Raw genomic sequence first — 115,343 nt, 5'->3', positions numbered from 1 at the left:
CGGAATTTTTTCGGCAGTTTTTTTTGTTTATTTCCTCAAGACTTCTTTTGATGGAATGATTGTTGCTAAACTTTGGCCCAACAGTTTCCTGCGACACGCTTCAACTTCTTGAAAAGTGAAGCGACCTCCGTAGGCTAAAAATTCATAGAGCACACCAAATTCTTTGAGGAAAAGATCTTGAGAAACAAAACCATTTTTCAAATAGAAATTTTTTCGCTTGATACGCTGTTGTTGGTTTTTGGCAGAACTATCCAACGCCTCAATCGTCAAGCCAATTTTTTTACCGCTGTAGACCGTTGGTAACTCCTGTAAAACTTTACTACCATAACGTTGGCCCTGCTGGTTTGGGTCAATGGCAAAATAAAAGATAAAGACTTTGTCCTCTAAAACAACCGAATATAAAAAGCCGAGCCAACTATCTTTCTGCCAGACACTTAGTAATTCAACAGCCGGATTTTTTAGTTTTCTTTGTAAAAACCAAAAAGGCATCCGTTCAAGTCGGGGAAAGGCAGCTTGATAGAGCTGTTTTATCTTGGCTAGAGCAGCAGCTTGTTGTTTTGGCTGTACAATTTTTTCAAAGGTGAGCATAGCGCCTCCATAACAAGAATAGTGAATTAAGAATTTTTCAACTTATTAAAACTAAAATGCAAGCAAGATTTTCAACTTGCTAAAAAAAATACAATCATAATTTGCAATCTTACTGATAAGCTGCGGGCAGCTTGAATAAATCTTGTGCCTCCAGCTGATAACCAATTTGCAATAACAAATCCTCCTGTCCTTTCGAAGCCATAAATTGCACTCCTAAAGGCAAGCCGTCTTTGGTCACATGCGTTGGCAAACTGATGGCCGGTTGACCGGTCAAATTAGCTAGCTGTGTAAAGGGTGATAGCGTTAGACTTGGTTCAAACATCTGATAAATTAATTCCCCCTGTTGCCCGACAGACAGGTCTTCAATAACACTTAATTGCTGGCGAATCGAATCGCTTTGCAACTCTTGATCAATTCTCGGCGCTGGAAAAGCGGTGGTAGGTGTTAATAGTAAATCATAATCAGAAAATAATTTTTCCATCGCTTCAGCAGCACTATCCCAAAGTTGCAGGGCCTGAATGTATTTTTCAACCGGAACATTGGTTCCATATTGATACAAGCCCCAAGTAATTAATTCCATATCATTTTGAGTTAGAGCTTTTCCTAATTGCTTGCTGATGCCGCTAAACATGGCGGCTGTTTCGGCACCATTCATCAAATAATAACTTTCCATCAATGCAACGCCATCGACTGGATAAGCGATTTCTGTCACGCTGTGGCCTTGTTGTTGCAATTCAGCCGCCATTTTTTTAGTGGCGGTAATCGCTTCATCAGAAACCGGTGTGCCCACAGGGGAATCCGTTAGAAAAGCAATTTTAAAAGAGCGGTCTAATCTAGTATCTTGCCATTCATCTTTTGGCGGATGATAGGGTGCGGCTTTGGGATTGCCTCGTAATTGTAAAAATAAATGTTCGGTATCCCGCATTGAAACGGTCAAAGCAAAATCAATAGAGGCCCCTTGCCAGCCACGATATTGTCCAGGTCCGGTGGGCATAGCGCCACGGGTTGGTTTTAAGCCAATTAATCCGCTGAAGGAAGCGGGGATTCGAATCGAACCGCCGCCGTCGCTGGCACCAGCAATCGGAAAAATGCCGCTGGCAACCGCCGCTGCTGCGCCGCCGCTAGAACCGCCGGGGGAATGCTCCAAATTCCACGGATTGCGGGTGACGCCGTATAATTCAGGGTCGGTGATGTTTTTGAAACCGAATTCCGGGGAATTACTTTGTCCGGCGGGTACCAAACCGCTGTCGATTATTTTTTGGGTGAAGTTAGATGTTTTTTGGGCGAGATTATTTTTAAAAAGTTGGGAAGCTAGCGTTGCCGGCCAGCCTTTTTTTTCTTGCCCTAGTATTTTTAAAGGAATCGGCAGTCCGTAAAATGTTTGTGTCTCATTATAATTTCCTTGGGCGAAATCTTTTTTCGCTTGAGCCAAATCCCAAGAAATTAAAGCGTTTAGCTGGGGATTTAAGGTTTGGATTTTTTTGTCTACCTGCTGATAAAATTCCGCTGGCGCCACCGCTCCTGTTTTAAATTGATTGACCCAATATAAACCATCTTTCATCAGAAAACCTCCATTTAGTAAAGTAATGATTCAAATTAATTATACACGATGGCGCTCAAAAAAATGGCTGCTTTGTTCTTGTTAAAAATTTTTATTGACCTTGCCGCAGCGTCAACCCTTAAACTGGGCTTAAGGAGGCGAGAAAATGGAAAATATCGCAATTCGTTTTGTAAATTCAACGGCTTTTTATCAACAGGCACTGAGAGGACAGGCGACAGAAGATGATTTTCGCTATCAGCTAATGGCGCCACTGGCAAAAATGTGGCAATATTTAAATGCCCCTTTGAAACCAAAAAGTCCCGGTGGTTATGATGTAGTGATGGCTTCGGAAATGATGGGTATTTGGACACCCCGCAAGAGCAGCCAGTTAATTGCTGGAAAACTAGAAAAATTAGTGTCAACGAATATTTTTACAGAGGCTCCAGCTGTTTTGAGACAGGGAATTACTGCTTTTGCTGAAATCGGTTATCAAATACCTGTGTTTGAATTTGTGGTGACAATTTTATTAGGAGATTCAGAAAATTCGATTTTGATGGCTAGTGAAGGATACAGCGGCTTTGGCGGCATTCCCGGTTTTATTTTTTTGCTGGTGGTCCCAAATCAGTTTAATCAAAGCCGTTTGAAATCGGCTTTAGCCCATGAATTTAACCACAATGTTCGGTTTACCTATGCTCCGTTTAATCATGGGGATGTCAGCGTTGAAGAATACTTGGTGATTGAAGGATTAGCTGAGGTTTTTGCTGAAAAATTATACGGAATTGATCAGCGGGGGCCTTGGGTACAGGATTTTTCAAAAAAAGAATTAGCCGATTCAATTGAAGTTATGAAGGCTGGCCGTCAAGCTCGAGGATTTGAACAGGTGGCAGCTTATATGTATGGCGATGTTGTCGCTAAAGAACAGGGCTACGCACCAGTAGGACTTGCGCGAAATGCTGGTTACACCGTCGGTTATCATCTAGTAAAAAAATATTTAAAAAATACAGGGGCTTCGATTGAAGAAGCGACCTTAACACCCTCAGCCGAAATTATTAAAGAATCAAAAATTTTCGACTAAAAAATTTTTCAAAAAAAAAATCAGAGAAAATGTATAGCTCGCTTTACAAAAAATGTAAAGTGAGCTATACTTTATTTGTAAAGCGAACTATACATGAATGGAGGAACTCCAATGGAAAATAAAATTCATGAGTTGCGCAAACAAAAGAAAGTCACCCAAAGTGAGTTGGCGGAGGCGGTGGATGTCACTCGCCAGACGATTATCTCATTAGAAAATGGCCGCTACAATGCCTCTTTGATTTTGGCCCACAAAATTGCTCAGTTTTTTGATTTAACGATTGAAGAGGTATTTGAATTTAATTTGGAGGAGGAGAACATCAGATGAAACTTAAAATGTTCAACATGAAAAATGTCCACACGGATCAAGATTATATCGAACATTTACAAGTTAAAAGTTCACTGGCGGCTTGTTTTATCGTCTTAGGAGGGATTTTAGGAGCGACCTATAGCTTTGCCACTCGTCAGGGATTGGTGCATTTATCAGATTATTTTCAGGGCTTTTACGCAGGAGCTTCCGGTAGTTTGATTGTGTTGGGTCTTGTGCTACCTCTGCGAAATCGACGCTTGATGAAGCAACCTGAGGTCATAAAAAAAATGCGAATCCGGGATTCTGATGAAAGAAATCAGGAATTATCCGCCAAAGCGTTAAGAATTGCTTGTATTTTTCAGCTAGCAATGGCCTATCTGATGATTCTCGTTGGGCCGTTTTTCAATGAGCTATTGGTGGGCATTGGAACTTTGCTAATTTTTATATTTATTTTCGCTTATTTAGGCACTTATGTTATTCTTAAAAAATGGTACTAGAAAATTTCCATAAAACAATAAAAAAATAAGGAGTAAACAAATGTTAGAAGTGAAAAACTTAACCAAAACATTCGGGAACTACACAGCGGTTGATAATTTGTCATTTGACATCCCTGACGGCAAAATTTTAGGCTTAATCGGTCAAAATGGTGCTGGTAAGACGACAACTTTTCGATTAATCCTCGATTTTTTAACTGCTGATTCTGGAGAAGTTCTTTGGGATGGTAAAGAAATCAGCAGCAAAGAGTACAATATTATCGGCTATCTGCCTGAGGAAAGGGGCCTGTACCCGAAAGTTACCATTCAAGATCAGCTGGTCTATTTTGCAGAATTGCGGGGCAAAACTAAAAAAGAAATTTTGCCCAAGATTGATGAATGGATGGAAAAATTTCAGGTGAAGGGCAAGAAGACGGATAAAGTTAAAACTTTATCTAAGGGGAATCAGCAAAAGGTTCAGTTGATTGCAACTTTGATTCACGAACCCAAATTAGTTATTTTGGATGAACCCTTCAGTGGGCTTGACCCGGTCAACGCCGAATTGCTGAAAGACGGCATTATTGAATTGAAGAGTAAAGGCTCAGCCGTTATTTTCTCCAGTCATAATATGGACAACGTTGAAAAAATTTGTGATTCCTTAATTATGCTTCGCAATGGCGAAACAGTTTTAGATGGCAAAGTGCATGAAATTCGTGAATCCTTTGGCCGTACTAAGCTTTTCTTGGAATCGGCTTTAAGTAAAGCCGATGTTGAAGGCTTTGCCGGTGTTAAGGAAGTCATTGAAAGTTCAGACGGCAGCTTAAACATTACCCTAAGTGATGCTCAAGCCGGCGAAGAAATTTTTATGCGGGCAACTCAGGGGGGCTATATTCCGATGTTCAATCAACAACCGCCGACCCTTGAAGAAATTTTTAAATTAAAGGCAGGTGACAATAATGCGTAAATTTTGGATTATTGCGTTAGATATCTATAAGAAAAACGTCAAATCTGGGGCGTTTGTCGTGATGATTTTGTTCCCGTTTATTATTATGGGGATTGCTTATATTGCTGGAAGTTTCGCCGGTGGCATTGGCGAAACCAGTAATTTTGGCGTGGTGGCAAGCGACAGCAGCCTGACACAAGGTTTCGAGGCGCTAAACAATGAGGATTATGATTTTAAAGAGATTGACTCAGAAGCTAATGCGCAAAAAGAATTGGCGGATGAAAAGATTGACGGGTATCTGTTGTTAAGTCTCGATGGCAATACTATTCAAGCGACCTTGTACAGTGATACCACTCTCGGCACGACTGCTGAAATGGTGATTCAGCAATACTTGACTTCACTTCAGTCAACATTACGAGCGACTGGACTTGGATTAACTACAACAGATGTTGCCAGCTTAAATGAAGCGGTGAATATTACCTCTGAAAGAGTCAGCTTTGATGATGATGGGCAGATGATTGTTGATGAAAATAATACTTTTATCCAATCGATGATTAGTTTTGCTTCAACAATTTTACTAATGGTCTTTATCATGACCTATGCTCAAATTGTTGCCCAAGAGATTGCCTCAGAAAAAGGCACTCGGATTATGGAAGTTATTCTTTCCAGTACGACGGCGAAAAGTCATTTTTACGGTAAAATTGTCGGCGTGCTATTAGTTGCCTTAACGCAGATGGTCGTTTATGCGCTTGTCTTTGGTATCGGCTTCCAGTATTTCAAAAATCTTGAGATTGTCCAGCAGGTGCTGGACGGAATTTCAGTCGAACAAATTTTTGGACCATTTTTAATCTTCACAATTATTTATATTTTCCTAGGAATTCTGATTTACTCCGTGCTTTCCGCTCTGTGCGGCTCACTGGTTAGTAAATCCGAAGACACCGCCAAGGCAATTATGCCAGTAACTTATCTGTCTTTAGGCGGTTATATTTTGGGGATTGCCATGGGGATGTCAGATCCGAATAATATTGTCATCCGTGTTACTTCCTATATTCCGTTTCTGTCTTCTTATATCATGCCTGTCCGCTTGGCTAGTAATGTGGCTACCAATACAGAAGCCATGATTTCAGTGGCGATTTTAGCTGTGACAACTGTGGCATTGATGCTCTTGTCAGCTAATTTATACAAATCAAATGTCTTAGTTTATAACGAAGGCGGCTTATTAGCAGCCTTGAAACAATCATTTTCAATTTTGCGAAACGAACGCCGCAAAGTTAAAAGCTAAAAATTTTAATTCCTGATAGGTCACTGACTTATCAGGATTTTTTATTTGAAGGTCAATTAGTTGACGAAAGCTTCATCTAATTGGACAATAAAAGGAATGCTGCAAAAGACAGAATTAGGAGGAAAGAAAATGGATTATCAAACATTGAACAATGGTTTAGAGATTCCGCAAATTGGTTTGGGTGTGTGGCGGGCCCCCAATGACGATGCCGCCAAAGCAGTTGAATGGGCATTGAAGGCTGGCTATCGCTTGATTGACACGGCTGCTGCTTATAAAAACGAAGATGGTGTCGGTCAAGGCATCCGCAATTCTGGGGTTCCCCGTGAAGAAATTTTCGTGACGACAAAATTATGGAATAGCGACCAAGGCTATGAATCTACCCATCAAGCCTTTAACGACAGCCTAGAAAAATTAGGTCTTGATTATGTTGATCTGTATTTGATTCATTGGCCAGTAGCTGGGAAATACAAAGATTCTTGGCGGGCGATGGAAGAAATTTATGCTAGCGGCAAGGCTAAAGCGATTGGTGTTTCCAATTTCCATCAGCATCATCTTGAGGATCTTTTAGCTGATGCAAAGGTTAAACCAGTCTTAGACCAAATTGAAATTCATCCAACCTTGACACAAGAGCCTTTGAGAAATTATTTGAAATCTATTGATGTTGCAGTTGAAGCTTGGTCACCATTAGGTCAAGGAACCATTTTGAATAATCCTGTTTTGGTGGAAATCGGCAAGGCCCATCAAAAGACAGCGGCCCAAGTTATTATCCGCTGGCATTTGCAAAATAAAATCATTGTGATTCCTAAATCTGTTCATGAACAACGAATTCAAGAAAATTTTGACGTTTTTGATTTTGAATTATCCGCTGAAGAAATAAAAAAAATCAACGGTCTGAATATTAACGAGCGTTTAGGTGCTGATCCCGATAATTTTAATTTTTAAAAATTAAAAAAATACTGTTAAAGAAGCGTCCTGCATTATACAGCGGGCAAGCTCCTTTGACAGTATTTTTTAGTTGTAACAAACTAGTTGAATAGTTTGATTTTCAAAAATTTAAACAAGTTATATCTTGCTAAAACAAAATTGATTACATCGGTTTCAGATTTTGCGAAATCCGTTCCAGCATCCAGGCCAAACGTTTCTGGCGTCCTGCATCTGTTTTCGCATCTAAATAGGCGCGGGTGTAGGTCTTTTGTACAGAAGGCGACATCTTAAGAAAATTGTCGTAGGCCTGTGGATTTTCCTTCAATAATTGAGCAGTTTGGGTAATATCCGTTTCCGTGATGGCTGGCTTGGTAGGTTGCTCCCATTGGCCATTGGCTTTGGCTTCTGCGATTTTATCGCGACCGGCTTTAGTCATCAGCCCTCTATTTTCCAAACTAGCAACTAATTTTTTATTCTTTTCCGACCATTTGCTGTTTTTGCGGCGTTGGGCGAAATACTTTCGATATTGCTGTTCGTCAATTTTTTTCATCTGCCCATCAATCCAACCAAAACATAAAGCTTCTTCCAACGCTTCTGCCGCCTTTAAGGTTTCCAGCGGGGCTGCTTTAGAAAAAAGCAGCCAAACTCCGACTTCACTGTGCTGATTTTCCTGTAACCAGCGGCGAAACTCCTCACGAGTTTCAAAAAGTAATTCATTTTCCATCGGCCTACTCCTCAGCTTTTCTTTTAGTATAGCATAGGAGGAGCTGGCAATTTAAAGCTGATTGACAAAATAGTTAAACAAGCCTTGCTCTTTGGCATCTACGTAATGGTTTAATTCTGGGTGCCATTGGACACCTAGAATTTTGTGCTCTGGTTGAGTGCTTTCAAGAGCCTCAACAATCCCATCATTTGCCCAAGCCGTAGCTTTTAATTGAGGAGCAATTTCTTTAATGCCTTGGTGGTGATAGGAATTAACTAGATGGCTATCTCCAATTAAATTATTCACTAAGCTGTCTGGCGCAGTTTTGACTTCGTGGGTGGCAAACCACGGGGCAGTAGGAGCTTGTTCGTGTTTGAGGGCTGGCTTCTCATAAAAAGATAAGTCCTGATACAAGGTGCCGCCGAGGGCTACATTCACTAGTTGAACTCCACGGCACACCGCAAAAATTGGTTTGCGCTGAGCAACAGCCTCTTTAACTAGCGCAATTTCAAAATGATCTCTTGCCGGATTAATTTCTCCTAATTTTTCGCTGGGTTCTTCTCCAAATAGCTGAGGCATAATATCTTGACCGCCTGCTAAAAGTAGTTTATCAATTTGTTTAATGTAACTTTGGGCTAGTGTTGGTTCCCCGATTGGCAAAACTAGTGGCAGGCCACCAGCTATCTGGACAGCGTCTACGAAGCCTTGGGGTGTATAAGTAACTTGATTGCCGTTAAATGTTTGGCTAGCATGAACCAGCTGATTGCCGGCAATGCCGATAATTGGTAATGACATAAAAATTGCTCCTTCATTTTTTTGGTAATCATAGCATTTTTTGCCAAAAACCAACATTATTCCGCTTCACAGAAGTCTTTGGCTCAACGGCTTTTAAAAAAAATTAGAAAACTTTGTCTTTTTAAATAACTTTTGGTATACTGTTTAGAGTTAAATAAATAATGGTTGGGCGCAAGCTTCAAGGATCGGATTCTTCAAGGGGTGAGAAGAATAAGTGAGAAAAAGCGCACCTGTGAACTAACAATTATCGCGTGAAACTTTCTTACAGTTGCAAGGAAGTTTCACGCTTTTTTTAGTTTTACAAAAGCCATGTTTGAAGGGAGTGAAGAACTTGTTAGAAGCGCTAAATGAAATTAAAGCCGCTGAGGAACAGCTGGCGATAAAAAAACAAGCAATGTTGGACAACATTCAAAAATATGCCACCGAGCGCAATCAGGAACTCCAAAAACTGCAAACAGAAAATCATCAGCTGTTAACCAAGCTGATGGCAGAAAGAGAAGCCGCTGAAGCAGAGCAATTAGCAGCGGAAAAAGAACTGTTATTAATTGAAGCAAAAAAAGTCAGTGATGACTTACAAGAACAATATCAAAAACACGATCAAGCTGCTATTCAAACGATTATCGAGAGGGTGAAGCAAAACTATGGCAGTGACTAGAATGAGTAAATTAACCGCCATTTGTGATCAACGCCATCAAGAAAGCCTCCTGCAAACCATCCAAGGGCTGCAGCGGATTGAAATGCGGGATTTAAAACAAGAAAATACCAGCAATCAATGGGTCAAAGAATATTTTGCCGAAGAAGCGGCGTTGATGGAAACCACCCAAGAGGCCGAATTATTGGATCTGCAAAAAGATATTCAACAAGCTGTCCAATTTATTCGTCATTATGGTGCAAAAAGTAAAAATTTTAGTTTAAAACGCAGCTTCCTTTCTTTGCAGGAATTAGAAGCTGGCATTGACGAAGAAAAGTTACGCAAACAATTACCAGAAATTTTAGCTTTAGAAAAACAGTGGCAAAAATTAACGGCGGAAAAAGATAATCTCAACGAAGCTGAAACATGGCTAAGTCATTGGCAATATTTAGATATTAATCCCAATGCACCTTTGCCAGCTTATACTGAGCTAAATTTAGTTGGGCTGCCAGCCTCTGGGTACACAGCCTTTAAAGAAAATATTGCTGAAGAAGCCAATTTCTACTTTGAAGAAATTTATGTCGATGACCGTGAAGTAAATTTAGTGCTGGTTTTTCCTAAACAAGCGCAAGCAACAGCAACAACTCTGCTTGAGACAAGTGGCGGCAGCAAAATTGAGTATGCCTATCAGCGAGAACCAAAAGCTGAATTGGCAGAGATAAAAAAAATGTTAACCACAAATCAAAAGGCTATGGAGGAGCTGACCCGTCAAGTAGGGCAGCTGATTAAAATTATTCCTGAGCTGCAATGGGCTGAAGAAGTTTTTCTAGCCCGCCAACAACGGGAATTTGTTAAAAATCAACTGATCCATAGTCGTTATCTCGTTGTGATTCAAGGCTGGATTAGTAGTAAGGATCAAGGGGTGCTTGCTGAGGAAATTACTCAACAACTAGGTGCCGATGAAGTTTATCTCGATTTTGAAACGCCGTCGGAGGCTGAAATTGCTGAAGAGGTCCCAATTGCCCTGGAGAATCATCCAATTGTCGCACCTTTTGAACTGTTAACTGAAATGTACAGTTTACCAAAATACAATGAAATTGATCCAACCCCGTGGCTGATGCCCTTCTATTTTGTCTTTTTCGGCATGATGGTGGCAGACGCTGGCTATGGATTATTAATGTTACTTGCGACAACCTTTGCTTTGAAAAAAATGGTGTTGCCGACAGGGATGGCAAGGTTTGCCAAATTTTTCCAGATTTTGTCCTTGCCGACGATGGCTTGGGGCTTAATTTACGGGTCCTTTTTCGGTCTGACGCTACCTTATACGCCAATCCTTTCGACAGAAAATGATGTCGTTCAAATTATGATTTTATCAGTTGTCTTTGGTTTTATCCAAATCTTAGTCGGGCTTTTTATTGCCGCCAAAGAACATATCCGGCAAAAAGATTATCTATCAGCCATCAGTGACGGCTTTGCCTGGCAAGGGATTTTAATAGGGATTGTGATTGCAGTGGCCGGCAATGTTTTATTAAATAGTGCGGCCTTGACGTATCTTGGGGCAGCCATTGCGATTATCTCGGTTTTGGGAATTTTATTTATTCCGGTTCTCCAGTCGACTTCCAAGCTAAAAGGTTTTGCTAAAGGAGCTTATTCTCTTTATGGCATCACCGGTTATATTGGTGATCTAGTGAGTTACACGCGCTTGATGGCATTAGGTATTTCCGGCGGCAGTATCGCAGCGGCTTTCAATTTGATTGTCAGCTATCTGCCAACAGGTGCCCGCTTTACAGCAGGGATTGTTTTAATCATCATCCTGCAGGGATTGAATATTTTTCTTTCTTTACTGAGTGCTTTTGTTCATGGCGCCAGATTGCAGTACGTAGAGTTTTTTGGGAAATTTTATAGCGGCGGTGGGAGAGGCTTTAGTCCCTTCAAAACTGCTGAAAAATATTTGAATATCAAACGAAAAGAGGATTAAGAATTATGGTAGATTTATTGATTAACGACGGCGGGATTTTGTTCGCCATTTTAGGGATGGCAACAGCGACAATTTTTTCAGGTGTTGGTTCAGCTAAAGGTGTCGGCATTGCCGGGGAAGCGGCAGCGGCCTTAACCACAAGCCAGCCGGAAAAATTCGGTCGGGCCTTGATTTTGGAACTTTTACCAGGGACACAAGGGTTATACGGTTTCGTAATTGCCTTTTTCATCTATTTAAATGCTAGTGGCGGCGATGTGAGCTTCATCCAAGGAATGAGCTTGTTTGGCGCTTCATTACCGATTGCCTTTACCGGATTATTTTCAGCCATCGCCCAAGGGAAAGTGGCAGCAGCCGGCATCCAAATTTTGGCGAAAAAACCAGAGCATGCGACTAAAGGGATTGTCTATGCCGTAATGGTGGAAACTTACGCAATTTTAGGCTTCGTTATTTCATTCCTATTAATTAATATTGCCTAGTGGGGTGAACAGCAGATGAATGCAATTGAAAAAATTATTGAAGAGATGAATCAGCAGGCAGCTGCTGAAAATAGCGCTTATGAAACAGCGGAAAAAGCAAAAATAGATCAACAGCATGCAACGGAATTAGCTCAGTTGCAAGAGGACTTCGAGAAACAAAAAACACGGCAGTTGGCGGCGATTGACAGTAAATATCGCCAGTTAAAAAATCGCCAGCAGGTTACGATTCGCCAACAAAGCCTTCAGGAAAAACAGGAATTTTTATCTTCTTTGTTTACCCGCTCGGCTCAAAAAATGGCGGAATGGTCACCAGATGAAGCACATAGCTTTGCGGCAAAAGCCTTAAAACAATTGCCGCTAAAAAATACCGCAATCTTTATGGCAGGGGAATTGAGTCCCTATTATTCAGCAGATTGGTTGGAGCAAATCAATCAAACACTGCCTTATCAGCTAACGATGGCGCCAGAAAAGCTTGCTAAAAAAGCTGGCTTTATTGTAGACGACCAAGGGGTTCAGTATAATTTTATTTTTGAAAACTTAATTAAAGATTTGCAAAGCGAGGTTTCCTTTGAAATTGCCCAGCAGCTTTTTAATTAATCAGCAAGATTGCCTGCAAAGGAGGGATTTTCGTGAACAGCTATCATGAGCTGAATCCTCTGATTCGAACAAAGGAATTGGAGCTGTTAACCCAAGCAGATTTTGATAATCTGCTAAATGCGCCAGACTTGCAGCGCATGGGACAGATTTTACACAACACCCATTACAGTGAATTAGTCTACCAAGGCTTTGAACATAAAATTGATCAAGGCTTGGCCAAAGACCAAGCAGCGCTGTTTGATTGGCTGGTGGAAGTAGCTCCAGAAAAAGAAGTTGTCTGGATTTATACCATGCGGTTTACTTTCCATAACTTAAAAGTCTTGACTAAAGCGCAGGTCACTAATAAAAATTTAGACCATTTATTTGTGCCGGATGGCTTTTATTCTTTAGAAAAGTTGAAAGCTGCTATTCAAAGTGGTGAATCGGACGTTTTACCGCCGGCTGTCATGGACAGTATTCGGGAAGTCCGTCAGTATTTTGAAGAAGCAACGATTTTGCAAGGAATCGATGTCATCTATGATCGAGAATTTTTAAGACAGCAGCGAATTCTAGGGGATCAATTAGGCTACCCTGATTTACTAGAAGAAATTATTGCTTTTATAGATTTAACCAATTTAATTACTTTGGGCAGAGGTCTGCGTCAAGGACGAACAGTCGCTTTTATGACCACGGTGCTTTCTAGCTCCGGTAGTATTGAGAAGACTGATTTGTTGCAGTATGTCGAAGGTTCTCTGACGGAATTTATTGCTTTTCTCAAGGAAACTGAATATGGTGAAGTGATTGCACCAGCTATCACCGACAATGAAATTAATTTTGTCGAACTGGAAAAAATTAAAGATAATTATTTATCAGATAAATATCTAAAGGCCCAAGCCCAAGCCTTTGGACCACTACCGCTACTAGCATTTCTCAATGCTAAAGAAGTCGAGCGGAAAAATTTGCAGCTGATTGTAACCGGCAAACGCAATGGTATTGCCAAGGAAGTAATTAGAGAAAGGATGCGGGCAACCTATGACTAGTAAAATTGGCGTCGTTGGCGACAAAGGGTCCGTGCTTCCCTTTAAAATTTTTGGCTTTGACGTGCGGTACGGAACGGACGAAAAGGTGACCCGCAAAGCGATTGAGGAGATGGCGCAAGCAGATTATGCAGTAATCTATGTGACGGAAGCTTGTGCTGCTTTAGTTCCTGAGACGATTAGTCGCTATGAGACGGTGATGACACCGGCGATTGTTTTAATTCCCAATCATGAAGGAACACTGGGCATCAGCCAGGATAAAATTGCTAAAAATGTAGAAAAAGCCGTGGGCCAAAATATTTTGTAGGCAGCAGTTTAACAGACGGAGGGAAATAATTTGCAAGAAGGAAAAGTTATCAAAGTCTCCGGACCGCTAGTGATGGCGAACAATATGGCGAGTGCCAGTATTCAAGACATCTGTTATGTGGGCGATTTAGGAGTTATCGGAGAAATCATTGAGATGCGGGGAGACGTAGCTTCCATTCAGGTCTACGAGGAAACTGCCGGCATCGGCCCTGGCGAACCAGTCAGAACAACTGGTGAAGCTCTCTCAGTTGAACTGGCGCCAGGTATTATGTCACAAATGTTCGACGGGATTCAACGGCCGTTGGACACTTTTTTAAAGATTACAGAGAGTAATTTTTTGAGCCGCGGAGTGCAGCTACCGGCTTTAAATCATGAAAAAAAATGGCTCTTTGAACCAGCTAAAGCAGTTGGCGATAGTGTTAGTGCTGGCGATATCGTCGGCACTGTGCAAGAAACTAATGTAATTAACCATAAAATCATGGTGCCAAATGGTATTCAAGGCACCATCACAGAAATTTCAGCTGGTGAGTTTACGATTGATGAAGTCATTTATAAAATTGCCACTGAAAATGAAGAAAAAGCCTTGACCATGTTGCAAAAATGGCCGGTGCGTCGGGGTCGTCCAATCAAAGAAAAATTAAATCCTGTGGCACCGATGATTACTGGTCAGCGGGTTATTGATACCTTTTTCCCGGTCACCAAAGGAGGAGCGGCCGCTGTTCCCGGGCCATTTGGAGCGGGTAAAACAGTCGTGCAGCACCAAATTGCTAAATGGGCTGACGTTGATTTAGTTGTTTACGTGGGTTGCGGCGAGCGGGGCAACGAGATGACCGATGTATTGAATGAATTTCCGGAATTAATCGATCCAAATACCGGTGAATCATTGATGGAGCGGACGGTTTTAATTGCCAATACCTCTAATATGCCCGTTGCAGCTCGGGAAGCCTCGATTTATACCGGAATTACGATTGCGGAATATTTCCGTGACATGGGTTATAACGTGGCAATCATGGCAGATTCAACTTCTCGCTGGGCAGAAGCACTGCGGGAGATGAGTGGCCGTTTAGAAGAAATGCCGGGGGATGAAGGTTATCCTGCTTATTTAGGTAGCCGTTTGGCGGAATATTATGAGCGTTCAGGGCGAGTGATTGCATTAGGCGAAGATAATCGTGAGGGTAGTATCACTGCCATCAGTGCAGTTTCACCATCTGGTGGTGATATTTCTGAACCGGTAACGCAGAACACTTTACGAGTAGTGAAGGTTTTCTGGGGACTGGATTCACAATTAGCCCAACAGCGTCACTTCCCATCGATTAATTGGTTGTCCAGTTATTCCTTATACAGCGCAGAAGTCGGCCAATATCTAGACCAGCAGTTAAATGGCGATTGGTCTGGCATGGTCAAAGAAGGCATGCGAATTTTGCAGGAGGAGTCACAATTAAATGAAATCGTCCGTTTAGTCGGTATCGATTCCCTTTCTGACCGTGACCGCCTGACTTTGCAAGTTGCGAAATCCTTGCGGGAGGATTACCTTCAGCAAAATGCCTTTGATGATGTCGATACTTATACTTCTCGGGAAAAGCAATACAAAATGTTGGATAATATTTTAACCTTTGGCCATGAAGGTCAGCGGGCTTTAAGCTTAGGTTCCTATCTTTCAGAAATTATTGATGGAACGGTTATGCTGCGGGACCGGATTGCCCGCAGTAAATATTTACCAGAAGACCAGCTTGCTAAACTGGATGAGATTCATCAAGAAATCAAATCAGAAATCCAAGAAATTATCGCACAAGGAGGCATGACGAATGATTAAAGAATATAAAACAATCGGTGAAGTCGTCGGCCCTTTGATGGCAGTCGATAAGGTTCAAGGAGTAAAATACGAAGAGCTGATTGAAGTGCGCATGCAAAACGGTGAAATTCGCCGCGGGCAAGTGCTGGAAATTCACGAGGACAAGGCGTTAGTTCAAATTTTTGAGGGAACCAGCGGCATTAATCTCCGGGATTCATCTGTACGCTTTTTAGGCCATCCATTAGAATTGGGTGTATCAGAAGATATGGTGGGCCGGGTCTTTGACGGTCTTGGCCGGCCTAAAGATCAAGGTCCGGAAATTTTACCGGAAAAGAAAATGGATATTAACGGAGAGGTTATCAACCCCGTTGCCCGAGATTATCCGGATGAATTTATCCAAACGGGAATTTCAGCGATTGACCATTTAAACACCCTGGTCAGAGGACAAAAGCTGCCGGTCTTTTCAGGTTCAGGTCTACCCCATAAAGAATTGGCGGCGCAAATTGCTCGTCAAGCTAGCGTTTTAAATTCGGATGAAGATTTTGCGGTGGTTTTTGCCGCAATCGGAATCACCTTTGAAGAAGCCGAATATTTTATGGAGGACTTCCGTAAAACCGGCGCTATCGATCGCTCGGTAATGTTTATGAACCTAGCCAATGATCCAGCGATTGAGCGGATTGCCACGCCACGGATGGCTTTGACGGCGGCTGAATATTTGGCCTACGAAAAAGGGATGCACGTCTTGGTCATTATGACGGACATGACCAACTATTGTGAAGCGCTGCGGGAAATTTCTGCGGCTCGTCGGGAGGTTCCGGGACGACGGGGCTACCCTGGTTATCTCTACACAAACTTGGCCACCTTGTATGAACGGGCGGGGCGGATTCGCGGCTTAAAGGGTTCAGTGACGCAAATTCCGATTCTCAGTATGCCAGAGGATGATAAGACTCACCCGATTCCCGATTTAACCGGCTATATTACCGAAGGACAAATTATTTTGTCCCGTGATTTAGATAAACGAGGCATTCAGCCACCGATTGATGTATTGTCTTCTTTATCCCGTTTAAAAGATAAAGGAACGGGTCCCGGCAAAACCCGTGAGGACCATGCAGCTTCTATGAACCAGTTATTTGCAGCTTACGCTCAAGGTAAACAGGCGAAAGAATTGGCTGTTGTATTAGGGGAAGCCGCTTTATCAGATGTCGATAAAATTTATGCGAAGTTTGCGGACCGTTTTGAAAATGAGTATGTCAACCAAGGCTTCCATACAAATCGTTCCATTGAAGAAACCTTAGATTTAGGTTGGGAATTATTAGCGATGCTGCCGAGAACAGAACTAAAACGGATTAAAGACGATATGCTGGATAAATATTTACCGAAAAAGTAAGCTAATTTTTCGCTGCTCAGCTTTTTGATAGTACAAATAAAAAGAAGTTCGGTAAATTTTTATAGAAATCAGTGATAAATACAATTTTGTTTTCCTGATTTTTATTAAACAGAGGATTTCTTGTCTGCGAAACTATCAATCAACCTGACAGACTTTAAAATGTTTATTACTTTACTAGAGGAAGAAGTGATAAAATGGCCCGATTAAATGTGAACCCGACGCGGATGGAATTGACCCGCTTGAAAAAGCAAATGACAACCGCTACTAGAGGGCATAAACTTTTAAAAGACAAGCAAGACGAGCTGATGCGCCAGTTTATCTTGCTAGTGCGCAAAAATAATCAGCTGCGGAAAATTGTTGAAGAAAAGATGCAGACTGCCATGGCGGATTTTGTTTTGGCAGATGCGACAATCAACGAGGCGTTTATTGAAGAACTCTTTATTCTTCCAGCTGAAGATGTGCAGCTAGATGTTATGGAAAAAAATATTATGAGTGTCAAGGTGCCGCAGATGGCTTTTGAGTATGACGAGCGCCTTGGGGTAGCTCCCTTGGAATACGGCTATTTAAATTCAAATGCTGAGTTGGATTCGGCGATTGACCGCTTTGCAGACTTTTTACCACAGCTGTTGGAGCTGACAGAAATTGAAAAAACCTGCCAGCTGATGGCCTCAGAAATTGAGAAGACCCGTCGGCGCGTCAATGCACTAGAATATATGACGATTCCCCAATTGGAGGAGACAATCCACTATATTCAAATGAAGCTAGAGGAAAATGAACGGGCGGAAGTGACCCGTCTGATTAAGATTAAAAATATGGGTACCACAACGAGTTAAGTTGTGGTACCTTTACTTGTATATAAATTGTTTTGGAAGAATGAGTAGAAGGTGCAGAGATGTTTAAGGTAAAGAGACGGATGTTTGAAAGAATTTCGCCAGGCAGATTATTAGCCTTGGGATTTTTATTGCTAATTTTAATTGGCGGTAGTTTGTTGAGTCTGCCGTTTTTCAGCCGCTCAGGAGAAGCGACAGCGTGGCTCGATGGGATTTTTACGGCAACATCCGCAGTGTGTGTGACTGGTCTGACAACTTTAAATACCGCTGAGCATTGGAATATTTATGGCCAAGTATTGATTATGATTTTAATTGAAGTTGGCGGTTTGGGCTTTATGATGATTCCGATTCTTTTTTTCTCAGCCATGAAAAAGAAGGTCGCCTTTAGTACTCGGATTGTTCTGCAGGAAGCGTTAAATTTAGATGATTTATCAGGTGTGATGAAGCTGATGCTGTACATTGTGAAATTGTCAGCGGTTATTCAAGGTGTCGGTGCAGTCTTATTATCCTTTGTTTTTGTTCCGCAATACGGCTGGCTTAAGGGAATTTGGTTTGGTATTTTCCATTCGATTTCCAGCTTTTGTAATGCCGGCTTTGATTTGTTAGGCGATAGCTTGGCTCAAGACCAGCAAAACTGGTTCTTAATTTTGGTGGTGGCGCTGTTGATTATTGCCGGTGGGTTAGGCTTTATTGTTTGGCGGGATATTATTGAATATCGCGAGAAAAAACGCTTGTCTTTGCATACCCGCATTGGCTTAAGCATCACCGGAATTTTATTATTAGGTGGGACAATTCTATTTTTCTTCACAGAAAATAATGCGGCTGCGTTGGCTCCGGATGGGAATTTTTTTGAGCGCTTAGTTAATACTTTTTTTATGAGTGTCACGCCACGGACCGCGGGCTATTACTCTGTGAACTACGCCCATATGACCGACGCTGGTTTAATTTTGACGATGTTTTTAATGTATATCGGCGGAACTTCCGGTTCAACAGCAGGCGGTTTGAAGACGACGACTTTTGGAGTGTTGCTGATTCAAATGCGCTCAATGTTTAAAGGACGCACACGAGCGGAGTTCCATGGCCGCACGATTCGTCAATCAACGGTGCTGCGGGCCTTAACTTTATTTTTTATCACCTTGACAGTCTGTGTGCTGGCAATCATGCTGCTTTCAGTTACAGAAACCATTCCGCCAGAATTTGGGATTGAGTACATTGCCTTTGAAGCTTTTTCGGCTTTTGGCACTGTCGGCCTCACGATGGGCTTAACGCCAGATCTAACTGAAATCGGCAAAGTCGTTATTATTGCTTTGATGTATATCGGTCGAGTGGGAATTTTGACAGTTGTTTTCTCTTTAATTGCTAAAAGCAAAAGAGAGCAGGCAAATTACAAATATCCTGAAGAAGGTGTCATGGTAGGATAATAAAAAGAGAGCTTCAATTGCTGAGGCTCTCTTTTTGCTACTTAAAAATTAATTTTATTTTTAACCTTCAATTTTCAACAAGTTTGAAATGCAGATAAGTTACTAATAATCTGTAGCACTTGCTAACTATCAGATAAAATTCAAACTCCATTTTAATTTATATTAGAATCTAAATTAATTATCCGCGAATGACTTCAATTTTATAACCATCAGGGTCTACAATAAAGTAATAAGATGGATCAGTTCCTGGGAGGCCTTTTAAGTCAGTGACATTAAAACCAGCTGCTTGATGTTTAGCGTGAGTAGCTTCTAAATCATCTGCAGCAATAGCAATATGGCCATAACCATTTCCTAAATCATAACCAGGATGATTGTAATTGTATGTCAATTCCAATTCATAATCATCTCCAGGTAAAGTCAGATAAACCAAAGTGAATTCATTTTCCGGAAAATCACGACGACGGCTTTCTTCAAAATCAAAAGCCTCTTGATAGAACTTCAATGATGCCTCTAAATCTTTGACGCGAACACAAGTGTGAGCCATTTTCATATTCTTCATCCTCTCTTTCTCATCAATCTTAGCATACTCTTATTATTTTTTTAAAGCTTCTGTTTTAAAAGGCTTGTTAATGAGAAATTTCTCATGTAAACTGTTAACTAAGACTGAAATCATGAAATGAAAATGATAAACATTTCCAGGCAATAATTATTAGATGAAGAATATTGAGTTTAAAGGAGTTTGTCAATGAGCATTCCGACCTTCGGGTTAAAGACGGAAAATGTCGAGTATATCAGCCGCTATGCCGTCTATGTTGTTTTACCAAATCAAAATAATGAGCTGGCAATTGTGCAGGCCCCTAATGGTGCATATTTTTTACCCGGCGGCGAGATTGAAGCCGGTGAAGATCAGCTGGCGGCGATTCAACGGGAATTAATTGAAGAGCTGGGGGTTGAGGCGACTTTGGGCAAGTATTATGGCCAAGCGGATGAATTTTTCTTTTCCCGTCATCGAGATACTTATTATTATAATCCCGGTTACTTTTATCAAGTGACGGCTTGGCAACAGGTCTGTGAACCGACCGAAAAAACCAATGTCATTGCTTGGGTCGCTCCTGAAAAGGCGATTGAATTATTAAAACGCGGCAGTCACAAGTGGGCTGTAGAGCAATGGCTTAAAACTAATTAAAAAAAATAAAAATCCTGCTTGGCGGGGGCTCTTATAAGGAGCTCCCGCCAAGCAAGATTTTTTTTATTTCAGCTGGGTGTAGATACACTGATTTTTTATATTTTAAATTAAAACATATTTGTTTAGGGCTTCGGCTACACCGCTGTCATTATTGCTGGCAACGTGGACGTCAGCGGCTGCTTTGGTGCTAGGTACGGCATTGGCTACGGCAACACCGATGCCGGCATATTCCAACATTGAATTGTCGTTTTCGTTATCGCCAATTGCCATTGTTTCTTCTGGTTTCAAGCCAAGGTATTCAGCTAAGGTTTTTAAGGCATTACCTTTGCTGGCATTTTTATTTAATAATTCATAATAAAAAGGCGAGCTTTTGACTGTATTGTATTTTTCCGTAATTTCTGGCGGCATTTTTTTAATGGCTTCGTCTAAAATATGAGGATGATCAATCATCATCATCTTGATAATATTTAAGTCCTCATGCATTTCTTCGGGTGTCCGATATTCTAAAGGCATATCGACCAAGTAAGCCTCGTTGACGGTATATTTGCTGATATTTCTATTTGGCGTAAAAATCGTTTCATGATTAATCGCATGGAAATGGATGCCTAATCTGCGGGCGGTCAGTTCTAAAATATTGTAGTCTGCTAAACTCATGCCATAGCTGGCAACGATATCGCCGCTAGCAACATTTTGAATCAAAGAGCCGTTGTAGGTAATCACGTACTCGTTATCACGATTGATAGCTAATTCCGCCAGCTTCGTGGTGACGCCTGGCAGTGGGCGACCGGTACATAATACAATGTGAACACCTTTTTGCCGTGCTTCGTGGATGGCCGTTTTTACCTCTGGGTTGATGGTGTGCTGATCATTAATCAAAGTCCCATCGATGTCGATTGCTACTAATTTAATACTCATAATTTACTCCGTTTCTAAAAATTTATTCAATTGCGCCATTTTTAATATGGCGGGAAAACTGTTGGTAAGTTTCCGAGAACAAGCTGGTGTCCTCTTGAGGAGCGAGCATTTCTTTTGGGAAATAAAAACGCTGATCCCCTTGGGTCTGTCCGGCTAAAGCCGCAACTAGTGGACTGAGCTGCGATAATTCGATTAGAGAATCATCTTTGCGGATGATTTCAATCTGGGTGCGGTGGCGATTTTCTTCTGGTCGATAAAAATCATAGGGCAGGTCATAGCTGGAATTAATTGCCGTATAATATTTTGGATTATAGCCAACTTTTTCCACCAACTGTTCTAATTCTACCAGAGTTTGATCGTCTTTACCTTTAACAAATGTCGCAGATTTTAAAGGCTTACGATTTAAAAAGCGCTGAGCTAAATCGCTAAGGACCGCATCGCTCTCCTCCTGCCACTGAATAAAAGACGTGCCTAAGACACCGTCATCTAATTTTAAATAATCAGCTAACGAAAAGTCTTCTTTTAAAAAGGGTAGCAACAATTGGGAGTGACCGTTAAAAATATTCGGGTCTTTGCGATACAGCTTGGCTGCTCGGTTTAATAAATGCTCTAAAATGACTTCCATTCCCCGAGAAACCGGATGAAAATAGACTTGGACATACATCTGATAGCGGCTGACAATATAATCTTCGACGGCATGCATGCCATTCATTGAAAAAGCAATGCCACCGCTGTAAGGTCGAATTACCCGCAAAATTCTAGTCAAGTCAAAGGTCCCATATTCAGTGCCGGTATAATAGGCATCCCGCAGCAAATAATCCATCCGGTCAGCGTCAATCTGGCTGGAAATCATTTGAACAACTTGCGGGTTAGGATATTTTTTGGTAATCACGCTGGCGACTTTTTCGGGAAAGCCGGCCCCCACCCGATTTAAAATTTGATAGACCTCAGTCTCTGGTGAGGTGATAATTTCTACTGTAATCGCCTCGTGATTTGTGTGGAAAATATGTTCAAAGGTATGGGAATAAGGACCGTGACCGACATCGTGGAGCAGTGCGGCCGCCAAAACCACTAATCGCTCGCTGTCATCCCAGCCATCTGGTCCAATTTTTTCTTGGGAATAATTCCGCACAAAAATATCACAGATGCGCCGAGCAATTTCATAAACCCCCAGCGAATGGGAAAAGCGGCTGTGTTCCGCCCCGTGAAAAGTAAAAGAAGAAGTGCCTAATTGCTTAATCCGCCGCAAGCGTTGAAATTCCTTTGAATTAATTAAATCTAAAATCACTTGATGCTGCACATGAATATAATTATGGACTGGGTCGCGGAAGACTTTTTCCATTGGCAGCAGCTGATCTTTGTATTGGGTCATCTTAAAGCTCCTTTAAGAGTAAATTTCGTTGCTGCATACTGGTAATTTTTTCTTGAAAACGCTCGAGATTATCGGTCTCAGTTAAAAATTTATCTGCCTGTTGAAAGGCAATTTCAGTAGCGAACATTTTTTCAGCAGCACTTAAAAAGCGTTCCTTGCAAGCTAGCACTGTCAAGTTTTCCCCGAGTAAGACTGGTAAGTTTTCCATACTGGCAGGGCGCACGGCCGGATAGCCTTCAAGACCAAAGCGCTCTTTGAGACTCGTTTGATAAAATTCTTTGACCATTTCGCCACGAGCCAGCTGATTGCCAGTGACACTGAGGTACATCATCACAGCAATGCCATTTTTGATTCGCCGCTGGGCAATGCCCGCAAATTTTAAATCCTCTATGCTGAGATCAAATTTTCCCGGACAATATGAATCAGCAATTTCTTTGGCGATAATTTCCTTTTTGGTGGGGAAGGCCGCTTTAACGAGGGCGGTCATTAATTCATAGCCGCCATCAATCGATAAATCAGCCTTTGGTACAATCAGCGAGACATTTAAAATGCCCGCATCAGCAATCACACCTAAGCCCCCTGCATTGCGAATGACCGGCTGATAATCGGCAGCCTGAATCACCTCGATACCAGCTGCCAAGTCTGTCACTCGCGTATCTTTCATGCCTAAAATAAAACAATTTGGCAATTGCCAAAAATGTAAAAATGCTTGCTGATTTTCGCCGGCAAATTCCGTTAAAGTATCCGTTAAAGCAAAAGGTTCAAAGGCCGCAGTCGGCGCTAAAATAGCTTGATCCAAGACAATCATATTTTTCATAAAGGTTATTCGACTCCTTTTAATAACTCGATTTTCACATGAAGTGGGCAGATTGTCAAAATGGAATCGCTGAAAATCATGATTTTTTGCATTCTGTTTCGGTTTTTTTATAAAAAGGCGAGGATTCCAGCAAAATAATCGCAAATGATTGACAAATACTGACTTTCTATCGAAAATAGGACTAGATAAGTAAGTTGAATAAAGGAGCATCAGAATTATGGATTTAACACAAAGTATTCCTGTATCAATTATCGTACAGACAAAAATTAAACAACAAGGTCAAGTTGAAGAATTCAACTTTGAAATCCCCGGTCAAATCGTTCAAATTGGTACAACCTTTTATATTCGTTATAAAGAAGCACAGGAGGATGGCCGAGAGGTGCCGGTGACCGTGAAAGTTTATCCCGACGGTAAAGTTCAATTATCCCGCAACGGCGATGTTCGTACACGACTGCGCTTTGGTTATCAGGAAAAATTAGAAACTAGCTATCGAACGATTTACGGGATGTTTTTATTGACGACCTACGCAAAAAATCTGCATTTTAGTTTACGAGACCGGCCAGTTTCTGGAGAAGTTTCAGTTGATTATGACTTATTTTCAATGGGGGAACAAATCGGTGAGTATCAGTTTATTTTGAAATTTACGGCTTGATGCATGGAGTGAATTTCAAAATAAAATTAATTGGCCTTTTGACGAACTAAATATTGCATTTTAAGGCAGTATTTTGTATGATAAAGGATAGACTGCGAAAGGACGTGTACCCTTTGGAATTAAGTGTATTTGAAGGATTAAATAAAAATGAGTTGTCAATGATTGAAGTGGCTCACGCAATCTTAGAGGCTAATGCTGACGTAATGGATTTTTCTGATTTGGTAAACGAGATTCAAAATTATCTTGGTAAATCAGACTTAGAAATTCGCGACTCCTTAGCTCAATTTTATACAGATTTAAACATCGACGGTAGCTTTATCTCTTTAGGGGATAACCGTTGGGCGCTGCGTTCATGGTATGCGATTGACTCGATTGATGAAGAAGTTTCGCCAGCCATTGATGAAGATGAAGAAACGCCTCGTCGTAAAAAACGCAAAAAGGTTAACGCCTTTATCACAGATGATGAAGATGCCATCGACTACAATGACGATGACCCTGAAGATACTGATTTAGCTGATGAAGACGATGAAGACTTTGATGACGACGATGATGATGACGATGAAGAAATCGCAGCATACAATTCTGACTTGAAGGAAATCGGTGCTGACGATAATGGCGATGATGAAGAAGAATTGCCGGGCAGCATTGAAGAAGACTTAACCATCGTAGACGATGATGATGACGACTTTGATGATGAGGATGAAGACGAAGAGTTTTCTAAAGAAGAATAGCCAGTAAAAAAACTGTTCCAATAGTAAAAACAGCTGAGTAATGGAAACTAATTTTGGTTTCAGTTATTCTCTGTTAAAACTATTGGAGCAGTTTTTTTATTTTGCATTTTTTAGCGAATGTCGAATTTATTAATTTGTGCGATGATGGCTGCCATTTCAGCAGGTGATTCCTGCTGGCCACCGTTAATCCAAGCCTGAAAAACACCGAATTGCGCACTGCTGAGATAGGCAATAAAATATTTTTGTTCAAGGGGAGATTGTAGCTGAATATTCTGAATGCGGGGCAGCAAATTTTCTACCATATTGGCGGTAATCGCTTCTTTGATATGATTTTGAATTTCGATTGAACCTCGATCAGAAATCAGCAAAGCCAGCAATTTGCCTTCAGTGGTAAAGAAGGTGAGTAATTCAGTAATTATCTGTTTGACGCTAAAATTTTCTTTAAGAAGTGTGGCTTGATTAATCTGTGAAATCAATTCTTTTTGATACGCCTCAATCATTTGATATTTATCAACATAATGTAAGTAAAAGGCACTGCGGCTGATTTCGGCTTCCTGACAAATATCTTTCACAGTTATTTTTTCAAAGCTTTTTCTTTCTAATAAAGCTATCATACCATTTAAGATATTGCGTTTAGTGCGATAAAAGCGCAGGTCTTGTTTATTCTCTGTCAAAAAATCACTTTCCTTCGTTTCTCGATAATAGGGTTGATTGTTTTGCTGCCAGCCTTTTGATAGCTATTCACTCAGTAAAAACTTGCTAAGCTTGAACTTAGCTTACACAATAATTTACAAGCTGTCCATTATCTAAAAAAAGACAGCTGTTAGACTTCAATTGCATGAAGCGACTGTTAAAAGTCGAACCAAAAAGGTAATTTTTGGCAGTCACTTCAAAATGAAGGCCAGACCAGCTGTCTGAAAATAAACTAATAGTTAATGAAAGAGTTGAAAAAAAGTTGGATTCATCAAGTAATACCAGTTTATTTTTTCTCTGTCAGAAATTGAATGAAGGCGACAATAATTGAGAAGACGGTTAAAACTGAAACAATCAGCTGCGAAACATTCGTGGCATAGCCGGTTTGCGCTGGATCTAGAATGCCTAAAACGAGGTAATAAACAGTCCAAATAAGACCAATGCCTAAAAGTAGAAAAGCTGCCATAATGATATAGGGATTGGCTTTTTTTAGTTGTGGCATTAAGCTTAAGAGTTTGTTGGTCTTTTGTGCTTTACTTTTTTGTTTTCGGGTAATCACGCCGCTGAAAAAACCAACGATGACACCGATGGATAGACCGATACAGATTGCAAAGAAGATAGTCATAGAACTCCTTAAAATCGAAATTATTTAAAAAATACGTGGTAACAGTCCGGCAATATCTTTTAGGCATCAAATCTTTTGCGCTTGGAGGAGCTTTGAATGCCTAATGCTTCCCGATATTTAGTGACTGTTCGGCGGGAAATTTGAATCTCTTTTTCCTTTAATAAATCAACAATTTTTTGATCCGATAAAGGTTTTTGCTTATTTTCTTCAGCGACTAATTGGGCAATGGCCTGTTTGGCACTATCTGCACTTTGGTCATCGCTGCCGGCTTCATTAATCCGATTGGTAAAGAAATTTTTTAATTCAAAAATGCCAAAATCGGTCTCTAGATATTTGCCATTAACTGAGCGGCTGACGGTTGATTCGTGAATCTCAAGTTCTTCAGCGACTTCCTTCATCGTTAATGGTCGCAAGGGACGTCGGTCATCTAAAAAGAATTGCTGTTGGACTTGGGCAATCACGGTACCGACCCGCAAAATGGTATCTCCCCGCTGTTGCATCATTTTTTTCATCGTTTGGTATTCCTGCTGCTTGCCTTTTAAATAGGCCAGCGTTTCATCATCCGCTTTAGCCTGCATCCGTAAAAAATATTTTTCCTGAAATTTTATTTCCGGTTGACCTTTGCGGTTGGAACTGATTTTTATTTGGCCTTCAACAACTTTGACGGATAGATCAGGCACGACATATTGTTCGGTTTCTTGGCTAAATCCACTGCCGGGAGAAGGGGTCAAGGTTTGCAGATAATCAAAAATTTGTTGAATATCCTTCAATTCAATCGCAAATTTTTTGGCAATTTTTTCCCAGCGCCGGGCAACCAAGTCTTCAAAATTTTCCTCTAAAATAATATAAGCTAGGTCTGGGGCATAGTCATCCCGCTCTGTCTGCAGCATCAAGCACTCTTGTAAATCACGGGCCCCCACACCAGCGGGTTCTAATTGCTGAATCAAGGTCAATGCATCCAAAAGCTCAATAGCACCGGCACCGGTTTGTTCCGCAGCTTCTTCTAAAGAAATTTTCAAATAGCCATTCAAATCAATATATTCTACTAAATATAAAACAAGACTTCGTAAAAACGTATCCCGATAATTTAAATGGATTTGCTGAATCAAATATTCAAAAAGAGAAATCCGGTCTTGAGAGATCAGATTAATAATGTCTAGACCCGCTTGACTGGCACCAGAACCGCGGCCATAATCTGCCACAAAGCTTGGCTCGATCACTTCAATCAAAGGATTTTCTAAGGCCATATTATCCAGGTAATCTACCAGTTCTTCGGTATTAAATTGCAGGACCTGCAAGGATTGCTGAAGCTGCTGAGTCATTGCCAGCTTTTGGGTTTGCCGCTGTTGTTGTGAAAAATTTTGTTCAAATTTCATATTTTTAAAATTTCCTCTTGTTTTTTTTTGCTAAGTCGGATAAACTATAACTCGTGCCGCGCCCTTAGTGTAGTGGATATCACGTAAGATTCCGGTTCTTGAGACGGGGGTTCGATTCCCTCAGGGCGCGTAAAGCTAAATTCATTTTGTCTTGAATCCGCAGAAAAGTCAATCTTTTCTGCGGGTTCTTTTTTGTATTTAGAAGTAGTTAGGAAACAGATGCATAAAAAATTTTAGCGAATTATTTTCCACAAAACAGTTCGCAATTTTCTGACAATTCGCTTCATAAAAACTTTACAACTCTTTCACAAAAAAACATAGGCTTTCGGTTGTTTTTTTTGAGGCAAACTGGTAGAATAATTTTTGTAGGAATGAGGAAGAAAAAGTTAAAAATTTTTCCCATCCGAATTTTTTTGAGGTCTATGGGTCGTTTTTAGTCTACTATGGACAAAAATTGTCCTACTAAGGAGAAAACAATGCTTGATGATTTGAAATTGATTGAAGCAGTGGCTCCGGAAATGATTAAACTTCTGCAAGAACGCGTGCAAGTCCTGAGAGCTATCTACTGGCAACAACCGATTGGCCGGCGAAGTCTCGCCGATAATTTAGGAATGACAGAGCGGGTATTGCGCACCGAGACCGATGAATTAAAAGAGCTTGAGTTAATCCACAGTTCGAAAAGCGGCATGTCCTTAACCAAAAAAGGTCAAAAAGTTTTTCGCCAGCTGGAAAAGTTGATGAACAACTTGAAGGGCATGGATCAGCTAGAGCAGCAAATCGCCAAGCAATTTTCAATTGAACGTTGTCTAATTCTTGAAGGAGATAGTGATCTCCATGAAGAAATTATTTCGGAATTTGGTTCTGCTTTGTCGGATGTATTAAATGTTAATTTACCCATCGGCGAAAATATTATCGCAGTGATGGGTGGTACGACGATGGCAAAAGTTGCCCAACATTTGAAAAACTTGGAAACCAGTCAGCGACACAATATTTTTGTACCGGCTAGAGGTGGTATCGGCGAAGCATTGTCGGTTCAAGCCAACTCTGTCAGTGCTGTGATGGCAGCAAATTCTGGCGGCGAACACCGTGCACTTTATGTGCCGGAGCAGTTGAGTCGGCAAACCTATGAGTCATTGTTGCAAGAACCGTCAATTCATGGTGTACTGGGATTAATCAGCCAAGCCAATTGCGTGATTCACAGTATTGGTCGTGCGTTGCACATGGCAGCTCGCCGCAAAATGAGTGAAGCAGAATTAGTGATGCTGCGGCAAAAACATGCGGTTGCAGAATCCTTCGGTTATTTTTTCAATGAAAATGGCGAAGTGGTTTACAAAGTTCCCCGAGTTGGTATTCAGCTGCTGGATTTAGAAAAAGTTCCTTTGATTTATGCTATTGCAGGCGGGAAATCAAAAGGCAAGGCGATTCGCGCCTATTTAGAAAATGCTCCACAACAAACGTGGCTCATCACAGATGAAGCTGCGGCAAACGAGATTTTAAAAGGGTTCTCCCTTTAAAATAAATTAATTTGTGATTTTCATAAGGAGGAAATCTTAAATGACAGTTAAAGTAGGTATTAATGGATTTGGACGTATTGGACGCTTAGCATTCCGTCGTATCCAAGATGTAGCAGGAATCGAAGTAGTAGCAATCAATGATTTAACAGACGCTAAAATGTTAGCTCACTTGTTAAAATATGATACTACTCAAGGACGTTTCAACGGAACTGTTGAAGTTCATGAAGGTTCTTTCAACGTAAACGGCAAAGAAGTTAAAGTTCTTGCTAACCGCAATCCTGAAGAATTACCTTGGGGTGAACTAGGCGTTGATATCGTTTTAGAATGTACTGGTTTCTTCACTTCAAAAGCTGCTGCTGAAAAACATTTAACTGCTGGCGCTAAACGTGTTGTAATCTCTGCTCCTGGTGGAAATGACGTGCCAACAATCGTTTACAACGTAAACCATGAAACATTAACTGGTAAAGAAACAGTTATCTCTGGTGCTTCTTGTACTACTAACTGTTTAGCTCCTATGGCTAAAGTATTAAACGACGAATTTGGTGTTGTTGAAGGCTTGATGACAACTATCCACGCTTACACTGGCGACCAAATGACTTTAGATGGACCTCATCCTAAAGGTGACTTCCGTCGTGCCCGTGCTGCTGCAGCAAACATCGTGCCTAACTCAACTGGTGCGGCTAAAGCAATCGGCTTAGTAATTCCTGAATTAAACGGTAAATTAGATGGAGCTGCTCAACGTGTGCCTGTTCCAACTGGTTCATTAACTGAATTAGTAACTGTTTTAGACAAACCTGTTACTGTTGATTCTGTTAACGAAGCAATGGCTCATGCTGCAAACGAATCTTATGGTTACAACACTGACGAAATCGTTTCTTCTGATATCGTTGGTATGACTTTTGGTTCATTATTTGACGCAACTCAAACTCGTGTGATGACTGTTGGCGACAAACAATTGGTGAAAACTGTTGCTTGGTACGATAACGAAATGTCATACACAGCTCAATTAGTTCGTACTTTAGAATACTTCGCAAATCTTTAAGATTTAAGAAGGCTAATTGAAGACGATTGTCTAATAAAGCGGGGAAGCGACGCGCTTCTCCGCTTTTTATTTAGAATAAATGAAAGAACGCACAAATTAATCAGGAGGTCCTCCAAATGGCAAAGAAGACTGTTAAAGATATTGATTTAAAAGATAAAAAAGTCTTAGTACGAGTAGACTTTAATGTTCCCTTAAAAGATGGTGTAATTGGTGATGATACTCGAATTAAAGCGGCATTGCCAACCATCCAATATGTTATCGATCAAGGCGGCAAAGCAATTTTGTTCTCCCACTTAGGTCGTGTTAAAACTGAAGAAGACAAAGCTGGCAAATCTTTAGCACCAGTTGCCAAACGCTTAGGCGAATTATTAGGCAAAGAAGTTACCTTCGTTCCTGAAACTCGCGGCAAAGAATTAGAAGATGCCATTAACAACATGAAAGACGGCGACGTTTTAGTTTTTGAAAACACACGTTTTGAAGATGTTGACGGCAAAAAAGAAAGCAAAAACGATCCTGAATTAGGTAAATACTGGGCTTCATTAGGCGATGTTTTTGTAAATGATGCCTTCGGTACAGCTCACCGGGCTCATGCTTCAAACGTTGGGATTGCTTCAACAGGGATTCCAACTGTTGCTGGCTTCTTAATGGAAAAAGAAATTAAATTTATCGGTGAAGCCGTTGAAGATCCAAAACGTCCGATGATCGCTATCTTAGGTGGCGCCAAAGTTTCTGATAAAATTGGCGTGATTGAAAACTTAATTCCTAAAGCGGATAAAATTTTAATCGGCGGCGGCATGACGTATACTTTCTACAAAGCTAAAGGTATGGAAATCGGCAACTCTTTAGTTGAAGAAGACAAAGTTGACTTGGCTAAGTCTTTAATTGAAAAAGCTGGCGACAAATTAGTTTTACCAGTAGATTCAATTACGGCTGCTGAATTTTCAAATGATGTACCGACTGAAGAGCATGCAGGTGATGTACCAGTTGGCCAAATGGGACTAGATATCGGACCTGAAACAATTGCTTTATTTGCCCAAACTTTAGCGGGTGCGAAAACAGTTGTCTGGAACGGACCAATGGGCGTTTTTGAAATGTCAAACTTTGCCCGTGGCACAATCGGCGTTTGTGAAGCCATTGCTAACTTAGAAGGCGCAACAACCATTATCGGTGGTGGCGATTCTGCGGCAGCGGCTGAACAATTAGGTTTCGCTGACAAATTTACCCACATCTCTACTGGTGGTGGTGCAAGCTTAGAATTATTAGAAGGTAAAGAATTACCTGGCTTAGCTGCTATCAACGACAAATAAGCTTGCATTTTTTAAGAGAAAAATCAACAGCTTAATAAAGAAACGGAGCGAAAAACATGCGTAAACCAATTATCGCCGGTAACTGGAAAATGAATAAAACAGCATCAGAAGCAAAAGCCTTTGCAGAAGCTGTTAAAACAAAAATTCCTGCAAACGACAAAGTCGATACAGTGATTGGCTCACCAGCCTTATTCTTAGAAACTTTGATGAACGTTAGCGCAGGCACTGAATTAAAAATTTCAGCGCAAAACTGCTTCTGGGAAAATGCTGGTGCTTATACTGGTGAAACTTCACCAGCCGCTTTAGCTGACTTAGGTGTTCAATATGTGATTATCGGTCACTCTGAACGTCGGGAATATTTCCACGAAACAGATCAAGATATCAATAAAAAAGCCAAAGCTATTTTTGCTAACAAAATGACACCAATTCTTTGCTGTGGCGAATCTTTAGAAACTTATGAAGCTGGCAAAACAGCTGAATGGATTGAAGGCCAAATCAACGCTGGTTTAGCTGATTTAACAGCGGAACAAGTGAGTAACTTAGTGATTGCTTATGAACCAATCTGGGCAATCGGTACTGGCAAATCTGCTGATGCGCAAATCGCTGATGAAATTTGTGGCGTTGTTCGTCAAACAGTAGAAAAATTATACGGTAAAGAAGTTTCTGAAGCTGTCCGCATCCAATACGGCGGTTCAGTGAAACCAGAAAACATTGCTGAATACATGGCGAAGGAAAATGTTGACGGCGCTTTAGTCGGCGGTGCCAGCTTAGAAGCTGATTCATTCCTAGCTTTGTTAGACTTTGTTAAATAAGAATTGCTAAAGCTTTTAATAATTCGCTTTCAAAAACGATTTTTATTTGCAGAAAAGAGAAATATTCTCTACAATAAATAGTGTTCATAAGGGTACGCCCTTTAGATAAAACAAACTCAAAGGAGAGACAAGTTATGTCAATTATTACTGATGTTTACGCACGCGAAGTCTTAGATTCTCGTGGTAACCCAACAATCGAAGTCGAAGTTTACACAGAATCTGGTGCTTTTGGACGGGGAATGGTTCCTTCTGGAGCTTCAACTGGTGAATACGAAGCCGTTGAATTACGTGATGGCGACAAAAACCGTTACGGCGGCAAAGGCGTTACTAAAGCTGTTGACAACGTAAACAACGTGATTGCTGAAGCAATCATCGGCTATGACGTACGCGATCAAATGGCAATTGATAAAGCTATGATCGAATTAGATGGAACTCCTAACAAAGGTAAATTAGGTGCCAATGCAATTCTTGGCGTTTCAATCGCTGTAGCTCGTGCAGCTGCTGATTATTTAGAAGTACCTTTATACCACTACTTAGGCGGATTCAATACTAAAGTATTGCCTACTCCTATGATGAATATCATCAATGGTGGTTCACATGCTGATAACTCAATTGACTTCCAAGAATTTATGATCATGCCAGTTGGCGCTCCTACTTTCAAAGAAGCTTTACGTTATGGTGCAGAAGTATTCCACGCTTTAGCTGGAATCTTAAAATCAAAAGGTTTAGCAACTTCAGTTGGTGACGAAGGTGGCTTCGCTCCTAACCTTGGTTCAAACGAAGAAGGTTTTGAAGTAATTATCGAAGCTATCGAAAAAGCTGGCTATGTTCCTGGTAAAGATATCGTTCTTGCAATGGATGCAGCTGCTTCAGAATTCTACGACAAAGAAAAAGGCGTTTACGTATTAGCTGATTCAGGCGAAGGCGAAAAAACAACTGACGAAATGATTCAATTGTACACTGACTTAGTTGCGAAATATCCAATTATCTCAATTGAAGATGGTTTGGATGAAAACGACTGGGACGGCTTCAAGAAAATGACTGACGCTTTAGGCGATAAAGTTCAATTAGTTGGTGACGACTTGTTCGTAACAAACACAACTAAATTAGCTGAAGGTATCGAAAAAGGTATCGCTAACTCAATCCTAATCAAAGTTAACCAAATCGGTACTTTGACTGAAACTTTTGAAGCAATCGAAATGGCGAAAGAAGCTGGCTACACTGCAGTAGTTTCTCACCGTTCTGGTGAAACTGAAGATTCTACAATCTCTGACATCGCTGTTGCAACAAACGCTGGTCAAATCAAAACTGGTTCATTGTCAAGAACTGACCGTATTGCAAAATACAACCAATTATTACGTATCGAAGACCAATTAGGTGATGTAGCTGAATACAAAGGCTTGAAATCTTTCTACAACTTAAAAAATAAATAGTAAATTCTTTGGTATAAAAGGGTTTCTTATGATTACTTGTTAAGTAATCTGTTTTGAAAGTATTAGGTAGACCAATAGTTACGTACTATGCAAAAGAATGTATTGCTAACTTGAATTTGCTTCTAATTAGCAGTACTGGAAATTTGACGTAGTACGAACTATAACCAATAATCATCATTAAACACTGTTTTTTCTCTAACTAAGAGAAAGGATGGTGTTTTTTGCTGTATACAGAAATGATAGCTGAATATTTGTTAGATTGTAGGGTTCGTAACTTATCGAAACGCACTATCGAGTCATATCAATCTCAGCTAAACGTATTTTATGGTTATCTCAGAGATGTACACGGTCTTAATGAGCTAAGTGAGATAAGCAAGCTACATTTAAAGAAGTTTATTTTAAATTGCCAAGAGGAGGGGAAAAAGGAAACTTATATTAATACAATTTTAAAAGCAGTTAAGTTGTTCTATAAGTATATGACTAATGAGTATGAGGTTACTAATATTACTAAAGAGATAAAATTGCTTAAGGAGCCTAAGCTACTGTTAACTACCTTTTCAGATACAGAAGTTTCTAGTCTCATTAAATTCTATAACAAGAAGGGATTTGTCAATCAAAGGAATAAGTTGATTATTGAGGTAATGGCAGATGCTGGTTTAAGAGCAGAAGAAGTAAGAAACCTTACTAATGATAATGTAAAGGAAGGATATTTTCAATTTATGGGAAAAGGAAGTAAGGAGCGAGTTGTTAAAATTTCCCCTTACTTAGAGCAGTCGTTAAAAAGATATAGAAGAACTAAGGCAGGCTATTTTAACAATCTAAGGAATTACAGGGAGATTGATGATTTTTTATTTATTTCTAAATCGGGTAGGCGGTTAAAAAATAACGTTTTGCTTGAAAAAGTAGTTAAGGATGCTTGTATTGCTACTAATGTTAGAGAAGAGGTACAACGTAAGAGCTGTCACAGCTTAAGACATTATTATGCACAAAAGTTATTAAAAAATGGAGTTAACCTTTACACGATAAGTAGGTTATTAGGTCATAGTAATATAAAGACAACTCAAACATATTTGAACTCGTTAAGTGATTCTGAAATTTTATCAAGTATGGAACTAACACCACTTCAGAAACTAATAAATGAAGGAGTATTGTAGATAATTATTCTTCAATAAGTCTTTTTAGTAAAGCTTCCTTCTCCTGTTTATGTCGTTTTAGTAGTTCCATAAATTCAATTGTTTGTTGTTGCTCAGTCGTATCTAGAGACCGATATAGAGCTAGAAATGTCTCTTCTGAACTTACTATATCCTCATCGATAAAGTGGCTTACAGGAATATTTAGGGCTTTTGACAGCTCACTTAGACTATCTAAATTGGGCTCTGTTTTTTCTAGTTCCCATCTAGCAACAGCTTGTTGGCTAGAATGTATTTTCTTTGCTAATTCTGATTGAGTTAAATTTCGTTTTTTTCTATATTTTTTAATTACTTTAGCATATTGTTTTGTCATGAAATTCCCTCCTATGATGATGGTACAACATCACGTTGTCTCTATGCATAAACTAAAATGTATTGTTCGTTATAAGAGTTGAATTACATAAAGTTGTTGTATATAATCGGATAAGGAGGAATTGCATTATGAGTAAAAAAAGAGTATTTGCAACATACAGGGAAAGTAAAGGATACTCTCAAAAGGATTTAGCAAAATTACTAGGAGTAAAGCAACAAGCGGTTAGTTCATGGGAAATTGGACGGACTATTCCCAAACCACACCAACTGCAACAGATAGCTGAAGCTTTAGGAGCTACAAAGGATGAATTATTCTCTGATATGTTTCAAATTCAAAAGGAGGAATAAGTATTATGTACTGTAGAAATTGTGGAAATCAAATGGAGGAATCAGCAAAGTTTTGCCCATCGTGTGGGGCATCTCAAGGAAAGGAAGCAACTTTCAATCTGTCTCAGGTATCTGACAGTGCAGATAAGATTGTTAACGAGACTAAAGTCCAAATCAGTAATGGCAAACAGTCTGGCAAGCTCTACATGGTCATTGGGTGGGTTTCAGTTGTCATCTCACTCCTATTTATTCCTGTATTATTTGGTGCTATTGGAGTTATTATGGGGTATTTGTATAGAGAGCATGATGAAAAGCATGGGACTATTTTAATGATTGCAGGTGTAGCAGGGGCTATTCTGGGAATGCTGTTAGGAGTTGCTTCTATTGGATAATAAAAGACTATTACAAAAAAACTTAACAAATAAAAAAGCAGTTGTTATAATACTGTTGTTCCTTGTAACAGCTATTTTCATCTCTAGTTGTGGAAATCAAAATAAGTCTGCATATGGTTATTGGTCAGGAGTAGATACTAGAGGGGAAGTTACCTACGATATTCATGTAACCAAAGACCACATTGTTATATTGGAAGACAAAGGGGCTACAAAGTATAAATATAAAAATGAAAAAATTGGTGTTAGAAATACAATGGTCATCTCTGGTAAAGAATTAGCTAGACATATTGATGGTTTAGATGACGCAACTAATTCCTCTGCTCTGTTTTCACTCGTAGATGATGATAAAGACCATCCTTTTCTTGCTGTGCTTATAAACACGGAAGGAACATTATCAGATGCTAAATTGTACCCTATAGATAAATCTGATAGTCCATTAAGTGACGCTGAGGGTGCTGAAAACGCATGGATTACTTTATTAATTCCCATCGGTCTATTTCTATATTTGTACAAAAAAAGAAGTAGAGGCTAGATAGGGTAAATGCTAAATGATAATAGTAGAGCGTAATAGCATTAAGGAGGAGAACCTCATGAAAAAATTGACGATAGCTCTTTTGATTGTATGTAACCTATTGTTGTCGGGCTGTAACAAGAAGGAAAGCTTTACAGAACGAAGTGTATCAACCAGTCAAAGCGAAGAGAAAACTTCAGTCACGAGCACACTGGAAAGTAGTACAAGTCCTACTGTCATGGATAGTACATCTCAAGACAGTAATTCTGGGACGCTATGGAACTCGGAAAAGGCAAGAAAGCTCAATCAGTTTGTCATAGACTGGGGTAAAACAATGAAGCAGACATACAGAGAGTATACGCCTGAGAATAATGTAAACTTGTATGATTTACAATTACCTAAAAGAGTTTTAGATGAAGATGGTTGGCAAGCAGTTGTAAACGAAAACCCAATTGAACTAGCTTGGTCTGAAGATGGTCAAACAAGTGGAGATGGCTATGCGTTGGTTGCTGTTTTTTCAGATGCAGACACTCAGCCTGAATTTGGGAAGCATGTCTACTTCTTTACAATAGTCTCAGGAGAGCCGAAGGTACTTGTTACATCGCAAAACCAAGGGAATCCTAATAATTACTTATATTTTAAAGAAACAGATAATAAAGAGCTTAGAGGAGGTTTTTCAGAGCTCGTAGGAGGCTCTTACAGCCATTTAGAGAGCTCAGAACATACTGAGCAATAGAGCAGGTCAACCTAGGTACAATCGCATATAAAGACTTAGATACAGCAGATATTGTGCAGACTATAGCTCTTGGAATGGGCTGTTCTATTAATGATGACGGAAAGACAATTAACTTTGTTCCAGCTATGTCAGGTATGCACCAGACGTTACAACTATGTATCTCAGGAGCGGAAGCTACAGAGGAGTTTGCTAGCTACTCAGAAAGAATTAAGGAAGCTAGCTTACAGACAGCAAGGAAGCCGATAAGCTTGTGGAGCGGAGATGACAAGTTAATGCTCACAGCACAGAGTGGAGTCATTACATTCAGTTTATAGTTAATTGGGAAGGATATAGGATGGATAAGCCCGCCCCGTTAGTTTAAATCCCTACTAAGGTGCATGTGTATAAGGTGGGGTGTGCCTAGGGGTTCTAATTTTCGAAGGAAAATATTTTAGAAATATCCTGAAAGTCAACACTTGTTTCCTTTGCATATAGTCTTTAGAGTCTAAAGAGGGTACCCTTTAAATGAGCTACATGGCTCACTGGGGGTACTCTTTTTTTGACTTTTGCAAAAGGTTAATAAATTGGGGGACATGAAACGAAATGAAATATATGGAATAAGCTTGATATGACAACGTTTCATGTTTCAGATGTAGGGAGAGGTAAATATAGTTTTTTGGCTAAAATATTGAAAAACTCCCACAAGATAGTGCTGATTTTAGAGGGAAAAGGCACCTGCACATATTTCAGGTATGTCATAAAGTCATACTAGGTAGTGGGTATTTTGGAGAAAGCTATTGTTTGAGGTGCTGTGAAGAGGGGATTCAACAGAAAGAAAGTTGTAGTTCTGTATTGGACAGGTCATTATGTGTATCTAAGAAAAAGTGATATCATTTTACTTCATCTTGCTAGTTATATATGCAAGGGCGATATGCGTGTAAAAAGTAGCTAATGTTTATACCAAAATAATATTGTCATCCTTTCCTAAGGGTGGAGTTTGCCCGAAACCTCCTCCAAGGGTCGGAAATAGAATAGACCTTAGAGGTAACACAGGCGGTTCTAAGACGAAGTAGAGTGACTGGTATATTATGTATAGAAGTTGATGAAATGCAACAGAAGGGCTGGTATGAGAGAATAAAATGAAATAAGTTCAGCCTACACTGGAGTTAAAATATACGGTTATAATAAAATGTGTTTAAATAACTCTGATTCACTCTCTGAGCAGTTTTGAAATTCGTTGGTATTATTTTATCAAAAAGGGGGTATAGCACCTTAGAAATGAAATTAGAGCCTTTCGTGGGTATTCTGGTTCTGACGTAGCAGTTGAACTTACATTGTCACTCTACTTTAATGTTTAAATTTAGCTAGTGATTGAGAGAACACTTAGAATTGTTCATTGTTTTGAAACAATTTGTTGACCACGTGACTAAGTTTATATATGTTTATATAAGTTTATTAAAAGGGTATATATATAAAGAGATAATAAGAGCTTCAAAAAGTTTAAATAGGAAACAAAGTCAACACTTTTGGGAAAGCTGGGGGAGAATAGAGTAAGCAAGTAGTCAGTTAAAAATTAATCTGATGTATTTGGTAGGTATTAAAGATAGTTAAAATGGATTCTAAGAGAGTTTAGTATCAGTTAGGGAAAAAGACCTAAAAATAGGTAGGATTGATTATAGGTAGGTTAAATTAAGTTTAAGGATAGGTAAATAGAAAAAAGTATCTGACTAATTTTATACTAGCTAGGTACTCTTATTTTTGTATATATACATGTGTATTTTTAACTGACTACTTACTTAGTTACTATTTTATATAAGTCTAAATATATTTAAACTGACTAACACAATACTCTCTTTTATTTAAAAGAGTTTAAAATACAACCAACGGTTTTTGTTGGTTGGTGGGTTAAGCGCCACTGCGCTTATCGGGGGTTCATAGGGGGCTGAAAGCCCCATTGCTTGTGTACTCAGGTGAGTGCATAGCTATCCGTGACAAAAGATTAGGGTCAAGAGATGCTCGCTCAGAACGCCTTCGGCTGAGCTCGGTGCTAAGCGCACGGCTGACGAGCAAGCTCGTCTAATTCCATACGTTTTATGGTTATTAAACGCAACACAAAAGTGGTTCTAAGGGCTCAAGTACTTAAGAACCCTCTCACCCTATAATAGCGTAAAAACGACAAATTTGTGACGCTTTTTTCGATATTTTTTCAAAATCAATAAAAGTTTATTTTACCAAAAAGATACCATGTTGGTGTGTAAGCATTTGGGAGCTAGTTTCAGAAAATCGATTTGAGATAATTCATGGTATAATAGAAGTATAGATAAGAGCTGAAAGGAAGAAATATAATGACCCATGAAAGAAACTTCTATAAAATAATTAGTACAGATAGATTTAAAAATTTAGTTATTTATTTTGAGAAAAACCAAAATGATTTTTGGCCTAAACAATCTCCAATGAAAAAAAGAGATATGAAGGCAGAACTTCAAGAACATGTCTTCTTTGAATTGGATAGAATAAATCCAAAACAAGAATTGAATGAGATTGAAATTGCTAAGCTACTAATGAATGTAAAAAGAAATTACTATGAAGATAGACAAAACCAAAATGGTTTATTCATTAAAAGAGTACCTATTGATAGAAAAGAACGGGTAACCATTAAAGAAAAAACTTTTGACTATGTTGCATATGAACGCATAACGAAAACTGGTACAAAATGGGAGAAACAAATTGATGATTACCTAATAGGTGATATGAGCACAATACAAGGAATTAGGGAAGAGGACTATGTAGAAGAGTATGAGGAGAAAATGTCTTTTCTAATAAAACTACTTAAACCCAAAGACATAAACAAACTTTATGCACTAACTGAAGCTAGACATTTGGAAGAACCTGATAATTTAGCTTGTTTATTAAAAACAAATAGCACAAATGCTCGAAAAATTAAAAGTAGATTCATTAATAAATACCAAAAGAAAGTATCAGCATATAGGAAAACGGCTTAACATAACAGTTTAAAGTTATCTATTGAATGACCCCGTCCCCGTTGTTTTGTGAGTGTACTAAGGGGGCTATCTCATATGGGGGGGACTCTTTGGGTTCGTTTTTTGAAATTTTTGCAAAAGGCAAATAAAATCGATACACGAAACCTAAATGAAATATCAATACTTAATCATCGCTTGCTCGTTGGTTTGACGGCAACTAAAGGCTATAGAAGAATGAGTGAAATGAATAACTGCCACCTAAAAAGTTTTAGATGAAGTGGAGGGGGACATTCGGACTGGCTCTGTCTGTGCTTTGTATGGGGCTATAGAGACGTTAACAATTGACACGGGAAAATCAGAACGTCTCAGGGAGCGGTTCAGGAGCGTTTAAGAGGGGACTTTCTTGATTTAGTATGGCATTATTTTGTTAACCGTTATCTGGTATATCATTGTTTCTGAACGTAAAATTTAGAATTGAAAGCTCTCATGATTAAGTCTTGAGAGTCTGTTTGTCAAAAAGGAGTGTAAGGTGCTTATGAGGAAGAAATTTTGGTTAGTGTGTATTTTGTTCATGATTTTGTTACTGAGTTCGTGTTCAAATAATGGGGGTTTGGAAGAGAGGGAGGTAGCTTCAACAATTGACACAGAACTAGTGACTAAAATAACAGGGGATTGGTTAGGAGATACTACGGCAAACTACCCAGCGCAAGGAAAGTTTACGATAGTGGAAAAAGGTGGGTATGTCTTCTTTGATGGTAACAAGCTACATGTTATAGATACAATAAATAACGAGATTCACACTCAGACAGACGGTGAAAAGCCGTTCTACTATGATTTTAAGCTGAATGATAACAAGTTGACAGTATACCCCTCTTATTCAGTACCAGAAGGGATGGCTGGAGGAAGTTTAGCCCCAATGGATTTGGTAAGAGATGATGAAAAGACAACTGATATTTCTACTTTGTACGGAGAATGGGTGTCGGTAGAGGAGTCAGAAACGTATTATATGTCAATCGAAAAAGTTTCTGATAACTCAATTAGGTATGCTGATAACTTGGAAAATACGGACAGTCAGATTTTAGAAATAGAAGAGGTATCAAGAGAGTCTGTAACTGCGTTAACAGAGGACGAAGCATCTTGTTATAGTTTTATTTTGTCTGATGAGAGTGATAAAATCACGGTTTTCATGGGAGTAAATCCAAGTTACTATGAAGGTAAAGGGGAAGAGAGTCCCACAGGTCTGTCTAAGCCGATTGTCTATAAGAAAGTTGTGAAATAGGTTGTAGAATGATTGCATATTCAGTTTTTTAGAAGAACGGCAGATGAATATTTTATAGGTTAGAAAAGGGGGACAAAACAATAAACTACTCTGAGTAGATAAGTTCCGACCTCCAAATGATGTCCATAGTATATTAGAGCTGTAGTTAGGGCTAGGGCATCTTTATTTATCGTTGTCGGGTTGCTTGACAGATTCAATTCTAAGACGCTTTCGTTAAAGCGCCTTAGAACGCAAAAAGAGATACGTTAGAAAGTGGAGCTAACAGTATAAGTAACATTCAGATGAGTAAAAAGAGGAATGCGGATAGCCTAGTTTAAGTCTCAGTAACGCTATAGTGTTCATAAACTTAATAGTTATTGACCACTAAACAGAACCTTGATATACCCATATTAATTAATGGTCTAAAACTATGGTCATTAAATGTTTGTATGTCAGGAGGATAAAAACGCTATTTGGGTACGCAAGAGATAGTACTATTTCTCAATCTTTAAAAGAGCAAACAGAGCAATTAATTAATGAAGGGGTAGACAAGAAAAATCTATTTAAAGAAAAATATACAGCAACTACAGCCGATAGAATCGAGTTTAAGAAGCTTTTAGAGAAAGTTAGAGAGAAGGACACAATCATTGTAACCAAGCTTGACCGCTTTGCTAGAAACACTCGTGAGGCTCTAGAAGTTATAGAACCATTGTTAGAGAGGAATATTACCATTAGGGTCTTAAACCTCGGCACAATAGAAAATACTCCCATGGGACGAATGATATTAAGAACTCTCCTATCAGTAGCAGAGATGGAGCGAGATATGATTGTAGAGCGCACTCAGGAGGGGAAAGCTTATGCTAAGAGGAATAATCCTAATTATAGAGAAGGACGTCCTAATGCTGTTATAACGCCTAAGAAGCAACATGCCTATAATCTGTTGATGGAAGGGAATAGTTATAAGCAGGTAGTTGAGATGACAGGATATAGTCAGAGTACTTTACAGAGAATTAAGAGACAAATTCAAACTACAAAATAGGGAGGATATATGTATAAATTGTTTGCAGATACAGAATGGGATTTATTTCAAAATATCATATCTAATAAAGATACTACTTATTGTAAATCTAGAAAAGAAAAAGAGTTGTTTAGTCAAGTTATGGAAGCTGATTGGAGAGATAATACTTCGAGTAGACCTGATTTTGTTTCTGATGAGCTAATGATTGAAATGTTTGAAATTGACGATATAGTAACAAAGAAAAAAGGCAAAAGTAATCCGCAAAGAAAAGCAGATGCACGTGCCAAAAGAACTGTGGAACAATTTATAGACGAGGTTTTTGGAGAAAATCATAGGGATGAATTTACTATAATAGCTAATGGTGATACCAGGTATAACCCAGAGGATGATTCGTTTACTCCTGATAACACAATAGACCATCACAACTACAATGCTTATATCCAAAATTTTCAACGAATATGTGAAAAACATTTAAACAGCGTCAGCGCATATAGAGAGAATTATCCAAATAAAAAGTTAGGGTTTGTAATATTTGATGAATCGACTTTCTATATACCTAATGGCAAAATTTCTAAATCTATGAAGAGTCGAGAGTTGCTTTATCTATTACCAGTGTATGATAAAAACTTTATGAAATTATTAGTTAAATCTGATGTTGATTTTGTTCTGTGGACATTTAATAATAAATATGTTTACACAAAAGATGACCCGCATGGTCAGGAGATAAAGTTACCTGATAAAGTATTCATCACTCGAAGTAATTTTTACACGAAAAATACTAGATACTTTATTCCTAGTGAGATGGAGTCTTTAGAAGTTTAGGGAGAGATGAGAAGAGGTGATATATATATGGTATAATATTAAAAAAATCGTAATGAAAGTCAGTGTAAGGGGTAGTTAGTATGAAGAACAAAATTGCTGGGGTGTCACTAAATTTTTCTCATATGAATTTTAAGAATATTGATTTAATATCGTTTGATTCTTATAATTCTTTGTTGGACTATGATATAGTAATTATTGATTTGGCAGGTATTTCATCAGAATATGATTATGATAAGGATTATAATGGGAGAGAACGATTATATTCTGGTAAGAGACGTTTATCAAACGATGATTCCTTTAAATTTTTATCTGATTTTAAAAGAAGAAAAGAAGAAATCAAAGATTTACTAGCTCTAGGAAAAACACTTTACATAATGCTCCCAGTCGAGTCTAGCTTCTATATTTATTCAGGAAAAAATGAATACTCAGGTACAGGTAAAAATCGGCAAAAGACCCATCTTGTATATGAAGTTAACATTTTAGATATTTTACCTATAAAATTAAATGTGACAACAGGTTTTGGTAGCAAATTGGCGTATTCAACTGACTCTCCGTATAGAATTTTGTTTGAAATCAAAGGTATGGAATACTATTATAATGCCTATTTTAGTTCTGAGGATAACGGAATCCCTGTTGCTTACATTACGAATACAGAAAAAAATATTTCTAAAGTATTCCCAATAAATGATGGACGCCTTATTGTTTTTCCATCCATATTTGATGAAGGAGACTATTCGAGTGAAAAAGAATATCGAAAAGTAATAAATAATTTCTTGCATACCATAGATGATTTAGAGGAGGAAATAAAAGTAAGTCTGGATGACTACTCTCTTCCAGAATGGGCTGATAAATATAATGTTTTAACCGAAAAAAATGAAAAAGAAAAAATTGAAGAACTGAATAAAGAAATAGAAAAATTAAAAATTGAAAAAGAAAAAACCGAAGCTAGATTAAATAGCATACAAAAATATAAACTTGCCTTTACTGCCTCGGGCAAGGAGTTAGAAACGATTATATATGAAATTTTTTCAGAATTAGGCTTTAAGAGTATGCCTATTGAACATAATCGAGCAGATGGGATTTTTGAATATGATGATTTAAAAATTGTAACTGAAATTAAAGGTGTCAATGGAAGCTCTGCTGAAAAACATGGTGCTCAATTAGAAAAGTGGGTATCGGAGTTTGTTGAAAAAGAAGGAACAATTCCTAAAGCTATACTAATTGTCAATGGTTTTAGAAAAAAAGACTTATCAGCTAGAAATGAAGCCGTTTTTCCCAATCAAATGATTGACTATTCTACCAAAAGAGAACATTGCCTAATTTCGACAGTTCAATTACTCGGAATTTTTATTGACGTGAAGAATAACCCTTCGAAAAAAGAAGAAATCATTACTAAGCTTTTAAACACAGTGGGTGTTTATTCTGAATATATGGATTTCAAAAAATTCCTATAAGTATGAGATAATACATGTATTAAATACGTACTAGTTAATGAGAAAGTATTGCGAAGTACAAGTGTTTCTAGTTAATAATACCACCTGTTTTAATTATCCATTGGATATTGACAAAGTGAAGTAAATCCTTTTATAATGACAGTACTTAGTTTTAGTTAAAACATGTTTAAAGTATTGGTATTACGCCTTTGAAACAGAAGATTCAACAATCTCTGATATCGCTGTAGCAACAAACGCTGGTCAAATCAAAACTGGTTCTCTATCACGTACAGACCGGATTGCTAAATACAACCAATTATTACGCATCGAAGACCAATTAGGTGACGTTGCTGAATACAAAGGTTTGAAATCTTTCTACAACTTAAAAAACAAATAATTTTTAATTAACTGTTATTTAAATCCCTGCTGATGAGTCAGCAGGGATTTTTTTATTTGTTTAGAGAAATACTAGTCTTGCCTGCAATCAAAAAAAAAACGAGCGAACTTAACCAATGTTTTTAGAAAAAAACATACTTAGAGCAGAATTACATAGTGCAATTTAGTTAAATATTTGCTAGTATATTGTTGCTAATAAAATTTTATAAATTGTTATTTTAAATGGAAGCGTTTTTTGCGGAAAAATAAAATAAGAGCGTTTTCTTTTATGAATAGTTAAGTTTAAAAACAAAGTAGCGATTGGATGTTTTAGAAAAGAGGGATTGTCAGATGGGAAATTTAGCGAGAGGTAGCGTGCGCATAGGGGAATTGATTTTGTTTGTCGCAAAGTTACAATTATTTTGGGTGGTGAGTGTCCTGCGCTTGGGAATTATCACGGGGATATTTCCTAGCACCGCTGCGGTTTTAGAATACTTTTACAAAGGCTTTAGGGATTTGGAGGCCGTAGCCATTCTCAAGGAGAAGGCTTTTTTTGCCGTGAGCAAAGGCCATTTTAAAGGCGCAAATTATTTAGGTTTTATCAGTGTCTTGATAGGCTTAATTTTATATGTTGATTGGCGCATCAGCAGTGTCTTTATTGAAAATCGCTTTTTTCAGATAGCCCTCTTCTTATTTATCAGTTTAGTTGTGATGACGTTGATTTACCTGCTGCCTTGTTATGTTCGCTATCAAATGCCTTTAAGGGATTATTTCAAGCAGGCTTTCTTTTTAATGCTTTGCAGTATTCCTAATTCCTTCGCGATTTTCTTAGGCTCAACTTTAATCATCATACTGTTTATGATGTTTCCTGTCTTTTCTTTAGCGCCTGTACCATTGTTGATGTTACCAACCGCTTGGTTCAGTCATCAAGCTATGCTGCGTTTAGAAAAGCATAGTCAGGCAGCATAAGGAGTACCATTGGCTGGCTAAGTTAGTTACTCAGCTGGGAGAAAAAGTGAAGGCGGGGAATGCAACATGCGCGCAAGCTTGCAGATGATTTATTCAAAGTTAAATAAAAAATTTTTACTTTCCTACATAACAGTTTTTTTGTTTCCTTTTTTAATTTTGTCAGGAATTTTAATTTGGCAGGTAGTTTCTCAGACGAAGTTGAAAATTGAAAGCACAAATAATGAGGGCTTGACTCAGGTCTATGCCAGTCTTGAGGAGCATTTTAAAAAGTTAAATACGATTTCTTTAGATATGTCGATTAATCCCAGCGTGAGTAAAAAAGTTGAGTTGCAGCCTTTAGAAGCGATGGCTTATGAAGAGGAGCTGCAACGGTATGTGCTTTTTTCAGATATTGCAGAGGATATTTATATCACCTACGACAATCAGGAGAAGGTTTTCTCAAATGTTGGAACAATGGAGATTAGCACATTACTTTCTCAGCGGTTAAAAAATCAGGGAATTGACAGCTTGGCCTTCAGGAAAAATTTAGTCTCTGAAGAGCCTGTTCTGGCGGCTTTTGCCAGTGAGCCGCAAAATCTTTATTATTTTGTTCCTTTTGTTTTTAGTGGTGTCAAAATAGGAAAAATTGTGTTTGCCATCCCAACAACCGGCCTTAGTCAACGGGTCTTAGTGCCTTTTCAAAAACCAGAGCAAAACTATTTGATGACTTTGAATCAGCAAACAATTTCGACAACTTTTAACGAGTCTGAAACAGTAAGCAGTGCTTATTTTTCTCAGTCAAAAACAGTGGCAGATGTCGGTTTGCAGATTGAATCATTGGTGCCTGAAGCAGTTTTTAACCGGGAGGTGTGGAAGGTCGTGCTACTGGTCATCGCCTGCTTGCTGATTTTATTTTTGAGCGGCATTGGGGTAGTGATTTATTATGGTCACCGCCAATATGAACCGGTATATCGTTTGAATAGATTGTACCGTTATATTGCCAAATGCAATCAAACTGAGGAAAAGGAAATTCAATTTGATGAGGTAGGCGATTTTCTCTTTCAGCAGTCGATTTTGGTGGATGCAACCAAAAAAGAAATCCAGCAAATCCGCGATGAGAGCTTTTGGAAACAGATTTTAAAAGGTGACTTGCCAGACTTAGGAGCTATCCAAAAAGAGCTCAAGTTGATTGGAAAAAAAATAGACCTCGAACATGCCTATCTTCTAGGAATCACGTCGACTGACTTTTCTAAAAAGGCGGACATCAATCTTCAAACAAAATCCCTACTGACAAATCTCTTTCCTTATACAGATGTGATGTATCAGGCGGAATGTATTGAGTTAACTCATCTCAAGCAATTTGTTTTTATTATAGAACTGAATTCTTCTGAGAAAACGGAGTCGTCACTGGAAGAGGGTAAAGAGGACTTTCGTCAAGTTCTAAATAAAGAGCTGAATACGACTTTGTCATTGACCTTTAGCAATCAAGCTACCAAAATTGAAGGACTAAACCTGAATTATATTTCTTTAATGGCGCAAATTGAGCATCAACAAGAGCTTAACCAATCGGCCACTCTTGATCAAAATAGTCATTTCGCCTATCCCGAACAAGCCGTGCTAACTTTAAAACAAGCCATCAAAGTTGGCAGTAGCGCTGCAATTGAAAAAATCATTGCTGATATTGTTCAAAATGAGAAGTCCATGCAAATTTCTTTTTTCATGCGTCAGTCCTATTATCACTATGTCCTGCGCCAATTGCTTTTAATGAAGGAAGAGGCACAGCTATCCGGTGATTTCTATTATCAAAATGCGACGATTGAGCTTGCGACGATTGAAAAAGAGCTGTCGCTTGTCGCATTGGAGCTGAGTAACGGCTTTGCTAAAGAGGTTGCAGCCTATGAAAAAGCTGTTGATCAAGAAATTTTACAGACAATTCATGAAAACTTTATGCGGCCTAGCTTTTCATTGGAGGAACTGGCAATCAAATTTGGAGTCTCGCTATCCAAGATGAGCATCATGGTCAAAAATGAAGCCAAAGTCAGCTTTAGCAAATATGTGCAGGCTCTGCGGATTGAACGAGTGAAGCAAGAATTATTGGAGACTTCAAAACCAGTAAAAGAAATCATCACAGATGTCGGCTACCACGATATTGCGAATTTTACCCGTAAATTTAGGGAAGAAGTCGGTGTGCCTCCGGGCCAATTTAGGAAAATATTTGAAAAAAAAACTGATCAAATGGAGGTCTCCCCGTGAAAAAAAAATACGGCTTATTTCTACTTGCGTTAATCATGCTCATACCATTAATTATGGCTTACACTGAGAAGTCTACCGAAATTGTCGCTGGAAAAACCACCAGTCAGCTGACAGAGCAGGCGAATCCGGTAGCGCAGGCGGCTCAAGAATTGTTATTAAAAAATCTTGAATGTGCGAATCAAAAGGATGTAGCAGGTTATGTTCAAACATTAGTTCCTGAGGCCCGAACGGCAACAACAGCTGAAATGACAACTTTTTTTGCTGAATATGATGTTGAAAACACATTGCAATCCTTTGAAATGTTGAAACTAGCAGACAATCATATGCTGGTTGAAACCAAGATTAAATCAATTAACCAAGATCCTCAGCAAAAGGACTATCGTGACCATATAGCGACTGCCAATCAAACCTTTGTTTTTGTAGATGGACAATGGCTCATTCAACAGGCGGTGATGATTGAAACGGATTTTCTAAATTAAGTATAATAGTTTCCTCTTGCATTGAGAAAAGGTCTGACATAATTTTAGCAAAAGTAGCTGACTTGGTAACTGTTTTCCCGCTATTGATTTTTTAATGGGAGAAAAGAGCGGGGCAACAGTCTAGTCAATCCAAGCCTACTACTTTAGTAAAATGATGTCCGGACTTTTTTTGTTTGACTAGCCTGCCATTATACAAAGGCAGCATGAGAAAGTGTTGAAAAAGGTTAAGAAAAGCATTTTATTCCGCTATGTAAAAATTTTTAGGGGAATTTTATCGGGGAAAAGCCTTTATTTTAAAGCGTTTTCAATAAAATTCTTCAAAAAACTCACATATTTCTTTTTTTAAATAAAGGGCTTACACTGAGGTCACTGATTAACACCGGTCAAGATTTTCAGTACTTTATTTTAATGTGTAGTATAAGGGGGAGGTTTTATGCAGGCTGTTAGTAAAACAAGACAAAAGAAAAGTGTTAAAACTAAAAAGAGACTAACCTGGGCCCATCTAAAAAATAGTTGGCAGCTCTATGTCTTTTTAATTCCAGCATTTTTGTTTTTTCTTATTTTTTGTTACGGTCCGATGTATGGCATTATTATTGCCTGGAAAGATTATCAACCAGCCTTGGGGATTCTTGGTAGTCCGGTGGGTCGGTTGGAAATACTTTCAACAATTTTTTGATTCCTATTTCTTCTGGGATTTAATCAAAAATACTTTAGGAATCAGTGTCTATAGTTTAATTGTTGGTTTTCCACTGCCAATTATTTTAGCGCTATCCTTAAATGAGATGAAGGACGGCTTTGGGAAAAAGTTTGCCCAAACGGTTACCTACGCACCTAATTTCATTTCTGTGGTGGTAATCGTCGGGATGATGTTCGCCTTTTTGTCACCGTCAACAGGTATTTTGGTTCACTTCTTAGAGTTCATAGGGATTGAAGGGGTTCACTTCATGGAAGACCCTAAGTGGTTTAAGACCATGTATGTTTTAAGTAATGTCTGGCAAACGACTGGCTGGAGCTCAGTGATTTACATGGCGGCTCTCTCTGGTGTCGATACACAATTACATGAAGCGGCCACCATTGATGGTGCTTCAAGAATTCAGCGGGCTTGGCACATAAACTTGCCGACCATTTTACCAACGATAATCATCCTGTTAATCATGAGTATGGGAAATTTATTGAGTGTTGGGTTTGAAAAAATTATTTTGATGCAAAATCCTTTGAATATGACATCCAGCGATGTAATCTCAACCTTCGTCTATCGGGCCGGTTTATTAAATGGTCAATATAGTTTTGCGACAGCAGTCGGAGTTTTCAATTCGGTGATTAATGCGCTGATTTTAATCACGGTAAATAGTATTACTAAGCGGCTGACGGAGCATTCATTATGGTAAAGCGAAGGGGGAAAGTCAATGAATACTAAAACTATCAAAATGGGGACCGGCGATCGCGTTTTTGTAGCCTTCAACTACTTGTTTGTGATAATAGCGACTTTAATCGTCTTATATCCCCTAGTTTATATTATCAGTGCGTCAGTCAGTGATCCGGCAGCCGTTAATGCCGGGGAGATGTAGCTCTTGCCGAAGGGATTTACATTAGAAGGCTATCAGAAAATTTTTAACAACCAAGATATTTGGATGGGCTATAAAAATACTATTATTTATACCGTCTTGAGTGTGATTGTCAATCTATGTGTGACATTGCCGTGCGCCTATGCACTTAGCCGCCCTGAATTATTTGGGAAAAACTTTTTTGTCAAATTTATTATGGTGACGATGTTTGTTTCCGGCGGAATGATTCCGACATATCTGCTAGTAAAATCTTTAGGCATGATTAACACTATGTGGGCGCTGATAATTCCGTCAGCGGCGTCAGTTTACAATATTGTTGTCGCCCGTTCCTTTTTCCAATCCAATATTCCTAGAGAAATTGAAGAGGCGGCGATTGTCGACGGCTGTAATGATTTCCGGATTTTCTTTCAAATTGTAATCCCGCTGTCAGCTCCAATTATTGCTGTTATGGCTTTATTCGTTGGTGTAGCTCGCTGGAATGGTTTTTATGATGCCTTAATTTATTTATCTGATCGTGGCAAATATCCATTGCAGATGATTTTACGGGAATTATTAATTTTACAAGATTTGTCTTCAAATCAAGTGGCCGGTGGAGAGGCTCAGCAAAGTACCCTTGAAGCTTTGTATCGAAAACAACAGTTGGTAGCGATTATTAAATATGGTGTGATGATTGTGTCCACCTTGCCTGTGATTATTGTCTACCCATTTTTACAACGTTATTTTGTTAAAGGAGTCATGGTTGGCTCATTAAAGGGATAAAATTAAAAGAGAAGGGAAACAGCTCAATGAAAAAAGTAGTTTTAGTTTGTGGCATGGTCTTAGCATTATTTAGTATGGGGGCCTGTAATGGCGGCGAGGAGGCAGCAACAGGTTCGGATTTAACCGTTGCTAAAGAAGGTTTTCCGATTGTCGATGAAAAATTAGAGATGAGTTTTTTTGCGCCGAACGTTGGTTCTAGTTCCTTTGACAAAATGGCGCTGATGACCGATTACTCTGATATGAGTAATGTTTTTTGGACTTACACAACACCGCCAGATGCCGATTTAGCCACAAAGCTCAATTTGGCTTTTGCCTCAGGCGATATTCAAGATGTTTTATTTGCTTCAAAATTAACGAAGGTTCAGGAGATTCAATATGGCGGCAATACCCTGTTGCCGTTGGATGAGTATATTGATGGTGGCTATGCGCCAAATATCAAGAAGATTTTAGATGCTTTCCCTGAATTAAGAAATTCTTTGACAACACCAGATGGCCACATTTATTCATTGCCAATGCTGTCAGGGAAATATAATATAGAAGATGCAGAATTTGCTAGCCAATCAGTTTTCCCAAGCGGTCCAATCTGGTACAATGGCGAGTGGCTGGATAATTTAGGAGTGACAGAGCTGCCGAAAACGACTGACGAGTTTTATGACTTATTAGTTCGTTTCCGGGATGAAGATCCCAACGGCAATGGTCAACAGGATGAAGTTCCGCTGTCATCATCAAAAATCACCTCTTTAAGACCGTGGATGATGTGGGCCTTTGGTGTCTTACAGCAGGAACAACAAGTTATCGACGATCAAGTGAGTTATGGCGCTGCTACTGAAAATTATCGTGCTTATTTAGAATATATGAACAAATTATACTCAGACAACTTATTAGACGCCGAAGTATTTTCTCAATCAGATGACCAGAAAAAGGCTAAAGGCAACAATAATCAATTGGGGGCCTTCACGGACTGGTTTAGTTTCTTTACCACAAATCGCACACAGGAAGATGCCGTCAATGATCCGATGTTTCAACCGTTAACCTCTCCGGAATCTCCAGAAACCGTCGTGTCGACAACTGATGGTGTTTCAACAGGAGCCTTCGCCATCACGAGTCAAGCGGCTAATCCAGAAGCAGCGATTCGCTGGGTGGATTATTTTTATAGTGATGAAGGCAGCCGGTACTTAAACACTGGTCCAGATGAAGAAAAAGGTGGCTACTGGCATTGGGAGACAAATGACAGCGGCGAAGAAGTTCGTGTGCGCAATGAAGGGATTACCGCCGACAACGCCGAAGAAGAGCGCTCTAAAGTGACCCCCGATTACGGCACCGTACCGCCAAAAGTCGCTTCGGCACCGGCAATTGTTTTAGGGGATAAAAATGATTCCAATGAAGCGGATGCTTTTCAGCAGTTTGTCAATCAAGAAACGGCTGAAAAAACCGGCCCTTACGAAGTGGTCGGTTGGCCAACACTTTATATTTCAAAAGAAGAGCAAGATGAGTTAGGGTCTTCTTTACAGGCAGATTTATTATCTTATGTTGAACAAATGGAAGCAAAATTTATCACCGGTCAAGAGACCTTAAATGATGCCAGCTGGCAAAATTATTTAGACACCTTGTCTTCAATTGGTGTAGAAAAATTTGTTGATGTCCATCAAAGAGCCTACGACCGTTGGAATAACCAATAAAATCATTACTTAAAACAAAAGAATCCACGAGCTTAATCTGCTTTTAAGCAGGATTAGGCCTCGTGGATTTTTGAAAGAAGGGCAATAAATGACAAATTACCAACAGGCCGAGCGGGGTGTCTTATTAGATATGGGTCGCAAATTTTGGCCAAAAGCTAAAATTTTAACGCTATTGAAAATAATGGAACAAAATGGCTTCAATATGCTGCAGCTACATTTTTCAGATAATCTTGGTTTTCGCATTGAAAGTAAACAATTTCCGCAAATTGTTTCAGAAGAATATTTGACGCAGCTGGAGGTCAAAGAGATTATCGCCGCAGCGACAGAAAAGGGCATTGAGATTGTGCCGGATTTTGACACGCCGGGACATTTGAATCAAATTTTAAAGGATTTTCCTAATTTGGCTTTAAAGAAAAAAACAGCTGCCGGTTTAGAACCAGATATCTGGGCGTTAGATATTACCAATGAAACCGCAATTACTTTTGCTTTTGCGATTTATCAAGAATATTTAAGCTTGTTCTCTACAAGCCGGTACTTTCACATTGGTGCCGATGAATTTATTGATTTTTCCCAGGTGGACTTATATCCTCAGCTGGCGGAGACAGCCAAAGCTCGTTATGGAGAGGAAGCCAGTGGTTTAGAAATTTATGTCGATTATGTTAATCGTCTGGCGGCTTTGATCAAAGAACATGGAAAAACTGCTAGAATTTGGAATGACGGCTTTTATCGATTGGACCGCCACTCTTTAATTGAGCTGACAGCTGATGTCGAGGTGACCTATTGGACCCGTTGGCATCAGGGGATGGCACCGTTGGAAACGTGGTTAAAAAAAGGTTATCGGGTGTTGAATTTCAATGATAATTATTTCTATTTTGTTTTTGGTGAGGCTGCAAACTATACTTATCCCACCGCTGAAAAAATCCAAACCAATTGGCAGATTGAAACCTTTGCTTCTGATCAAGTGATTGATGAGAGTGATAAAAAACAAGTCTTAGGAACTTATTTTTCGATTTGGGCAGATATTCCATCAGCATTAAGTTGTGATGAGGTATTAGCAAAAGTTGAGCCGATTTTAGCGGCGATGCAGCAAAAATTAAAGGCGGATAGCTGAGCTTCAAGTTTTTATCAGTATCAGAGTTTATGCACGGTCTATTTAAAAAAGAGGTTTTCTAATATTTTTGAGAAGCTGTATGTGCAGCCGGTGTTGGAATAACCTTTGGAGCATTAATAAAACGAATATCAGCCCATTACTTCCTGTTTGCTAAAAAGCGACGGGAAGTTTTTTTATGTTTAAATTTCAACATATAGTAATTTTAAAGCGATAGCCTATACTAATCTTAAAGCAATAAAAATAAAGTAAAGAGGTAGAATCTGTGAAAATTTTTCCGGAAAATTTTTTATGGGGAGCAGCGGCGAGTGCGCCACAAACTGAAGGAGCAGCTTTACTCGCAGGAAAGAGCCCCTCAACTTGGGATAAATGGTTTGAACTAGAACCAGCACGTTTCAATCAGAATCAAGGTCCCTCAATTACCAGTGATGTTTATCATCGATATGAAGAAGATATTTTATTGATGAAGGCAATCGGAATGAACTCTTACCGCACTTCGATTGCTTGGACCCGCCTGTTACCTGATGGTAAAACAATTAATCCTGAAGCGGTAGCCTTTTATCGAGATTATTTTACAAAAATGAAAGCGGCTGGCGTTGAGCCAATTGTTAACTTATTTCATTTTGATTTACCCTGGTGGCTAATGGAAAAAGGCGGCTGGGAAAATCGTGAATCGGTAGACGCTTTCGCTTTCTATGCCAAGACCGCTTTTTTGGAATTTGGTGATCTTGTTGAAAAGTGGACCACCTTTAATGAACCCATTGTTCATATTGAGTGCGGCTATCTAGGGCAGCATCACTACCCCGGAAAAAGTAATTTCAAACTAGCGGTTCAGGTTGGCTATCATACATTGATGGCCCATGTTTATGCTGTTGAAGCGTTTCGAGCTGCTCAAATTGAAGCTGGGCAAATCGGGATAATTCTAAATATTTCACCGGCCTATCCAAAGAGTGATGCGCCTGAGGATTTAGCAGCCAAGGAATTTGCTGACAACTTGAATATTTTTAGTTTTCTAGATCCCGCTGTCTTAGGGACAGTACCGACTAAGTTAAAGGATATGCTCAAAGAACATAACTTATTGCCAGTTAGTTTAGCTGGCGATGAAAAAGCCATTGCCGACTTTACTGTTGATTTTGTTGGGATGAATTATTATCAACCATTGCGGGTCCAAGCAGCTGTCAAGCCACGTTTTCCGGCTCAAGATCGCAGTGACTTTTACAATTCATATCTGTGGCCTAACAGACGGATGAATACTTATCGTGGTTGGGAAATTTATCCGGAAGCCCTCTATGATGTAGCAATTTTAATGAAGGAAAAATATTTAAATATCCCTTGGTATGTTTCTGAGAATGGGATGGGGGTTGCTGAAGAAGAAAGGTTTATCAACGAAGCAGGGCAAATTCAAGATGATTATCGAATTGATTTTTTGAAAGAGCATTTGGCGCAGCTGCATAAAGGAATTGCCGCTGGCAGTAATTGCTTCGGCTATCATATGTGGACTTTTGTCGATTGTTGGAGTTGGCTCAATGGCTATCGCAATCGGTATGGCTTTTATCGGGTTGACCTAGAAAACGACGGTCAACGCAGTCTGAAAAAAAGTGGCGAATGGTTTCACCAAATAATTGAAAACAATGGAGGAGTGTTATGACAATCAGAGAGGATATCGAAGAAAATCTGCAAACAGCCCAAGAGGACTATCAGCAATTATCAGAAACTATTCGAAAAAAGCTAGCTTGGTTTCAAGACCAAAAAGTTGGCGTAATTTTCCATTGGGGACTTTATAGTGAAGCGGGCGTTGTTGAAAGCTGGCAGCTCTCAAAAGCAGATGATTGGGCCCGCAAAAAACCATGGCGCAAGGATTTAAAAACTTTGAGGGAAGATTATTGGGGATTAAATCAAGTGTTCAATCCTATTAATTTTGATCCTCAGGACTGGGCTGGAAAATGCCGGGCAGCGGGTTTCCGTTATGTGCTCTTTACTACGAAGCATCATGATGGTTTCAATATGTATGACACACAGGAAAGCGAATATAAAATCACGGCGAACAGCTCTCCTTTTTATCAAAATGAAAATGCCGATATTTTTGGAGCCGTTATGGAAAGTTTCCAAAAGGCCGGCATTGCGACAGGGGCCTATTATTCTAAGGCGGATTGGCATTGTCCATTTTATTGGGTGCCGGGTGAAGTTGCGGCAGGGCGCCAAGCCAGCTATTCGCCGAAGGAAAATCCAGCAATGTGGCATCGCTTTGAAACTTTTGTTGGCCATCAATTGCAGGAAATTTGCACGAACTATGGTCCAATCGAGATTCTGTGGTTGGATGCCGGCTGGGTAAATAGCGGCCAAGAACAATTGAACATGAAAAAAATTGTTGGAGAATTACGGAAAAGGCAACCAGATATGCTAGTCGTCGACCGGACGATTGGTGGCGAATTTGAAAATTATGTCACACCGGAAAGAAAAATTCCTGAGGTTGCGCCACTGAAGGCGTGGGAAAGCAATATTCCGTTTGCTAAAAACTGGGGCTATGTTCCTAACGACGTGTATAAGCCTTTTTCGGAAATTTTAGAAACTCTGTTAAAAATAGTCAGTCTTGGCGGCAATGTCATTTTTGGGGTGGGGCCGAAACCCGATGGCACACTACCTAAGCAAGCAGAAATATTAATGGACAAACTTGGCAGCTTTTTAAATAACTACGGTGAAGGGATTTATGGTACTAGAGCTGTTCCAAACTTAGTTGTTGAAGGTTGGTATTTCACAAAAAAAGCGCAGGCAATTTATGCTTTTTCATTGGTTCCAGAAAAGCGAACAGTCACACTAGATACTAGCTATCTAAAAGAGTTATTTTCTGTAACAGAGGCAGAGCATTTAAAAACTGGCGTAAAAATTGATTTTGAAAATCCCTACCTCTCCTTTTCCAATCAACAAGAAGTCATAGCACTTAAATTTTCTTTGTCAAAGTCAGCGAACTAGAGAAATACATGTTAAGCAGCTTAGAAGAAATCGTTTTTTGATTTCTTCTAGGCTGCTTTTTAAAATGGATACTAAATTTGCTAACAATTTCAAGGAGTTTGGAGCGAATACTTCTGTTCGTTTATGGTAGGATAATCATAATCTTAAAACTTGTAGGAAAGGAATGATCGAGTGAAAGCTGTTAAACAAAGTCTGAAATTCCTTCCGCTAGTCGGAATTTTACTTCTAATTGGGCTGGTTTTTTACGGCCTTCATTTAGGCATCTTTAAATCACCAGCGCTGTTACAAAATTATATCGGGCAATTTGGTGATTGGGGCATTTTACTGTTTATTCTTTTGCAAATTGTACAGGTTATCATTCCAATTTTACCGGGTGGTATTTCCTCAGTAGCCGGTATGCTGCTTTTTGGAAACCTATGGGGCTTATTATACAGTTATATTGGCTTAGTGATTGGCGAAATTTTAGTTTTTGTGCTGGTTCGCCGCTATGGTCATCCTTTTGTGCGACTAATTTTATCAGATAAGAAATACCAATCCTTTGAAAAACTGACCCATCAGGAAAACAATCGCGGTATCAAGAAGCTCTTGATTGTGACTTTACTGATTCCCTTTGCTCCAGATGACCTAGTTTGTTTAGTAGCAGGGATGTCGGCTATTTCCTTTAAAGACTATTTGAAGATTATTATTCTATTAAAGCCCTGGTCGATTGCAGTTTACAGCTATATTTTGGTCTATCTTTTTGAACATAATTTGTTTACCGGCTAAAGCTAAAACCAGAAGATAGCATGTGTTACATAGATGATGACAAACTCGCCATGGAGAAAAAAATCAATAATTAATGAAGCGCTAATCAAAATGTGGAGATATCTTCACATTTTTTTATTTTTAGGACCTGAGACTGATTTTTTTTAATACTATGTAAAGTATAGTATTACTTGTAAGGGGTGAGGCGATGGATAGTCAACTAAAGAAAGGCCTCTTAGAATATTGTATTTTGGCCTTTTTAAATAAAAATGATTCTTACGGCTATCAGATTGTCAAAGAAATCAATCCATTATTAACTATTTCAGAATCGACACTGTATCCAATTTTACGAAGATTAGAAGCTGCCGGAAAAGTTGAAATTTACGCCAAAGCCCATAATGGTCGTCAGCGTAAATATTATCGGATTACGCAGGAGGGACAAGCCAGCGTCAGAAAATTTTTAACTGCTGACTGGCCGCAACTCGAGTTGATTAAAGAGTTTATCGCAGAGCAAAACGTTTAAAAGAACCCTATATGACAGGAGGAAGAAAGATGAATCGAGTAAATTTTATCAAAGCTTTGGCTGAGGAATTAGCCTACCAAGTGCGGCCAAGCGAATTGCATCAAATTATTCAGTACTATGACGAAATAATTGAAGACCTAATGGAGGAAGGGTTCTCTGAAGAACAGGCGGTGGCCAAGCTAGGCTCTCCCCGCAAGCTAGCTTTAGAAGCGACCGGCGAAAAAGAAATTGAAGTCAACCTGCCAATGAGATTTAGTCCACTTGTTATTATTTTATTGATTATTGGGTTCCCACTATGGGGCAGCTTACTATTTGCCGCTTTGATGCTAGTTTTAAGTTTTTACATTGTCCTGTGGTGTGTGCCGTTTATGACAGCTATTTTCGGATTTGCTGGCACCTTTGCCGGCTTCCTCTCAGCTTTAAGCAGTCCTTTGGTGATGATTGGCAGTCTTGGTGTTGGAGTGATTCAATTGGGAACGGGCGTCCTATTTTTCGGACTGGGTCTTTTGAGTTTGGTAGCGACTTATCTGATGAGCGGTTTCTTCTTAAGAGTTACCCGTAAAACATTCATTGTTTTGAAAAACATTCTATTCAAAAGAACAACCAAGGTGGTGCGGGTATGAGAGTCAATAAAAGAAGTTTAATTCAATTTAGTTTTGCAGCAATTGCCATGGGCGTGGCCCTTTGTATAGCGGGTTGGACCTTAAATGGTTTTTCTTGGAACACGGGGAATACTTTTGAAACCCCGTGGTATCAAACAATTCACATTAATCAAGATGAAGGCTTTGGCTTTTTTGCAACCAATGATGTCACAGTAAGTATTTCAGACGACGATTAGAAATTTCGTTAATAAACAAGCTAAATTTTACTACTTGAACTTTACCTAATTTTTGACAATTAGCACCATGTCAAAAAGAAGTTCAAGTGGTTTTTTTCTGTCGGGAAAAATTTTTTTTATAAGAAATTCTTTTTTATCGAGCAGGAAAAGAACTTAACGACTTTTTTTCAAAGAGAAGTGCTAAAATGGATGACAAGGAGGCAAGTTTTATTCTTTCAATTTTTGTCTGGAACTACTTGCCAAAAATCACAATAGTTTCGTTTAAGAAACTGAGATGGGAGCTAGAAGATGTCATTATTTACGGAAACTCTTACCAAGGCGCAACAATTTATGCTGATTCAAGCCTACGCAGATAAAGTTTTAACGGAAGCGGAACTGATGAGCTTTATTTTAATGGAAGCTAAAACTGGTCAGCCGATTATGATTACCGCGACGGATACGTATCAGGTGACGCCGGATTTGGATTTTGATAATTTTTCAGCTGTAAAAACTGCCAATAATCAATGGCAGCTTTTGGCAATCAAAGCTGTTGCTGACACTTTTGAAGTTACACTCAAAAGTGAAACGGATGAAATTGTTTTTAGTTTTTCAAGCTTAGCTGATGCTCAAGACTTTGGGCAGGATTTAAAAGCAATATACAAGGCAGCGACCGATTATGTGGATTAAAATTTCTTTGGCCATTTTAGTGATTCTGCTGATTGCGTTATTTGTTTTAGTCCATGTAATTGCTAAAAAATTAGTACAGATTGCCTTAATCAGAGAAAACACCTGGTATCAAGGAATTGGTCACCGGCAAATGAATCAGGATGCCTTTACTAAAGCTGAAGCGCTAACTGAAGAGGAACATTTAGAAAAACGCCTGGGTGATAGCTTTTGGGAAAGCGGTAAAGAGATTTCTGTGAAAAGTCGTGATGGCTTAACCTTAGTCGGCAAAGCCTTTAATGAAAACCCCAATCGCTGGGTGATTGCTGTTCACGGCTATCGAGCCACCGGCAAAAGGGACATGGCTTATGTGGCTTCTCGTTATGCCAAAGAAGGCTACAGTGTCTTAGTTCCGGATTTGCGGGCCCACGGAGAAAGTGAAGGTCATTATATTGGCATGGGTTGGCTGGATCGTTTAGATTTATTGCAATGGATTGCCTGGATTACCGAAAAATTTCCCAATAGCAAAATTATTTTGCACGGTGGTTCAATGGGGGCCAGCACGATTTTAATGGCCAGTGGCGAACGACTGCCGGAAAATGTTGAACTGCTGATTGCCGACAGCGGCTATGCTTCAGTCTATCAAGAATTTCGACATGTCTTACAGGAAAATTTGCGGCTGCCTCAAAGGTTTCTTTTGCCCTCAGCCAATCGGATTGCAAAAAAAATGGCCGGCTACTCGTTGATTCAAGCCTCAGCCGTGAAACAATTAGGCAGCAATCATCTGCCTTTACTGGTGATTCACGGAGAAGCTGATAAATTTGTGCCGATTGAAGCGGCCGGTGAAATAATTCGTGCCAGTGCCGGTCCCAGTCAATTTTTAGCTATCCCTGAGGCCAGTCATTTGACCGGTATGACGGTGGCGCCAACAAAATATTGGCAGACTATTTTTTCCTTTATCAAAAATTACCAGAAATAGAAAAATAACCATTTTTTTGTGAGAGTAAAACGCAAATAAGACTAATTATTTTCTAGAAACACATATTATTTGCTTGATTCTTCAGAAGTTGCTAAAATAACACTAAGTTGTTTAATTGTGATGGATCTAACTTGTTACTTTTGGACAATTTTCTGATTCAGCGAATGGTTCTTGGCCCAGCGCTCCATCAAGCGCAGCTTATTGAAGAGGACTGTCTGCCAGAAAAGATCAACTTGAAGGAGTGGAGTCAATGGACGGAAGCAAATTGAATGACAAACCAGTTACTGAAACAGAATTATTGGCACAAGGCTATCGCAAGTATAGCGGCGAAGGTATCGACATTTTTTATAACAAGGATGTTTGTGCCCACATCGGCAATTGTGTGCGGGGCAATGGCGAGGTTTTTGAAGTTGGTCGCCGGCCGTGGATTATTGCTGATAATGGCAGCGTGGAAAATGATATCGAAGTCATTAATACTTGTCCCAGCGGTGCTTTAAAATACATTCGAAAGGAAGTTAAATAAAATGGAAATCAAAGAAGAAAAAAATCGTTTCGCTCTTTACAATGACAACAATGAAGAAATCGGAGAAATGACTTGGTCAGATGCTGGCGAAGACATTATGATTATCGATCATACCTTCGTTGACCCAACTTACCGTGGTCAAAAATTAGCTGAAAAATTAGTTTTAAACGGCGTTGAAAAAGCTCGCCGTGACAATAAAAAAATTATTCCTCTATGCCCATTTGCTAAAAAAGAATTTGATACTAAACCTGAATACGCAGATGTCCGTAAATAAGTAGTTCAATAGTAATTTGCGCCAGCAACTTTTAAAGTTGCTGGTTTTTTTATTGTTGTCGTTTTCACCCAGAAATATCCCTGCAAAATATCAAATGCTATAACAACTACTCAACGTCAATATTTCCCTACTTAAAGGCACTTAGTTTTCAAAAAAAACTTTCGCTTTTTTCTATTTTTAATACTAGCTAGTTGAAAATTAATTTCTTAAAACTTCCCTTACTGAAAAACTCTATTTTGCAACTTTGAGATTAAAGTTTAAAATAGTGCGCTCAAAAATTCCTGAAACTAACATGAGCTTGTCATCCAAAAAATTATTTTTAAAGCTCTGATTCTGCATTAAATTGAATATTTATAACTGAAAAAAGCTATTTAGAAAACATAACATGAGTTTTGCAATAAGTAGAAAACCTTTGTTCTGAAAAGAAAAAATTTTCTGAAAATAATTGACAACGATTGATTTCCGTGATAATTTTAGAAAAATGAAATGGAGGTTAGAAATAAATGAGTAATGCATTTGATATAAAAGAGAAAAATCTTTTCGAAGCAGCGGCCGAACTTCAAGATGAGCTTTCAGATATGCGGCGCCACTTGCATAAAAATCCAGAAATTGGTTTAGAGTTGCCACAAACTGTCGCCTATGTGAAAAATAAATTGGTTGCCTTGGGAATTGAAGCCGAAGAAGTTGGCGGTGGTCTTGTGGTGACAATCGGTAGTGGCGAAAAATGTTTTTTGATCCGTGGCGATATGGACGCTCTACCGATTCAAGAAGAGAGCGGAGTAGATTTTAGTTCAACAAATGAAAATATGCACGCCTGCGGACATGATTTTCATACAACGATGCTCTTTGGAGCGGCTAAATTATTGAAGGCCAATGAAGATAAGTTACAAGGACAGGTTAAATTAATGTTTCAACCGGGGGAAGAAATTCTTGCGGGCGCCAAGGCCATGGTAGAGGCTGGCGTTTTAGAAAATCCGACTGTTGATGCTGGCATGATGATTCATGTCTTTCCCGGTTTTCCAATTAAAAGCGGCATCGTTTTAGTTCCTTCGGCGGGTCCTTTTGCTTCAACTTCTGATTGGTTTGAAATTAAAATCCAAGGGCGGGGCGGACATGCCGCGACCCCTGAGGTAACAGTTAATCCATTGACCATCATGAGTCACATTCACTTGGCCTTGCACAATTTGGAGGCAAGAGAAATTTCTATGTATGACAGTGCAGTGATTTCAACGACTATTATGAATGGTGGCGTCGTGGACAATGCGATTCCGGACACTGCTTACATGAAAGGCTCGATTCGGACCTTTGATCCAGCAGTGCGGGAATATATTTTTAAACGGATTCCTGAGATTGCCGAAGGTGTCGCCCAGACTTTTGGCGGCTCTGTCGAAGCCCAAATAATTATTGGCTGTCCAACTGTCGAAGTCGACCACGAAGTAACAGAAAGTTTGCGGACTATTTTAGAAACAGAATTTCCTGGTGAGATTGCCAATCCGCTAGAGGTGGGTCTGAATAAATTAGGAGGCTCTGAAGATTTTTCTTACGTCACACAAGAAGTGCCGTCTTCGATGTTAATTTTAGCAGCTGGCCATAGTGAAGAGGGGTATCTGCATTCTGTTCATCATCCGAAAGTTTTATTTGATGAAGCTGTCTTATCAAAAGGTGCCGCAGTTTACGCAGTATCGGCAATGGAGTGGCTGGCTCAAAACAGCAAATAGTAAAATGAAAAAATTTACACAAGGAGTGTTGAAAAATGGAATTTTTAACAATAGCAAACGGGTTGCCGATGTTGATTTTATGTGGCGCAATCGTTGTCGTAGTTTTATGTCAACCGGTCATTATGAGTTTGATGGCTCGCAGGCGGGCTTTAGCGATTGGTTTAACCGATAGTGATATGAAAAAAGTGGTCAAGAGTACGGCTTTATTTTCAATTATTCCCTCTATTCCCGTCTTAGCTAGTTATCTGCTGTTGATTCCAGCCTTAGGCGATTATTTTCCCTGGATGCGTTTGAGTGTTGTTGGATCAGTCAGCTATGAAACAACAGTTGCAACGATGGCCGCCAACGCCTTTGGTTATGATAATATTTACAATACGGATTTTCCAGTAGGCATCTTTTTTGCCATTTTATTAATTTTGACATTGGGGATTTTAGGTGGAAATATTTTTAATCTAATTTTCCTGAAAAGCTATGACAATGGCGTCAAAAAATTAATGAACCGCAACGCAATGATGATTCCCATGATAACTAGCGGAATTTTCGTCGCCTTATACGCTGTTTTTTCAGCACCAACTTTGACCAACTTTGGCAATCCAGTGGCAATCTTGACCTTCGTCGTTGCTGGTGGAGCGGCCTTATTAGTTCAAAAAATTGCCAAGAGCCATCCTAAACTGAAGGAACATTCTTTTTCAATCAGCTTAATTGCTGGGATGGTCGCTGCCTGTGCCTTTAATCCGTTTTTTAGCTAGGAGGAATCAAGATGGAAGAAACTAAAAAATTTAATAATCAAATTCACCAGGCTGGCCGGATTACTGTTTTTATCGCCCTTGTCTGTTTTATTAGCTTACCGATTATTTTATCAACCATATATGGAACAAGTCTAAATATTGGTGAGGTGTTGCAAAATGCCCTGCCAATCATGCTGATGTTCACAGTTGTGGGGTTAAGCGAAAACTTAGCTTACACGCCTTTAATTGGACCGGGCGCTTTGTATATTGCTTGTGTTACCGGTGATTTATCGAATATGAAGGTGCCAGCATCAAAAAATGCCATGGAATTATTAAATGCCACAGCAGGAACAGAAAAAGGTAATTTAATTTCGATTTTGGCAGTTTCCACTTGTACAGTGGTGACAACCGGTCTGGCATTTTTAGGAATGCTGTTTTTAGCACCAATCATTGAACCAATCTACAACAATGTTTATATCAATCCAGCCTTTGCCAATCTCTTACCGGCAATCTTTGGCGCCTTAATCGTGCCGACACTTTTTAGCAATTTGAAAATTAATTTGCCGATTTTTATTTTGCCAATTATTATTATGCTGGCATTTGGTTCAGAATTTTTCAGTAGTAATCAAGGCTATATTTTACTGTTTTGTGCGGTAATTGGTGCTGGCTTTAGTTACTTTGCTGGGAAGTCTGGCCAAGTTGATTTAGATGCAATCGCCGAAGCAGAAAAAAATATGTCGGCTGATTAAAAAAAGCAAGCGTAGGAATCGTTAAAAAAATGTGGGAACTCTATTAGTTGTCAGTATCTGCAATTTTTTTGAAAGCTGGTAATTTAAATAAGTTTATGCTAAAGTATACTAGATGAATTCTGAGAGAAGGAGGCTAGTCACTTGAGTCTGTATAATTTTATTTTAGGGGTCGTCTTGGTGCTATCGGTAATTATTATTATCACAGTTATGATGCAGCCAAGTAAACAAAATAGCGCAGCCAGTGCTTTTACCGGCGGTGCGGATCAACTTTTTGGTAAACAAAAAGCTCGAGGTTTTGAAGCTGTCATGCAGCGGACAACAGCTGTTTTAGGAGCAATCTGGTTGATTTTACTTTTTGTTTTAGTGTACTTATCTTCCAATTAAAGTAAACTTTTTTCTGAGGATTCAGTAGTCTAGGCTGCTGGTCCTTTTTTTTCGCTTGAAAGCTAGCGTTTTCTGCCTGATTTTTGCTGAAGTATGATAGAATGTTTGTTTGAAAGGTGGCAATTTATCTCATGAAATTAGGCTTACCCAAACCACTATTTAGCCCGAAAGATTCCCGGGCGGTAATTTTATTACATGCATACTCAGGCAGCTCAAATGACGTTCGGATGCTGAGCCGCTTTTTAGAAAATGCCGATTATACGGTTTATTCGCCAATTTTTTCTGGTCATGCGACATTGGACCCGTTGGATATTTTAAATCAATCCGTGGCGGCTTGGGAAGAAGATACCCGTAAAGCTCTTGAATTTTTGAAAAGTAAAGGTTACCAAGAAATTGCCATTTTCGGACTGTCGATGGGAGGTGTCTTTGCCACCAGAGCGCTAGAATGGTCTGATGAGAGTATTGTCGGAGGCGGTTTTTTCTGTTCACCAATTTTCCCAGTTAAGACCACAATACCAGAAAATTTTTTAGTGTACGCAGAAAATGTTTTACGACGGGCTGGACTATCGAGCTCAGAAAGAAATCAAAAATTAACTGAATATCAACCTCTAATTAATCAACAGCTGCAAGCCATCGAAGAAATGTCGCAGGTAGCAGCTAGTGAACTGGACAAAATCCGGCAGCCGCTTTTTATGGCTCAAGCAGGTCAAGATGAAATGATTGATGCCACTGGCGTGTTTAAAACAGCAGCAGCCTTGACTGATAAACGCTTTGAATTACAGTGGTATCCAGAGAGCGGCCATGTGATTACCGTTGGGCCAGATCGGCGAAAATTAGAAGTGGATGTTTTAAACTTTATTAATAAATTAAGTTGGAAAGAGGAATAAATGACAATTAAGGAAAGAATTATCTGCTACATGGCAGAGCAAAAGAAAAGCAGCTTTTCCATGGAGCAATTAGCTGAAGGCTTACAGCTACAAAAAAGCCAAGATTACAAACTGTTAGTGCAAACAATCGCTTCTATGGAACGAGAAGGCACGATTGAATTTACAAAAAAAGGAAAATTGCGCTTACCAATTGCACCTATTTTAATAGAAGGAACTTTTCGCAGAAATGAACGAGGCTTCGGTTTTGTAACGATTGATCCCGAAGAAGACGATGTTTATATTTCAAAGGAAAGCACCGGCTATGCAATGGATGGCGACACAGTGGCCATTGATATTATCAAAACCGCCAATCAATTAGAAGGGCGGGGAGCTGAAGGCAAGGTCGTTGAAATTCGGCAGCGGGCAGCGCAACAGCTTGTCGGCGAGTTTGTTGCTTACAATCAAAATGAAATTGATGAGACGGATTTATACGGCGTGGTCCTGCCCAAAGATAAAAAAATGCAGGGCTTTAAAGTCTATATCGCTGCTGAAGGAATTCAGCCGGCTGATGGCAGCATTGTGATTGTCGAAATCAGTCATTTCCCCGAAAAAGGGTATGCCAGCAGTTTGGAGGGCATCGTAAAATCAGTTGTCGGTCATAAAAATGATCCAGGGATGGACATCATGGCGATTATCGTTGCCAACGGGATACCGACAAAATTTCCCGATGAGGTGCTAGCTGAAGCTGATGCCGTACCTAATCAAATTAGTGAGACAGATTTAGTTGGTCGCAGAGATTTGCGGGATCAAATGATTGTCACGATTGACGGAGCCGACGCTAAAGATTTAGATGATGCCGTAACTGTTAAAAAGTTAGCCAACGGCAATTTCTTTTTGGGTGTGCATATCGCAGACGTTTCTTATTATGTGACAGAAGGCAGCCAATTAAATGCTGAAGCCTTTGAACGAGGCACCAGCGTGTATTTAACCGACCGAGTGATTCCGATGATTCCTCAGCGGTTGTCCAATGGCATTTGTTCTTTAAATCCTCAAGTGCCACGGCTGACTTTAAGCTGTGAAATGGAAATTAATCCGCAAGGACAAGTTGTTCATCACGAAATTTTCCAAAGTGTAATCCAGACTACCGCCCGCATGACTTATGCGGCGGTCAATGAAATTTTAGAAGAACAAAATCCTGAAACGATGACAGAATATCAAGCCTTAGTGCCGATGTTTCAAGAAATGGCAGAGCTGCATCAGCTTTTAGAAGCGATGCGCGTCAAGCGTGGGGCGATTGCTTTCGATGATAATGAAGCCAAAGTTTTAGTGGATGAAAATGGTCGTCCGTTGGATATCGTGTTACGCTCTCGGGGCGTTGGTGAACGGCTGATTGAATCTTTCATGCTGGCGGCTAATGAAACAGTGGCGCAGCATTTTGCCAGTCTTAAGCTGCCATTTATCTATCGGGTGCACGAACAGCCCAAGGAAGAAAAAATGCAGCGTTTCTTCGAGTTTGCTTCGGCTTTTGGCATTTTAGTTAAAGGTAATAAAGAAGATATTACTCCGAAGGCTTTGCAAAAGGTAATTGATGAGGTCGCCGAAAAACCAGAAGCGGCAGTTATCAATATGATGCTCTTAAGAAGTATGCAACAAGCCCGTTATTCAGAAGATAATTTGGGCCATTACGGGTTAGCAGCGACTTATTATACGCATTTTACATCGCCAATTCGCCGTTATCCTGATTTAATCGTTCATCGTTTGATTCGTGTTTACAGTCAAACAAATGATGAAGCGACACAAGCTAAATGGGCAGAAATGCTACCGGAAATTGCTAATCAATCTTCTAAAATGGAACGGCGAGCAGTCGACGCTGAACGGGAAGTTGACGCTTTGAAGAAGGCTGAATTTATGGCGGAACACGTTGGTGAAGAATTTGACGGAGTTATCAGCTCGGTCACGAAATTTGGTCTGTTTGTCGAACTGCCTAACACCATTGAAGGCTTGATTCATATCAACGCTTTAAAAGATGATTACTATGTCTTTATTGAAAATCATTTGGCCTTAGTCGGTGAGCGTACACGCCAGACCTTTAAGATAGGTCAGCAGGTGAAAATTAAAGTCACCAAGTCTGATCCTGAGACTCGGGAAATTGATTTTGAATTAGTCTCAGCTGAAGAAGTCGAGGCTGTCGCCATTCCGAAAGGCGGTCAAAATCACCGGCAGCGGCGCCAAGATGATCGGCGGGAAAAATCAGGTTCCAAGCAACGGAATAAAAAGAATAAAGGTAAAAATGCCAAAGGGCCGGCTGGTAAAAATCAGCAGGGCAAGAAAAATGACCCTAAGGGCGGCAAAGGCAAGAAGGGGAAAAAATCGCCCTTCTATTCCAAAGTTGCAAAAGGTAAGAAAAAAAAGAACTAAGGCTGTCAGATTCGCTAAAAAAATCGAATTTATCTAATTCTTTTTTAGGAAAGTTCTCTTTTTAGAGAGGAGCTTTCCGCTGAGAAGCGGCCAAAATAAAAAGAGAGTAGCTGTTTTATAGGATTTTTTTATTAGTTAAATGACAATATAAAATTTTGAAATCAATAAGTTAAAAAAGCAAGGATGTGAAATGAAATGCCAAAAGGAGAAGGCAAGCTGATTGCCCAGAATAAAAAAGCAAGACATGACTATAGTATTATTGATACGATAGAAGCAGGGATTGTCCTACAGGGGACGGAAATCAAATCCATCCGCAACGGTCGGATTAATTTAAAAGATGGCTTTGCCCGCGTGCGTAATGGGGAAGTTTATCTGTTGAATGTCCACATTAGCCCTTATGAACAGGGGAATATTTTTAATCATGATCCCTTAAGAACCAGAAAGCTTTTGATGCACCGCAAGCAAATCGACCGTTTAATCGGGGAAACCAAAAATACCGGGGTAACCTTAGTTCCGTTAAAAGTCTATTTAAAAAATGGCTTTGCAAAAGTTTTAATCGGGATTGCCAAGGGTAAAAAACAATATGATAAACGGGAAGATTTGAAGCGAAAAGATATCAATCGTGAAATCAGCCGCACATTGAAAAACTACGGTCGTTAAGCTTAGTTGCTGTGAATATTCTTTTTCGCATATTTTTTAGAAAATGCTTAACCTTTTTTCAAAAATTTGCTAGCATACAGTTATCTTGGAATGTTTTCTAACATTTTCACAAGCTGTTTTCATAGGCTTTCTCAGCATTTTTTTGACACTTGGAGACAACTGTAAAAAAACTGTCTTTTTTCATGAAAATCTTTTGAAATTTATTTTTGACAGTGGTATTATAGCCAGTGGTTATCAAGTGGTGAGAAAAAAGTAAATAAGCTTGATCAACAACGACTTCTTGCTTTATAGAAGCCTTAAGAGGGAAAGAGGTGAAATGAGTTGGAAGAAAAATCACTAACCTTTAAATTTATGGGAATTTGGTTTGATGGTACGGTCACCTTAATGGTTCTTTTGACCTGTGCAATTGTCTTTTTCACGGTTTTCTTTTTCACTAGAAAGCTGGAACTGAAACCAAAGGGCAAGCAAAATGCCATCGAGTGGGTGATTGACTTTGTCCGCAATATTATTTCCGATAATATGCCCAGCAAAGAAATCACAAACCTACATTTATTAGCCTTCACTTTTTTCATGTTTGTCTTTGTGGCAAATATTATTGGGCTGATGACTAAAATTGTCTTACCAGGCGATATTTCCGTTTGGAAGAGTCCCACGGCAGATCCTTATGTCACATTGACCTTAGCACTTATAGTTATTGTACTATCGAATTTCTTAGGGACTGAACGTTTTGGATTTAAAGGTTACATTAAAAACAGTTATTTTAAACCAGTTGCTTTTCTTTTTCCGGTGAAGATCCTGGAGGAATTTACCAATGTCATCACATTGGGCTTACGGCTTTACGGAAATATCTACGCTGGTGAAGTACTGTTAACCCTAATTGCGAAGATGTTTCTCAGTCTTGGCTGGTTAAGTCTTCCTTTAGCAGTACCGCTGGAAATGATTTGGATCGCCTTTTCAATCTTTATCGGTGCGATTCAAGCCTATGTCTTTGTCACTTTAGCAATGGTTTATATTAGTCATAAGATTGAAGCAGAAGAGTAAAAAATAAACAGAGAATTCAGGAGGAACAAAAAATGGATGGATTAAATTATATCGCAGCAGCAATCGCAATCGTAGGTGCCGCAATCGGTGCCGGTTATGGTAATGGACAAGTTATTTCTAAAACAATCGAATCAATGGCACGCCAACCAGAAATGGCCGGCCAATTGCGTTCAACAATGTTTATCGGTGTAGGTCTAGTCGAAGCGGTGCCAATTTTGGGTGTCGTTATTGCCTTAATTCTAGTTTTCGCCGTTTAATTGCAGAACTTTGAAGAAAGGCAGCTGTCTGGTAAAACCACCCGGCATGACTGCTTTTCTTACTTTGTCAAATGAAAATGGATGAAAAACAGAGAGGAAGAGAAGGATGTTGAATTTTGTATTATTATCTGCGACGCCTAACGGAACCTTTGGTAATATCCTGGTGGTTTCATTATCATTCTTGATCCTAATGCTTCTTTTAAAGAAATTTGCATGGGGTTCGATTGTCAACATTATGAAACAACGGGAAGATAAAATCGCCAATGACTTAGATTCTGCCGAACAATCCCGCCTTTCTGCAGCCCAGCTGGAAAAAGAAAGAGAAACGCAATTAAATAATTCGCGCTCTGATGCAGCAGATATTATCAAAAATGCCAAAGAAAACGGTGAGTTAAGCCGCCAGAACATTTTAAAAGAAACCAAAGCGGAAGTTAGCCGCTTAAAAGAAAAAGCCGAAAGCGACATCACGCAAGAAAGAGAAACGGCCTTAGCGAATGTCAAAGATGAAGTCGCCGATCTTTCCCTTCAGTTAGCTTCGAAAATTCTGGAAAAAGAATTGTCGCCGGAAGCACATGAAGCCTTGATTTCCCAATATATCGAAGGTTTAGGCTCAGCAAATGAAACTAGATAAATTCACAGTCGGCAAACGCTATGGCAAAGCCTTGTTCGAATTGGCGACAGAACAAAATGCTGTAGAAGCAATTTATCAAGACTTGCTTGAGTTACGCAAAGTCTACGAAATTCTGCCGGATGTCGGCAATATTTTAAGCGATGCCCGTTTGGAGCCTGACGAAAAAAGAAAAATTATGGATTCGCTGGTGAATAATTTCTCCGGAACTATTTATAATTTTTTGGAAGTTGTCTATAACTACAATCGGATGAATGATTTACCCTTAATGATTGATGAGTTTGAGAGACGCTATGATGAGATGCAGGGCGTGATTTTAGGAACAGTCACAACTGCTGTTCCCTTAAATGATGCGGATAAAGTCAAAATTGAAACGAAAATTGCGACGATTTTAGGCTATCAAAAGGCGGAATTAACCGCCATCGTGAATCCCAGCATTTTAGGCGGCGTTGTCGTTGAAGCTGAACACAAAGTAATTGATGGCAGTATTCAAACGAGATTGGAAAACATCAAGAACCTATTAAGAAAATAGACACAGAGGTGAAAGAAATGGCCATCAAAGCTGAAGAAATCAGTGCCTTAATAAAAGAGCAGATTCAAAACTATCAGCACGAACTGTCAGTGGAGGAAGTCGGCACTGTCACCTATGTTGGTGATGGGATTGCCCGTGCCCACGGTTTGGAAAATGCCATGAGTGGCGAACTTCTTGAATTTTCAAATGGAAGTTACGGCATGGCACAAAACTTAGAAACAAATGACGTCGGAATTATTATTCTCGGCGATTTTGAAACCATTCGTGAAGGCGATAAAGTCAAACGAACAGGAAAAATTATGGAAGTACCAGTCGGCGATGGGTTAATCGGCCGGGTAGTAAATCCATTAGGCCAGCCAGTTGACGGCTTGGGGGAAATTAAATCTGACCGGACTCGGCCAGTGGAAGCCTTAGCACCAGGGGTTATGCAACGGAAATCCGTTAATGAACCAATGCAAACAGGTTTAAAAGCGATTGATGCTTTAGTTCCAATCGGTCGTGGCCAACGGGAATTAGTTATCGGTGACCGGAAGACCGGGAAAACTTCAATTGCCATTGATACAATCATCAACCAACAAGGGCAAGATGTGATTTGTATCTATGTTGCCATCGGTCAAAAAGAATCAACGGTCCGTTCGCAAGTAGAAACACTGCGCAAATATGGTGCACTAGATTACACCATCGTTGTGACAGCCAGCGCATCTCAACCAGCACCATTACTTTATATCGCTCCATATGCAGGCACTGCGATGGGTGAAGAATTTATGTATAACGGCAAACACGTTTTAATCGTCTTTGATGATTTATCCAAACAAGCGGTTGCCTATCGGGAACTTTCATTACTATTGAGACGGCCACCAGGTCGGGAAGCTTATCCAGGGGATGTTTTCTATTTGCATTCTCGTCTATTAGAACGGGCTGCTAAATTAAGTGATGAACTAGGCGGCGGTTCTATGACTGCTCTACCTTTCGTTGAAACTCAAGCCGGCGACATCTCCGCTTATATTCCAACTAATGTAATTTCGATTACTGATGGCCAAATCTTTTTAGAAAACGATTTGTTCTATTCTGGGACTAGACCAGCCGTTGATGCGGGACTTTCTGTCTCACGGGTTGGTGGTTCAGCACAAATTAAGGCAATGAAAAAAGTTGCCGGTACTTTACGTTTGGACTTAGCCAGCTATCGGGAATTAGAAGCCTTTACGCAATTTGGTTCTGATTTGGATGCAGCGACTCAAGCAAAATTAAATCGTGGTCGGCGGACTGTGGAAATTTTGAAACAAAAATTGCATGCGCCACTGCCTGTTGAAAAACAAGTGGTCATTTTATACGCTTTGACCCACGGCTTTTTAGACAGTATTCCAGTCAATAAAATTTTAGAGTTTGAATCAGCTTTATTTGAATACTTCGATGCCAATCATGCAGATTTATTTATGACGATTCGCGAAACCAAGGATTTGCCAGACGAAGCCCAGTTGGATGCAGCGATTAAAGAATATCGGGATATCTTCACCGCTTCTAATACGAAGACGCAGACAGCTGAAGACAAATTGAAATCAATTCAAAATTCATAGAGAGGTGAAAACAAATGGCCTCATTAAATGAAATTAAACAACGAATTGCTTCTACTAAAAAAACCAGCCAAATTACCAGAGCCATGCAAATGGTTTCGGCGGCTAAGTTAACTAAGTCGGAAGCCTCTTCGCAAAAGTTTCAAGAGTATGCTTCTAAGGTGCGAGAAATTGTGACCCATTTATCTGCACAAGCATTGACCGATTTAGGGGACACCTCCAGTGATACTGTAAATGCGATGCTCAATGCTCGGCCGGTTAAAAAGACCGGCTACATTGTCATCACTTCTGACGGTGGTCTTGTGGGGGGCTATAATAGTTCAATTTTGAAGCAGACGATGACGATGCTAAATGACGATCATGATTCACAGGATGAGTACGTTTTGATTGCCATCGGCGGAACCGGCGCTGATTTTTTTAAAGCTCGCGGCTATAACTTAGCTTACGAATTACGGAATCTAACCGATCAACCAAGCTTTGAAGAAGTGCGTAAAATTGTCTCAATGGCAACCAGCATGTATCAAAGTGAAGTTTTCGATGAATTATATGTCTGTTACAACCACCACATCAATTCTTTGACCAGTCAATTTCGTGTTGAAAAAATGCTGCCGATTTCCGATTTGGACCCGGGTGAAGCGCAAAAATATGAACAAGAATATATTTTTGAACCTTCAAAAATTGCCATTTTAGAAGAATTGCTACCGCAGTATGCGGAAAGTTTAATTTACGGGGCAATTGTCGATGCCAAGACCGCTGAACATGCGGCCGGCATGACGGCGATGAAAACCGCTACTGATAATGCCTCAAATATTATTGGTGATTTAACAATTTCCTATAACCGTGCCCGACAAACAGCAATCACACAAGAAATCACCGAGATTGTTGCTGGTGCGGCTGCCTTAGAATAACGTTTGGAATGGAGGATGAGTCATGAGCTCAGGAAAAATTGTCCAAGTAATCGGCCCCGTTGTAGACGTGGAATTTTCTTTGGATCAATCTTTACCAGATATTAACAATGCCCTTGTGGTCTATAAAAATGATGCAAATAAACAAAAAGTTGTCCTAGAAGTTGCCCTAGAACTAGGTGACGGTGTGATTCGTTCCATCGCCATGGAGTCCACTGATGGATTGCAGCGGGGGATGGAAGTAATTGACACAGGAAAATCAATTACTGTGCCAGTGGGGGAAGATACTTTAGGCCGCGTCTTTAACGTTTTAGGTGAAACCATTGACCTGCAGGAACCTTTTCCAGCAGATGCAAAACGAGATGGCATTCACAAAACGGCGCCGACTTTTGAAGAATTAAGTACCAGTAGCGAAGTTTTAGAAACTGGGATTAAAGTAATCGATCTCTTAGCACCTTATTTAAAAGGTGGAAAGGTTGGTTTATTCGGTGGTGCTGGTGTTGGTAAAACCGTTTTAATTCAAGAACTGATTCATAATATTGCTCAGGAACATGGTGGAATTTCCGTATTTACCGGTGTTGGTGAACGGACTCGTGAAGGAAATGACTTGTATTATGAAATGAAAGACTCTGGCGTAATTGAAAAAACAGCCATGGTTTTTGGCCAAATGAATGAACCGCCTGGTGCCCGGATGCGGGTTGCTTTAACCGGTTTAACCATTGCTGAATATTTCCGTGACGTCGAAGGCCAAGATGTACTTTTATTTATCGACAATATTTTCCGCTTCACGCAAGCGGGTTCCGAAGTTTCGGCCTTATTAGGTCGGATGCCGTCAGCCGTTGGGTATCAGCCAACATTGGCAACTGAGATGGGTCAATTGCAAGAACGGATTACTTCAACTAAAAAAGGTTCGATTACCTCGATTCAAGCGATTTATGTACCGGCGGATGACTATACTGACCCGGCTCCGGCAACAGCCTTCGCCCATTTAGATGCAACGACGAATTTGGAACGTAAATTAACTGAACAAGGGATTTATCCAGCCGTTGATCCATTGGCTTCATCCTCTAGTGCCTTGGCACCAGAAATTGTCGGCGATGAACATTATCAAACAGCGACCGAAGTCCAACGGGTTTTACAGCGCTATCGTGAACTACAAGATATTATTGCCATCTTAGGGATGGATGAATTATCCGATGATGAAAAAGTTTTAGTTGCCAGAGCTCGCCGGATTCAATTTTTCTTATCACAAAACTTTAACGTGGCAGAACAATTTACCGGTCAACCCGGCTCTTACGTGCCGGTTGCTGAAACGGTCAAAGGCTTCAAAGCAATTTTGGATGGACAATATGATGATCTACCTGAAGAAGCTTTCCGCAGCGTCGGTAAAATTGAAGATGTTGTTGAAAAAGCCAAAACTTTAGGCTACTAGAAAGAGGTGCCCCATGAGTGACAATTTTTTAACCGTCAATGTGGTAACCCCAAACGGCATTGTCTATGACCATCACGCTGTTATTGTCGTTGCCAGAACCACTGAAGGGGAACTGGGGATTTTGCCGAACCACGTTCCGATTATCGCTCCTTTAGCGATTGACGAAGTGCGGGTGAAACGGACGGACTCTGATAGTCATGTGGACTGGATTGCTGTCAATGGCGGAATTTTAGAATTCCGCGACAATGTTCTCTCGATTGTGGCCGATAGTGCCGAGCGGGAGCGGGACATTGATGTTTCACGGGCTGAACGAGCTCGTCAGCGGGCTGAGAAGCTCATTGAAGAGGCTAAGGCTCATGAAAACGTCGATGAACTCCGCCGAGCGACGGTTGCCTTACATCGAGCTATTAATCGAATCAATGTTTCAAAACATAGTTAATATTCAATGAAACTGCTGCATCAGCTTTTTAAAAATAAAATTGTGCTTCTCAGCTTGCCGGAGAGTTTGACCTCTGGCATTAAGCTTGACTTGCTAAAATTTTATTTTCGAAGGCTGCTGCAGCATTTTTTGTTAGAAATAATAAAGTCCTAAACTGTTATCTTATCTTCTCAAATAAAACAATTTTTAGATTAATCTCTGAGATAATTTACATCCTTCAAAAAAATTTTCTTAGAGGAAAAAGCTGTAGAATAGGGCTTTTATGAGGAATCAAGCTTGATTTTAAAAAAATTAGTCCTCTGAAAATTAGAAAAAAGCTGTTTTTTTTAAACAAATGAACTGTAAACGTTTTCAAAGGGGCGGAATCAATGCTATAATATTCTGGTAAGGACTGATGAAAGACTAAAGGAAATCTCATCCATCAAGCAGGTAATTGGATTTGCAGTTAAAAAGGAGGAAAGGGAAAAGTTAATTGCCATTTTTCAATGGGTGTTTTCCGAATTTTCAAATGGGGGAGGCTTGCAGCAAAATATTCGTAACGGACTTTTTAGGTAATTTTTTGATTGAAATATTATTTAATTGAGGAGGTTATATTTATGAATAGTCCTGTATTTGGTGAATTTATTGGAACCTTTGTCCTGATTTTATTTGGGTCAGGCGTCGGAGCTTCCACATCTTTAAAGAAAACCTTGGCAAAAGGCGCTGGTCATGATTGGCTGTATGTGGCATTTGGCTGGGGGGTTGCCGTTATGTTGGGGGTTTATACCAGTGGCTTCTTCGGCTCACCTGGTCATTTAAATCCGGCAGTAACAATCGGCTTTGCTGTTAATGGAACGTTTGAGTGGGGACAAGTAGTACCATTTATTTTAGCTCAAGTTGCTGGTGCTTTTGTTGGTGCCCTACTGGCAGCGATTCAATTCTGGCCACACTTTAAAGAAACCAAAACAGATGAAGGCAACAGTGTCGGTATTTTTGCAACTGGCCCTGCAATTCCTAATACTTTATTTAATTTACTGAGTGAAATTATCGCAACCTTTGCCTTTGTATTAAGTATTCAAGTGTTACCTGCTAGCGATATGCCAGTGGGACTGCAACCGCTTGTATTAGTCTTTGTCTTAGTCGCAATTGCTCTGTCATTAGGTACCACGACCGGTTATGCCATTAACCCTGCTCGTGACTTTGGTCCACGGTTAATGTATGCGCTGATGCCAATTCCTAATAAAGGCGGCGCTAATTGGGGCTATGCTTGGATTCCAATTGTGGGTCCAATTGTGGGTGCCTGTTTAGCGACACTATTAATTGCTGCACTAAGTTAGTTGAGAAAAAATAAGAATGCGGATTACCAATGGTATTAAGCAAGAATGCTTACCACGTAATCGGCAAATATCATTTGGTTTATGAGCCCTTTTAACTAAGGGCTTTTTATTTTTCATAAGAAAGTCTAAATTTTAGTTTAACCCTTCACAAAGGCTCTTCAATAATTTCTCGCAAAAAAATTGCAGAAAAGACAAAATACCGCTTCTATTATCACAATTATTAAAAGATTTGTGAATAATGTATTGAATTATAGTGGAAACTATCAGGAGAAGAAACAATTTTATTTTTTTTCAATTTATGTTATTATGCTAATGTTAAAGTTTTTTAAAAGAGATTGAGGTGAGTCGATGTTGCAGGTGTACGGGATTGATGCGCTAGTGAGAATAATTTCCCATATCGCATTTATTTACCTGACTTTTTGGGCATTAGGTTCACTGAGAATCGATCAATTTTTTAAGGCTTACCAAACCACTCAAGTTAGAATGGTAATTGTTCTTTTTTCAATTGTCATCGGCTACCAAGCGAGTTCCTTTTTTCTAGAGGTCATCGCATTGTGCCGTAATATTTTTTTGAGTGGACTAAGTTAATTAAATTTGTTGCCAGAAATGGCTTAGATTCAGTGATGAGTCTCTTTGGAGGGAATTTAGATGGAACAAATTTTTGTTCAAGGTGGAAATCAATTAAAAGGTAACGTGAAAATTGAGGGAGCAAAAAATGCCGTGTTGCCAATTCTAGCGGCAACTTTATTAGCAGAAGAAGGCCAAACAACTTTAAGAAATGTACCAATTCTTTCAGATGTTTTTACCATGAACCAAGTGATTCGTCATTTAAACGTTGATGTTGACTTTAATGAAGCTGACAACGAAGTAATTATTGATGCCAGCCGTCAATTAGAAATTGAAGCACCCTACGAATATGTCAGCCAAATGCGGGCATCAATCGTTGTGATGGGACCTTTATTAGCTAGAAACGGTCATGCCAAAGTTGCCATGCCTGGTGGTTGCGCCATCGGCAAACGACCAATTGATTTACACTTGAAGGGATTTCAAGCACTAGGAGCAAAAATTGTTCAAAAGAATGGTTACATCGAAGCCATTGCCGATCAATTAATCGGCAATTCAATCTATTTAGATTTTCCAAGTGTCGGCGCCACACAAAACATTATGATGGCAGCGGTCAAAGCCAAAGGTACGACAATCATTGAAAATGTCGCTAGAGAACCTGAAATTGTTGACCTAGCGAATGTCTTAAATAAAATGGGCGCTCGTGTTTACGGCGCAGGTACTGAAACAATGCGAATTGAAGGTGTGGAACATTTACACGCAGTTCAACATTCAATCGTGCAAGATCGAATTGAAGCGGGAACATTTATGGTTGCTGCGGCAATGACAGAAGGCAACGTCTTAATTGAAGGCGCAATTTCTGAGCATAATCGTCCACTGATTTCAAAATTAACTGAAATGGGCGCTTCAATTACCGAAGAAGAAGATGGCTTACGGGTTATTGGACCAAAAGTTATTAAAGCGACGGATGTAAAAACAATGCCTCACCCTGGTTTCCCAACTGATATGCAAGCACAGATGACAGCAATCCAATTAGTTGCTGAAGGTGTCAGCACAGTCACAGAAACTGTTTTTGAAAATCGTTTCCAACACTTAGAAGAATTGCAACGCATGAACGCTCATGTGCAATTTGATGGCAATTCAGCCATGATTACTGGCGGACATCAACTGCAAGGGGCCGAAGTTGCTGCCACTGATTTGAGAGCTGCTGCGGCTTTGATTTTAGCTGGCCTGCGGGCTACTGGTGTAACTCGTGTGCGCAATTTAAACTATTTGGACCGGGGTTATTATAAATTCCACGAAAAATTACAAAAATTAGGTGCGAATGTTGAACGGGTGGATTTAGATGCACCAGCAACAACGAAAACAACTGTTACCGTCTAAGAATAGGAGTATCACATGAAAGTTAGAGGATATATCATCTCAACGCTATTGAAAATTATCTTAGTGATTGTTTTGATGGCTGTCTTTTTCGCAATCGGCGCCATGATTGGTTTCGGACCTATCGGCGGTAGAAATGCGACAGGAGTCTTCAGTGGGGACTTATGGAACCACATCCTAGCTTTTTTCTAAGCGACTTTTAACTGTCTGCGGTCCCCTGACAGACTGGTTTCAAATGGTAAATCTTCTTCTATACTACTTGGAAGAACGTGATTACCAATTTTGAAAATCAGTTACAGGCGGCCGCAGTTTTTTTATGAAGAAGGGATTGCAATGAAAAAAATCTTAATTGCTTTAGTTCATGGCTATCAGCGGTTTATCTCACCGCTAACGCCGCCTAGCTGTCGATATTATCCGACCTGCTCTAATTATATGATTGAAGCGGTCCAGGTCCACGGCGCTTTTAAAGGATTTTTGATGGGAATGTCACGGATTCTGCGGTGCCATCCTTTCCATAAGGCGGGTTTTGATTATGTTCCGCAAAAATTTTCCCTTAAACAAAATCTCGTTGATCGGGAACGCCCTGATTATCATCAGCACAATCATTAACTCTCTGCGAAAAGCGCAGAGAGTTTTTTTGTCATTTTTATGAAAAAGCAATTATTTGAAGGTGATGGATACAAAATAGAAACTCACCATTTTGGCAGGAGTAAATGGGCATAAAAGTCCTGTTAAAATAACACTAGTTATAATAAGTTCTTAGGTTTTTATTTTCAGAAAGAGTATGATATATTTCCATTTGTGACTTTATCGAGGAAAAGTGAAAGAAGGAATAATTTTGAGTTCAGAACTTAATTTAGATATTCATGGAAAATCGTATCGCAGAGGCATAATTCTTGCCTTGATTTTATTTGCGACGTTTTCTGGGGTATTGATGCAAACATCTTTGGGAACGGCGTTGCCGACTTTGATGCAGGATTTTGATATTAACTTGAGCACAGCTCAACAGGCAACGACTTGGTTTTTACTTGCAAATGGGATGATGGTGCCACTATCGGCTTATTTAGCAACTAAAATGTCAACCAAGTGGCTGCATTTTATTTCCTATGGAATTTTGATGGCAGGCTTAATTTTAACCGCCGTGACGCCAGCTGAAAAAAATATGTGGGTGATGTTTATTGCCGGTCGGGTATTGGCGGCAATCGCTGTCGGTATCATGCTGCCGTTGATGCAAATTGTGATTTTAAATATGTTTAAAAAATCAGAACGTTCTGTTGCGATGGGCTTAAGTGGTTTAGTCGTCGGAATGGCACCAGCTATTGGACCGACTTTATCCGGTTGGATTTTAGACCGAGATCATACAATTCTCGGCTTAACGATTTCTAGTTCTTGGCGGACAATTTTTGTTGTACCGCTGATTGTTATTGTGATTGCTTTTATTTTGACGCCCTTTGTGATGAAGGATATTATTCCCAATAAAAAAATCAAATTGGATATTTTGTCTTTAATTTTATCTGTCGTCGGTTTTGGTTTATTTTTATGGGGCTTTACCAATGTTGCTGGCGATGGCTGGACTGATTTCACTAATGTGTTATTGCCAATTGGCGTTGGTTTATTGGTGATTATTATTTTTGGTCTGCGTCAATTAAAATTAGACGAACCGTTTTTAAATATTCGCGTCTTTAAAAATCGCGATTTTACGATTCCTTCAATTGCGATTATTTTAGTAACGATGGCGATGTTCGGCGTGGAAATGATGCTGCCGACTTATTTGCAAAACGTTCATGGCGATTCGACATTATCATCTGGGTTAACTCTCTTGCCAGGGGCTTTGATGATGGGAATTATGTCACCGATTGCCGGTGTTTTATATAATCGTGTGGGCATCCGTTCGTTAGCGCTTGTCGGGTTTTCAGTTCTGTTATTAGGGACAGTGCCTTTTGTATTTATTACTGAAACAACGCCAACGGCATTAATTGTGGTGCTGTATGCCATTCGCATGTTCGGGATTGCATTAACGATGATGCCACTGACCACCAGTGCCATGTCGGCGATTCCATTAGATGAAGTGACCCACGGGACAGCGGCGAATAATACCGTTCGCCAAATTTCTTCTTCAGTTGTGGTGGCCTTACTAACTTCTGTGACACAAAATATTATCAACACCAATACACCGGCTGCTAGTTTGCAAACGGAAAATCCTTTAGCTTATGGCAGTAAAATTATTGCCGCTTCAATGGACGGTTTCCGGGCATCCTTTGCTATCGGTCTGAGTTTTGCAGTGGCAGGGGTGCTCTTTGCACTCTTCCTGCACAATAAACCAGGTAAAATCACCAAGGAGGCAAATTAATATGATTTTAGTTTTATTAGTGGTCTTTACCTTAATGGTCTTTGGCAGCTGGCTCTTGATTAAAGGTCAGACGATGAGGCGGATTGCCGGGACTGTCAGTAGTTTGTTGCTAGTGGCAACGATTGTCTTGGTTGCCTTGCATCTTTATAATCATTTGGGGATGGAAAAAGTAACCACTACAACCGAAAATGAAATCTACACGGCCGGTGATACAGCTTCACCCGCCAATCTTTTGATTGTTTCTGAAATCGGCACAGCTTCTGACAATTATGCGATGGTTTATCGCGATAGCGCTGACGCTGAGGCAAGTGAAACGCATTTTGTTCCCGATGAGTCAGATATCGTGAACGCTGTTAAACTGACAGCTAGTTATCAAACAGCGGATACTACTGAAGCGGTCGCTGAAACCAAAACAACCAAATGGGATTTTAGCTCTAATTTTTACAAGACTTTATTCAGCTTTGAAAATCAAGCAGATGAAATTATTGCTGAAAAAGTAACCGTAACGGTGCCAGAAAAAACTTGGGTTGTCTTAACCAGTGACCAGGCGCAACAATTGCAAGACAGCCAAAGTTCCTTAACACCTGAGGAACAATCAGCAGCGCAAGCTAATCTGCAGGCAGCCGTTCAGACTGCTGTCAGCAATTATCTGCTGGAAAATCCGTCTGCAAGCCAAGAGGATATTCAAAATTTTACAACAGAAACAACTGCTGAAGTGGCTGTTCAAGCAATCAAAGCACAGCTAGCAAACGCATAATCTCAAAAACTTTAAGGAATAAGCGGCCCTTATTTCTTAAAGTTTTTTTGCTGCGATTAATTTAAGCCGACTTGTTAAAAGATTGTAACGGTTTAGACATGCAGAAACTGAAATTTTTTTGTATACTTAGGGTTCTAAAAAAACAATTAACAGAAGGTAAGTAGCATGTTGACCTCTATAAAAAATTTCTTAAAAAACTTTACTACGACGACCCCCTTTATTTTAAGCAATACCTTAATTATTGTGCCTTACTTGCTTTTTCTACAATTAAGTGACGGCACTACTTGGCAAAGTGTGTTGCCCTTTGTTTTATTTTATACATTTCGCTTCACGGGGCTCTTTTTAATTCGTGGTCTCAATACTCAGCTTGAAAGCTTTACTTTGTTAATGGCCGCCCTTTTAGTAGGCGGCCTCGGCAGCGTCAGTGGTTTTTTGGGGATGATTTTTCCTGGAGCCTATCCGTTAGCGGCAATTTTATTAGGCTTAAGTGCAAGTTGGCTCACACCGGCCAATATCACGGTCAATTTTCAAGAAGCGCAACAGAGCTTTCACAATATGACTGCTAAAAAATATCCCTTTGCTTTACTTGGCCTGCTGGGATTATTTTGGCTGATCAACCAAGATTTCCCCGCTTCAGTTACAGTGAGCCTAGTCTTAGCTTTATATGGGCTGTTTTTCGTAGCCGCCTATCATACGGTGCGGCATTATCCGCATTTTGAAATAAATTTTGCCAGTACCTCAAAAAACTTTATCGCTTATCGTGAGCTGATAATGTTCGCTATTTTCTTTTTGCTGTTGCTTTTATTACGCAGCGGCCGCCTCTTGTTTGACAGTGGGGAGATTGATACGGCTTTAATTGGCTTTATTCTGGTTTTCACCATTGCCATTTGGGTATTGAGTCGCAAAAAAACAAGTTTACAATTGCCTCTTTGGCTAAACTGGTTAAATTTTGTTAATGGTATGATTGGCAATTTTTTGTTTCTCTTTATTTCTTTATACATCAGTGGTACCAAAGGGATTGGGGCGGTTGCCAGTCAAGTTTATCTTCCTTATGTGTTAGGAATGGTAGCAGCGATGGTCTTAGGGCCACTTTATTTGCAGCGCTTGACGAAAGTGGCTCCGGTTAGTAAACTGATTTTTGGCTTAGGCCTCAGTTTTTTGCTGATTATCTGGCCGGCTACTTTTCTGCTGGGTTTTGCGCTGCTAAGCTTTTTTAAAAGTACCACCAGCGCATGGCTGAATCAGCAGTATTATCAAAAAATCAGCACTCCTGTTGGCAGTGGTGTATTGGCAAAGTTTTCATTGCAAAATAAAGGTAGCTTGACGGCGCAATTTATTATAATGGGTGTATTAGCCATTTTAGTTTTTGGGTTTCACGGAGATAATCGCCTTTTTTTAAGAATTTTGTCGAGTCAGGGAGTGTCGAGTAGTGGTCAGCAAATTTTAAATGAGTGCCTGCTAGTTTTAGTCGGTCTGCTATTTGTTTGCTTGACAGCAGCTTGGGTTTTGTGGCGCAAAAATCCTTTACCAAAAACTAAAACTTAGGCAGAAAGATAGACTTTGCGCAAGTTTCGCTGTAAAGTAAAGTCACTTGATAAAATGATGGAGGAAAGACTATGTATGATGTAATCGTAATTGGTGCAGGTCCTGCTGGCATGACAGCAGCTTTATACGCATCTCGTTCAAATTTATCTGTTTTAATGATTGAACGGGGAGCTCCTGGTGGCCAAATGAATAACACCGCTGAGGTAGAAAATTACCCTGGTTTTGAAACGATTATGGGACCTGAACTGGCTTATAAAATGTTTGAAGGTGTCACAAAATTTGGGACCGAAAATGCATACGGGATTGTCACAGATATTATCGATCACGGGACGCACAAAGAAGTCGTCTGCGAAGATAAATCTTATGAAGGAAAAACTGTTGTTTTAGCAACCGGCTGTGTCCATCGTAAATTAGGTGTCAAAGGCGAAGAAGAATTCTCAGGTCGGGGAGTTTCTTATTGTGCCGTTTGTGATGGCGCCTTTTTCCGCAATAAAAAAATATTAGTTGTCGGTGGCGGCGACTCAGCAGTTGAAGAAGCGATTTACTTAACTCGCTTTGCTTCAGAAGTTGTGATTGTTCACCGCAGAGACGAATTGCGGGCCCAAAAAATTATCCAAGATCGGGCATTTGCCAATGAAAAAATTTCTTTCTTATGGGATTCTGTCTTAGAAGAAATCACCGGCAATGAAATGTCAGTGACCGGCGCTAAGGTGCGCAATGTTAAAACCGATGAAGTGTCAGAAGTCGAAGCAGGCGGTGTCTTTATCTATGTTGGCTTGGATCCGCTAAGCGAACCCTTTAAAAAGGCTGGCTTAACCAATGCAGCCGGCTGGGTGGAAACAGACAATGATATGCGGACTTCAATGCCCGGCGTTTTTGCAGTAGGAGATTTGCGGGAAAAAACATTACGCCAAATTACTACGGCTGTCGGCGAAGGCGGAATCGCCGGCCAACAAGTCTATCTTTATTTAGAAGAAAATAATTTAACCGAAGCACCGACTGTTTAGACGGTGTCCAAGTTTAAAAAAGTGTGCCAAAAGTGATTCGGCAGCTGTTTATCTAAGTTTTATGAGTGAGCTAATTTGTGATTTTAGTTAGCAAGATATCATTTTATTTTTGGATTCAGCTGCCTTAGCGCTTGCGGCCACTTTTTTTGTTTTTTTTTCAAGATTCGCTTGAGACTTTTACCAGTCTGCCTTTTATAAAAAAACTAAGAATGATATACTAATAAAGTACAAATTTCAAAAAAGAGGTGGCTAATTATGTCTTGGGAACAAGTCTATGAGTTATGGAATAACGAAGAAAATCTAGATGAAGCCTTAAAAGCACAATTACAAATTTTAAAACAAAATCCTGAAGAGCTGGAAGATGCCTTCTACACGCAATTGGAATTCGGCACAGCCGGCATGCGGGGAATTTTAGGACCAGGCATCAATCGGATGAATATCTACACAATCCGTCAAGCAACAGAAGGTCTGGCCCGCTTTATGGACCAGCAGGATCCTGAGACCAAACGTCGCGGTGTGGCGATTGCTTATGATTCCCGACATATGTCACCAGAATTTGCGATGGAAGCAGCCAAAACTTTGGCAAAACATAATATTCCGGCCTTTGTTTTCGAAAGCCTGCGGCCGACACCAGAGCTTTCCTTTGCGGTCCGCTATTTAAAAGCCTTCACTGGGATTATGATTACGGCTTCCCACAATCCAGCTGAATATAATGGCTATAAAGTTTACGGAGAAGACGGCGGGCAAATGCCGCCAGCGGATGCGGATGCCTTAACTAAATTTGTTCGTTCAGTTGAAAATCCTCTAAAAGTCGAAGTTCTATCCGAGGAAGAAATTGAACACAGCGGCTTAATCAATATCATCGGCGAAGAAATTGATAGCGAGTATTTAAAAAATGTCAAATCAGTGACCATTAACCAAGCCTTGATTGATCAGATGGGCAAGGACTTAAAACTGGTTTATACGCCATTACACGGCACTGGAAAAATGTTAGGGGAACGGGCTTTAAAACAAGCCGGTTTTGAACAATTCGTCTTGGTGCCGGAACAAGCGATTCCTGATCCTGATTTTACCACGGTGAAATCTCCTAACCCAGAGGAACATTCAGCCTTTGAATATGCGATTCGCTTAGGAGAAAAAGAAGGCGCTGATTTATTAATCGCCACAGATCCAGATGCCGATCGCTTAGGGGCAGCTGTACGTTTGCCGGATGGCACGTATCAAGTGCTGACAGGCAATCAATTAGGTGCCTTGATGATTCAATATATTTTAACCGCCCATCAAACAGCTGGAACCTTACCAGCCAATGCTACCGTGTTAAAATCAATTGTTTCCAGCGAATTGTCAACTGCGATTGCTAAAAAGTTTAACACCGATATGGTCAGTGTTCTGACTGGCTTCAAATTTATTGCTGAAAAAATTCAACAGTATGAAGAAGATCATTCTAAAACCTTTATGTTTGGCTTTGAAGAAAGCTATGGCTATTTAGTGAAGCCTTTTGTGAGGGATAAAGATGCCATCCAAGCGTTAGTTTTATTGGCTGAGGTGGCGGCTTATTATAAACAACAGGATAAAACTTTGTATGATGGTCTGCAGGATATTTTTGCAGAATTTGGCTATTATACTGAAAAAACAATTTCTGTGACAATGAGCGGCATCGAAGGCGCTGGCAAAATTGCGGCCTTAATGAAAAAATTCCGGGAAGAAGCCCCATCTGAATTTGCCGGTGAAGCTGTCGTGCAAACGGAAGACTTCAAACTTTTGACCCGTGTTGGCTTAGACGGCCATTTGGAAAAATTAACAACCCCGCCATCTGATGTCTTGAAATACCAACTGGCAGATGAAAGCTGGATTGCGATTCGACCATCGGGAACGGAACCGAAAATTAAGTTTTATATTGCAGTTAAAGCTGAAAGCCAAGAAGCAGCGAATCAAAAGGTCGGTGATTATGAAAACAGCATCAATGCAATTGTCAACGAGTAAACTGGCAGGGGGAATTCGATGGAAGCGCAGGAAATAAAGGCTGTCAGTCAAATTTTTAAAGTTTTGAGTGACCCAAACCGCTTAAAAATTCTACTGCTTTTAAAAGACGGTGAAAAAAATGTTTCTACCCTGATTGAAAACTTAGGGATGGAGCAATCGGCTGTCAGTCATCAATTAAAGCTTTTGCGGGAGAATAAAATTGTCAAATCCCGCAAAGAGGGTAAAATCGTCTTTTATAGTTTGGATGACAATCATATTTTGGATATCTTGGAGCAAACCTTCCAACACGTTGAACATCGTTAGTGTTTAATGATAAAAAGATTAAAATAAAGCTAGAACTTTTGGGGAATCTACCAGAAAGTTCTAGTTTTTTTGGTTGTTTTTCGTTATACTAGGGACATTATTAAAATAAAATGAAACGGGTTTAATCTTTATATTATTTTTTGGAGGGCGTCATGGAAGAAGATAAGCTAAAAATTGGTTTGCTGGGGCTCGGAGTTGTTGGCTCTGGAGTGCCGATGATTTTAAAGGAACACGCAGAAAAAATTGCTCAGGTTACCGGAATGGATATCTCTGTTAAAACTGCTTTGGTGCGGGATGAGAATGAAAAAGCCCGCCAAGCGGAAAAATTTGATATTGAATTAACAACGGATATTGATGATATTTTAAACGATGCCGAAATTCAAGTTGTCGTTGAGTTGATGGGAAAAGTCGAGCCGGCTAAAACCTACATTGAAGAAGCTTTGAAACGGGGCAAACATGTGGTCACCGCCAATAAAGATTTATTGGCGCAGCATGGCGGGAAACTTGTCAAATTGGCTCAAGAAAATCATTGTGATTTATATTATGAGGCGAGTGTTGCCGGTGGAATTCCGATTTTACGGACGATTGCCAATAGTTTAGCCGCTGACAATATCAATAAAATTTTAGGGATTGTCAACGGGACCACGAACTACATGCTGACCAAAATGGTTTCTGAAGGCTTGAGTTATGAGACTGCTTTGGCGCAGGCTCAAGCGCTAGGCTTTGCGGAATCTGATCCCACTAATGATGTCGATGGAATTGATGCAGCTTATAAGATGATTATTTTGAGTCAATTTGGTTTTGGGATGAATATCAATTTGGATATGGTCACCATTAAAGGGATTCGTGGTTTGCCGATTGAAGACGTTAAGATGGCCGCCCGCTTAGGTTATGAAATCAAATTAATCGGTTCGGCAGAAAAACAACGTGATTCAATTTATACTGAAGTCGGTCCGATGTTAGTCAAACGAGAGCATCCATTGGCAGCCGTGCGGGATGAATTTAATGCAGTCTTTATCGACAGCTCCGGTGTAGGAGAATCCATGTATTACGGACCCGGTGCTGGAGCCAAGCCGACAGCCACCAGTGTTGTCAGCGATATTATTACTATTGCCAAAAATTTACGCTTAGGCACCACTGGACATATGTTTAATTCTTATAAACATAAAACAAAAATTACACCAGATAATCAAGTGATGGCTAAATATTATCTTTCATTAGAAGCGGCTGACCAAGAAGGACAATTTTTGAAATTGGCCCAAATTATGACAGACGCAAATGTTGGTTTTGATCAATTAGTCCAAAATCAAGAAAAAAATGAATCCCAGACAGCGCGAATTGTCGTGATTACCCATACTGTTTCAAAGGAACAGATGGCCGAAGTGATTAAAAATATTAAAGCAACAAGTGGCTTCAAACTATTAAATGTAATGAAAGTATTGGGGGATTAAACATGTACGAAGGCTTATTAAAACAATATAAAGAATATTTACCAATTACCGACAAAACGCCAAAGCTAGGTTTGGCAGAAGGCAACACACCGTTAATTCCTTTATATAATTTATCAAAGGAATTAGGCATTGAATTATATGGAAAATATGAAGGCTTAAATCCTACTGGTTCCTTTAAAGATCGCGGCATGGTGATGGCGGTTGCCAAAGCTGTCGAAGAAGGCGCCAAGGCAATTGTCTGCGCATCAACTGGCAATACTAGCGCTTCAGCTGCGGCCTACGCAACACGGGCGGGCGTGAAAGCCTACGTGGTGATTCCTGATGGCAAAATTGCGATGGGAAAATTAGCCCAAGCGATTATGTATGGGGCAGATATTATTTCAATTCCGGGAAATTTTGATGAAGCTTTAAAAGCAGTGCGGGACATCGCTAAAACAGAAGCTGTTGCTCTAGTGAACTCAGTGAACCCTTATCGTTTAGAAGGGCAAAAAACCGCCTCTTTTGAAGTCTGCGAGCAATTAGGCAAAGCACCGGATGTTTTAGCAATTCCAGTGGGCAATGCCGGCAATATTTCCGCTTATTGGAAAGGCTTTAAAGAATGGCATGATGTGAAAGGAACTTTATTGCCAAGAATGCATGGCTTTGAAGCCGAGGGAGCTGCTGCGATTGTGCGGGGCGAAGTGATTGAACAACCAGAAACGATTGCGACAGCGATTCGGATTGGCAATCCTGCTTCTTGGAAATTAGCTGAAGCCGCCCGGGATGAATCCAAAGGCTACATTGATTCGGTGACCGATGCAGAAATTTTGAATGCCTATAAAAAAATTGCCGCTCAAGATGGCGTCTTTGTTGAACCCGGCTCAGCCGCATCGTTGGCCGGTGTTATTCAACACGTTAAAGCTGGCAAAATTAAACCAGGAGAAACAGTTGTCACAGTTTTCACTGGCAATGGATTGAAGGATCCTGATACAGCTATTAATGAAAGTGATGTGCAAATTTCTAAAATGAGTGACCTTGAAGCCATGCGTTTACATCTGCGTGAAGGAGTGGCAAAATTATGAAAATAAGAGTGCCTGCGACTAGTGCCAACTTAGGACCGGGATTTGACTCTTGTGGTATTGCTTTGTCTCAGTATTTGTATATTGAAGTCATCAAGGACAGCGATCAGTGGGTCATTAATCACAATCTCGGAGAAGATATTCCTAAAGATGAAAGCAATTTATTATTGCAGACTGCTTTAAAAATAGCACCAAAACTGACGCCTAAGGTTTTGAAAATGACCTCGGATATTCCTTTAGCCCGTGGTTTAGGCAGTTCGTCATCTGTTGTGGTGGCAGGCATTGAGCTGGCCAATCGGTTAGGCAATTTAAATTTGTCTTTACGGGACCGTGTGCAAATTGCCACAGAAATTGAAGGCCATCCCGATAATGTCGCGCCCGCGATTTGCGGTGATTTTGTCGTCGCTAGTTATGTCGACGGCGATGTCCGTTATGTCAAGCACCATTTTCCTGAGTGCGATGTGATTGCTTACATCCCTAATGAAGAATTACTGACAACGAAAAGCCGCAGTGTGTTGCCAGAGACGATTCCTTTTCGGGAGGCGGTGGAGGCCAGTGCCTTAGCCAATGTTTTGATTGCGGCTATTTTAAATGGCAATTTACCATTGGCCGGAAAAATGATGGAAAAAGACAAGTGGCATGAAAAATATCGCCGCAGTCTCGTTCCTCATCTGGATCAAATTCGAACAATTGGTCATGAGGAAGGCGTCTATGGTGTCTATCTTAGCGGCGCCGGGCCAACAGTTTTGATTTTAACACCAGCTGACGTTACCGACAGCATGGTCGCCCGCCTAAAAGAATATAATCATCAGGCTCGGGTGGATCTGTTGAGTGTCGATCAAGAAGGGGTCCAGTTTTTTTAGAGAAAACTGAGTTTAAACTTATAAACAGTAGTAACAAAATAAAAACATCCTAAACTTCTAGTTTTGAAGCGCCTTGTAAAAGTAAGATTCTTAATCTAACTTTTACGGGGCGCTTCATTTAAAAGAGTTTTAAGATGTTTTTTTGATTTCAGAAATAAAATTTTTAATTATTCAATCGTTGTAAAATAACTATGATCAACTAAATCCAAGGCATCGAAAATCATCGAAGCTGTTTCTTCAATTGATAAAGAGGCAACGTTGATTACGACACAGCCAAGTTTTTCATAAAGGTCATTGGCGAAGGTCAATTCTTCTTTGATTTTATCAATGTCCGAGTAGGCAGTGTCAGGATTCATACCGTAAGCCCGCATCCGTTCTTTGCGGATATTGTTTAAAATTTCCGGGTCATTGGTCAGACCGACGATTTTTTTCGGGTCCACTTCAAAAATTTGTTTTGGAATATGAGCCTGAGGAATTAAAGGTAAATTGGCAACTTTAAAATTTTTGTTGGCCAGAAAAAGACTTAAAGGCGTTTTTGATGTGCGGGAAACCCCTAATAAGACGATGTCGGCTTCTAAAAAGCCGCGGGGGTCTTTACCGTCATCGTATTTCACAGCGAATTCCATCGCTTTAATTCTTTGGAAATAATTTTCGTTTAAATGATGTAAAGCACCCGGTTCCAGTGTTGGATCAATCCCAGTTCTGCGGGAGATTTCCCGCACTGGCGGATTCAATAAGTCCATATTAAACAAATCATTTTCATGGCAATATTGATCGGTTAATTTCGCCAAATCTTTATTGATGAGAGTATGGAGAATCAAGGCGTCTTCCAGCTTGGCGTCCGCTAGAGCTTTCTTTAACGTATCTTCATCGTTGACAAAGGTGCGTCGGAAAATACAAAATTCCACACTTGGAAACTGAGCCATCGTCGCCTGAGCTAATTTTGACGCTGTTTCACCAGCGGAATCGGAAATCACAAAAATGGTGACAATTTGTTTTTCTTCACTCATTTTAAAAAACCTCACTTGCTTATTTTTGTAAATTATTATACCATAAAAAAGAATTTAAAAATCGTAATGTTTCTGATTTACAAAAAGCTAGTTGAAACGTTAAAAAAAGAGGTGTGTCAGTTGGCCAAACAATCTGTCATTGAAGAAGCTCTGCAAACATTAAAGGAAAATGGGTTTAAATATACTAAAAAGCGGGCGACGATTATTGAGTTTTTAGCCAAAAAAAATCGCTATGTCTCGGCCCGAGAAGTGCATGAATTTATGAATCTGGAATTTCCTGGTGTCAGTTATGATACAGTTTATCGTAATCTGCATGATTTCAGTGACTTTGAAATTTTAGAGGAAACCGATTTAAACGGTGAAATGAAGTTCCGCATTCATTGTGGACATGGCGCTCACGAGCATCATCATCATTTTATTTGTACGGTCTGCGGTAAAACCAAAGAAATTCACATGTGCCCAATGGATTTTTTTGAAGGACAGTTACAAGGCTGTTCGATTGAAGGCCATCGCTTTGAAATTTTAGGTCGTTGTGAAGATTGTCAAAAATAACAAAGAAAAATCGGGAGTTTTCAGATTTTTTTCTAGAACAGCTTGACGATGATTTTTCCTTTCGATATAATGACATATGGACAGTGTTGTTTTTTGATGTATAGTCAATTGGCGAAACGGTTACTTTTAATGCTCGGAGGGAGGGGAATTATAATGTCAAAAACAGTCGTTCGTAAAAACGAATCTCTTGATGATGCTCTTCGTCGCTTTAAACGTTCCGTGTCAAAAGCGGGTACTTTGCAAGAATCTCGCAAGCGTGAATTCTACGAAAAACCAAGCGTGAAGCGTAAGAAAAAATCTGAAGCAGCTAGAAAACGTAAAAAATTCTAGTACTTTTGAGGAGCTGATAGCGTGTCACTACTGAATACGCTGAATGATGACATGAAAACGGCGATGAAGGCGAAAGACAAGGAGTCCTTAACTGTAATTCGCATGTTAAAAGCATCTATTCAAAATGAACAAATCAAAGTTGGCCATGAATTAAATGACGAAGAAGAATTGACTGTTTTAGCTCGTGAGATGAAACAGCGCCGGGATTCTTTGGCAGAATTTGAAAAGGCTAATCGCGATGACTTAGTCACAAAAGTTCAAGGTGAAATTGCTGTCGTGGAAAAATACATGCCGACTCAACTGTCGGAAGCAGAAATCCGCGAGATTGTTCAAGGAGCGATTGCCAAAACCGGAGCCACTTCTAAAAGTGAATTTGGTAAAGTGATGGGGGCTGTGATGCCTGCTGTCAAAGGCAAAGCTGACGGCAATCAAGTCAATGCCATCGTAAAAGAGCTTTTAGCTGATTAATATTTTGAAAATTGAACTGTAGTTGGTTTTCCCATGGGAAATCGGCTACAGTTTTTTGTTTGTAAAAAAACAAAAAACTAATTTTCTGACCGGAACAATTTACTTCCTGTGACGGTCGCTTTACATAATGTGCCTAATTTTTCCTTTTACTGATAGTATGGTAAAATACAATGAATGAAATACTGAAGGAGTGCGCAGCTTTTGCCAGATAACGAAACAACCTCAATTGAAATAAAATTGACGGAAACAGATGACGCCAGTGCTTTACTCGGCGCCCATGATAAACATATTAAATTTTTAGAAGATAACACCCACACAGAAATCCGTTCTCGGGGTGAAATTATTCAAGTCATTGGAGACGCCGAAGAAGCAGAATTGGTGGTCTCTGTTATCAAAATGCTACAGGCTTTAATTGCCCGCGGGATTAAAATTAATACGCCGGATGTGGTGACCGCTTTAAAAATGGCCCGCAACGGTAATTTGGAATACTTAACGGATATGTACAGCGAAGAAATTGTCAAAGATCGCAACGGCAAAGCCATTCGCATCAAAAATCTTGGCCAAAAACGTTATCTTGAAGCGGTGAAGCATCATGATGTTGTCTTCGGCATTGGACCAGCCGGCACAGGGAAAACTTTCTTGGCTGTTGTGATGGCGATTGCTGCCTTGAAAAAAGGCGAAGTGCAACGGATTATCTTGACTCGTCCGGCAGTCGAAGCTGGTGAAAATCTCGGCTTCTTGCCGGGAGATTTAAAGGAAAAAGTTGATCCTTATTTACGGCCGGTCTACGATGCTCTCTATCAAATTTTTGGTACGGATCACACGAATCGCTTAATGGAGCGGGGCGTGATTGAAATTGCGCCGTTAGCCTATATGCGGGGACGGACTTTAGATGATGCCTTTGTTATTTTAGATGAAGCGCAAAATACCACCATCGCCCAAATGAAAATGTTTTTGACCCGTTTAGGTTTTAATTCAAAAATGATTATTAACGGCGATACATCGCAAGTCGATTTACCCCGCGGCGTGACTAGTGGCTTAATGCATGCAGAACGCACTTTACGGAATATCAAAAAAATTGATTTTATTAATTTTGATTCCAGTGATGTAGTCCGCCACCCAGTTGTAGCGGAAATTATTGATGCCTATGAAAAGGATTCTTTACGGAGCGACACTTAATTTTGAATTGGGAGGAAAGAAATGCTCAGTAAATGGCTCACACAGTTTAGAGATGTTTTAGGGAAGTTCTTTTTCCCTGTAATTTTTGGTGTTTTTGGCTTAGCGGTCTTTGGGATTATTTTTTCCAGCGTGCAACAACAATCTGTCGATTACCAAGAAGGACAAGTGGCTGAGGAAAATATTCGGGCTAATAAGACAGTTGAAAACACAACGGCCACCAATCAGCGAAAGCAATTAGCCGCTGAAGCGGTGACACCGGAATACACTTATCAAGAAGACTTGGTGACTGAACAAGTCGACACCGTCACTCAATTATTCACTTTAATTACTCAGACGAACACCGAAATTGACCAGCAGTATCAAAAAGAAAAAGCTGCAGCGGCTGAAGGGGAAACCATCCCACAGCCAACGATTGACGAACGGGTGGCAGCTTTAAAAACTAAATTTGAGTCAGCTACAGATGATCAGCTGACTTTTTATCAAGATTTGCCTTCTCGTTTTTATGAAAGTATTTTTGCGATGACCAGCGATGAAATTTTGACGGTTCGTGACCAAGCGGTTGAAAGTATCGAAGGAGCCATGAACTCACGAATTCGTGATGATGATGTGGATACCACTAGAGAAGAAGCTATCAGCCAGTTAACTTATCTGGATATCACCACTAGCCAGCAGCAAGCCATCACTTATTTAATCAATGAAGGCATAGTCGCCAATGAATTTTTAAATGAGCGACGGACTGAACAACTGCAGGCAGAAGCCGAAGCGGCGGTTCAGCCGGTAATCATTTATCAAGGGGAAATTATTGTTCGTGAAGGCAATCAAATTGATGCCGAAGCGATTGAAAAACTTGATTTATTAGGGATGACTAGCTCTTCAACTTCGATTTTCCCAATCATTGCCTTAGCGATGGGGATTTTATTGCAGATTATTGTGCTGGTTTATTTTAGCCGCCAGCTGGCAGAGCCCATCAAAACGAACTTTATTATTTTCTATTCCTTTACGATGCTGATGAGCGTCTTGATGATTAAATTATTCCAGCTGTTTGATACGGGGGATTTAACTTATATTCCGCTGTTTTTCCCAGCGAGTTTTACACCGTTGTTGATGAGCTTCTTCTTTAATCGACGGGCGGGAATTATCAGCGCCATTTTTCAAGTGATTTTTACTCTTCTGATTTATTATGATTCGGCTGGCACCAATAGTTTAACAATTGTTTTACTGTTTTATGCTTTCAGCGGTCTCTTGGGTACCGTTGTTAAACGGACCCGAGTTTCTGAACAAGGACTGCCTGCAACTATCTGGCTAATCGTTTTTCCAATGCTTTTAATGTTGACTCTAGTTGTCTATCAAGGGATGAGTTTCACAGAAGGTGCAACTTGGATGACGCTATCCTGTGCTTTTTTCAGTTGTGCTTTGGCTTATCTATTGTCGGTTGGTCTGCATCCTTATATCGAACAATTATTTACGGATGATAGCGCAATTGTCTTAAATGAATTGAGCAATCCGAATCATCCGTTGTTGAAACAATTGTTAGAAGAGGCACCGGGAACTTATCATCACAGTATGATGGTCGCGAATCTTTCGGCCAATGCCGTTGCTGAAATCGGCGGACGCAGTTTGTTGACCCGAGTAGCTTGTTATTATCATGATATCGGGAAAATTAAACATGCTAACTTTTTTGTGGAGAATTTACCAGAAGGGGCTGAAAATCCCCATAATTTCCTGTTGCCAGAAGATAGCTGCCAAATTATTTTTGGGCATGTTATTGACGGAGTTAGAATTTTAACAGAAGCTAAGATGCCGCAAATGATTATTGATATTTGCCAGCAGCATCACGGTACGACATTAATGAGTTATTTTTATATGAAGGCTGAGGAAAGAAATCCGGATGTCAAAGAAGCGGATTTCCGCTATCCTGGTCCCCGGCCCCAAACCAAAGAAGCCGGCGTGGTAAATATTGCCGACAGCTGTGAAGCAGCGGTGCGGGCGATGGATAATCCCACCAATGAAAAAATTCGTGAATTTGTTCATAATCTGATTGAAACACGTATTAGTGATGGACAACTGGACGAAAGCGGCTTAACCTTAGGCGAAATTCGCATGGTGGAACAATCTTTAATTAACGGTTTAGCCAGCACCTTCCATTCTCGGATTAAATATCCGAAGATGCGCTCGGAGGCTGAAAAGATGAAAGAAGAACAAGAAAGAAGAGCAGAGTAGATGGATATTACCTTTATCGATGAAGCAGCGGCTGTCACTCCTGAAAAAATTCAGGAGATTGATGACCTGCTGCAGTTTGCGGCTGATTTTTTAAAACTGCCGGAGAATACTGAAATGTCTGTGACATTTATGGACAATGCTGCCATTCAAATTATCAATCGGGATTACCGAGGCAAAGATGCTCCTACGGATGTCATTAGTTTTGCCCTCGAAGAAGAAGGGGCCGATGAAATTCCGGTAGTCTTTGACGATGAAGAGCTGGCTGATTTTCCCAGAATGCTTGGCGACATCATGATTTCAACTGAAAGAGCCAAAGAACAGGCTGCCGAATACGGTCACACCTACGACCGCGAGCTAGGCTTTTTGGCGGTTCATGGATTTTTGCATATCAATGGCTATGATCATATGACGCCTGAGGATGAAAAGGAAATGTTTGGTCTACAGAAAGAGATACTGGATGCCTATGGACTTAAAAGATAAGCAAGAGCTAACTAAAAAAAGCCCAGCAAAAAAAGCGGAGCAAGATAACTTAAAGGTCTTTGATCCAGCAACTAAGAATTTGCCGGCTAACGATTCTGTTGAGCCCAACATTAAAAAAAATCGACAATTTATTTCTTCGCTAGAATTTGCGCTTCAAGGAATTCGGACCGTCTATAAAGAAGAAGCGAATATGCGCAAGCATACTTTATTAGGCTCCTTAGCTATTTTAGCGGGAATTATCTTTCGCTTGAATGCCAGCGAGTGGCGCTGGCTGTTGCTGGTTATTTTTTTGGTAATTATTGTTGAAATAATTAATACCGCCTTTGAAAATGTGGTGGATATGGTTACCGATTTTCATTTTCATCCCATTGGTAAACGAATCAAAGATATGGCCGCCGGGGCAGTTTTAATTACGGCAAGCTTTGCGGTAATCATCGGGGCCTTTATTTTCCTGCCAAGAATTTGGCAGCTTTTGCAAGCGTGGTTTTTCTAAATTAATATTATCTTGAAAGGATTTAGCTATGTCTGAACATAAATCAGGTTTCATTGCGATTATCGGCCGGCCTAATGTCGGCAAATCAACCCTCTTAAATCGCATCGTCGGTCAAAAAATTGCAATCATGAGTGACAAGGCGCAAACCACCCGCAATAAAATTCAAGGGGTTTATACAACGCCAGATGTCCAATTGATTTTTATTGATACACCGGGAATTCACAAGCCGAAAAGCCGTCTCGGGGATTTTATGGTGGAGACCGCCTACAGTGCATTGCGGGAAGTCGATGCCATTTTATTTATGGTGAGTGCAGATCAAAAGCGGGGCAAAGGGGACGATATGATTATCGAACGCCTGCGCCAAACAAAAGCACCCGTCTTTTTAGTAATTAATAAGATTGATAAAATTCATCCAGATGAATTATTGGCAATTATTGATGATTATGCCAAGCAAATGGACTTCACTGAAGTGGTGCCGATTTCTGCGACTGAGGGCAATAACTTTGATAACCTGATGGCGGCCTTAATCAGCCATATGCCAGAAGGCCCTCAGTACTTTCCAGATGATCAGGTGACCGATCACCCAGAATATTTTATTGTCTCTGAATTAATTCGTGAAAAAGTTTTGTTTATGACCCGCGATGAAGTGCCTCATTCCGTAGCAGTGGTAATTGATTCCATGAAGCGAAATGAAAACGACAAGGTCCATATCCAAGCGACAATTATCGTTGAGCGGGATAGTCAAAAGGGAATTATTATCGGTAAAGGCGGCAAGATGCTGAAAAATATCGGTACGCAGGCCCGCAAAGATATTGAAAATCTTTTAGGTGACAAAGTTTTCCTAGAGCTTTGGGTGAAGGTCCAAAAAGATTGGCGGGATAAACAAACCTACCTGCAGGATTACGGTTATCGCAAGGACGAGTATTAAAATAAAGGTGAGAGTGACAGCTACTGTTGCTCTTTTTTCTTGAGGAGGTGTCAAGATGGCGATTGCGGAGTCTAAAGGCTTGATTCTTTTTGCCAGAGATTACAAGGAAAAGGATAAGCTAGTCAAAATTTTTACGGAATCAGCTGGGAAGATGATGTTTTATGTCAAAGGGGCCCATCGGCAAAACAATCCTCTGACACCGGCGATTCAACCATTTACCGAGGCAGTCTATATCGGTCAATTTAAAAGTGAAGGACTGTCTTTTCTAAACAGTGTCAAAGAAGTCCGCGCCTTTCGTAAAATTCGGGAAGATATTTTTATCAGCGCTTACGGCACCTATATTTTAAGTTTGGTGGATGCGGCGATTGATGATCGAGTGTATGATTCAAACTTGTATCGTTTTTTGGAACAGTCCTTATCGATGCTAGAGGAAGGCTATGATCCAGAAATTATCACCAATATTTTTGAAATTCAGCTGCTCCATCGCTTTGGGATTTCCCTGATTTTGGACCATTGTGTTATCTGCGGTCAAACCCAAGGGAAATTTGATTTTTCTTCGGCTTATAATGGTGTCCTCTGTGAAAAGCACTGGTACAAAGACGAGCGGCGTTATCATGCTGATCCCCGAGCGGTTCATTTTGCCCGGATGTTTTCCGCAATTGATGTCAAACAGATTGAGAATATTTCAATCAAAGCAGAGACTAAGGCGGCCATCAGGCAATTACTTGATCAGCTTTACGAAGAATATGTTGGCATTCATTTAAAGAGTAAAAAGTTTATCGACCAGATGAAAAGCTGGGAGGATCTGCTGAAAATTCCTGAGAGAAAGCCAACGGAAATGTCTTCAGAATTAGCACAAGATGCAAGTGCAGATACAATTGAAAAGGACGAGGATTCACCAGAGTCTTAAGTGCTGACTTGTTTGAAAAAAAATTTCTTTTTGCAGAAAGAAGTTTGACTTTTCTTTTGTTTCAGACTATCATATAGCTAATCGAATCATACGTTTGAGCAAGCACAGTAAAAAAAAGCGCAGTTAAAGCGAGTCTGAGGCAGTGGAAGTCAGATACCAGCAATTTTTGAAGGGGCACTTGCAAGTATACTTAAATGAAGCTGCCGGAAATTTCCGGAAGTAGGGTGGAACCGCGAACTTATTCGTCCCTATGTCGTCTTAGTGATGGCATAGGGCTTTTTTGTTTTATTTTTTAAAATCGAAGGGAGTTTGACAGATGTCAAAAAAATTAACGATTCAAGAAATGATTTTAACCTTGCAAAAATTTTGGTCAGACAACGGCTGCTTATTAATGCAGGCCTATGATACAGAAAAAGGGGCCGGAACGATGAGCCCTTATACTTTTTTAAGAGCGATTGGGCCTGAGCCGTGGAATGCAGCCTACGTGGAGCCTTCCCGCCGTCCTGCTGATGGCCGCTACGGTGAAAATCCAAACCGTTTGTATCAGCATCATCAGTTTCAAGTGGTGATGAAACCTTCACCAGAAAATATTCAAGAATTATATTTGGAAAGCTTGCAACTTTTAGGCATTAATCCGTTGGAACATGATATTCGTTTTGTTGAGGATAACTGGGAAAATCCTTCGATGGGCTGCGCTGGTCTAGGCTGGGAAGTCTGGTTAGACGGGATGGAAATTACGCAGTTTACTTATTTCCAACAAGTCGGTGGCTTGCCTTGTAAACCTGTGACCTCAGAAATAACTTATGGCTTGGAACGTTTGGCTTCTTACATCCAAGAAGTCGAAAGTGTTTATGATTTAGAATGGTCAGCGGGCGTTAAATACGGCGAAATTTTCAAACAACCGGAGTATGAGCATTCTAAATATTCCTTTGAAATCAGTGACCAAGAGTTGCTTTTAGGCAACTTCGAGCGTTTTGAAAAAGAAGCGAAGCGCTGTATCGCTGATAACCTAGTTCATCCGGCCTATGATTACATTTTGAAATGCAGCCATACATTTAATTTATTAGATGCAAGAGGCGCCGTTTCGGTTACTGAACGAGCTGGTTATCTAGCCCGCATTCGCAATCTGGCCAAAGCGGTTGCCAAAATTTTCGTAGCGGAGCGGGAAAAATTAGGCTATCCATTATTAGACCGCAAAAAAGCTGAGGCTTTATTAGCAGCAAAGGGGGACAAATAAAATGACAGATTTTTTATTAGAAGTCGGCTTAGAAGAAATGCCAGCCCATGTGGTGACGCCAAGTATCCAACAACTGCAAGCAAAAGTCACAGCATTTCTTGATGACAATCGCTTAAATTACGATTCTGTTTTAGCCTATGGCACGCCTCGCCGTTTGACGGTCAAAGTCCTCGGTCTGCCGGAAAAACAAGAAGACATCGAAGAAGAAGTCAAAGGTCCAGCCAAAAAGATTGCGCAAGATGCTGAGGGCAATTGGTTAAAAGCCGCCGAAGGATTTGTCCGCGGTCAAGGACTGACAACTGATGCTATCACTTTTAAAGAAATTAAAGGCGTGGAATACGTTCACGTCACAAAACAGCTGGCCGGCAAAACAACCAAAGAAGTCCTGAGCAACTTGGCACCGGTTATTTTGAGTTTGACTTTCCCGGTGACAATGCATTGGGCAGATTATGATTTAGCTTATATTCGCCCTATTCACTGGTTGATTGCGTTGTTAGGAGAAGAAGTGGTGCCTTTCAAGATTTTAGATATTGAAACAGGTAAAACAACTCGCGGACACCGTTTCTTGGGGGAAAATGTGACGATCAAGCACGTCGACGAATACGAAGAAAAACTTGCGGAACAATTTGTTATTGTTGATTCAACAAAACGCAAAAATTTAATTCGCCAACAAATTCAAGCCTTAGCTGAAAAAAATGATTTTGTGGTTGAGTTGGATGAAGATTTATTAGAAGAAGTCAATAATTTGGTGGAATATCCCACCGCTTTTGTCGGCAACTTCGCCGAAAAATATTTGGCCGTTCCAGAAGAAGTTCTGGTGACCTCGATGAAAGAACATCAACGTTATTTTGATGTACGGAATCAAGATAATCAGCTATTGCCGCATTTTATCTCCGTGCGTAATGGTGACAGCGTAAAAATCGACAATGTAATTCACGGCAATGAAAAAGTCTTAGTTGCCCGTTTAGAGGATGCTGAATTTTTCTACAATGAAGATAAAAAATTGACGATTGCCAGCTGTGTTGAAAAACTAAAACAAGTCACCTTCCATGAAAAAATTGGTAGCATTTATGAAAAAATGCAGCGAGTGGGATTAATCGCCCAACTTTTAGGCAAACAAGTTGGCTTATCAGCAGAAGGGTTGACTGATTTACAACGAGCTTCTGAGATTTATAAATTTGATTTAGTTACCAACATGGTGGGTGAATTTCCTGAATTGCAAGGAATCATGGGAGAAAAGTACGCCTTGTTGCAGGGAGAAAAACCTGCTGTTGCGACAGCTATTCGGGAACACTATCTGCCAATCAGCAGTGAAGGCGAGCTGCCTAAAACAGCTGTCGGAGCAGTTTTAGCTGTGGCTGACAAATTGGATAGCATCTTCAGTTTCTTTGCAGTTGGCATGATTCCAAGTGGTTCTAATGATCCGTACGCTTTACGCCGACAAGCATACGGCGTGGTGCGGATTGTCGAAGCACAGGGCTGGAGTTTTCCATTGGTTGATTTACAAGCAGCCGCTGATCAGGCGATTAACGCGGACAAGCAAAAATTTGGTCTGTCGTTAGTCGAAGGTCAAAAGGAAGCGGTCGACTTTATCAAAGGTCGTGTGCGCCAGTTCTTGTTAACAAAAGATGTGCGTCATGATGTGATTGATGCCGTTTTAGGGGCAAACCAAGCTGACTTAACCCGCTTATTCGGCTCTGCGAAAATTTTGAAGGAGCATATGCAGGATGTTGATTTCCGGCCGGCCATTGAAGCTTTAACTCGGGTCTTAAATCTTGCCAATAAAGCAGAAGCGGCCGAGTTGACCGAAGTAAGTCCAGACTTATTTGAAAATGGCGCAGAGGATGATTTATTCCAAGCCGTTCAACAAGCTAAAGAGAAATTCACAAAGCAAACGATGGCAGAAAATTATGAAACATTACGAAATTTGCGGCCACTAATTGAAACTTATTTTGATCAGACGATGGTTATGGCAGAAGATCCAGCTGTCCGCCGCAACCGATTAAATCAACTAGCGCAAATTGCTGAGATGACCTTAGCCTTAGGAAGTCTTGATAAATTAGTCGTGAAATAAATTTAAGAGGCTGTGACATTAGTCTTTTTAACAGATAAAAACCCAAACTTATTGTATTTTGTCGTTGTGGCCCAGTGGTTCCGCAAGACAGAAAGTACATTTGCTTCTGCGGTCCAGTAGGTCCGAATCGTAAATTGACAATCTTTAGTGTTTTTTTGCTAGAAATTGTTTGATAAGTTTGCTTCTGTTTTAACGAATGTCACAGCTTCTTTTTTGTAATCATTTTTCATTTTGAAAGAGCTTTCGCAAGACTTTTTCAAGCATCTAAGTATACTAGAGCTATCAAACGAAAAAGGAAGTGGCGAGATGATTCATTTAAAAGATGTGCAGGCGGCTTTGGCTGGCGGTGGCAAGCAGGCTAACCTAGATAGTGAAAAGGGCAGCTACACATTGCGCTTTGCTGAGGACGCCAATACTGTTGAAGTCCTCAATCCAGAAGGGGAAGTTATTGATACCTTCCACGGTAATTATGCCTTAGAAAATGCCGAGGATGTTCTCAATCACAAAAACCAAAATGGCGCTGCCGATTTTATTACGACTCTAATCAATGATTATGAAGCGCAACGTTGGCAATAGAGAAACAAATTTTTACAAGTGGCTGTGACATTAGTCTTGTGAACAGATGGAATGCCGAATTATATTTAATTTTTGACTATGGTCCAGTGAGGCCTCGTCGTAAATTCTCAATATTTAGTAGTGCTTACTAGATATTTTTCGGAAAAACCAGTTCTGTTTTGACTAATGTCACAGCTTTTTTTATATACAGATAATCTTTAAGGAAAGCGCCCCCAGCTAAATTAGAAACTGATATAATAAAGAGAACCCTGTGAAAGTTTTTAAGGGATTGGAAAAAGGGGGGGAATCTGATGTTAAAGCTAACAGATGTACGGAAAGCTTATAAGACAGTTGATTTTACGCAAACTGCCTTAGACGGTGTCTCAGTAGCTTTTCGTGATAACGAATTTGCGGCGATTTTGGGACCGTCCGGCTCAGGTAAAACGACTTTATTAAATATTATCGGTGGTCTCGATCACTATGATGACGGTGATTTAGAAATTGACGGCATTTCTACTAAACAATATAAAGATTCAGACTGGGATACTTATCGCAATAATCGGATTGGCTTTGTTTTTCAGAGCTATAATTTAATTCCCCATCAAACCGTCTTAGCCAATGTCGAATTGGCTTTGACGTTAAGTGGTGTTTCCCGCAGTCAGCGGGAGGAGCGAGCAAAAAAAGCATTGGCGGATGTCGGTCTGGCGGATCATATTCGCAAACTTCCCAGCCAGCTGAGTGGTGGACAAATGCAGCGGGTAGCGATTGCCCGAGCATTAATTAATGATCCGGAAATTTTATTAGCCGATGAACCAACAGGAGCTTTAGATACGACCACCAGTGAACAGGTGATGGACTTATTAACTAAAATTGCCAAAGACCGTCTGGTGATAATGGTGACCCATAATAATGAATTGGCTGAAGATTATGCCAACCGAATTATTGAACTTAAAGATGGACAGATTCAAACCGACACCAATCCTTTTGATCCTGAAAAAGAAGAACAGCGGAGCGGTCGAGCGGCCCGAAAAGTCAGCATGTCATTTTTCACAGCAGTGGCTTTGTCTTTTAGTAATCTGCTGACAAAAAAAGGCCGCACCTTCGTGATTTCTTTAGCGGGTTCGATTGGGATTATTGGGATTGCCGCTATTTTGGCATTGGCCAGCGGCATCAATGCGTATATCAAAAATACGGAAGAAGAAACGATGAGCATCTATCCTTTGACCATCCAAGAAACTGGTCTAGATTTTTCCAGTTTTCTAGGGGATGGTGATGAGACTGCAGCGGTGACAGTGGACTCAACAGCTGAGAGCAGTACAGAAGTTTCAAGCGCAGGACTGCGGGAACAAAAAATTGTCGAGACCTTATTCAACTATCGCAGTCAAAATGATTTAGCTTCGTTAAAAACCTATCTGGATGACCATCAGAGTCAACTTACAGACTATGTAAAAAATGTGCAATATATTTACAATATCACGCCGCAGATTTATTTAGCAGATACGCAAGCTGGTGTCAATCAAGTCAATCCGGATACTTTATTAAATAGTTTTCTCGGCACCAGCAGCAATCTCAGTTCAATGTTTGGTTTTGGCTCCGGCTCTGGCATGAATGTTTTTCATGAAATGCCGGGTGAGATTGATATGTTCAGCGACCAATATGACGTGCGAGCCGGTCGCTGGCCCCAAGCGGCAGATGAAGCAGTTTTAGTTGTCGGTCGTAACGATCAGATTTCCGATTACATTTTATACACGTTAGGTTTGCGAAATCGCGATGAGTTGAAGCGAATGCTGGAAATTTTTGCCAACGAACCAGATGCAGATATCGATATTGAAGAGGCGGGTCCTTTTGACTATCAGGACTTAATGGCGGCAAAATTAAAAGTGGTCAATCCTGCTGCCCGCTATGTTCACGATGAGACTTATAATATTTGGCTGGACCGTTCGGAAAATGCCGACTACATGAAGGAGCTACTTAATGACAGCATGGAATTAAAAATTGTCGGGGTTGTTAGAGCCCAGCAGGATGCCAGCGCAACTTCTTTGTCGATGGGCATCAATTACATGCCTGAACTGATTACCCAATTGATGGAGGATGCAGCCAAAGAACCTATTATTCAACAACAGATGGCCAATCCTGAAGTCAATGTTTTTTCCGGCAAGACCTTTCTTGAAGAAAATGAGGAGAGTCAAAATGCGGCTATAGAATTTAGCGACTTTATTACGGTGGATGAAAGTAAAATTCAGGAGGCCTTCAATATTGATAGCTCCAAAATTAATTTAGATTTTTCTAACTTAGGGGCTTTTTCCGTTGATTTAAACAGTATTGCGGCACCTGAAATTGATTTAACTCAGCTGACCCAATCGCTGGAGGGACAGATTTCGATTCCGACAGATCAGTTGACAGGGGTGATTGTGACTGTTTTACAGAATTTTTTAGCTGAGGAAATTGCCAACGGTGTGACTGACTTCGAGCAAATGGCTCAAGACTTGCCGGCCTATTTAGCTCGGGAAGATGTTCAGAGCATGATTACTGAAAACCTGAATCAAATTCTAGATGTCAGCCAATTGAATAACCAAATTAACTCGGCTCTGCAAAGTTATATCCAAACGACTTTATCCAGTTATGTGACACAGGTGATGAGTAGTTTACAGACACAGCTGACCACGCAGATTCAAAACCAGACAGCCAATTTACTGGCGCAATTGCCTCAGCAAATCCAAAATGCTATTACGATTGACCAAACGGCGATTGCTTCAGCCTTTCAGTTGAACATGTCAGAAGACGATATTTTAGAATTGATGAACACAATCATGAATCCAATTCAAAGTACCTACGAGCAAAATTTGCAGCGACTTGGCTATGCCGATCCGGCAGCACCAGCTCAGATTAATCTATATTCTCTAGATTTTAATGCCAAAGCCGAAGTCGAAAACTTCTTGCAAACTTATAATCGTCAGGTGGAGGCGGATGGCGAGAAAGAAAAAGTTATTCGTTACACCGATTTAGTCGGGACCATGATGTCTTCCGTGACAGATATTGTGGATACAATTAGCTATGCATTGGTGGCTTTTGTTTCGATTTCATTGGTCGTTTCCTCAATTATGATTGGCGTGATTACTTATATTTCTGTGTTAGAACGGAAAAAAGAAATCGGCATCCTACGGGCAATTGGTGCTAGTAAACGGGATATTCGGCGGGTCTTTAATGCCGAAACGCTGATTATTGGTTTTATCGCTGGCTTAATTGGTGTGACGGTCACTTATCTTTTAAGCATTGTCGCCAATTTAATCGTCTATGAGCGTATGGGGATTGAAAATATTGCCCAGCTGCCGATTGAAGCCGCGCTGATTTTAATCGGCATCAGTATGTTGCTGGCCTTTATCTCCGGATTATTCCCATCATCAGCGGCTGCCCGCAAAGATCCGGTGGAGGCTTTAAGAAGCGAATAGCTTACCCTTCAAGACAGCAAAAAAATTTTTTCAGATCTCAACTTTTTCTGGGTAGCTGCTAGATTTTACCAGCAGCGACAGAAAAAAGTCGAGGTCTGATTTTTGCGCTGAAAAATTATTTTTTGTTTGAAAAAACAATGTTATACTTTTTTTGTAGAGCAATGGCTGGAAAATCTAAAAAAAGTATTTAAATTTGAATAATGGGGTGGGGAAATGGCAGTTTTTGGCATTGATTTGGGAACGTCTAATAGTTTAATCAGTTTTTGGGATGGAGAAAAAGTACAAATTGTCCCCAATCAGCACGGCGAAGTCTTGACGCCCTCTGTTGTCAGCATTGATGAAAATGGGGAAGTCTTGGTGGGTGCGATTGCAAAAGAGCGTTTGATTACGCATCCCATGCAGACAGCAGCAGCCTTTAAACGATTTATAGGTACACAAAAAAAATATCTGCTAGGGGAAAAAGAATTTAGCCCCGTCGAGCTGTCGGCTTTAATCCTGCGCTCATTAAAGGCTTCAGCGGAGGCCTATTTGCATGAACCCTGTGAAGAAGCGATTATTTCTGTGCCGGCCTATTTCAATAATATTCAGCGGGAAGCCACGATGGAGGCTGCAAAATTAGCTCATCTCAATGTCAAACAGCTAATCAGTGAGCCAACAGCGGCAGCAGTAGCCTATGGCCAGCAGACGACAGATAAAATGATTTTGGTTTTGGATTTAGGCGGCGGCACCTTTGATGTCTCCTTGCTGGATTTATTTGATGGAATCATGCAGGTAGAGGCGATTTCAGGAGATAATTATTTAGGTGGTGAAGATTTTACTGAGCTGATAATTAAAGATTTTCTGCAGGGGCATCCTAATTTAGCTTTAACTCCGACAGAGCGAGGCGTTCTTTATCGCCGTATGGAAGCAGGCAAAAAATTGCTCAGCAGTAACAGTGATTTTTCAACTGTTTTTCAATTCGGGGAAGAAGAATATCTTTACCAGCAAACGCCAGCTGGTTTCCAAAAACTCTCTGAGCATTTGTTTAATCGCTTAAACTTGCCGATTATGCGGGTCTTAAAGGACGGTGGCATTAAGTTAAGTGATTTGGATCAGGTTATTTTAGTTGGCGGTGCCACCCGCAGTGATATGGTGCGGCAATATTTTGCCAAAATTTTAAAACAGTTTCCCTTTAGTGAGATTAATCCCGATGAAGTTGTCTCCATCGGAGCTGCGATTCATGGTGGAATTAAAGATCAAACCTTTAAAGAAGAGCTAATTTTGACAGATGTCAGCGCCCATTCCTTAGGCGTCGAGACCTCCCAACAGACAGCAACCGGCTATATCCATGATATTTTCTTTCCAATCATTGAAAGAAATACCACGATACCCGTTAGCATTCAACATCCTTTTGGTACCTTAAGGGAAAACCAAAAGACCATTCGTTTTGGAATTTATCAAGGGGAGAGTCCCAAAGCCAGTGAAAATTTAAAAATCGGCGAGCTAACGATTCCGTTGCCAAAAGGTACTAGGGAGGATTATTTGGTGACTTGCCGTTTTACTTATGACAACAATGGCGTTTTAGAGGTTGTCGCCCAAGATCCAGCAACGGGGCGCGAAGTCACGACAGTAATTGAGCAAAATCCTGGGAAACTTAGTGAAGCTGACATTCAAAAATCATTGAAAAAATTTACGGAACTCAAAATTTTGCCGCAAGACAAAGCAGAAAATCGTTTGCTAGTGGCTCGGCTCGAGCGTTGGTATAGCGAAAGTTTAGGTGATGAGCGCCACTTTGTTCAGCAGATGCTGCTGGATTTTGATAGCGCATTGATGGGGCAAAATCCGACCACTATTCGCAATCTTTATCGAAAAATTAGTAAAATTGTCGAAGAGTGGGAAGGAAGAAGTTTTCTATGACCGGTCGGAAAGATTGCTGGCAAATTCTTGAGATTGCCGCTACCACAGACGAGAGAGCTATCAAGAAAGCTTATGCGAAAAAGTTGAAAGCAATCAATGTCGTGGAAAATCCAAACGAGTTTCAAGAACTGAAGGCAGCTTTTGATCAGGCGCTTCAAAGGCAAAAATCGGCTAGCTATCCTAAGGAATTTCAATACGAAAGGGAGGTTATTCTTCAAGAAAGCAATCTGCATCTTGATTTTTCCAAGCAATTACAAGAGCTTATACAAGGAACAACTTTTTTTTGCGAGATAGCGCCGTGGCAAAAGCTGATTACTAAAAATAATCAGCTTGATTTAGAAAAAATCGCTGAGTTACAAAACTTGTTAGCAGGCTATTTAAACTCTGAGTACTATTGGCTTTCTTTAGAAGTGAGAGAATTCATAATTGCTTTTTGTCAAATAGATCAAGGCTCACTGACAGATTCACAGACCCGAGAATGGCTGCAGCATATTCGCCAATTTCCTGATTTTGGTTACAGCTTTTATTTAGAGTTACCAGCAGAGGTCCGCTGTGACTATTTCGAAAGACGCAGTCATATTTATCTAATGTTTTCTCAAAAGAGTGAGCTGGAGGAGATTGAATACTTAATTGCCAAGGGACGACAGGTTTATCCGCAAGATTCAACTTGGCAGGTTCTGGATTGCTACCTACTTTTAGCAAAGGATCATGGGTTACACTTGAAAGGAACGTTTTATGAGGTTGGAGAAATTTTGCTTTCACAACCTGTATTCCCAGGCCGGGATTTTATTGAGCGCTATTTTTACTTTTTATCTGCTTACAGTAGTGAAGCAGGTTTACTCAGAAAAAAAAGAAAAAGAGGAAAATATTTTTTTGAACCTTATGGAGCTGAAATTCCCTCTGGAATATATCATCTGTTGACTGGTTATATCGCCTATCAATTGTTGGAGCAAGAGGAAATGCTGAAACACTGGCAGTATTTTGAAGAAAAATACTGGGCAGCTTTAGATTGTAAAGAGTTAGCGGCTTTCACCACTGAAAAATTGTGGGATATAGAACGGGAGCCTAATATCCGCTTTGTTACCGATGAAAAATTGTTAGCAGAACACGTTGCCTACTACCGCGCGCAGCAACGAGCCTTAAGAGAAAATGATGGCAAAGAGGCTACAGCTAAGCTCTTAGAACCGGAGCAGGCAAAACCACCAGGAAAAGGTATCTTTTTTTGAATTACCATCATCTGGTTGGTCATTAAGATTATCAATTTTTTCTAGAACGCAGCAAAATATCGCGACTCTTTTCACAAATCACCTGAGGAGGTGACAGTAATTGACAGATAAAGATTGCTGGCAAATTCTTGAGATTGTCGTTACCACAGACGAGAAAACTATCAAGAAAGCCTATGCGAAAAAATTAAAAGCAATCAACGTCGAGGAAAATCCAGACGAGTTTCAAGAGCTGAAGGCAGCTTTTGATGCTGCCCGCACCTATAACCCGACTGAAGAACTCGATGAAGAATTTGTCGACGAACAGACTGAAATAATTGAGTTTACTGTTGAGAATTTTGAAGTACCTGAGAACGCTCCCAACATTTCTTTGAGTGAGTTTGAAAATTTTCGAGTCGCTTTTCGAAGGTTTAAAGGCAATGAAAATTATTACCATAAGGTTATTCTTTGGAAAGTTTTTATTAAAAAAAATATGCCGCAGGAATTAGCCGCAATTTCAAAAGTTCTCGAGTATTTAAAAAAATTTTTAACAAGCGAATACTTGGTCCTATCGCTACCCATTAGAAGATTTTTATTGGACCTGTGTCAAGATGTATCCGTGAAGAAGAACAAGCAGGCTGAACTTCAATGGAAGCAGGATATTCTGCACTTTCCTGATTTTGATTTCTCTTTTTATGCTGAAATACCTAAAAGTCAGCGATATTTATATGTTAAAAATCGCAACCAGATATATTTGCTATTTTCAAAAGCAAATCGGCTGGCTGAGATTGTCCAACTACTTGCTGAGTGCCGAGAAATTTATGCTTCTGACTATCTATTAGAGGTCTATCAATGCTATTTATTACTTTTTGAAGACCACAGCTTTTTTAAAAAAAGTACATTTGATAAAGTCTATCATCATTTAAGAAACTTGCCTAATTTTCCCGGTCGCCGACTAATCGTCGACTACATTCGATACCAGCATCACGGGGCTGCTCAAGATGTCAGCCGGCAGGAACGAGAAAAACAAACGAGGGCTTTTTTTCAGCCAGGCACAGAGGAGCTGCCAAAAACTATTTATGAGCTTATTTTAGGCAGTGTTGCTTTTGAGAGTGATGACCGTCAGCGGGCAGTTGCCTATCTTACCCCCTTTAAAGATTATGACTCACCAGTCTTAACCAAATATGAATTAGCTTATCTAGAAGGCGGCAAACACCTTACGGGAGTTAGTGAACGAATACTACCAGAACAGTTTAAAAAAGGTCATCACTTCCTGTTCTTTGGTGTGCTCCTTCTTCTGTTCGTTATTTTTTGGTTTCTATAAAATAAAGAAATGGAGCAAATTTGTGGCGACACTTAATGAGTATCAACCAAAAGAAATTTTTCCAAACCTGATTCAAACGGTTGAAAATTATTTTTTTGAGTATGATAAACAAGAAATCTTTGAGCATTCTCTTGAAGTGGCAGAAGCTGCTAAAACTATTGCCGCAGACTTTAATTTGAATCCTACCGCCGCCTTTGAAGCAGGGCTGCTCCACGATATAAGTGGTGTGATTCCAAATGAAAAGCGACTGCAGATTGAAAACGCACTTGGTTATCCTATTCTCCCAGCAGAAAAGACTTTACCGATGCTGCTTCATCAAAAACAATCCAGTTATTTGGCAAAAGCTTATTTTAATATAAGTAATCCTGCAACACTCAGTGCAATTGCTTGTCATACCACCTTGAAACCTTCAGCAACTCCATTTGATAAATGTCTTTTTATCGCAGACAAGATCAAGTGGGATCGTCCGCAGCCGCCGCCTTATTTGACTGAGCTTGAAGCGGCTCTTAAAAAGTCCTTAGATGCTGCTTGCATAGTTTATTTAGACTGGCTTTATGCAAATGATTTGAAAATTGAACATCCGTGGCTCAAGTCCGCCAAAGAAGAATTGATAAAAGCCTAAAAGAATAGCTAGCTTTCTGCAAACCTAAAAGTGCAGAGAGCTAGCTGTTTTTTTATAAAATAATTGCCAATAAAATTGGGATATAAAACAAGTAAATCAAAACACTCCAGGTCATGCTGCTGGCAGCGAACTCTGTATCGCCGCCATAGCTGCGGGCTAAAATTGGTACAGAATTTTGCACTGGCATGGACGACTGCACAATGAAAACAGAGAGCATCAATGCTGGCACTTGGATAAAATGCCCTAATAAAATAACCAGCAGAGGTGAGATAACAAAACGACCGATTAAAACGCCAAAGGTATCTTTAGTGAGGCGAATATTTTTAATGCCGGTGAAGAAAATAATGATTCCGATAAAAAACATCGATAACGGAGTCGTCAAATTGCCCAGATAACTAAAAAAGGTCGTTGCCATTTGCGGCACCGGCCACTCTAAGAAAATCCAGAGTAAGCCAATCAGAAAACCCATTAACGGTGGCGTGAAAATCTTTTTTAAAGCGGCTGTCGGGTGAAAAGAAACTGTCGCTGATTCGATTTGTGGATTGTCTTTAGCAATCATAAACACCCCGATTGTCCAAAAAATCGTCGTATTGACAATGTAATAAAGTAGAACATAAGGTACTGAGACTTCTCCGAAAATTGCCAAATTGATTGGCAAACCGATAAAAATTGTATTGGAGCAGGTGAACATTGTCGAAAATGTTCCAAAGTGTTTTTTCTCAACCTTCATTACTTTGGCATAAAGCAAGCTAAAGCCATAGGTGAGAAGCATTGAAAAAATCGGAATCACCATCCCCGAAAATAGATGAAGAAACTCTTCTCGGGAAAAACTACTTGTAATATTTAAAAACATATTGCAGGGCAGGCCGATATTTAAAATCAATTTAGAAAAGACATCCGCCGTTTGATTGTTAAACCATTGTTTATAGGACAAAAGATAGCCGATAAACATCAAAGCAAAAATAATCAAGATATTAACATATGCACTAACCAAAATTTTCAACCCTTTTCTACCAAACTGATTTTAGTTTAGCGGAAAATGGGGAGGGAGACAAGTTAGTTTATAAAATGCCATGCCAAAATGGCTTTTAGTATATTGAAAAATGACTATTTTAAATAGTGAAAAAATTTTTTTTCGAACTTAAAAAGAAATATTTTGAAAGTATAAATTGATTTGAGCACAGTGCTATCTATTTTAGCAGTTATTTGAAAAAAATCTGATTTTAAAATTTTTAAACCATTCAGTTTTCAGAAATTAAAAATTGTCTATTATTTTCAAATATGAAAAGCTCTAGAAAATTAAATCAATTTAAAGTAGAATAATTATAGAAACATGTCATATTTATTTAAGGGGCATAAATTTTTGTTGGGATACAGTTAATAACAACATTTCTGGGGGAGTAACAATATGAAAAAAAGCTTTGGATGTTTTTTGGTTGTCCTACTGGTGAGTTCTTCTATAACACCGGTAGTCGTTTACGCTGAAGAATCAACTAAAACGACTAATCAAGAACAAAAAGATACTGAAAGTAGCGGGGAAGTTAATTCAATTGAGTCTTTCTCAGCGTTGACAGATTTATCAGGTACTAGCACGACTACTTCAACACAAGAACAATTGGAGACGACAGAGTCATCAGAAAATACAGTAAGTTCAGAAGAAGAGGCTGAAAATACAGAAGATAGTAATACAGATTTTGACCCATATTTTCCTATTAATCCATCTGAGGATGATATCTTGGGAGATGCTGTTATCGCAGGACAAATTCCCTTAGTAGGTAGTTTTGCTCGTGTTAATGGTAGTGTGATAAATAATGAAATCATTAGTAATGTAGCATCAGGTGTTTTCAAAAGACCTAGTATCAAACAAGATTGGCGAACCTATTCTATGTTTCCGTACGAGACAAACCGACCATTGGGAATAGTTGTTCATGAAACGGCAAATCCTAATTCAACAATTGAAGGTGAGATTGCTTACATGGACAGAAATTGGCAAAATGCTTTCGTTCATGCTTTTGCGGATCAAAATCAAGTAATTGAAATCCATGATCCCTCATACGGCGCTTGGGGGGCTGGTAGAATTGCAAACAAGTATTTCATCCATGTTGAATTGGTTGAACATGTGGGAAACCGCACCGCTTTTATGAAATCATTATTAAATGATGCTTACTATATTGCTGTCAAATTACAACAATTTGGCTTGACTCCAAGCCGTCCAAGTGGAATTAAAAATGATGTTTCGGGCACTATTTGGTCCCACGCAGAAGTTACCTCATATTTAGGAGGGACAAACCATACAGATCCAAATGGATATTTTGCACAATTTGGTTATACAATGGCAGATTTTTATAGCCTGATTCAGCATGAATATAATCAGTTGGATAAAGTTCCACCAGTGATGAGCGGTAGTATTTCAAATATTGACAGTAACACTGGTACATTTAAAGTGAATATCAACGCATCTGCAAGCTCAGGTATTAAATTGGTCGAAGTGCCAGTTTGGACGCAAGATAATCAATCGGATTTGAGATGGCTTCGTGCTAGTAAGCAAGCTGATGGAAGTTATAGCGTAGTGGTTAACTCAAATGATTTCACTAATAAAAATGGTCCTTTTAATATTCACGCTTACGCTACATCTAATGTAAATTTGAAAAGCTCAATCGCTTTAGAGAAGGTAACCTTCGATAGAGAACCTGCAAAGATAACTAATGCTAAAATTCAAAATATTAATAATCAAACTGGAACATTTGATATTGTAGCAACTATCCAAGCACCAGCAAATGGTTTAAAATCTGTGCGAGTACCCGTCTGGTCAAAAGCAGATCAAAGTGATATTTATTGGTATGACGCATCATTGCAATCAGATGGTACTTATAAAGCGACAATGAATATTCAAAATCACAAGAACAGTGAGGGGCCTTATAGAGTTCACTTTTATGCTACAACTAATCAAAATATTCAGACTTCAGTAGATGCCGGAACTGCCTCTTTTGATTTGCCAGACCCTAGTATTACTACAACAATCACAGATACAAATGGAATGAATACTGAGTTTCTAATTTCAACTGAACTTGCAAACTTTTATGGGGTCTCAGGAGTCCGTTTCCCGGTGTGGAGCAACATAAACGGACAAGATGATATTCGCTGGTATACAGCAACCTATAATGCCACTACTAAGCGATGGGAAGCCAGAGTGAAGGTAGCAGATCATAAAGACTCAGGAAAATATAATGTGCACACGTACGTCGATTTCTCAAATGGGACAACAGAAAGCTACGGAACAGATGGCTTTACTGTTCAGTCGCTTGATATAACAGGTGGCTTCACAGTGAAAGAAAACGGCAAAGCTCAAATCGATATCCAAGTACCAACCAACTTATCAATAACAGAGGTCCGTGTACCAATTTGGTCTAAAGCTAATCAATCTGATTTGAAATGGTATACAGCTGAAAGTCTAGGAAATGGTAAGTACCGTGTTAATTTTGATTTTGTGAATCATAATTTGAACGTAGGTAATTATACCGTTCATGTGTATGCGACAGCTTCTAATGGGCTAAATCGATCAGTATCATTTGGAAAGATGATGATTAAGCGACCTAATTTTTCATTGGACACGACAATTACTGATGTAAAGGGAAATAATGAAGAATATCTAATCAGTGCGAATGTCAACAACTATCCAGGTATTAAATCAGTCCGTTTCCCAGTCTGGAGCAACACAAACGGACAAGATGATATTCGCTGGTATACAGCAACCTATAATGCCACTACTAAACGATGGGAAGCCAGAGTGAAGGTAGCAGACCATAAAGACTCAGGAAAATACAATGTGCACGCGTACGTCGATTTCTCAAATGGCACAACAGAAAGCTACGGAACAGATGGTTTTACTGTTCAGTCACTTGATATAACAGGTGGCTTCACTGTGAAAGAAAATGGCAAAGCTCAAATCGATATCCAAGTACCAACCAATTTATCCATAACAGAGGTCCGTGTACCAATTTGGTCTAAAGCTAATCAATCTGATTTGAAATGGTATACAGCTGAAAGTCTAGGAAATGGTAAGTACCGTGTTAATTTTGATTTTGTGAATCATAATTTGAACGTAGGTAATTATACCGTTCATGTGTATGCGACAGCTTCTAATGGGCTAAATCGATCAGTATCATTTGGAAAGATGATGATTAAGCGACCTAATTTTTCATTGGACACGACAATTACTGATGTAAAGGGAAATAATGAAGAATATCTAATCAGTGCGAATGTCAACAACTATCCAGGTATTAAATCAGTCCGTTTCCCAGTCTGGAGCAACACAAACGGACAAGATGATATTCGCTGGTATACAGCAACCTA

The 115,343-nt window shown here is 39.9% G+C and carries 112 protein-coding genes, 1 tRNA gene, 2 pseudogenes and 1 other annotated feature; of the genes and pseudogenes, 101 read left to right on the top strand and 14 right to left on the bottom strand.

The features are described from left to right. Positions 1–27 precede the first annotated feature (27 nt). Together ACYSNU_RS14095 and ACYSNU_RS14090 are read right to left on the bottom strand one after the other, a co-directional pair. On the bottom strand, positions 28–588 hold the full coding sequence (locus tag ACYSNU_RS14095; protein WP_461737831.1) for a GNAT family N-acetyltransferase: 561 nt from the start codon (positions 586–588) through the stop codon (positions 28–30). Between the two features lie 109 nt (positions 589–697). Continuing rightward, entirely contained in the window at positions 698–2,149 is a 1,452-nt protein-coding gene (locus ACYSNU_RS14090; protein ID WP_461737830.1) for an amidase, read from the bottom strand. 145 nt (positions 2,150–2,294) lie between these two features. Between ACYSNU_RS14090 and ACYSNU_RS14085 the strand changes: the two genes are divergently transcribed. From ACYSNU_RS14085 to ACYSNU_RS14060, 6 genes are all read left to right on the top strand, one after another. Continuing rightward, positions 2,295–3,203, top strand: a complete 909-nt coding sequence (locus ACYSNU_RS14085) for a DUF2268 domain-containing putative Zn-dependent protease (protein ID WP_461737829.1) — start codon at positions 2,295–2,297, stop codon at positions 3,201–3,203. A gap of 111 nt (positions 3,204–3,314) precedes the next feature. Next, a complete protein-coding gene (locus ACYSNU_RS14080) occupies positions 3,315–3,527 on the top strand; it encodes a helix-turn-helix transcriptional regulator (protein ID WP_461737828.1) in 213 nt (70 codons plus the stop codon). Beyond that, complete coding sequence (locus tag ACYSNU_RS14075; RefSeq protein ID WP_461737827.1) at positions 3,524–4,006, top strand: DUF6442 family protein; 483 nt, start codon at positions 3,524–3,526, stop codon at positions 4,004–4,006. The genes ACYSNU_RS14080 and ACYSNU_RS14075 overlap by 4 nt, the downstream gene beginning before the upstream one ends. Before the next feature lie 40 nt (positions 4,007–4,046). Then, positions 4,047–4,946, top strand: a complete 900-nt coding sequence (locus ACYSNU_RS14070) for an ABC transporter ATP-binding protein (RefSeq protein WP_461737826.1) — start codon at positions 4,047–4,049, stop codon at positions 4,944–4,946. Next, a complete protein-coding gene (locus tag ACYSNU_RS14065; RefSeq protein ID WP_461737825.1) occupies positions 4,939–6,207 on the top strand; it encodes an ABC transporter permease in 1,269 nt (422 codons plus the stop codon). The genes ACYSNU_RS14070 and ACYSNU_RS14065 overlap by 8 nt, the downstream gene beginning before the upstream one ends. Before the next feature lie 129 nt (positions 6,208–6,336). Further along, on the top strand, positions 6,337–7,149 hold the full coding sequence (locus ACYSNU_RS14060) for an aldo/keto reductase (RefSeq protein WP_461737824.1): 813 nt from the start codon (positions 6,337–6,339) through the stop codon (positions 7,147–7,149). Between the two features lie 145 nt (positions 7,150–7,294). Here the strand turns inward: ACYSNU_RS14060 and ACYSNU_RS14055 are convergent, their stop codons facing one another. After that, the gene (locus ACYSNU_RS14055; RefSeq protein WP_461737823.1) at positions 7,295–7,855 is read right to left on the bottom strand and encodes a YdeI/OmpD-associated family protein; all 561 of its coding nucleotides are present in this window, start codon (positions 7,853–7,855) and stop codon (positions 7,295–7,297) included. Positions 7,856–7,906: 51 nt separating this feature from the next. Then, positions 7,907–8,629, bottom strand: a complete 723-nt coding sequence (locus ACYSNU_RS14050; RefSeq protein ID WP_461737822.1) for a gamma-glutamyl-gamma-aminobutyrate hydrolase family protein — start codon at positions 8,627–8,629, stop codon at positions 7,907–7,909. 163 nt (positions 8,630–8,792) lie between these two features. Beyond that, positions 8,793–8,840 (top strand) — a sequence feature (sodium ion sensor (DUF1646 type); this cis-regulatory element may regulate processes involved in with the transportation of sodium ions). Positions 8,841–8,960: 120 nt separating this feature from the next. Here ACYSNU_RS14050 and ACYSNU_RS14045 point away from each other — a divergent pair. The 10 genes from ACYSNU_RS14045 (at position 8,961) to ACYSNU_RS14000 (ending at position 19,063) form a co-directional block, all read left to right on the top strand. After that, positions 8,961–9,284, top strand: coding sequence for a hypothetical protein (locus ACYSNU_RS14045; protein WP_461737821.1), 324 nt, complete (start codon positions 8,961–8,963; stop codon positions 9,282–9,284). Further along, entirely contained in the window at positions 9,271–11,238 is a 1,968-nt protein-coding gene (locus tag ACYSNU_RS14040; protein WP_461737820.1) for a V-type ATP synthase subunit I, read from the top strand. Before ACYSNU_RS14045 ends, ACYSNU_RS14040 begins: the two co-directional genes overlap by 14 nt. Before the next feature lie 5 nt (positions 11,239–11,243). Next, positions 11,244–11,714, top strand: coding sequence for a V-type ATP synthase subunit K (locus tag ACYSNU_RS14035; RefSeq protein WP_461737819.1), 471 nt, complete (start codon positions 11,244–11,246; stop codon positions 11,712–11,714). A 15-nt stretch (positions 11,715–11,729) separates the two neighbouring features. After that, complete coding sequence (locus ACYSNU_RS14030; protein WP_461737818.1) at positions 11,730–12,311, top strand: ATPase V; 582 nt, start codon at positions 11,730–11,732, stop codon at positions 12,309–12,311. A 32-nt stretch (positions 12,312–12,343) separates the two neighbouring features. Further along, a complete protein-coding gene (locus ACYSNU_RS14025) occupies positions 12,344–13,330 on the top strand; it encodes a V-type ATPase subunit (protein WP_461737817.1) in 987 nt (328 codons plus the stop codon). Then, positions 13,323–13,634, top strand: a complete 312-nt coding sequence (locus ACYSNU_RS14020; RefSeq protein WP_461737816.1) for a V-type ATP synthase subunit F — start codon at positions 13,323–13,325, stop codon at positions 13,632–13,634. Before ACYSNU_RS14025 ends, ACYSNU_RS14020 begins: the two co-directional genes overlap by 8 nt. A 30-nt stretch (positions 13,635–13,664) precedes the next feature. After that, positions 13,665–15,446: a V-type ATP synthase subunit A gene (locus tag ACYSNU_RS14015; RefSeq protein ID WP_461737815.1), complete on the top strand. Its 1,782-nt coding sequence runs from the start codon at positions 13,665–13,667 to the stop codon at positions 15,444–15,446. Continuing rightward, the gene (locus ACYSNU_RS14010) at positions 15,439–16,812 is read left to right on the top strand and encodes a V-type ATP synthase subunit B (RefSeq protein WP_461737814.1); all 1,374 of its coding nucleotides are present in this window, start codon (positions 15,439–15,441) and stop codon (positions 16,810–16,812) included. The genes ACYSNU_RS14015 and ACYSNU_RS14010 overlap by 8 nt, the downstream gene beginning before the upstream one ends. A 194-nt stretch (positions 16,813–17,006) precedes the next feature. Next, positions 17,007–17,645 (top strand): V-type ATP synthase subunit D, encoded by a 639-nt coding sequence (locus ACYSNU_RS14005; protein WP_461737813.1) that lies wholly within the window; start codon positions 17,007–17,009, stop codon positions 17,643–17,645. Between the two features lie 59 nt (positions 17,646–17,704). Continuing rightward, a complete protein-coding gene (locus ACYSNU_RS14000; protein ID WP_461737812.1) occupies positions 17,705–19,063 on the top strand; it encodes a TrkH family potassium uptake protein in 1,359 nt (452 codons plus the stop codon). Between the two features lie 178 nt (positions 19,064–19,241). On the opposite strand, the gene gloA is transcribed toward ACYSNU_RS14000, so the two are convergent. Continuing rightward, entirely contained in the window at positions 19,242–19,613 is a 372-nt protein-coding gene (gene gloA, locus ACYSNU_RS13995) for a lactoylglutathione lyase (RefSeq protein ID WP_461737937.1), read from the bottom strand. Between the two features lie 195 nt (positions 19,614–19,808). Between gloA and ACYSNU_RS13990 the strand changes: the two genes are divergently transcribed. After that, on the top strand, positions 19,809–20,249 hold the full coding sequence (locus ACYSNU_RS13990) for an NUDIX hydrolase (protein WP_461737811.1): 441 nt from the start codon (positions 19,809–19,811) through the stop codon (positions 20,247–20,249). 102 nt (positions 20,250–20,351) lie between these two features. Here ACYSNU_RS13990 and yidA read toward each other — a convergent pair whose 3' ends face one another. Genes yidA through ACYSNU_RS13975 form a run of 3 tightly spaced genes read right to left on the bottom strand, consistent with a single transcriptional unit; the run spans position 20,352 to position 23,353 of the window. Further along, positions 20,352–21,164, bottom strand: a complete 813-nt coding sequence (gene yidA / locus ACYSNU_RS13985; RefSeq protein WP_461737810.1) for a sugar-phosphatase — start codon at positions 21,162–21,164, stop codon at positions 20,352–20,354. Between the two features lie 22 nt (positions 21,165–21,186). Further along, positions 21,187–22,536, bottom strand: coding sequence for an HD domain-containing protein (locus ACYSNU_RS13980; RefSeq protein ID WP_461737809.1), 1,350 nt, complete (start codon positions 22,534–22,536; stop codon positions 21,187–21,189). Position 22,537: 1 nt separating this feature from the next. Beyond that, entirely contained in the window at positions 22,538–23,353 is an 816-nt protein-coding gene (locus ACYSNU_RS13975) for a lipoate--protein ligase family protein (RefSeq protein WP_461737808.1), read from the bottom strand. A gap of 217 nt (positions 23,354–23,570) precedes the next feature. On the opposite strand from ACYSNU_RS13975, the gene ACYSNU_RS13970 reads away from it, so the two are divergent. Both ACYSNU_RS13970 and rpoE read left to right on the top strand, forming a co-directional pair. Next, positions 23,571–24,005: a YwiB family protein gene (locus ACYSNU_RS13970; protein WP_461737807.1), complete on the top strand. Its 435-nt coding sequence runs from the start codon at positions 23,571–23,573 to the stop codon at positions 24,003–24,005. A 113-nt stretch (positions 24,006–24,118) separates the two neighbouring features. After that, the gene (gene rpoE / locus ACYSNU_RS13965; protein WP_461737806.1) at positions 24,119–24,736 is read left to right on the top strand and encodes a DNA-directed RNA polymerase subunit delta; all 618 of its coding nucleotides are present in this window, start codon (positions 24,119–24,121) and stop codon (positions 24,734–24,736) included. A gap of 110 nt (positions 24,737–24,846) precedes the next feature. On the opposite strand, the gene ACYSNU_RS13960 is transcribed toward rpoE, so the two are convergent. The 3 genes from ACYSNU_RS13960 to rpoN all read right to left on the bottom strand — a co-directional run bounded on the left by ACYSNU_RS13960 (position 24,847) and on the right by rpoN (position 27,430). After that, complete coding sequence (locus ACYSNU_RS13960; protein ID WP_461737805.1) at positions 24,847–25,410, bottom strand: TetR/AcrR family transcriptional regulator; 564 nt, start codon at positions 25,408–25,410, stop codon at positions 24,847–24,849. 305 nt (positions 25,411–25,715) lie between these two features. After that, the gene (locus tag ACYSNU_RS13955) at positions 25,716–26,054 is read right to left on the bottom strand and encodes a hypothetical protein (protein WP_461737804.1); all 339 of its coding nucleotides are present in this window, start codon (positions 26,052–26,054) and stop codon (positions 25,716–25,718) included. Between the two features lie 59 nt (positions 26,055–26,113). After that, positions 26,114–27,430, bottom strand: a complete 1,317-nt coding sequence (rpoN, locus tag ACYSNU_RS13950; RefSeq protein ID WP_461737803.1) for an RNA polymerase factor sigma-54 — start codon at positions 27,428–27,430, stop codon at positions 26,114–26,116. 58 nt (positions 27,431–27,488) lie between these two features. Here rpoN and ACYSNU_RS13945 point away from each other — a divergent pair. The 7 genes from ACYSNU_RS13945 to ACYSNU_RS13915 all read left to right on the top strand — a co-directional run bounded on the left by ACYSNU_RS13945 (position 27,489) and on the right by ACYSNU_RS13915 (position 34,692). Next, positions 27,489–27,560, top strand: a tRNA-Arg gene (locus ACYSNU_RS13945). Positions 27,561–27,906: 346 nt separating this feature from the next. Beyond that, complete coding sequence (locus ACYSNU_RS13940; RefSeq protein WP_461737802.1) at positions 27,907–28,944, top strand: sugar-binding transcriptional regulator; 1,038 nt, start codon at positions 27,907–27,909, stop codon at positions 28,942–28,944. Between the two features lie 40 nt (positions 28,945–28,984). Next, positions 28,985–29,986: a type I glyceraldehyde-3-phosphate dehydrogenase gene (gap, locus tag ACYSNU_RS13935; RefSeq protein ID WP_461737801.1), complete on the top strand. Its 1,002-nt coding sequence runs from the start codon at positions 28,985–28,987 to the stop codon at positions 29,984–29,986. Between the two features lie 116 nt (positions 29,987–30,102). Continuing rightward, positions 30,103–31,293, top strand: coding sequence for a phosphoglycerate kinase (locus tag ACYSNU_RS13930; protein ID WP_461737800.1), 1,191 nt, complete (start codon positions 30,103–30,105; stop codon positions 31,291–31,293). Between the two features lie 56 nt (positions 31,294–31,349). Then, entirely contained in the window at positions 31,350–32,105 is a 756-nt protein-coding gene (gene tpiA / locus ACYSNU_RS13925; protein WP_461737799.1) for a triose-phosphate isomerase, read from the top strand. A 134-nt stretch (positions 32,106–32,239) separates the two neighbouring features. Beyond that, positions 32,240–33,538 (top strand): phosphopyruvate hydratase, encoded by a 1,299-nt coding sequence (gene eno, locus ACYSNU_RS13920; RefSeq protein WP_265459026.1) that lies wholly within the window; start codon positions 32,240–32,242, stop codon positions 33,536–33,538. Positions 33,539–33,759: 221 nt separating this feature from the next. After that, a complete protein-coding gene (locus tag ACYSNU_RS13915) occupies positions 33,760–34,692 on the top strand; it encodes a tyrosine-type recombinase/integrase (RefSeq protein ID WP_461737798.1) in 933 nt (310 codons plus the stop codon). Positions 34,693–34,696: 4 nt separating this feature from the next. On the opposite strand, the gene ACYSNU_RS13910 is transcribed toward ACYSNU_RS13915, so the two are convergent. Beyond that, the gene (locus ACYSNU_RS13910) at positions 34,697–35,041 is read right to left on the bottom strand and encodes a helix-turn-helix transcriptional regulator (protein WP_461737797.1); all 345 of its coding nucleotides are present in this window, start codon (positions 35,039–35,041) and stop codon (positions 34,697–34,699) included. Between the two features lie 128 nt (positions 35,042–35,169). On the opposite strand from ACYSNU_RS13910, the gene ACYSNU_RS13905 reads away from it, so the two are divergent. The 57 genes and pseudogenes from ACYSNU_RS13905 (at position 35,170) to thrB (ending at position 90,061) form a co-directional block, all read left to right on the top strand. Next, entirely contained in the window at positions 35,170–35,388 is a 219-nt protein-coding gene (locus ACYSNU_RS13905; RefSeq protein ID WP_461737796.1) for a helix-turn-helix transcriptional regulator, read from the top strand. 5 nt (positions 35,389–35,393) lie between these two features. Further along, a complete protein-coding gene (locus tag ACYSNU_RS13900; protein WP_461737795.1) occupies positions 35,394–35,759 on the top strand; it encodes a zinc-ribbon domain-containing protein in 366 nt (121 codons plus the stop codon). Then, positions 35,752–36,291, top strand: coding sequence for a hypothetical protein (locus ACYSNU_RS13895; protein WP_461737794.1), 540 nt, complete (start codon positions 35,752–35,754; stop codon positions 36,289–36,291). Before ACYSNU_RS13900 ends, ACYSNU_RS13895 begins: the two co-directional genes overlap by 8 nt. Before the next feature lie 58 nt (positions 36,292–36,349). Then, entirely contained in the window at positions 36,350–37,006 is a 657-nt protein-coding gene (locus ACYSNU_RS13890; protein ID WP_461737793.1) for a DUF4767 domain-containing protein, read from the top strand. 2,324 nt (positions 37,007–39,330) lie between these two features. Beyond that, positions 39,331–39,987 (top strand): hypothetical protein, encoded by a 657-nt coding sequence (locus ACYSNU_RS13885; RefSeq protein ID WP_461737792.1) that lies wholly within the window; start codon positions 39,331–39,333, stop codon positions 39,985–39,987. A 514-nt stretch (positions 39,988–40,501) separates the two neighbouring features. Continuing rightward, entirely contained in the window at positions 40,502–41,245 is a 744-nt protein-coding gene (locus ACYSNU_RS13880) for a hypothetical protein (protein ID WP_461737791.1), read from the top strand. Between the two features lie 409 nt (positions 41,246–41,654). After that, the gene (locus tag ACYSNU_RS13875; RefSeq protein ID WP_461737790.1) at positions 41,655–42,263 is read left to right on the top strand and encodes a recombinase family protein; all 609 of its coding nucleotides are present in this window, start codon (positions 41,655–41,657) and stop codon (positions 42,261–42,263) included. A gap of 9 nt (positions 42,264–42,272) precedes the next feature. Further along, positions 42,273–43,064 carry a hypothetical protein gene (locus ACYSNU_RS13870; RefSeq protein ID WP_461737789.1) on the top strand — a complete coding sequence of 264 codons (792 nt, stop codon included), beginning with the start codon at positions 42,273–42,275 and terminating at the stop codon, positions 43,062–43,064. 80 nt (positions 43,065–43,144) lie between these two features. Further along, entirely contained in the window at positions 43,145–44,518 is a 1,374-nt protein-coding gene (locus ACYSNU_RS13865) for a hypothetical protein (protein WP_461737788.1), read from the top strand. A 190-nt stretch (positions 44,519–44,708) separates the two neighbouring features. After that, a pseudogene (gene eno / locus ACYSNU_RS13860) lies at positions 44,709–44,894 on the top strand (phosphopyruvate hydratase); the annotation flags it as partial. Between the two features lie 329 nt (positions 44,895–45,223). After that, a complete protein-coding gene (locus tag ACYSNU_RS13855; protein WP_461737787.1) occupies positions 45,224–45,841 on the top strand; it encodes a YesL family protein in 618 nt (205 codons plus the stop codon). Between the two features lie 66 nt (positions 45,842–45,907). Continuing rightward, the gene (locus ACYSNU_RS13850; protein WP_461737786.1) at positions 45,908–48,073 is read left to right on the top strand and encodes a helix-turn-helix domain-containing protein; all 2,166 of its coding nucleotides are present in this window, start codon (positions 45,908–45,910) and stop codon (positions 48,071–48,073) included. Further along, on the top strand, positions 48,070–48,552 hold the full coding sequence (locus ACYSNU_RS13845; RefSeq protein WP_461737785.1) for a hypothetical protein: 483 nt from the start codon (positions 48,070–48,072) through the stop codon (positions 48,550–48,552). Before ACYSNU_RS13850 ends, ACYSNU_RS13845 begins: the two co-directional genes overlap by 4 nt. A gap of 433 nt (positions 48,553–48,985) precedes the next feature. Next, positions 48,986–49,940, top strand: a pseudogene (locus tag ACYSNU_RS13840) (ABC transporter permease). 18 nt (positions 49,941–49,958) lie between these two features. Then, a complete protein-coding gene (locus ACYSNU_RS13835; protein ID WP_461737784.1) occupies positions 49,959–50,120 on the top strand; it encodes a hypothetical protein in 162 nt (53 codons plus the stop codon). Between the two features lie 3 nt (positions 50,121–50,123). Continuing rightward, positions 50,124–50,876 carry a carbohydrate ABC transporter permease gene (locus ACYSNU_RS13830; RefSeq protein ID WP_461737783.1) on the top strand — a complete coding sequence of 251 codons (753 nt, stop codon included), beginning with the start codon at positions 50,124–50,126 and terminating at the stop codon, positions 50,874–50,876. 26 nt (positions 50,877–50,902) lie between these two features. Continuing rightward, a complete protein-coding gene (locus ACYSNU_RS13825; protein WP_461737782.1) occupies positions 50,903–52,555 on the top strand; it encodes an extracellular solute-binding protein in 1,653 nt (550 codons plus the stop codon). Between the two features lie 88 nt (positions 52,556–52,643). Then, positions 52,644–53,666, top strand: a complete 1,023-nt coding sequence (locus tag ACYSNU_RS13820) for a family 20 glycosylhydrolase (RefSeq protein WP_461737781.1) — start codon at positions 52,644–52,646, stop codon at positions 53,664–53,666. A gap of 262 nt (positions 53,667–53,928) precedes the next feature. Next, on the top strand, positions 53,929–55,311 hold the full coding sequence (locus ACYSNU_RS13815; RefSeq protein ID WP_461737780.1) for a glycoside hydrolase family 1 protein: 1,383 nt from the start codon (positions 53,929–53,931) through the stop codon (positions 55,309–55,311). After that, positions 55,308–56,633: an alpha-L-fucosidase gene (locus ACYSNU_RS13810; protein ID WP_461737779.1), complete on the top strand. Its 1,326-nt coding sequence runs from the start codon at positions 55,308–55,310 to the stop codon at positions 56,631–56,633. The genes ACYSNU_RS13815 and ACYSNU_RS13810 overlap by 4 nt, the downstream gene beginning before the upstream one ends. A gap of 171 nt (positions 56,634–56,804) precedes the next feature. Further along, positions 56,805–57,398 carry a TVP38/TMEM64 family protein gene (locus ACYSNU_RS13805; RefSeq protein WP_461737778.1) on the top strand — a complete coding sequence of 198 codons (594 nt, stop codon included), beginning with the start codon at positions 56,805–56,807 and terminating at the stop codon, positions 57,396–57,398. A gap of 187 nt (positions 57,399–57,585) precedes the next feature. After that, positions 57,586–57,900 carry a PadR family transcriptional regulator gene (locus ACYSNU_RS13800; protein ID WP_265459029.1) on the top strand — a complete coding sequence of 105 codons (315 nt, stop codon included), beginning with the start codon at positions 57,586–57,588 and terminating at the stop codon, positions 57,898–57,900. A 29-nt stretch (positions 57,901–57,929) separates the two neighbouring features. Next, positions 57,930–58,523, top strand: coding sequence for a DUF1700 domain-containing protein (locus ACYSNU_RS13795; protein WP_461737777.1), 594 nt, complete (start codon positions 57,930–57,932; stop codon positions 58,521–58,523). Beyond that, complete coding sequence (locus tag ACYSNU_RS13790; protein ID WP_461737776.1) at positions 58,520–58,738, top strand: hypothetical protein; 219 nt, start codon at positions 58,520–58,522, stop codon at positions 58,736–58,738. The genes ACYSNU_RS13795 and ACYSNU_RS13790 overlap by 4 nt, the downstream gene beginning before the upstream one ends. A 288-nt stretch (positions 58,739–59,026) precedes the next feature. Next, complete coding sequence (locus ACYSNU_RS13785) at positions 59,027–59,404, top strand: hypothetical protein (RefSeq protein ID WP_461737775.1); 378 nt, start codon at positions 59,027–59,029, stop codon at positions 59,402–59,404. Then, positions 59,394–60,359, top strand: coding sequence for an alpha/beta hydrolase (locus ACYSNU_RS13780; protein ID WP_461737774.1), 966 nt, complete (start codon positions 59,394–59,396; stop codon positions 60,357–60,359). Before ACYSNU_RS13785 ends, ACYSNU_RS13780 begins: the two co-directional genes overlap by 11 nt. A 250-nt stretch (positions 60,360–60,609) precedes the next feature. Then, positions 60,610–60,882, top strand: a complete 273-nt coding sequence (locus ACYSNU_RS13775) for a (4Fe-4S)-binding protein (protein ID WP_265459034.1) — start codon at positions 60,610–60,612, stop codon at positions 60,880–60,882. 1 nt (position 60,883) lies between these two features. Continuing rightward, on the top strand, positions 60,884–61,156 hold the full coding sequence (locus ACYSNU_RS13770; protein ID WP_265459035.1) for a GNAT family N-acetyltransferase: 273 nt from the start codon (positions 60,884–60,886) through the stop codon (positions 61,154–61,156). A 503-nt stretch (positions 61,157–61,659) separates the two neighbouring features. Beyond that, on the top strand, positions 61,660–62,874 hold the full coding sequence (locus ACYSNU_RS13765) for a M20 metallopeptidase family protein (protein ID WP_461737773.1): 1,215 nt from the start codon (positions 61,660–61,662) through the stop codon (positions 62,872–62,874). Positions 62,875–62,909: 35 nt separating this feature from the next. Then, the gene (locus ACYSNU_RS13760) at positions 62,910–63,623 is read left to right on the top strand and encodes a DUF5058 family protein (protein ID WP_265459037.1); all 714 of its coding nucleotides are present in this window, start codon (positions 62,910–62,912) and stop codon (positions 63,621–63,623) included. A gap of 11 nt (positions 63,624–63,634) precedes the next feature. Beyond that, positions 63,635–64,351 carry a hypothetical protein gene (locus ACYSNU_RS13755; RefSeq protein WP_461737772.1) on the top strand — a complete coding sequence of 239 codons (717 nt, stop codon included), beginning with the start codon at positions 63,635–63,637 and terminating at the stop codon, positions 64,349–64,351. Between the two features lie 147 nt (positions 64,352–64,498). After that, complete coding sequence (secG, locus tag ACYSNU_RS13750) at positions 64,499–64,735, top strand: preprotein translocase subunit SecG (protein WP_265459232.1); 237 nt, start codon at positions 64,499–64,501, stop codon at positions 64,733–64,735. Between the two features lie 131 nt (positions 64,736–64,866). After that, positions 64,867–65,622, top strand: coding sequence for an alpha/beta hydrolase (locus ACYSNU_RS13745; RefSeq protein ID WP_461737771.1), 756 nt, complete (start codon positions 64,867–64,869; stop codon positions 65,620–65,622). Then, positions 65,623–68,019: a ribonuclease R gene (rnr, locus tag ACYSNU_RS13740; RefSeq protein WP_461737770.1), complete on the top strand. Its 2,397-nt coding sequence runs from the start codon at positions 65,623–65,625 to the stop codon at positions 68,017–68,019. 195 nt (positions 68,020–68,214) lie between these two features. After that, positions 68,215–68,679 (top strand): SsrA-binding protein SmpB, encoded by a 465-nt coding sequence (gene smpB / locus ACYSNU_RS13735; RefSeq protein ID WP_461737769.1) that lies wholly within the window; start codon positions 68,215–68,217, stop codon positions 68,677–68,679. A gap of 321 nt (positions 68,680–69,000) precedes the next feature. After that, positions 69,001–69,720 (top strand): F0F1 ATP synthase subunit A, encoded by a 720-nt coding sequence (gene atpB / locus ACYSNU_RS13730; RefSeq protein WP_265459042.1) that lies wholly within the window; start codon positions 69,001–69,003, stop codon positions 69,718–69,720. 32 nt (positions 69,721–69,752) lie between these two features. Continuing rightward, on the top strand, positions 69,753–69,977 hold the full coding sequence (gene atpE, locus ACYSNU_RS13725) for an ATP synthase F0 subunit C (protein ID WP_265459043.1): 225 nt from the start codon (positions 69,753–69,755) through the stop codon (positions 69,975–69,977). Between the two features lie 106 nt (positions 69,978–70,083). Then, the gene (gene atpF, locus ACYSNU_RS13720) at positions 70,084–70,608 is read left to right on the top strand and encodes a F0F1 ATP synthase subunit B (protein WP_265459044.1); all 525 of its coding nucleotides are present in this window, start codon (positions 70,084–70,086) and stop codon (positions 70,606–70,608) included. After that, entirely contained in the window at positions 70,595–71,137 is a 543-nt protein-coding gene (atpH, locus tag ACYSNU_RS13715) for an ATP synthase F1 subunit delta (RefSeq protein ID WP_461737768.1), read from the top strand. Before atpF ends, atpH begins: the two co-directional genes overlap by 14 nt. 17 nt (positions 71,138–71,154) lie before the next feature. Beyond that, on the top strand, positions 71,155–72,711 hold the full coding sequence (atpA, locus tag ACYSNU_RS13710) for a F0F1 ATP synthase subunit alpha (RefSeq protein WP_461737767.1): 1,557 nt from the start codon (positions 71,155–71,157) through the stop codon (positions 72,709–72,711). 14 nt (positions 72,712–72,725) lie between these two features. After that, positions 72,726–73,616: a F0F1 ATP synthase subunit gamma gene (locus ACYSNU_RS13705; RefSeq protein ID WP_461737766.1), complete on the top strand. Its 891-nt coding sequence runs from the start codon at positions 72,726–72,728 to the stop codon at positions 73,614–73,616. A gap of 22 nt (positions 73,617–73,638) precedes the next feature. Beyond that, complete coding sequence (atpD, locus tag ACYSNU_RS13700; protein WP_461737765.1) at positions 73,639–75,045, top strand: F0F1 ATP synthase subunit beta; 1,407 nt, start codon at positions 73,639–73,641, stop codon at positions 75,043–75,045. A gap of 13 nt (positions 75,046–75,058) precedes the next feature. Next, positions 75,059–75,484, top strand: coding sequence for a F0F1 ATP synthase subunit epsilon (locus ACYSNU_RS13695; protein WP_461737764.1), 426 nt, complete (start codon positions 75,059–75,061; stop codon positions 75,482–75,484). A 596-nt stretch (positions 75,485–76,080) separates the two neighbouring features. Beyond that, the gene (locus tag ACYSNU_RS13690) at positions 76,081–76,800 is read left to right on the top strand and encodes an MIP/aquaporin family protein (RefSeq protein ID WP_461737763.1); all 720 of its coding nucleotides are present in this window, start codon (positions 76,081–76,083) and stop codon (positions 76,798–76,800) included. 351 nt (positions 76,801–77,151) lie between these two features. After that, positions 77,152–77,388, top strand: a complete 237-nt coding sequence (locus tag ACYSNU_RS13685; RefSeq protein ID WP_461737936.1) for a DUF1146 family protein — start codon at positions 77,152–77,154, stop codon at positions 77,386–77,388. 60 nt (positions 77,389–77,448) lie between these two features. Further along, positions 77,449–78,747, top strand: a complete 1,299-nt coding sequence (murA, locus tag ACYSNU_RS13680) for a UDP-N-acetylglucosamine 1-carboxyvinyltransferase (RefSeq protein WP_461737762.1) — start codon at positions 77,449–77,451, stop codon at positions 78,745–78,747. A gap of 15 nt (positions 78,748–78,762) precedes the next feature. Further along, a complete protein-coding gene (locus ACYSNU_RS13675) occupies positions 78,763–78,936 on the top strand; it encodes a DNA-directed RNA polymerase subunit beta (RefSeq protein WP_265459052.1) in 174 nt (57 codons plus the stop codon). A gap of 141 nt (positions 78,937–79,077) precedes the next feature. Beyond that, positions 79,078–79,353 carry a membrane protein insertion efficiency factor YidD gene (gene yidD, locus ACYSNU_RS13670; RefSeq protein WP_461737761.1) on the top strand — a complete coding sequence of 92 codons (276 nt, stop codon included), beginning with the start codon at positions 79,078–79,080 and terminating at the stop codon, positions 79,351–79,353. A 229-nt stretch (positions 79,354–79,582) separates the two neighbouring features. Then, positions 79,583–81,094 (top strand): MDR family MFS transporter, encoded by a 1,512-nt coding sequence (locus ACYSNU_RS13665; RefSeq protein WP_461737760.1) that lies wholly within the window; start codon positions 79,583–79,585, stop codon positions 81,092–81,094. Position 81,095: 1 nt separating this feature from the next. After that, positions 81,096–81,851, top strand: a complete 756-nt coding sequence (locus tag ACYSNU_RS13660) for a DUF4811 domain-containing protein (protein ID WP_461737759.1) — start codon at positions 81,096–81,098, stop codon at positions 81,849–81,851. A gap of 165 nt (positions 81,852–82,016) precedes the next feature. After that, entirely contained in the window at positions 82,017–83,396 is a 1,380-nt protein-coding gene (locus ACYSNU_RS13655) for a hypothetical protein (RefSeq protein WP_461737758.1), read from the top strand. A gap of 71 nt (positions 83,397–83,467) precedes the next feature. Further along, positions 83,468–84,403 (top strand): thioredoxin-disulfide reductase, encoded by a 936-nt coding sequence (gene trxB / locus ACYSNU_RS13650; protein WP_461737757.1) that lies wholly within the window; start codon positions 83,468–83,470, stop codon positions 84,401–84,403. Between the two features lie 255 nt (positions 84,404–84,658). Continuing rightward, the gene (locus tag ACYSNU_RS13645) at positions 84,659–86,386 is read left to right on the top strand and encodes a phospho-sugar mutase (RefSeq protein ID WP_461737756.1); all 1,728 of its coding nucleotides are present in this window, start codon (positions 84,659–84,661) and stop codon (positions 86,384–86,386) included. A gap of 18 nt (positions 86,387–86,404) precedes the next feature. Next, entirely contained in the window at positions 86,405–86,689 is a 285-nt protein-coding gene (locus tag ACYSNU_RS13640; protein WP_461737755.1) for an ArsR/SmtB family transcription factor, read from the top strand. Between the two features lie 152 nt (positions 86,690–86,841). After that, positions 86,842–88,140: a homoserine dehydrogenase gene (locus tag ACYSNU_RS13635; RefSeq protein ID WP_461737754.1), complete on the top strand. Its 1,299-nt coding sequence runs from the start codon at positions 86,842–86,844 to the stop codon at positions 88,138–88,140. A gap of 2 nt (positions 88,141–88,142) precedes the next feature. Further along, the gene (gene thrC, locus ACYSNU_RS13630) at positions 88,143–89,201 is read left to right on the top strand and encodes a threonine synthase (protein WP_461737753.1); all 1,059 of its coding nucleotides are present in this window, start codon (positions 88,143–88,145) and stop codon (positions 89,199–89,201) included. Continuing rightward, entirely contained in the window at positions 89,198–90,061 is an 864-nt protein-coding gene (gene thrB / locus ACYSNU_RS13625) for a homoserine kinase (RefSeq protein ID WP_265459062.1), read from the top strand. Before thrC ends, thrB begins: the two co-directional genes overlap by 4 nt. Before the next feature lie 167 nt (positions 90,062–90,228). On the opposite strand, the gene ACYSNU_RS13620 is transcribed toward thrB, so the two are convergent. Further along, positions 90,229–91,071 (bottom strand): pyruvate, water dikinase regulatory protein, encoded by an 843-nt coding sequence (locus ACYSNU_RS13620; RefSeq protein ID WP_461737752.1) that lies wholly within the window; start codon positions 91,069–91,071, stop codon positions 90,229–90,231. A gap of 120 nt (positions 91,072–91,191) precedes the next feature. Between ACYSNU_RS13620 and ACYSNU_RS13615 the strand changes: the two genes are divergently transcribed. The 17 genes from ACYSNU_RS13615 to yqeK all read left to right on the top strand — a co-directional run bounded on the left by ACYSNU_RS13615 (position 91,192) and on the right by yqeK (position 110,990). Then, complete coding sequence (locus tag ACYSNU_RS13615) at positions 91,192–91,623, top strand: Fur family transcriptional regulator (protein WP_461737751.1); 432 nt, start codon at positions 91,192–91,194, stop codon at positions 91,621–91,623. A 153-nt stretch (positions 91,624–91,776) separates the two neighbouring features. Further along, positions 91,777–91,953, top strand: a complete 177-nt coding sequence (rpsU, locus tag ACYSNU_RS13610) for a 30S ribosomal protein S21 (protein ID WP_002356740.1) — start codon at positions 91,777–91,779, stop codon at positions 91,951–91,953. Between the two features lie 21 nt (positions 91,954–91,974). Beyond that, positions 91,975–92,421: a GatB/YqeY domain-containing protein gene (locus ACYSNU_RS13605; protein WP_461737750.1), complete on the top strand. Its 447-nt coding sequence runs from the start codon at positions 91,975–91,977 to the stop codon at positions 92,419–92,421. 201 nt (positions 92,422–92,622) lie between these two features. After that, complete coding sequence (locus ACYSNU_RS13600; RefSeq protein WP_461737749.1) at positions 92,623–93,600, top strand: PhoH family protein; 978 nt, start codon at positions 92,623–92,625, stop codon at positions 93,598–93,600. Positions 93,601–93,621: 21 nt separating this feature from the next. Next, positions 93,622–95,820 (top strand): HD family phosphohydrolase, encoded by a 2,199-nt coding sequence (locus ACYSNU_RS13595; RefSeq protein WP_461737748.1) that lies wholly within the window; start codon positions 93,622–93,624, stop codon positions 95,818–95,820. Further along, positions 95,821–96,300, top strand: a complete 480-nt coding sequence (ybeY, locus tag ACYSNU_RS13590; RefSeq protein ID WP_461737747.1) for an rRNA maturation RNase YbeY — start codon at positions 95,821–95,823, stop codon at positions 96,298–96,300. Between the two features lie 79 nt (positions 96,301–96,379). Beyond that, positions 96,380–96,793, top strand: coding sequence for a diacylglycerol kinase family protein (locus ACYSNU_RS13585; RefSeq protein WP_461737934.1), 414 nt, complete (start codon positions 96,380–96,382; stop codon positions 96,791–96,793). 28 nt (positions 96,794–96,821) lie between these two features. Then, on the top strand, positions 96,822–97,721 hold the full coding sequence (gene era / locus ACYSNU_RS13580) for a GTPase Era (RefSeq protein WP_265459069.1): 900 nt from the start codon (positions 96,822–96,824) through the stop codon (positions 97,719–97,721). Between the two features lie 55 nt (positions 97,722–97,776). Then, on the top strand, positions 97,777–98,631 hold the full coding sequence (gene recO, locus ACYSNU_RS13575) for a DNA repair protein RecO (RefSeq protein ID WP_461737746.1): 855 nt from the start codon (positions 97,777–97,779) through the stop codon (positions 98,629–98,631). A 316-nt stretch (positions 98,632–98,947) separates the two neighbouring features. Then, on the top strand, positions 98,948–99,868 hold the full coding sequence (gene glyQ / locus ACYSNU_RS13570; RefSeq protein WP_461737745.1) for a glycine--tRNA ligase subunit alpha: 921 nt from the start codon (positions 98,948–98,950) through the stop codon (positions 99,866–99,868). 1 nt (position 99,869) lies between these two features. Further along, positions 99,870–101,942 (top strand): glycine--tRNA ligase subunit beta, encoded by a 2,073-nt coding sequence (gene glyS / locus ACYSNU_RS13565; RefSeq protein ID WP_461737744.1) that lies wholly within the window; start codon positions 99,870–99,872, stop codon positions 101,940–101,942. Between the two features lie 306 nt (positions 101,943–102,248). Continuing rightward, on the top strand, positions 102,249–102,518 hold the full coding sequence (locus tag ACYSNU_RS13560; protein ID WP_461737743.1) for a hypothetical protein: 270 nt from the start codon (positions 102,249–102,251) through the stop codon (positions 102,516–102,518). Positions 102,519–102,808: 290 nt separating this feature from the next. After that, complete coding sequence (locus tag ACYSNU_RS13555) at positions 102,809–105,946, top strand: ATP-binding cassette domain-containing protein (RefSeq protein WP_461737742.1); 3,138 nt, start codon at positions 102,809–102,811, stop codon at positions 105,944–105,946. A 213-nt stretch (positions 105,947–106,159) separates the two neighbouring features. Further along, positions 106,160–107,842, top strand: a complete 1,683-nt coding sequence (locus ACYSNU_RS13550; RefSeq protein ID WP_461737741.1) for an Hsp70 family protein — start codon at positions 106,160–106,162, stop codon at positions 107,840–107,842. Continuing rightward, positions 107,839–109,068 carry a hypothetical protein gene (locus tag ACYSNU_RS13545; RefSeq protein ID WP_461737740.1) on the top strand — a complete coding sequence of 410 codons (1,230 nt, stop codon included), beginning with the start codon at positions 107,839–107,841 and terminating at the stop codon, positions 109,066–109,068. Before ACYSNU_RS13550 ends, ACYSNU_RS13545 begins: the two co-directional genes overlap by 4 nt. Positions 109,069–109,168: 100 nt before the next feature. After that, entirely contained in the window at positions 109,169–110,368 is a 1,200-nt protein-coding gene (locus tag ACYSNU_RS13540) for a hypothetical protein (RefSeq protein WP_461737739.1), read from the top strand. Between the two features lie 22 nt (positions 110,369–110,390). Next, the gene (gene yqeK, locus ACYSNU_RS13535) at positions 110,391–110,990 is read left to right on the top strand and encodes a bis(5'-nucleosyl)-tetraphosphatase (symmetrical) YqeK (RefSeq protein ID WP_461737738.1); all 600 of its coding nucleotides are present in this window, start codon (positions 110,391–110,393) and stop codon (positions 110,988–110,990) included. Between the two features lie 52 nt (positions 110,991–111,042). Here yqeK and ACYSNU_RS13530 read toward each other — a convergent pair whose 3' ends face one another. After that, positions 111,043–111,984 carry an AEC family transporter gene (locus ACYSNU_RS13530; protein WP_461737737.1) on the bottom strand — a complete coding sequence of 314 codons (942 nt, stop codon included), beginning with the start codon at positions 111,982–111,984 and terminating at the stop codon, positions 111,043–111,045. A gap of 414 nt (positions 111,985–112,398) precedes the next feature. On the opposite strand from ACYSNU_RS13530, the gene ACYSNU_RS13525 reads away from it, so the two are divergent. Then, the coding region (locus ACYSNU_RS13525; RefSeq protein WP_461737736.1) for a GBS Bsp-like repeat-containing protein at positions 112,399–115,343 on the top strand (2,945 nt) is incomplete at its 3' end.

This window comes from Enterococcus sp. LJL120, assembly GCF_054871765.1.
This window is presented reverse-complemented; position numbering and strand designations above follow the sequence as displayed.

What these genes read in the sequence shown, in the direction of transcription:
- ACYSNU_RS14085 (WP_461737829.1), top strand. Translation starts at nt 2,295, where the DNA reads ATGGAAAATATCGCAATTCGTTTTGTAAATTCAACGGCTTTTTATCAA.
- ACYSNU_RS13695 (WP_461737764.1), top strand. Translation starts at nt 75,059, where the DNA reads ATGAGTGACAATTTTTTAACCGTCAATGTGGTAACCCCAAACGGCATT.
- murA (WP_461737762.1), top strand. Translation starts at nt 77,449, where the DNA reads ATGGAACAAATTTTTGTTCAAGGTGGAAATCAATTAAAAGGTAACGTG.
- ACYSNU_RS13775 (WP_265459034.1), top strand. Translation starts at nt 60,610, where the DNA reads ATGGACGGAAGCAAATTGAATGACAAACCAGTTACTGAAACAGAATTA.
- ybeY (WP_461737747.1), top strand. Translation starts at nt 95,821, where the DNA reads ATGGATATTACCTTTATCGATGAAGCAGCGGCTGTCACTCCTGAAAAA.
- era (WP_265459069.1), top strand. Translation starts at nt 96,822, where the DNA reads ATGTCTGAACATAAATCAGGTTTCATTGCGATTATCGGCCGGCCTAAT.
- ACYSNU_RS13660 (WP_461737759.1), top strand. Translation starts at nt 81,096, where the DNA reads ATGATTTTAGTTTTATTAGTGGTCTTTACCTTAATGGTCTTTGGCAGC.
- thrC (WP_461737753.1), top strand. Translation starts at nt 88,143, where the DNA reads ATGTACGAAGGCTTATTAAAACAATATAAAGAATATTTACCAATTACC.
- ACYSNU_RS13770 (WP_265459035.1), top strand. Translation starts at nt 60,884, where the DNA reads ATGGAAATCAAAGAAGAAAAAAATCGTTTCGCTCTTTACAATGACAAC.
- ACYSNU_RS13675 (WP_265459052.1), top strand. Translation starts at nt 78,763, where the DNA reads ATGAAAGTTAGAGGATATATCATCTCAACGCTATTGAAAATTATCTTA.
- ACYSNU_RS13635 (WP_461737754.1), top strand. Translation starts at nt 86,842, where the DNA reads ATGGAAGAAGATAAGCTAAAAATTGGTTTGCTGGGGCTCGGAGTTGTT.
- ACYSNU_RS13940 (WP_461737802.1), top strand. Translation starts at nt 27,907, where the DNA reads ATGCTTGATGATTTGAAATTGATTGAAGCAGTGGCTCCGGAAATGATT.
- ACYSNU_RS13870 (WP_461737789.1), top strand. Translation starts at nt 42,273, where the DNA reads ATGTATAAATTGTTTGCAGATACAGAATGGGATTTATTTCAAAATATC.
- ACYSNU_RS13850 (WP_461737786.1), top strand. Translation starts at nt 45,908, where the DNA reads ATGCGCGCAAGCTTGCAGATGATTTATTCAAAGTTAAATAAAAAATTT.
- ACYSNU_RS13865 (WP_461737788.1), top strand. Translation starts at nt 43,145, where the DNA reads ATGAAGAACAAAATTGCTGGGGTGTCACTAAATTTTTCTCATATGAAT.
- ACYSNU_RS13645 (WP_461737756.1), top strand. Translation starts at nt 84,659, where the DNA reads ATGTCTTGGGAACAAGTCTATGAGTTATGGAATAACGAAGAAAATCTA.
- ACYSNU_RS14060 (WP_461737824.1), top strand. Translation starts at nt 6,337, where the DNA reads ATGGATTATCAAACATTGAACAATGGTTTAGAGATTCCGCAAATTGGT.
- gloA (WP_461737937.1), bottom strand. Translation starts at nt 19,613, where the DNA reads ATGAAAATGGCTCACACTTGTGTTCGCGTCAAAGATTTAGAGGCATCA.
- ACYSNU_RS14070 (WP_461737826.1), top strand. Translation starts at nt 4,047, where the DNA reads ATGTTAGAAGTGAAAAACTTAACCAAAACATTCGGGAACTACACAGCG.
- ACYSNU_RS13785 (WP_461737775.1), top strand. Translation starts at nt 59,027, where the DNA reads ATGTCATTATTTACGGAAACTCTTACCAAGGCGCAACAATTTATGCTG.
- ACYSNU_RS14005 (WP_461737813.1), top strand. Translation starts at nt 17,007, where the DNA reads ATGGCCCGATTAAATGTGAACCCGACGCGGATGGAATTGACCCGCTTG.
- ACYSNU_RS13760 (WP_265459037.1), top strand. Translation starts at nt 62,910, where the DNA reads ATGGAATTTTTAACAATAGCAAACGGGTTGCCGATGTTGATTTTATGT.
- glyQ (WP_461737745.1), top strand. Translation starts at nt 98,948, where the DNA reads ATGTCAAAAAAATTAACGATTCAAGAAATGATTTTAACCTTGCAAAAA.
- ACYSNU_RS13875 (WP_461737790.1), top strand. Translation starts at nt 41,655, where the DNA reads ATGGTCATTAAATGTTTGTATGTCAGGAGGATAAAAACGCTATTTGGG.
- smpB (WP_461737769.1), top strand. Translation starts at nt 68,215, where the DNA reads ATGCCAAAAGGAGAAGGCAAGCTGATTGCCCAGAATAAAAAAGCAAGA.
- ACYSNU_RS13690 (WP_461737763.1), top strand. Translation starts at nt 76,081, where the DNA reads ATGAATAGTCCTGTATTTGGTGAATTTATTGGAACCTTTGTCCTGATT.
- ACYSNU_RS13795 (WP_461737777.1), top strand. Translation starts at nt 57,930, where the DNA reads ATGAATCGAGTAAATTTTATCAAAGCTTTGGCTGAGGAATTAGCCTAC.
- ACYSNU_RS13880 (WP_461737791.1), top strand. Translation starts at nt 40,502, where the DNA reads ATGAGGAAGAAATTTTGGTTAGTGTGTATTTTGTTCATGATTTTGTTA.
- ACYSNU_RS13620 (WP_461737752.1), bottom strand. Translation starts at nt 91,071, where the DNA reads ATGAGTGAAGAAAAACAAATTGTCACCATTTTTGTGATTTCCGATTCC.
- ACYSNU_RS13705 (WP_461737766.1), top strand. Translation starts at nt 72,726, where the DNA reads ATGGCCTCATTAAATGAAATTAAACAACGAATTGCTTCTACTAAAAAA.
- ACYSNU_RS13910 (WP_461737797.1), bottom strand. Translation starts at nt 35,041, where the DNA reads ATGACAAAACAATATGCTAAAGTAATTAAAAAATATAGAAAAAAACGA.
- ACYSNU_RS14030 (WP_461737818.1), top strand. Translation starts at nt 11,730, where the DNA reads ATGAATGCAATTGAAAAAATTATTGAAGAGATGAATCAGCAGGCAGCT.
- ACYSNU_RS13975 (WP_461737808.1), bottom strand. Translation starts at nt 23,353, where the DNA reads ATGAAAAATATGATTGTCTTGGATCAAGCTATTTTAGCGCCGACTGCG.
- ACYSNU_RS14090 (WP_461737830.1), bottom strand. Translation starts at nt 2,149, where the DNA reads ATGAAAGATGGTTTATATTGGGTCAATCAATTTAAAACAGGAGCGGTG.
- ACYSNU_RS14095 (WP_461737831.1), bottom strand. Translation starts at nt 588, where the DNA reads ATGCTCACCTTTGAAAAAATTGTACAGCCAAAACAACAAGCTGCTGCT.
- ACYSNU_RS13835 (WP_461737784.1), top strand. Translation starts at nt 49,959, where the DNA reads ATGAATACTAAAACTATCAAAATGGGGACCGGCGATCGCGTTTTTGTA.
- atpD (WP_461737765.1), top strand. Translation starts at nt 73,639, where the DNA reads ATGAGCTCAGGAAAAATTGTCCAAGTAATCGGCCCCGTTGTAGACGTG.
- ACYSNU_RS13825 (WP_461737782.1), top strand. Translation starts at nt 50,903, where the DNA reads ATGAAAAAAGTAGTTTTAGTTTGTGGCATGGTCTTAGCATTATTTAGT.
- ACYSNU_RS14020 (WP_461737816.1), top strand. Translation starts at nt 13,323, where the DNA reads ATGACTAGTAAAATTGGCGTCGTTGGCGACAAAGGGTCCGTGCTTCCC.
- atpF (WP_265459044.1), top strand. Translation starts at nt 70,084, where the DNA reads ATGTTGAATTTTGTATTATTATCTGCGACGCCTAACGGAACCTTTGGT.
- recO (WP_461737746.1), top strand. Translation starts at nt 97,777, where the DNA reads ATGGCGATTGCGGAGTCTAAAGGCTTGATTCTTTTTGCCAGAGATTAC.
- ACYSNU_RS14065 (WP_461737825.1), top strand. Translation starts at nt 4,939, where the DNA reads ATGCGTAAATTTTGGATTATTGCGTTAGATATCTATAAGAAAAACGTC.
- ACYSNU_RS13930 (WP_461737800.1), top strand. Translation starts at nt 30,103, where the DNA reads ATGGCAAAGAAGACTGTTAAAGATATTGATTTAAAAGATAAAAAAGTC.
- ACYSNU_RS13855 (WP_461737787.1), top strand. Translation starts at nt 45,224, where the DNA reads ATGGGAAATTTAGCGAGAGGTAGCGTGCGCATAGGGGAATTGATTTTG.
- ACYSNU_RS13810 (WP_461737779.1), top strand. Translation starts at nt 55,308, where the DNA reads ATGACAATCAGAGAGGATATCGAAGAAAATCTGCAAACAGCCCAAGAG.
- ACYSNU_RS14080 (WP_461737828.1), top strand. Translation starts at nt 3,315, where the DNA reads ATGGAAAATAAAATTCATGAGTTGCGCAAACAAAAGAAAGTCACCCAA.
- ACYSNU_RS14075 (WP_461737827.1), top strand. Translation starts at nt 3,524, where the DNA reads ATGAAACTTAAAATGTTCAACATGAAAAATGTCCACACGGATCAAGAT.
- ACYSNU_RS13990 (WP_461737811.1), top strand. Translation starts at nt 19,809, where the DNA reads ATGAGCATTCCGACCTTCGGGTTAAAGACGGAAAATGTCGAGTATATC.
- atpH (WP_461737768.1), top strand. Translation starts at nt 70,595, where the DNA reads ATGAAACTAGATAAATTCACAGTCGGCAAACGCTATGGCAAAGCCTTG.
- ACYSNU_RS13780 (WP_461737774.1), top strand. Translation starts at nt 59,394, where the DNA reads ATGTGGATTAAAATTTCTTTGGCCATTTTAGTGATTCTGCTGATTGCG.
- ACYSNU_RS13890 (WP_461737793.1), top strand. Translation starts at nt 36,350, where the DNA reads ATGAAAAAATTGACGATAGCTCTTTTGATTGTATGTAACCTATTGTTG.
- ACYSNU_RS13655 (WP_461737758.1), top strand. Translation starts at nt 82,017, where the DNA reads ATGTTGACCTCTATAAAAAATTTCTTAAAAAACTTTACTACGACGACC.
- thrB (WP_265459062.1), top strand. Translation starts at nt 89,198, where the DNA reads ATGAAAATAAGAGTGCCTGCGACTAGTGCCAACTTAGGACCGGGATTT.
- ACYSNU_RS13980 (WP_461737809.1), bottom strand. Translation starts at nt 22,536, where the DNA reads ATGACCCAATACAAAGATCAGCTGCTGCCAATGGAAAAAGTCTTCCGC.
- ACYSNU_RS13790 (WP_461737776.1), top strand. Translation starts at nt 58,520, where the DNA reads ATGAGAGTCAATAAAAGAAGTTTAATTCAATTTAGTTTTGCAGCAATT.
- atpE (WP_265459043.1), top strand. Translation starts at nt 69,753, where the DNA reads ATGGATGGATTAAATTATATCGCAGCAGCAATCGCAATCGTAGGTGCC.
- ACYSNU_RS13640 (WP_461737755.1), top strand. Translation starts at nt 86,405, where the DNA reads ATGGAAGCGCAGGAAATAAAGGCTGTCAGTCAAATTTTTAAAGTTTTG.
- ACYSNU_RS14035 (WP_461737819.1), top strand. Translation starts at nt 11,244, where the DNA reads ATGGTAGATTTATTGATTAACGACGGCGGGATTTTGTTCGCCATTTTA.
- rnr (WP_461737770.1), top strand. Translation starts at nt 65,623, where the DNA reads ATGACAATTAAGGAAAGAATTATCTGCTACATGGCAGAGCAAAAGAAA.
- trxB (WP_461737757.1), top strand. Translation starts at nt 83,468, where the DNA reads ATGTATGATGTAATCGTAATTGGTGCAGGTCCTGCTGGCATGACAGCA.
- ACYSNU_RS13595 (WP_461737748.1), top strand. Translation starts at nt 93,622, where the DNA reads ATGCTCAGTAAATGGCTCACACAGTTTAGAGATGTTTTAGGGAAGTTC.
- atpA (WP_461737767.1), top strand. Translation starts at nt 71,155, where the DNA reads ATGGCCATCAAAGCTGAAGAAATCAGTGCCTTAATAAAAGAGCAGATT.
- ACYSNU_RS13820 (WP_461737781.1), top strand. Translation starts at nt 52,644, where the DNA reads ATGACAAATTACCAACAGGCCGAGCGGGGTGTCTTATTAGATATGGGT.
- ACYSNU_RS13885 (WP_461737792.1), top strand. Translation starts at nt 39,331, where the DNA reads ATGACCCATGAAAGAAACTTCTATAAAATAATTAGTACAGATAGATTT.
- tpiA (WP_461737799.1), top strand. Translation starts at nt 31,350, where the DNA reads ATGCGTAAACCAATTATCGCCGGTAACTGGAAAATGAATAAAACAGCA.
- ACYSNU_RS13800 (WP_265459029.1), top strand. Translation starts at nt 57,586, where the DNA reads ATGGATAGTCAACTAAAGAAAGGCCTCTTAGAATATTGTATTTTGGCC.
- ACYSNU_RS13900 (WP_461737795.1), top strand. Translation starts at nt 35,394, where the DNA reads ATGTACTGTAGAAATTGTGGAAATCAAATGGAGGAATCAGCAAAGTTT.
- ACYSNU_RS14010 (WP_461737814.1), top strand. Translation starts at nt 15,439, where the DNA reads ATGATTAAAGAATATAAAACAATCGGTGAAGTCGTCGGCCCTTTGATG.
- ACYSNU_RS13905 (WP_461737796.1), top strand. Translation starts at nt 35,170, where the DNA reads ATGAGTAAAAAAAGAGTATTTGCAACATACAGGGAAAGTAAAGGATAC.
- ACYSNU_RS13755 (WP_461737772.1), top strand. Translation starts at nt 63,635, where the DNA reads ATGGAAGAAACTAAAAAATTTAATAATCAAATTCACCAGGCTGGCCGG.
- ACYSNU_RS13555 (WP_461737742.1), top strand. Translation starts at nt 102,809, where the DNA reads ATGTTAAAGCTAACAGATGTACGGAAAGCTTATAAGACAGTTGATTTT.
- ACYSNU_RS13970 (WP_461737807.1), top strand. Translation starts at nt 23,571, where the DNA reads ATGGATTTAACACAAAGTATTCCTGTATCAATTATCGTACAGACAAAA.
- ACYSNU_RS13560 (WP_461737743.1), top strand. Translation starts at nt 102,249, where the DNA reads ATGATTCATTTAAAAGATGTGCAGGCGGCTTTGGCTGGCGGTGGCAAG.
- gap (WP_461737801.1), top strand. Translation starts at nt 28,985, where the DNA reads ATGACAGTTAAAGTAGGTATTAATGGATTTGGACGTATTGGACGCTTA.
- yidA (WP_461737810.1), bottom strand. Translation starts at nt 21,164, where the DNA reads ATGAGTATTAAATTAGTAGCAATCGACATCGATGGGACTTTGATTAAT.
- rpsU (WP_002356740.1), top strand. Translation starts at nt 91,777, where the DNA reads ATGTCAAAAACAGTCGTTCGTAAAAACGAATCTCTTGATGATGCTCTT.
- rpoN (WP_461737803.1), bottom strand. Translation starts at nt 27,430, where the DNA reads ATGAAATTTGAACAAAATTTTTCACAACAACAGCGGCAAACCCAAAAG.
- ACYSNU_RS13955 (WP_461737804.1), bottom strand. Translation starts at nt 26,054, where the DNA reads ATGACTATCTTCTTTGCAATCTGTATCGGTCTATCCATCGGTGTCATC.
- ACYSNU_RS13745 (WP_461737771.1), top strand. Translation starts at nt 64,867, where the DNA reads ATGAAATTAGGCTTACCCAAACCACTATTTAGCCCGAAAGATTCCCGG.
- ACYSNU_RS13550 (WP_461737741.1), top strand. Translation starts at nt 106,160, where the DNA reads ATGGCAGTTTTTGGCATTGATTTGGGAACGTCTAATAGTTTAATCAGT.
- ACYSNU_RS14055 (WP_461737823.1), bottom strand. Translation starts at nt 7,855, where the DNA reads ATGGAAAATGAATTACTTTTTGAAACTCGTGAGGAGTTTCGCCGCTGG.
- glyS (WP_461737744.1), top strand. Translation starts at nt 99,870, where the DNA reads ATGACAGATTTTTTATTAGAAGTCGGCTTAGAAGAAATGCCAGCCCAT.
- ACYSNU_RS13545 (WP_461737740.1), top strand. Translation starts at nt 107,839, where the DNA reads ATGACCGGTCGGAAAGATTGCTGGCAAATTCTTGAGATTGCCGCTACC.
- ACYSNU_RS13765 (WP_461737773.1), top strand. Translation starts at nt 61,660, where the DNA reads ATGAGTAATGCATTTGATATAAAAGAGAAAAATCTTTTCGAAGCAGCG.
- ACYSNU_RS14040 (WP_461737820.1), top strand. Translation starts at nt 9,271, where the DNA reads ATGGCAGTGACTAGAATGAGTAAATTAACCGCCATTTGTGATCAACGC.
- ACYSNU_RS14050 (WP_461737822.1), bottom strand. Translation starts at nt 8,629, where the DNA reads ATGTCATTACCAATTATCGGCATTGCCGGCAATCAGCTGGTTCATGCT.
- eno (WP_265459026.1), top strand. Translation starts at nt 32,240, where the DNA reads ATGTCAATTATTACTGATGTTTACGCACGCGAAGTCTTAGATTCTCGT.
- yidD (WP_461737761.1), top strand. Translation starts at nt 79,078, where the DNA reads ATGAAAAAAATCTTAATTGCTTTAGTTCATGGCTATCAGCGGTTTATC.
- ACYSNU_RS14000 (WP_461737812.1), top strand. Translation starts at nt 17,705, where the DNA reads ATGTTTAAGGTAAAGAGACGGATGTTTGAAAGAATTTCGCCAGGCAGA.